This window comes from Haloimpatiens massiliensis, from assembly GCF_900184255.1.
In the GTDB taxonomy this organism is placed as follows: Bacteria; Bacillota; Clostridia; order Clostridiales; family Clostridiaceae; genus Haloimpatiens; species Haloimpatiens massiliensis.
Map to the genome: position 1 here is coordinate 1 of NZ_LT854639.1, position 115,343 is coordinate 115,343.

The following is a 115,343-nucleotide window of genomic DNA, read 5'->3' on the forward strand; positions in this document are numbered from 1 at the left end:
GGGGCTGAAGTCGGTCCCAAGGGTTGGGCTGTTCGCCCATTAAAGCGGCACGCGAGCTGGGTTCAGAACGTCGTGAGACAGTTCGGTCCCTTTCCGTCGCGGGCGTAGGAAATTTGAGAGGAGCTGTCCTTAGTACGAGAGGACCGGGATGGACCAACCTCTGGTGTACCAGTTGTCACGCCAGTGGCATAGCTGGGTAGCTATGTTGGGAAGGAATAAACGCTGAAAGCATCTAAGCGTGAAGTCCACCTCAAGATTAGATTTCCCATAGCGTAAGCTAGTAAGACTCCTGGAAGACTACCAGGTTGATAGGTCGGAGGTGTAAGCGTGGTAACATGTTCAGCTGACCGATACTAATAAGTCGAGGGCTTGATCAAATTAATTAACTAAAGATTTTCCACACTGTGCAATTTTGAAAGAACAATAAGTTCTTTTAAAGGAAACTCGCTCAGCAGAGCTGAGGAGTACTATATTTCTAAGGTCTAAAGACCTAAGAACTATAGCATCTGGTGATTATGGCTTGAAGGTAACACCCCTTTCCATTCCGAACAGGACGGTTAAGCTTCAAAGCGCCGATGGTACTGCAGGGGAAGCCCTGTGGGAGAGTAGGTCGTCGCCAGGTTGTTTATTTTGATCTACTAGCTCAGTCGGTAGAGCACATGACTTTTAATCATGGTGTCCGGGGTTCGATTCCCCGGTAGATCACCAAAAAACGTATCTCGTTCAGAGGTACGTTTTTTAATTTTGTCTTAATTACCAGAAGCTTTTTAGCTTGTATTAGTTGTAAAATATAGAAGAGAAGTAATAAAGAAAGATATTAAAAATAAGAACCGCAAGTTTTATTGGCATAGCCTGTGGAAATGATAGAACATAAATTGTGATAAATAAGAATTAATATATATAATGTACAATTGTTCATTATTGGTATGTGTGGCAATAAAAAATATTAGGTTCAAAATAAAAGCATCAGTAATAGTATTGCGTAGATGTTGAAATTATGGTTTAATATATGTCAAAATAACAAAAAAGGAGTACTATTATGGAGAATAATATATTAAATCCATTAGAAATAAGAGAGGCAGTCATAAAAAGTGGAGAAGAAAAAGCGAAGATAAAACTAGGAAGTGGAATAATTTTAGGTATCTTAGCAGGTGCTTTTATAGCTATTGGTGGATCAGCAGCAGCAGTGGCATCTCATAGTGTTAATAATGTAGGGTTATCAAGGCTTGTAAGTGGAGTAGTATTTCCTGTAGGACTTATGATGGTATTAATTTGTGGAGCAGAGTTATTTACTGGTAACAATCTTATGATCATACCTGCATTAGAAGGAAGAATAAAATTTAAAGATATGTTCAGAAATTGGATAATAATATATATATCTAATTTTATAGGCGCTACAATTGTTTCATTTTTAATTTTTCGTTCAGGGATGCTAGATATTAGTGGCGGACAAGTAGGCGCCACATTAATCAAAGTAGCAGCTAACAAATCAGGATTGAGTTTTAGTACAGCTTTTACTAGTGGAATAATGTGTAATATCATAGTATGTCTTGCAGTTTGGGGAGCTTATGCGGCTAAAGATGTCATAAGTAAGATAATAATGCCATGGTTTCTTATAATGGCTTTTGTTGTTTGTGGATTTGAACACTGTGTAGCTAATATGTATTATTTAACTATAGGTATGTTTGCTAAGACCAATGTACTTTATGTACAAGCTTCTGCACTTGGAGCAGATAAGTTAGCTCTTTTGGGGGGAAAATCATTTATAAATAATTTAATACCTGTTACTCTTGGCAATATTGTTGGGGGAGCAGTATTAATAGGAGGAGCATATTTTCTAGCGTATAAAAAAGATAAATAGTAAATGAGATTAAAAGATGTTAATTTAAAGTATGTAAAATATTTTAAATTAACATTATAAATATCTTATTAGTAAGTTCAATAGAATATAGTTAATATAGGATGATAAGTACATTATATTGTGATTATTATCCTATATTTTTATTTATTAGAACAATTAAAGTATTAAGCCACATTCAAATAAATAACAAGTCAGTATGCTAGTCTATTTTGTGTCATACTGCGTCAGCAGAACCCACCGATAGTTCTAACTAGCGGCGGAACCTGCTTCCTTGTCTGACACAAAATATACCTGCATCTTTGACTTGTTATTTATTTTCATGTACCTTATTAAAAGCATCATATTAAGATTATAAAAGGTTTGTCAAAAATGAGCTACTTGTATAGGGAGAGTATAATAATATTACGTAATAATATTAAGGGATGCTTTATTTATATAATTTTTACTGGCGTTCCTATAGGGACTATATTATACAGTTCTATTATATTATAGTTATAAAGACGAATACAGCCATTAGATACTGCTTTTCCTATAGAAGAGGGATTGTTAGTTCCATGAATTCCGTACTTGGGAATAGAAAGTCCAAGCCAGGCAGCGCCAAAAGGACCTCCAGGATTAAAAGCTTTATTTATTATTCTAAAGTTACCTTTTGGGGTAGGGGTAGATGGCTTACCAATTGCCACGGGGTATATTTTATAAATTTTTTTGTATTTATATAAAATGAGTTTACGATTTTTAGTACTTATTAGTATATTATACTGGAGTCTATACATCATTGTAGAATATAAATTATTATAATCCAAATGGTTCATAATTAATCCCCAAATAAAATTGATATATTACATGATATGTGGATATATAACATAAAGATAATATAAAATGTGAATAATTATTATAGTTAATAATAAATAATAATATATAAAAATTTAGATATAAACATTGTTTTACCAGAGATAGAAAGACTCTTTTCAAAATGTAAATTTATATTTTGAAAAGAGTCTTTAAAAAGTTAATAAGGAAATTTAATTATATAAAGTTTTTTTCCGCATGTATATTCTATAAATTATTTCTTCGAATAATGAAAATAATCCAGTGGTAATGAAATAAATACCTAGAGCAATGGGTGCTTTTACTGTTAATATTAGACTAAATATGCTTGTGGTTAAAAGGCTTAATTTAGTACTTTGATTATTTAAGGGAAGCTTTAAAGAATTTAAATAAGGTATATATGAAAGTAAAGTGGGACAAATTGAAACAAATAAATATATAGCTGGAATTATAAAGTGAGGGTCGGGAAGTTTAATACTGCTTACCCAAGGAACAATAATACTACCTACACTTATAGGCATTTTTATAATTACAAAGTACAGTGAAGAAATTATAGGTAATTGTAATAAGCTTATTAAACACCCTAACATAGATTTAGCATTTTCAGTGTAACATTTTTGGAGTTCTTGCTGGAGTTTAGCTTTATCATTTCCATATTTAGTTTTTATACCTTCAATTTTTTGAGACATGCACTGTTGGTTATACATGCTCTTCTTTTGCTTTATTGATATAGGAATGAGAAAAACTCTTACCAGTATTGTTATTAAAATTATGGCAATACCTAAGTCGCCAGTAATATCAAAAATGTGATTTAATAGATAATTAAGTGCATTAAAAATGATATTCATATAAATCTCTCCTTTTATACGTGGTGTATCTCACCATGTAATAATTGAATTAACTATTTGAACTTATAAATATCATTTTTAATTAAAAAAGCTCACAATATCTCCAAACATCATATTTTTCATAACATAAGTAGTTTTTTATAGTTAAGTTTTTCCCGTATTTTACTGCTTTTATATAGCTATTCTTAATCAATGATACATTAAAATTTTTTTTACATTGTTTCAATGTTATTGCTATATAAAATAAGTTTGCTAAGAATATGAAAAGTAGTACCAATTGAATTATATTGATAGTATCAAATTTCATAATTAACCTCACATATATTTCTAGATAATTTATTATTTAAAAATTTTTACTTTAACCAGAGTCCACTTGAAAAATTCAATAGTGATTATTACAAAAGACATTAATATTAAATAATAAATACAATTGTTTAAATTTAATAAGTAATGAAACACTTCTTTACCAAATAGCTTACCAATAATAAATCGTGAAATCAATATAAAAATTACGTAAAAAGCAAGGGCTATGACTTCATTATAGGTAGTTTCCTTATTTATAAAAATACTTTGATAAAAAGTATAGGAGGAATTTCTTTGTCTAATTCTTTTACTTACAGGATAAAGTATTAATGAAATTGCATTAGCTAATATAAAATTATCAACTGTAATACTAAGAGTTAAAGAGTTATTAACAAATTTATTTGTAATGGACATAAATAATGAAAGTAAAATAAGAGTTATTAAGTATTTTTCAATGAAGTTTAGTATTTTTAAGTACGTGCTTTTATTTTTATTATACTCTTTTATTATGGATATGCAGAATTTTTCATAATCTTTTCCTATGAATAAATCCATAGATTTATTTTCAATCTGAGCTTCAAGCATTAGAGATATAATTTCCTGTAATACTTCTTCTTTTTCTATAGCTGCTAAATTACTGTTTTTAATATAAGTGGTTATGGATTTATATAGGGCTAGATTTTCCGTATTTAATTTTTTTTCTTGCACTAATCTTAATTTTAATAGTTTCAATGTTAATATCATTACTATCCCTCCAATACAGTGTCAACATTTTTTTTTATTTCTTTCCAAGAAAGGATGAAGTCTTGTAAATTTTTTTCTCCATCTTCTGTAAGGTAATAGTATTTTCTCATAGGGCCTAGAGGAGAATTTTTCATAATGGAGTATAATAAGTTTTTCTTCTCTAAACGTATGAGTATAGGATATACACTACCTTCTGAGATTTCACTGAATCCATAATTTATTAAACTTTCACATATGGCATAACCATACGTTTCTTTATCTTTAACTATTTTTAAAATACATCCTTCTAATAAACCCTTTAATATTTGGGTTGTACTTGCCATATAATCACCTACTTTGTATTGCATAATAGTCTTTATAAATTATATAATATATCGACTACTATGTAATGCCAAGTAGTACTATATTAATATTTACAAAATAATTGTTGTAAATTAAATGTAAACATTGAGAAATAATTAAATGTTATGATTATCCCACAATAAGTATTCCATTCCATTGTACCTTATTGTGGGTTAATCATGTTATAATAAAGTGTTATGTAAGTGAATATTAGGATAGAGGTATTGAACTAAGTATATGTGGATATTGTTTAATACAAAATAATTAGTCAATTACGAGATAAATTATCTACTGAAACACGCTGCTGAAGATAAAATAAATAGTTTTTTCTAATACGGAATATTGAAATTTCAGGTAGTAAAATATGTGGATAAAATATGTTGATGGGGGAATATAGCGGATATGGTTTCAATGGAAGTTAAAAATTTAATAAAAAATTATGGCAAAGAGAAAGCAGTTAGTGGTATTTCATTTCAGTTAAATGCAGGTGAGATTACAGTTCTTGCAGGACCAAATGGAGCAGGAAAAACTACAACTATAAAGTGCATATTGTCTCTCTTAAGAAAAGATGAAGGAGAGGTTTTTATATGTGGCAAGAGCATTAAGGAAAAATCTATAAGAGAAAAATTAGCATATATGCCTGAAACACCAGATATATATCCATATCTTACAGTATGGGAACATTTAAAATTTATAGCCTTAGCTTATAAATTAAATAATTGGGAAGAAAATGCAGAGAAAATGTTAAAATTATTTGGAATTTGGGATAAAAAGGATAAAATAAGTAAAAATTTATCCAAAGGAATGAAGCAAAAGGTATCTATTTGCATGGCACTTTTACATAATCCAGATATATTTTTGATAGATGAGCCCTTTGTAGGCTTAGATCCGAAAGGAATTAAAGATTTTAAGGATATTTTAAAGCTATTAAGAAATGAAGGGAAAACCATACTTATAAGTACACATATACTTTCTTCTGTGGAGGAGCTAAATGATAAAATTATCATAATGAAGAAAGGAAAAATTATAGCTAACGGAAGTAAGCAAGAGTTAAGGGATTTAATAGGAACAGAAGAAAATATGTCACTAGAAGATATATTCTTGAAGATTTCTGAATAGTAAACAAGCATTTAGTTAAGGCACATTTTTAAATAGTTTCTTTGCTTCTTATGCAACTTATTCCAGAGAAAATTGATAATTCAAGTAATGGAGTACTTTTTGTAGGATAATCAGATGATTAATTGCTTATATATTTAATAAAAGTACAATGTGAAAGATTGTATTAATAATTTAGTAAATACAAACCTAAATAGTATAAGGGGGAGACTTTATAATGATTCAGGACTTTAAAACCCTATTGTTTATGAATTTTGCCCAGCTTAAAAATAGAGTTAAAAATGCTTTGGCTAATCCTATAACGGCTATTAGAGAATTTGGAGCTTTTATATTTCCTTTTATCTTTATTTTTATAAGTTTATTAGGCAAAAAAAGTAAGAGAAAGCCCATTAGATACATTGAAGATATGAGTAAGGATTTTATAGGAGTTTTTATTATAGTTATATTGCTTTTAATAATTTTATATATTTTATTTAAAGCATCTCAAGACTATAAACCTTTAAATTTTAGTATACAGGATGTGCATTATTTATTTCCATCACCTATAGGGGAAAAATCTTTGTGGATTTTTTCTATATTATCTGGGGCATTAGTGTTTATGGTAAATTATTTTTTTGCTGCTGTAGTTATATGGGTGATATTCCTAAAATACATAAAAGTTAGCTTCTTAAAGCTAATAATTAGTTCACTGGCTGTAGGGGTAATACATTTGTTTTTTAAAAGTTTAAATTTTATGCTTTATTCCATTAAAGTTAGGTATAATGCAGAAAAAATGGTGAAAATAGTATCCAAGCTACTTGTGGTGAGCATATTTTTATATGTATTTACTGCATTCTGGTTTTATGGAAATAAATCTTTTTTACAAACTGTCAGTATTATAAGTTCAGGTGTTCCTATATTGTCATGGATGAAAGACATAATAATTTATCCATTAACCACTTATGGATTTCCATTAACCCAGTTTATTTTAATATTAGGCATTACAGTTCTATTATTTGTAGGTTCTGTTATTCTAGCAGTAGATTATTATGAATCTGTAAGTGAGAATGTAGAATTAAATAATATTAATATTGAAGAATTAAATGTAGATAAAATGGTTCTAGAGGAATCTGTAAATATAGATGAAAAAAAGGTAAGAGAGGTAAAGGAGACTTTCCTTCATAGAGTAAAAGAAGAAGGTGCATTTTTATACAAAAATGATTTATTATTTAATAGAAAAAGTTCTTTTAGAAAAAGGGTAACAGTGTATTTAATTTTAGCTGTGATATTTGGAGGAATAGGGTATATTTTTAGAAAATTTCCTAATAAAAATCAGCTGCAATTAATAATAGCTTTAATGGGTATGTCTATTTCTGTAGGGATTAATCCTGTTCCTAGCATAAAATATGAATTAACCAAGACATATATATACTTAATGCCTGGAAGTGTAAAGAAAAAGATAGTGTGTATAATTTTACATGATTATATTAGATGTATTATGACTTTAGTAAGTGTAATGATTCCATTAGCAATTATGGCTAGAATAGATATTTTCACAACTGTTCTGTATGTTATGGCTTTACTTTTAGTTAACTTAGCAAAAGGGTTATCTAAGATAGTGGTTCACTTTTTTATACCCGTTGATGATAAAGGAGGTGGGGGAGTAATAGAGGCAATAATTCAGTACATTGTATTTTTAGTGCCTATTATAATTGGTATTTTAATTTATTTCCCTACGAAAATGGTATATGTTTCACTTATTTGTATGGGTGTTTTAGGATTTATACTTGTCATGCTTATATTGTATTTAAGTGAAAAATTATTTAGTCATGTAGAATTGAGATAGAAAATTAAATAGACGTAAATAACAGGGGCTTTCGCGCTAAGAATAAATACTACGATATATTGTGCTAGATTTAAATTTTTAAGACAATAATCGTATGTAAATTCTTTAATGCAAAAGCCCCTTATTATTCATACATAATTTAAACATCCATATAAATCAAAGACTTAAGTTTCATAGGTAGAATTTATTATTGGAAATTTAAAAATTGGTATCTAGTTGGTATTTTTTTCTGTGTTGCAAGGTATTTCTATCTGTTGGCCTGTCCTAATTACACTAGATTTTTTAAGATTATTTAATTTTATAATTTCAATTACACCGTCTCTAGAGTCACACCAACTCATATATTCTCTTGCAATTTTAAATAGTGTATCTCCAGGTTTTACTGTATAGGTTAAAGTATCTATTTTATTTGTTATGTTTGGATTTTGAGCTTTAGGAGAATCATAAGTTGGGATGCTAATAGTTTTACCAGTTATTAAAAGGCAAGTGTCATCTATTTTATTTAATTTTTTTAGCGTGTTGATAGCTTTAGATGTATCTACATAGGGCATGTACTTTCTAGAAATACTAAACAAAGTATCTCCAGGCTTTATTTGATAACTTATGATCTTTTCATTAAGCTTTTCCTGTGAAAGTTCATTTGTTTCAGAAGAAGATTCTGAAGTTCCATCCTTTGAATTTAAAGATACTTCTTTTTCTACATCATTTTCTGGAATTTTAAATGGTTCCACAGTGTTTTCGGTATTAGAACTATTTTGAGTTTTATTATTGGATAAATCAGAGGATAAATCCTTTGTACTTATAGGTGTAAGGTAGTTATAAACAGTATAGGATATGGCAGCTACTATGAATATTGTACATAAAGTTATAGCTAGCTTACTCCAGTAAAGCTTTATCCATTTTAAGTTGAGTTTTCTCATTTTTCAATATCATCTCCTTTTCAATACATCTTTAATTATTTCCAAATGGTGGAATTTTATACAATGAATTTTATTAATTTGAAAAGAAGATGATAATATTATTAAGAAACCACTGCTTTTTATGGTGGTACTAGGTTACATTAAGTAATTAGTATATATTAATCTTAAAGGATGATTAATTTTAGATAAATTGATTTTTTTGTTTTTAGAATTAAGTATTTTTTTTAGATTTTTTATATATCTATCTTTATCTTTAGAGTCAAGAGATAAAAAGTATCTGTATTCCCCATCTATAGATTTTAAAGTTTGAAATTTATCTATATCTCCATTGTGAATATAATTTTTTAAGGAGGTAGTCCATAAATACAAGTGCATGCTCATAATACTCCACATGTTGGCATCTAAGATATTATTTATATTTTGCTGAATATATAATTTTTCGAAGTTTCTCAGATTTTCCGGAGTTCTAGAACCTTCATAACTTAAGTCTACTATGGAGAAATACCATAGAGTTTTTAAGATATCTGTTAATATTTTATTTAAAGGTATCATAGGGAGTTTTTTTATGGATAACTCTGAATAAAGATTTATTTTTAGCTGGGATGGTACAGAACTAAAAATGTCCTCATCCCTAAAAGCATTTAGTAAATAGTATAAATCGTATATATTTTTATAGAAACTATCCAGTTTGGATAATTGAAGACCTATGGAATTTATAGCAAAAGTTAAAAGTTTATCGCTTATTAATGTAGCAGGAGAAATACATAATGGGGAAAAGTTTAGTTTCATGCCAAAAGTTTCAGTATTTTTTGTAGAGGTTACTGGTATTTCATTGATATCCATAAATAAAAAATCAAATTTTAAAAGAAAATTACTTTTTCTCTTTTTAGGATTATAATAAAAAGGCAAATCTAACATATAAGTTACCATGGGAAGAGTCTTGCCTTTTGCAGGAATATATTCTTTAAAGGAGCATTTTATCCGGTTATAAGTTAGATTTCTACATACACTTTTTAATATTTCTATAATTTCATTGTTGGATAGATTACAAACAAAATCTATATCAGCAGTACATCTTTGCACAGGAAGCGGAAGATATGCTTGAGTACAGGCGCCTCCCTTTAATATGCATCTGTTTTTTGTAAGTTTTTGAATTTCACCTAGCATTTCATAAGACCACATATGTCTTTCTAATATATAATTTCTATAAAATCCATACTTTTCAGCTGTTTTACGTATATAATCTTTATTAAAAATTTCTATTGGGTGAACTAACCCATTTAACGAGGCACCATACATATAAAAACATCCTTTCTATATTTTACTCTTTTTATCTTATGGCTATCTACACATACTAGTAGCTTGTATATAGGCAAAATAGATTGGTAGATATGCCTCTAAATAGCAATTTATAGCTTTGGTAATTTCACTTAATGTATTAGTATAAATTTATTTATATTATATGTATATTAACTATAAAAAATATGTAGTAAGTTAAAATAGTAAGGGCAATAATATAATTTTATAAATATCTAATATGATTAACTCACAATAAGGTACAATGCAGTGGAATTATGAAATTTCTCATCCATGACTTTCATAAGAGCTAGGAACAATAAATTTAATTTAAGAAATTCTAATCTTTTAGCCATATAAAATTATCTAACGCTCACATTCAGCGTCCTGCCTCAGGTTTGCTAGTCTGGCGTCCTTGCCAGGCTTACGATAATTTTATCTGTCTAAAAGAAGAATTTCTAAAATTAAATTTAAATAGTTCCTTAGCTTCTTATGTAACTCATTCCAGAGAAATTTCATAATTCAGGTAATGGAATACTTTTTGTGGGATAATCTTAATATAACTTTTGTGTTTGTGAAATCACAATTTAAAAATGAAAATTTAAAGGAATATTTTTATTTTCTTTATTTATCTTTAATGTAGAACTAGAAAATTATGTGAAAATTTCATTATCTAATTAAAAGTAATGATAAATTAATACATTTGTAGGATTGAAGACTAGTAGTAGAGATTTACTATTTACTGCAGTAAAAATTAAGGGAAAACGTTGACATATAGGTAATATAGATATATCATATATGTATATCCATATATGTGAATATATCAAAAGAAGGTGATAATATTTGAATAATCTAATTGATTTTTTTAAAATGCTATCGGATGAAACTAGATTAAGAATAATAATGCTCCTATGGCAAAAGCCACTGTGTGTATGTGAGCTTTGTTATATATTAAAATTATCTCAACCAAAGGTATCAAGACATCTTGCTAAGCTTAGGGATATAGGTATAGTTAAGGATGATAGGCAAAGTCAATGGATTTTTTATTATTTAAATATCCAAGATGAAACTATGAAGGATATTGTCCATAAAATAGGAAAACATATAGATGATTATGACATTCTTAAGAAAGATTTAGAAACTTTTAAAAATAGAAATGTAGATTATAAAGATCTTTGCAAAAGAGAATAAAATAATTTAAGAAAATTAGTGGTAATTTCCACATTCAGTTTATACTCTAAACTTTATATTAAACCATTAGTGCAAAGCAATGATTGTATATTAATAACCCAAATATATTATTCTATGAAAGAGGTGTTCTTATGATTATTAAAATTTTAGGTACTGGCTGTGAAAAATGTGATAAGCTTCAAAAGAATATAAAAAAAGCTGTAGATGAACTGGGAATAGATGCTACTGTAGAAAAGGTAGAGGATTTAAAAAGTATAATGATGTATGGAGTTATGAGTACACCTGCATTAGTGATAGACAATAAGGTAAAATCAGTGGGGAAAGTTCTTTCTGTAGAAGAGATTAAAAAATACTTAAAATAGGGGGGAAAACTATGGATAAAAAAATAAAGCTCTATCTTTTAACAGGATTTTTAGGTTCAGGTAAAACTACTTTTTTAACTAATGTGCTAGAGAGCCTTAGTGAAAGAAAAGTTGGAGTAATTATGAATGAGTTTGGAAAAGTGGGCATAGATGGAACAATTATCAAAAAAGAAGGTATGGAATTAGTTGAAATTAATAGAGGATCTATATTTTGTTCTTGTCTAAAATTATCCTTTGCTTCAGCTATGATAGAAATGGCAGATAGAGAAATGGAGTATTTATTTGTGGAAAGCTCAGGGCTTGCAGATCCTTCTAATATAGGAGATATTTTAGAAGGAGTGACTTCCGTAAAGGGAGATGTATACGATTATAGAGGAGCTATATGTCTTATAGATGCACCTAACTTTTTAGAACAAATTGAGGATTTAGAAACTGTAGAAAGGCAGTTGAAGCACTGTCATATGGTTATACTAAATAAAATAGATTTAGTAAATGAAGATACTTTAAATAAAGTTATAGCTAAAATACGTGAAATAAATAATAAGGTACACATAGAAGAGGCCTCTTTTGGAAAAGTCAGTTTAGACTTTTTAGAAAAAGATCTTACTAAGGATGGCTGGATTGAAATAGAAGAGAGCACTAATACTCCAGAAAATAAACCAAAAACTTTAAACTTAACTTATGAAGGAGAAATTACTAAAGATAAGTTAACAGCATTTATAGATAAAATATCTTCTGATGCATTTAGAATAAAGGGATTTTTCAAATTAGAAGATGGTTGGAATCAAGTAGATGTAGTTAATAAAAAAATTGACTATAAGCCTTGGAATAAGGATGAAGGTACTTCACAGATAGTTATAATATCTAAAATAGGGCCTAATATAATAAGACCTATATTTACTGCTTGGGAAGAGGTAGTAGGAAAAGAAATGAAACTTAGATAAAAGCATGAAGTGAAATTTTGAAGTAAACCATATAAATTAAATATATAAATGAACATCTAAATAAATATGAAAATAAAATATTCAAATAAGGCATGCAAATAAAATCTGCTTATAAGATAGCAATAAAAGACTGTAAAAGTTATAGTTATTACTATCTTAGGCAGATTTTTTAGTATGGTTTTATAATTTATACTTTTTTTGTTAAAATATAATAATATGTAATGGGTAATGATATAATTATATGCAGGATTAGGTAGTTAATAATTTATTTTCTATAGTTTTAATAAGGACATAATTATATAGAATAGATTTTAGGAGGTGTTCTAAGTGGAAAATATTCAAAAATTAAAAGAAATCCTAAGAGAAAGTTCTAATGTGGTTTTCTTTGGGGGAGCAGGTGTATCTACTGAAAGTAATATTCCTGATTTTAGATCTAATAAAGGATTGTTTAATGCTAAAAATAGTTTTAAATATCCTCCTGAGGTTATGCTTAGTAGAAGCTTTTTTGATAGTCATAAAGAGGAATTTTATAAATTTTACAAGGATAAGATGATATTTAAAGATGCAAGACCTAATTTAGCTCATGAATCTTTAGCTAAGCTAGAGGAAATGGGAAAATTAAAAACTGTAATAACTCAAAATATAGATGGCTTACATCAAATGGCAGGATCAAAGAACGTACTAGAACTTCATGGATCTATTCATAGAAATTATTGTATGGATTGTGGAGCCTTTTATCCTTTAGATTATATGTTAAAAAATGGAGAAAAAACTCCTATTTGCGAGAAATGTGGAGGGGTAGTAAAGCCAGATGTAGTACTCTATGAAGAAGGGCTAAATATGGATGTTATACAAAAGTCTGTTGAATATATTGCAAAAGCTGATGTACTTATAGTAGGGGGAACTTCATTGGTAGTGTATCCAGCTGCAGGACTTATTCAGTATTTTAAAGGCACTAAATTAATATTAATAAATAAAAAGCCTACTCCTTACGACAAGAAAGCTAAACTTGTCATAAATGATAGTATAGGAAAAGTTTTGGCTGAAGCTATAAAGTTTGATTAAGTTTTAACTAAAATCTAATTAATTTTAGAACCACTGGAAATTTTCCAGTGGTTTTTTTGTCGATGCATAGTTTATTGTGACTATAAAAAATCATGGAAAATAATAAAAAACTTTAATAAAAAGTAAAAGCTAGAATATACTTTAATGTAAAATTCAAAAATACAAAGGAACATAGGGGGTAGAGTGGGAGAATGAAAAAGATGATAAGAGTTATTATGAATGTATTTTTTATATTGATAATTGCGTTATTGTCTTGGATGGTAATTAGCAATGTTCTATTTAAAGGAGATAAAAGTAAAGCCCCTACTATTTTTGGGTACAGAAGTTTCATAGTCTTAAGTGGTAGTATGGAGCCTAAAATAAAACCTGGAGATGTGATATGGGTTAAAAAAACCCATATGAAAGAACTAAAGGAAGGAGATATATTAACATATATTTCTGAAGAAAACTTTATAACACATAGGATTAAAAAAATAGAAGGAAATAGTTTAGTAACTAAGGGGGATGCAAATAATGTGGAGGATTCTCCTATTAAATCTTCGCAGGTGTATGGAAAGTATTCATTTAGAATACCATATCTTGGTTATATTTTAGTGGGGTTAAAAAAACCATTAGTGTTTATTACTATAATTGCGATTTTTATAGTTTGTATTACTGTGGAGGTTTTAAAAAAGTGTTTTGCCCATTAATGTGTTGTGAAAAGGCATTGATGAGTATATAAATTAAATTTTATGGGAGGTTTTAGATATGAGTAAAAAAAGAATAGTTTCATTAGCTTTAGCAGGGGTACTATTATTAGGAGGAGGAGTTTTTGGAACACGCGCATATTTTAAAGCAAAATCTGATGTGGATGCAAATTTAGTAATAAAAACAGGTACATTAAAGGTAGCAAAAGAAAACGATTCTAAATGGGAATACAAGGGTGTAGCTGAACAGGTAGGCGAAAATGAAATAGATGCAGCAACAAAGGATGTTGTAAAAGTTAGTGAAAAAACAAATAGCTTTGATGTAGTTAAGCCAGGAGATGTTTTTGAAAAGGTTGTAACTATAACAAACACTGGAGACTTACATGAAAGAATTAAAGCTGTAAAAGTTGAAGGACAAGAAGTAGAAAATTTATATAGAGTATTTGACATAAAGATAGAAGGGTTGACTGACAATAAAATATTAGCTCCAAATGAAACTATGAATATTAAAATAACAGCTACTTTGAAGTCTACAATAACTAATGGTGATACAGAGACTACTTTTGAAAATCAAAATAATGATACAAGATTTGATATGACTAAGTTAACAACGGCTAAACTAGTACAGATAGATGGCTATCAAGTAAATGACCCTAGTGGCAAATAATATAGTTTATATATAAAAATTGTAGAGAGTAAGTACACCTTATTTGAGATATTATGAGTATTTTTAAACTTAATACTCAATAACTATAAATTGATATTACTCTCTATCATTATTAAAGTAAATTGTATAAGTATATAATAAAATTTCATAATTGGACATGAAATGAAAGTAGATTTTTTAATAAACCATTAATGAAGTAGGGTGAGAGTGTGGAAGTAAAATGTAAATTTAAAAGATATATAGTCTTTTTAATAGCTTTAACAATCCTATTTTTTAGTTTTGGATTGGGTGCTGAAGCTAAAGTATTTTCTAAAGATGAAAAAGTAAAAGTACTTCCACTAAATGGAGAAAGTAAAGAAGGCATATTCAACTTAAAGGATGGCCTTTGGTATCCAGGTAGAGAAGAAGTGAGAGATTTTTATATAGAGAACAATCATAAAGAAGAAATTCAAGTAGAAAAAATAAATTTTCAAATGATTTCTTTGTTAAGTTCAGAAAAACAAAAAAAAATTAACACTGAAGATGTTGCATATAAGGATTTCATGAAGAATGCTAATCTTTCACTTTTATGTGATGGAAAAACTCTTTATGGGGGGAATTTTGAAGAATTAATAGAAAAAGGTGAAATAGATTTAAATAAAAAAATTATTGTAAAGGGTAATGCTAAAAAGAACATGCAGTTAGTATTTTCTATATCACCAAAAGCGGAAAATAATCTCCAGGGTGTTATTAATGAGTTTAAATTAGGTATAACCTATACTATGGATGAAGCAATGGCTATAATACCACAAACAGGAGGCTTTTTAAATAATACATGGCTTATTTTTACTGGAAGTTGTCTATTTGTATGTGGAATAGTTTTAAATAGAAAAAAAAGGGAAAATGCCTCTTTTAAACAAGGGGGTAGGTTGAATGGCTAGAGACGGGAAATTTAATATAATAAAGAAGGTTGCTAGAAAATTTAATACAAGTAGAAAGACCACTGTAATATCATTAATTGCTTTAGCGCTAATAGTGGCATTTACTACATCTAGTACCTATGGTTATTTTAAAACCAGTTTAGGAATAGATTCTAATTTAAAATTAAAAACGGGAAGTCTTAAAGTTAACTTTTTAGGTGGAGATGAGAAAATTATTGAGAATGAAAGAGCTGTAATAAATATTTCTACAGATGAAAATCTAATACCAGGTAAAAGTGTGGAAAGATCCATAAGTATTAAGAACACAGGCTCTTTAACTCAAAAGCTTTTAATAAGTTTGGATAACTTTAAGGAAAATAAGATAAAAAATTCCCGTGGGACAAGTAAATTTTTATTAGATTATATAAACTGTGATATTAAAATGGTAAAAGGAAATACCACTAAGATTATTGCTGAGAATCAAAATATAAAAAATCTTAATAAGCTTTCTAAAAGAGTAATTATTTCTCCTTACGAAAAGATAGAATTGAAGGTTAATATTAAGCTTATAGATTCAGCACCATATTCCACAGAAAAGCGAAGTGCAAGTTTTGATATAGTATTAGATGCAAGACAAGTTAATGATAATTCTTACAGTAAGGATAAATATTTTAGTTATGTAACTAGAAGTAAAAATAATATTATTACTACAGGAGAATATCCAAAGCCTATAGTTAAAATATATGCGTCTGCAGGACCAGTTTTTAAAGGAGCGCTTCCTGACAAACCAAATTATGAAAGCCCTAGTTATGTTCAGTGGTTTAAAAATGCTGAATCATATATTTTAAATGATATATCTCGTAAGAGTCAGGGAAATACAGTAGGTGAGTCTTTTAATCAATATAGTAATATATCTAACTTAGGTGAAACTAGTGTTAGAAATAATATTGGAAGCACATATTTTAAAAGTTGGAAAGGAAATGTTATATCTAAAAAAGATGATATTCATGATAAGAGAAATGAACACGGTACTATTGTTCATTATATCGTGGCCATTGCGAATCCTATAAAAGAAGATTTGAATTATGGCAAGATACAGCTGGATAGTTCAAATATAAATATTTCACAATGGGATATATTTAGGAGTATGAAATCTAAAAATGAATATAAGGTTGATAGAGAGAGTGAAGATTTAGCTCCTATAGGTAATCCAAGAAGAGTTCTTACGTATGATTGGAAAGGAAATGAATATAAAAGAAACAATGGATATGGAAATTCTGTGGCTAAGGAAGCAGATTTAATAATTTTTGATATAGGAGGTAAAGGATATTATTCCTTAAATGAATATAGTGGAATTTTTGCAGATGAATTAGCTCAATCAGCATTAAATAACTTAATGGAGAAGCTACAAGGATATAGAGCACATGCAGAATTAGTTGGATGGCCTTGGAATAGGTATTGGGAAACTAATTGGCAAGGAAAAATGAGATATATAGTTTTAAATAAAATGGTACCTAATAATGATATATATTGTAGGTTAGATAGAACTGAATGTAGCATAAAATTTAAATACAAGGATTATGAAGTTAATTCTGGCACATATACTATTAAATTTATGGATAATAGAAAAGCTAGTGAAAGTTTAAATAAAAAGTCAAATAAAAATAATGAAAAAGTTTCAAATAACACTAATAAAGATAGTTCAAATAAAAATAATATTGAAGAATTTAAATTTGAATAAATAACATTAACCCATGGCTTACAATTTTTGGCTATGGGTTTTATAAAATAGTGTGGAAATGTTAATAACTCTGTTGATAAAATGTGGAAAACGTGAGGATAAAATGTGCATAACAACGGCGGTTTATACAACATTTCCTAGTATATCATTACATAAAAAACGAAGAAATTTAAAGTAAATAATAATAACAACAGCGTAATTAATTGTAATCAAATTTTATATAAAAACAACGTTATTTATGAAGTGGTAAGATAATAAACGTCGCAGGAAACAGACAATAAAAGTTCTGATAACTGTAGTAAATTAATAGTCAATAAAAAATGTTGACAAAACAATTTACAAATGATAAGATGATTAAGTCGCTTGAGGCGACAGAGAAAAACTGGTCTTTGAAAATTAAACAGAGATGATGATGATAAATCATAAAGTCAGTGAATTTGAGTTTGAGATTGAACTTTAAATTGAGAGTTTGATCCTGGCTCAGGACGAACGCTGGCGGCGTGCCTAACACATGCAAGTCGAGCGATGAAGTTCCCTTCGGGGAACGGATTAGCGGCGGACGGGTGAGTAACACGTGGGCAACCTGCCTCAAAGAGGGGAATAGCCTCCCGAAAGGGAGATTAATACCGCATAAAATTACGAAATCGCATGGTTTTGTAATCAAAGGAGTAATCCGCTTTGAGATGGGCCCGCGGCGCATTAGCTAGTTGGTAAGGTAAAGGCTTACCAAGGCGACGATGCGTAGCCGACCTGAGAGGGTGATCGGCCACATTGGAACTGAGACACGGTCCAGACTCCTACGGGAGGCAGCAGTGGGGAATATTGCGCAATGGGGGAAACCCTGACGCAGCAACGCCGCGTGAGTGATGAAGGCCTTAGGGTTGTAAAGCTCTGTTATCTGGGACGATAATGACGGTACCAGAGGAGGAAGCCACGGCTAACTACGTGCCAGCAGCCGCGGTAATACGTAGGTGGCGAGCGTTGTCCGGATTTACTGGGCGTAAAGAGTGCGTAGGCGGATGTTTAAGTGAGATGTGAAATACCCGAGCTCAACTTGGGTGCTGCATTTCAAACTGGGCATCTAGAGTGCAGGAGAGGAAAGCGGAATTCCTAGTGTAGCGGTGAAATGCGTAGAGATTAGGAAGAACACCAGTGGCGAAGGCGGCTTTCTGGACTGTAACTGACGCTGAGGCACGAAAGCGTGGGGAGCAAACAGGATTAGATACCCTGGTAGTCCACGCCGTAAACGATGGGTACTAGGTGTCGGGGGTCCAACCTCGGTGCCGCAGTAAACACATTAAGTACCCCGCCTGGGGAGTACGGTCGCAAGATTAAAACTCAAAGGAATTGACGGGGGCCCGCACAAGCAGCGGAGCATGTGGTTTAATTCGAAGCAACGCGAAGAACCTTACCTAGACTTGACATCCCAAGAATACTGTGGAAACACGGTAGTGCCCTTCGGGGAACTTGGTGACAGGTGGTGCATGGTTGTCGTCAGCTCGTGTCGTGAGATGTTGGGTTAAGTCCCGCAACGAGCGCAACCCCTATTGTTAGTTGCTACCATTAAGTTGAGCACTCTAGCAAGACTGCCTGGGTTAACCAGGAGGAAGGTGGGGATGACGTCAAATCATCATGCCCCTTATGTCTAGGGCTACACACGTGCTACAATGGTCGGTACAACGAGACGCAAGACCGTGAGGTGGAGCAAATCTCAAAAACCGATCTCAGTTCGGATTGTAGGCTGCAACTCGCCTACATGAAGCTGGAGTTGCTAGTAATCGCGAATCAGAATGTCGCGGTGAATATGTTCCCGGGCCTTGTACACACCGCCCGTCACACCATGAGAGCTGGTAACACCCGAAGTCCGTGAGGTAACCGTAAGGAGCCAGCGGCCGAAGGTGGGATTAGTGATTGGGGTGAAGTCGTAACAAGGTAGCCGTAGGAGAACCTGCGGCTGGATCACCTCCTTTCTAAGGAGAACATGAAAAGGAAGTCACCTTTTCGTAAATTATGACAAGTTCACTGAAATCTCTGTTTAATTTTGAGAGACCAGATCTCTCAAATGAAGTTAAACACTTAAGCGATTATACCAAATTAAAATTTGGAATACCTGCTTATGTTCTTTGAAAATTGCACAGTGAAGAAAGTAGAAATTATTACAATTGTGATGATTTCACTGGAGAATCAATTATAGAAACAAACTTATTAGATAATCTAATAAGTGCTAATTTGCAACAAAATCAAAGATTTTAAGATGAGTTAAGGAAACTCAATCAGCAGAGCTGATGAGTGTTAATTTGTTACAAAATCAGAGATTTTGACAAATTATACAGGTCAAGCTACAAAGGGCGCATGGCGGATGCCTTGGCACTAGGAGCCGACGAAGGACGTGATAAGCTGCGATAAGCTGTGGGTAGGCGCAAATAGCCTGTGAACCACAGATTTCCGAATGGGGCAACCTGCTCAGCTACGCTGAGTACTGTATGCTGAATTCATAGGTATACAGAGGCAAACCCGGGGAACTGAAACATCTAAGTACCCGGAGGAAGAGAAAGAAAAATCGATTTCCTAAGTAGCGGCGAGCGAACGGGAAAGAGCCCAAACCTAAGTCTTCGGATTTAGGGGTTGCGGATAGATCATAACGTCTTAGATTTTCTAATCGAAGAGAGCTGGAACGCTCCACCACAGAAGGTAATAGTCCTGTAGGTAAAAGAAATATAAGATAGATCTACTCCAGAGTACCACGAGACACGTGAAACCTTGTGGGAAGCTGGGAGGACCACCTCCCAAGGCTAAATACTACCTAGTGACCGATAGTGAAGAAGTACCGTGAGGGAAAGGTGAAAAGAACCCCGGGAGGGGAGTGAAATAGAACCTGAAACCGTGTGCCTACAAACTGTCGAAGCACTTTACATGTGTGACGGCGTGCTTTTTGTAGAACGAGCCAGCGAGTTATGGTATGTAGCAAGGTTAAGCACTTAAGGTGCGGAGCCGCAGGGAAACCGAGTCTGAATAGGGCGATTAGTTGCATGCTGTAGACCCGAAACCGGGTGACCTATCCATGGCCAGGTTGAAGCGGAAGTAAAATTCCGTGGAGGACCGAACCACGTTGGTGTTGAAAAACCATGGGATGAGCTGTGGATAGCGGAGAAATTCCAATCGAACTCGGAGATAGCTGGTTCTCCCCGAAATAGCTTTAGGGCTAGCGTCAGGTAATTGAGTAATGGAGGTAGAGCACTGAATAGGCTAGGGGGCATATCGCTTACCGAACCTTATCAAACTCCGAATGCCATTTACTTTTATCCTGGCAGTCAGACTACGAATGATAAGATCCGTGGTCAAGAGGGAAACAGCCCAGACCATCAGCTAAGGTCCCAAAGTGTAAGTTAAGTGGTAAAGGATGTGGNTAAAGGAAACTCGCTCAGCAGAGCTGAGGAGTACTATATTTCTAAGGTCTAAAGACCTAAGAACTATAGCATCTGGTGATTATGGCTTGAAGGTAACACCCCTTCCCATTCCGAACAGGACGGTTAAGCTTCAAAGCGCCGATGGTACTGCAGGGGAAGCCCTGTGGGAGAGTAGGTCGTCGCCAGGTTATTTGGCTGGATAGCTCAGTCGGTAGAGCAGAGGACTGAAAATCCTCGTGTCCCTGGTTCGATTCCTGGTCCAGCCACCAACTAAATAAGGCGCTATGGCCAAGTGGTAAGGCAAAGGTCTGCAAAATCTTCATTCCCCGGTTCAAATCCGGGTGGCGCCTCCAAAAAAAGAACTATGATAACTCATAGTTCTTTTTTTAGTGGGCTAGAGTGTCAGTGGGCTAGTGGGCTAGAAGGTGGAATCAATGCTCAATTTTAATTAAGAATTAAGAATGAAGGATGTTTTTCTTAACAGAAAAACTTTAAATTAAGGTCAATGTAAATCCTTTAAGAGGCTTATATACAGTTTAAGCGGGGATGGTGAGTTAATGCTTACTATCCTCGCTTCTTTTGCGCAGGAGGAAAGTCGCTCAGTCAGTGAAAACTGCAAATGGAGAATAAGAAATAATTTTAAAGATGGTATACCAAACACATTTCAAGTATATGGTTACAACATATATAAAGGTAAAATGCAAATAAACCCTAAAGAAGTAGAAGTCGTTATAATGATTTTTAATGCATATTTAGAAGGGATGGGGAGACTTGCCATTGCAAAAAAATTAAATTCAATGGATATAAGAACTAGGAGCAACAAGCAATGGGATAGTTCTAAAATTAAAGAGATATTAAATAATGAGAAATATACAGGGGGGTTATTGTTACAGAAAAAGTATATTGCAGATCATTTAGAAAAGAAAGCTTGTTTAAATGATGGAAGACTTCCTAAATATTATGTAAGTAATAATCATGATGCAATAATAGAGAGAGATACATTTAATAAAGTTCAAAAAGAAATTGAAAAACGCAAGAAGAAATATAAGGTAGGAAAATTTAAAACGAGTAGCAGCTTATGCAAGGGTATCTACTGATAATGATGAACAACTATCAAGTTATGAGGCACAAGTTGATTATTATACAAGACAAATAAAATCAGATCCTGCTTGGAGTTTTGTTAATGTATATTCAGATGAAAGAATTTCAGCTACAAGTACTAAAAAGCGAGAAGGATTTAATAGAATGATAAAGGATGCTTTTGGCCGAAACATAGACCTTATAATAACAAAATCGGTTAGGAGGTTTGCTAGGAATACAGTAGATACATTGATAACAGTAAGAAAGCTAAAGGAAAAGGGTGTAGAAGTATACTTCGAGAAAGAAAATATTTATACCTTGGACAGCAAGGGAGAATTGCTGATAACAATTATGAGCTCATTAGCTCAAGAAGAATCAAGGTCAATAAGTGAAAATGTTACATGAGGGCAGAGAAAAAGATTTGATGATGGTAAAGTAAGTCTGCCTTATAAACATTTTCTTGGATATGAAAAAGGAGAAGATGGATTACCAAAGATTGTAGAAAAGGAAGCTAAAGTTGTTAGATTAATATATAAACTTTTTCTAGAGGGTAAAAATCCATCAGCAATTGCAAGACAATTAACTGAAAATAAAATACCAACCCCAGCAGGTAAAGAAATTTGGAAACCTAGTACGGTGATGAGTATTCTTAAAAATGAAAAGTATAAAGGAGCAGCCATACTTCAAAAGAGTTTTACAGTTGATTTCCTTACAAAGAAAAAGAAAATTAATCAGGGAGAAGTTCCAAAATATTATGTTTAAAATAGCCATCCCGCCATAATTTCTCCTGAGGTTTATGATTTGGTTCAGCAGGAAATCAAAAAAAGAAAAAAGGTAAAAGGTTATAAGACCAGTGGAAACTGTTTTCAGGAAAGATAGTATGCGGTGAATGTGGAAGCTTTTACGGAAGTAAGGTATGGCATTCTAATAGTAAATACCGTAGAGTTATTTGGCAATGCAATTCTAAATTTAAAAATAGTGAAAAGTGTAGCACACCACACCTTTATGAAGATAAAATAAAGCAAGCTTTTGTTGAAGCTTTTAATAGTTTGATTGAAAATAAGGATGAAATTTTAAAAGGTTATAAAGGAATAATACAAGCTTTAACAGATACTTCAAAGTTAGATAAAGAAAGTGCTAAGCTTCAAAGTGAGCTTGATGTAGTTACGGAAAAGCTAAGAAGATGCGTAGAGGAAAATGCACATAATGTTTTGGACAAGAATGAATATGATAAAAGGTATAAAGGTTTAGTTGAAAGGTATGAAAGTATTAAAAAGGATATTGAAGGAATAAATGAAAAGCAACTAGAGATAAGTGCTAAGCAGGAAAACATTGTTGAAGTTATAAAAGAGCTTAAAGCAAGAGATAGCTTAATTACTGAGTTTGATGAGGAACTTTGGTTAGGAACAGTTGAGAAAGTAATTGTGAATACAGAGGAGAAGATAACTTTTGTATTAAAGGATGGGATGGAATTAGAGTGGAATATATAAGATAACACCCATAAGGGTGGCTTCGATATGAGCTTGCATTGAAGTTAAGAATCAGTTGAGAAACCTAAATGGGTATAAATGACCTTATTAAGCAACATAATGATAAATCAATGTACAGAAAAAGAAAGGACAAAAAATCACAGCAATCTAGTTTCAATATAATTGCAACGTGTTGCACTGAAAGCTTGCATAAATGCGCAAAAATTGATATAATATAGAAAATAACCGAATATAGGGGTGATAGATATTAGTGAATTAGCTGCAATTACAATAAGATTAGCAAAAGAAACATGTGAGAATTTTAAAGAACTAGCTAAGAGTAAGGATATTTCACAAGGAAAATTTCTTGGGGATTTGGTTGATATGTATAATAAAAGTCAATCAAAAGAAAATCCTTTAATTGAACAATCTAGTAATAATAAAATACGTCTTTTGCTTAGATATCAAAATGAGTTTACAGAAGATGAAAATAGAAGAATGTTGGAACCAAAAGTTTATGAGTTTAAGGGAGAAGATATTTTCACATTGCAACAGGGGAGAAATATTGAAGTAATAGATTCAATTCAATCTTTAAAAGAAGAATTTAATATTAATAATTCATTAGAAGATTATTATTGTGGATATTGGTTTGGTATATTTAATGATTTGGAGAAAACAAGGTATGTTGTAAATGAATGGATATGGATTACTGATAAGTATTCGAAAAAAACAAAACTAAGTGTTAGAAGATGTAAATTTGCAAATAATTTGATGGATATTGTGAATTGTATTGAAAAGTATGCCTTCATAGGGGATGTTGAAAATGTTGAATATTTATTAGCCAAGAAGATTGATGATGACCAAGAAATTGAAATGTTTAAATAAAATTCAGTTTTAAGGAGTGATTCTGGTGAAAAAATATATGATTTAGAGATACTATATATTCCTGGTGAATATAGTTACAAGCAAAGGATTAGGGGTTTACAAAACTATGAGCATATATCTGGAAATCAAAACTTTAATGGTTGTGGAGGCGTACAAACATTCAAAGGAAGCAAACTGATACTTTATGGAATTGATGAGGAAGGTAAAGAAATAGGAGTATCAATTAAAAATGAAGTTCTTCATACCTTTGAAAGAGAAATGCTTTCGGGAAGTTTTGTAAGAAACTTAGGTAATAAGCTTCCTAAAGAATTAACAATTGAAAGAGATATAAATGGTAGCCTTAAGCTAACTGAAGAATCCTGTAAAAATGTCTATAGGGGGATGCATCCTTGTAAAAAAAGCAACACCTAGAGTGAAAAATTATAAGTGTTAATTAAGAGAAGAAATTATATTTAGGAGGGCAACACTGTGATATTTAGAAACTATGCAGGTATTTATTTTCAATATCCATTAGATGGATATTATTATAGTTTTATTAGAGATGTTTTTGAAGCACGTCTCATTTCGTATGATGAAACAGTAGCTGAATGGAATAAGGGAAATTACTCTTATTTTAATCAATGTCTTAAAAATTTAAGAACACAAGCAGCATCTAATATTGGATTTTGTATGGAAAGTTTTATAGAGTACTATTTATCAGTAGATGAATTAGTTAGATTGGAAATGTTAAAAAAATGTTATCATAATAGCATTAGAGAAGAATACAATCAACAATGTTTTCCATTGGGGCTTGGATTAAATTCTACTTTTAACTTTAGAAAACAAAGTTTTGATACTAAAAATCCACATAATGATATTGTTTTTCTGAAAAAAAATAAAAAAGATGGAAGAATATTAACTAATAATAAATCGAATAGTGATAATGTTGGGTTTCAAATAAAAGCAATTATCACAAATGTGATTGATACAATAATTACTCCTATTATTAAAGGAAAGTATTCACAGGTGTTAACACTTCTTGAAACACAAGATGGCGATGGAAACATAATCCATACAAAAGAAAAATGTTTATTACATGTAAATTTACATAAAAATAAATTTAATAAATTTGAAAGAAGAAAATTAGAAAATTTTATCATAAGTCCTAGTGATATTGGAATACCTCAACAACTCATAAATAATTATTATGATTACATGAAACATGCTTTTAATAATGAATATGATTTTTCAGCATATATTTATAACGGATTATGTTTATATTACAATTGGATTTGTTTTATGGGACAATGTATGAATAAACAAAAACAAATAGATAAACTTCCAATTGTAGAGCGTTTCAACGAAACTTTAATTGAAATATCGGCATAAAGAGAAATTCTTTGCTAGAAATATTTATTTGATATAGAATTTTTAAATAATTAAATTTGGAGGGAAAAATATGAGTAGAGATTTATTGGTAAAAAAAGGAAAAAATCAAAAATAGATTTATGTCAAGTTCCTTTAAAGATAATATATCTGAAACAATATTAGAAATTGTTGGTGCTACAGAGGCAGATTATTATGGGACAACTTCACTGGAAGATATTAACCAAAAAGATGCTTCAATTTATAAGGTTCAATACTATAAATATAGTGATTATGAATTAATAAAATGCTCATTTGGAGCAGCTATTAATACAGAGGAATATAAAAACGAAAAAATCCTTATTTTTAGCCAAGAGCCTGAAGGTGTTTTAGAATACAATGTCGCAGAAATTATCGAAGAATAGTTATAACTTTTAGATATTTGGGTATGTAAAATATATTTTCGTGCAGAATAAATAAGGTATATTTGAAAGAAAAAGACATGAATATAAAAGGTTCAATCGTATACAAATAAACAGATAAGAACTCTGATAATACTCATAAAGTAGAAAAAAGCAAGTATGAAAATAGTTAGTTGTTGTTTAAAAAATTCAAAATACTTGTTGGGGTGCACCTTTTAGTGTAAACTCACACAATTTAGCGTTAACCAAGCTCAAATTTTTTCTTAAAGAAGTCGTTAAATTGTATCAAAACCATAGTCAATAGACAAATAATCAATTAAATATTGATACAATGGAAAGCTCTTGATTTCAAGGGCTTTTGTTGTTTTTTGGAACAAATTAGTGTAATATTTTAAGTTTGGGGTTTGTAATTATAGACTTTTATATTGGAAATGCACACCCCTATGGATTTTTATTAGGGGGGTGCATTTTTTAGATGGTGTGTGCACAATTTAGCGGAAATAAAAAAATATGATAATATTAATACTGTATATTTAAAAATTCATGAATTTAATAAGGAGGATCAAACATAATGGCTGTTACAATTGAAAAATTTAATGATAACTATATAATGGTAAGCTTTAATTATAGCTATGATAATGTTTCGGCAATCAAAAAAATAGAAGTCAGCAGATGGAATGAAGCGAAGAAAGCATGGATAGTGCCCAATACTAATAAAGCCCTATATGCAATAGCTGTAGCTTTTTGTGACGAAGATATTATATTTGATTCATCAATTGATTTGTTTGATTTATAGTTGTTAATTGTTAATTTCCCCATATTCAAAGAATAAAATATGGTTTTGTAATCAAGCTTTATAATCGTGGAATATTGGGTGAGTTAAGGTGTTGTGTGGAGAAGGTGTATCTAGTGGATATATTTCCACTAAAGAAGAAATATAATTTTGATACAATAGAAAGTCTTTGATTTCAGGGGCTTTTCGTGTTTTTGGAGAAAATGAAGTGCTTGAAAAGCAAGGATTGAAGATGAAATTTGGAAATATAATTTAAAAAATGCACTTTTTAATAAGATTATTAAAAATGTAATTTTAGAAAATTACATTTTTAATAGTTGCAATAAACTTCCTTGTGTGATATGATTACATCATGGTAAATAAAGTGATTTTAGAAAGGTAAAATATTTTATGGAAAAGTTAAGCGAATTAGTTGAGTTAGTAAGTGGATCGCCTCAGTTTAGAATTACTGAAGTGTTTGATGAAAAAACACCGCTTTTTACTTATTATAGTCAAACAAATTTAACAGATGATTTGGTAGGTATTATTTCAAGAACTGTGGACAATAAACAAGTCAGGACAAATGATAAACTAAATACCTTATGCGATGGTGATGTAGTATTTAGTTTAATCACGGGAATTGCAACGATAGTAAGAAAAGAGCATGAGGGATATATTTATACGCAAAACTACGTTAAGTTATTACCTAGCCATAAAATTGATTCAAAGTTTTTGGTTTATCTTATTAATGAAAACAAAACAATCAAGAAACAGTTTGTGCTGGGATTGCAAGGTTCTCAAGTTTTAAAATATACTCTAAAGCAACTTAAAGAGCTTGAAATACCGAAAATACCTTCCATAGATAAGCAAAAAATTATAGGACAAGTCTATTTTAATCAGTTAAGGTTACAAATTCTTAGAAATAGAGCAGCGGAACTTGAAACAAAAATCAGATTATCCAAGTTAGAGGAGGCATGGGGGAGATGAATGAAGAGCAATTTGAAACTGAGTTAATACAGTATATTACCAGTGGAACCATAACTAAGCCTGAACATCTAGAAGGAATCAGCGACTTTATTGTTAGAGAAAAACCTGCTGATTACTTTATAAAAACAAAACTGTGGAAGTATGAACCAAAAATTAAAACTACAGAAAAGCTTTGGAATAACTTCAAAGAGATTCTTGAGCGGCACAATCAAAATACACTTGATCATCCTTTAAGTACTGTAGAATTTAATCAAGTCAAAAAGATTATATCTAATATTCAAACACCATATGAAGCTGGACAATTTTTATATGGACTTAATGGTGTATCGCAAATCGAAATTGATTTAGATGACGGTCGTCACGTGTTTTTAACGGTTTTCGATCAAAAACAAATTGGTGCTGGAGATACAGTGTATCAAGTAGTTAATCAGATTGAACGTCCTGCAGTTATCACTGGAAAACAAAATCGTCGTTTTGATACTACACTTCTTATTAATGGACTACCTATAATACAAATTGAAGAAAAACGTGATACACATGATGTCAATGAAGCACTAAATCAAATGCATCAATATTCCCAGGAGAACCAATATAGGGATATTTTTTCTACTCTACAAATATTGGTGGCAATTACACCAAATAACGTGAAGTATATGGCTAATACCACATCAGATAAGTTTAATAAGGACTTTGCTTTTAACTGGCAACGTAAAAGTGATAATACGATTGTACGTAATTGGAAAGAGTTTGCTGATTCAATGTTAAGTATTCCAATGGCACATCAAATGGCTACTAATTATATGATTTTGGATGGCACAAAAAACAAACAAACGCTAAAGGTAATGCGTCCATATCAAGTATATGCTACCCAGGCTGTAATTGAAAATCTAAAACAAGTTGATTTTGAGTTCGGCACAAATAAAGTAGGGTATATTTGGCATACTACTGGTTCTGGTAAAACTATAACTAGTTTCAAAACAGCGTGGCTTGCAAGTCGTATGCCAAAAGTTGATAAAGTTGTTTTCGTAGTAGATAGAATTGCTTTAACAAAACAAACAAATGAAAATTATAAGGCCTATGATCCAGATGCTAGTGAAGATATGCTTGGAAGTGTTCAAAATACTTATAATACTAATGATTTAAGTCGTAAACTAAAGAGCAAAGATAATAATATTATTGTTACTTCTGTTCAAAAGCTTGATACTTTAGTGAAACGTAAATCTTTTAAATCACCTGATAAAAATATTGTATTTATCGTTGATGAGGCACACCGTTCAACTGGTGGTGAAAGTTTTGAAAAGATACAAAAGGCTTTTAAGAAATCTGCTTGGGTTGGTTATACGGGAACACCAATGTTTGATGAAACAACTAATGGCTTACGCACTGAAGATATTTTTGGACCATTGTTACACGCTTATACCATTCGTGAAGCAATAGCAGATAGAAATGTTTTGGGCTTTAAAGTTGATTTTGAAACAACAATTGATGAAAAACAAATGAAATTAAAGTATCTACCAAACTTTTACAGAGAACGTTATCCGAAGTGGACTGAAGAAAAAATTATAGAAAAGATTAATAATCTAAGTCAAGAAGATATGGATGATGCAGTTGAACCAAGTTTTTATGATGAAAATCCTGAACATATCAAGTTAGTAGTTGAAGACATTTTCAAGAATTGGCGAAATCGTTCAAATGAAGGTAAGTATAACGCACTCTTTACCACTCATGTTGGTGGTGGAAAAGCTAGTACTCCAATGGCAATGATGTATTTTAATGAATTTCAACGAGTAAATGATGAGAATAAGAAAAACGGTGGACAAACATTAAAAGTAGCAGTTACATTTAGTCAAAACTCATCTAATAATGATAGTATGCTTGCCACTAATCAAGGCTTACATGATGCTATTGTTGCATATAATAAAGAATTTGGTACAAGCTTTGGCATGGATGATGTAGCAGGATATACACAAGATGTTACTAGTCGTTTGAACAAAACTGTTACAGACAAGAACTTCTTAGATATTGTAATTGTGGTAGATCAACTTTTGACTGGATTTGATGCACCAGAACTTAATACCCTTTATGTAGATAGAACACTTAAAGGGGCTGCACTTATTCAAGCCTATTCAAGAACAAATCGTATTGCTGATATGCAAGAAAAACCTTGGGGGCGTATTGTAAATTATCGTTGGCCTGCTCAAAATGAGAAGTTGATGAATCAAGCTCTCGCAATTTATGCTAATAAAGCTTCTGCAATTTTATCAGAAGATGAACAACGTAAATCTAACCAAAAGGATGGTATTATAGCTAAAGCTTTTGAAGATGTATTTAATGAAGTTAAAGAGACGGTTAAGAAATTAGACAGTTTAACTAATGAATTTAAGCAATTACCACCTTCTGAGAAGCAAAAAGAATATATGATTGATTTATTGCGTGATTATAATGTTGGTATGGCTAAATTAAAACAATATAAACCTGAAGAAGCTGATGGAAATACAGTAGGTTTCAATTACGAAAATCCTGATGAGTTAGTTGAAAAATTAGGTATGACAAGTGAACAAGAAACTATGCTTACTACAGTTTTAACCAATGAGCTTAAACAACATATATCAAAAGAAAAGAAAATTCCTTTTTATCAAATTGAGTTAAAAATGACTCATGTGAAAGATGTGAAAATAGATTATGATTATTTAACTGAATTGGTGGAACAATTATTAAATCAAGTACATGAGGGTAAGAGCCAAGAAGCACAAACTACAAAAGAGAAAATTGATCAATTTGCCAATGGTTTAGAAGATAGAAATTATGCTATGAAGATTATGAATGCAGCAATGGCTATTATCAAAGGGCATTATCCGCCGGAGGGTACTAATCTTAAATATCCAGTGAAACTTAGTGATAGTGAGCAAATTATTCAAGCGGCTAACAATGTAAGTCTTGATAGGCTATTCTTAGATTTTCGAGTAAAGTGGGGAATTACAGATATTATCACAAGTGCTCAGATGCGGGAATTGTTTAGTCGTCATCGTTATGGATTACAAGATTTAGATGATACTGGTCAAATTCGAGATATAATTGCCAAAGCAAGCTTGGATTATAAGACGCTAGCACATAGCGAAGATGTACAGGCTTTATCTAAAATCAAGTACCGCAATGGTTTGCGTGAGGCCATTTATGAATTAGCTGATGATCAGGCTGAAAGTTAAATTATACCTAATGATACTTTTAAAAATTAATTATTGAACTGTCAACTATGAATTGACAGTTAAGATAGGAGATAAAATGGATGAAAATAAAGTAAATGTACCTAAAATAAGGTTCCCAGGATTCACAGATCCTTGGGAAAAGCGTAAGGTTGGAGACTACTACTACTTTAAGAATGGACTTAACAAAGGCAAAGAATTTTTTGGTCATGGAGTTCCTATTGTAAATTTTACTGATGTTTTTCATAACCGTGGTATTAATGCATTAAATTTGAAAGGAAAGGTTAGTTTACAACCTTCAGAAATTGCAAATTATATGGTTCAAAAAGGTGATATTTTTTTTACAAGAACATCTGAAACAATTGATGAAATTGGATATCCATCAGTTATGATAGATGAGCCAAAAGACACTGTTTTTAGTGGGTTTGTGCTAAGAGGTAGAGCTGTCAAAGAAGATCCGTTAACCATTAAGTTTAAACAATATGTTTTTTATACAGACGAGTTTCGTAATGAAATGATTAAAAAAAGTTCTATGACAACTAGAGCGCTTACATCTGGTACAGTGATTAAACAAATGGAATTTTGTTTTCCTAAAGATAAGAGAGAACAGGATAAAATTGGTAACTTTTTTCAAGAACTCGACAACCTTATCACCCTTCATCAGCGTAAGTTAAATCACTTGCAAGATAAGAAAAAAGGTTTGTTACAAAAAATGTTTCCTAAAAATGGTGAAAAATTTCCAGAACTTCGTTTTCCAGGATTTACTGACCCTTGGGAACAGCGTAAATTGGGAGATATACTGAAATATGAGCAACCAACAAAATACATTGTCGAAGATACTGATTATAATGATAGTTTTTCAACACCAGTTTTAACAGCGGGGCAAAGTTTTATCTTAGGATATACAGATGAAACTGATGGCATAAAAAATGCAAATAAAAACAATCCCGTTATAATATTTGATGACTTTACAACATCATCACACTACGTTGATTTCCCTTTTAAGGTCAAGAGTTCAGCAATGAAACTACTTACATTAAAAGATGAAACTGAAGAGTTTTATTTCATTTATAACGTGTTGAAGAATATTAAATATCTTCCACAAAGTCATGAACGACATTGGATTTCTAAGTTCTCAGAATTTACAGTATCAGTACCAGTATTTAGTGAACAGGCTCAAATTGGCACATTTTTTAAGAACCTAGACAACCTTATCACCCTTCATCAGCGTAAGTTAGAGCATTTACAACAACAAAAGAAGGGACTTTTACAACAGATGTTTATCTGATAGCTAGCATCCGTAATACTCCCACTTTTTAAGTGGCAGCTAACGGCTGCACGCTCCTGGATTGGTTCAACTAAATTCAGTGGGAATAAAAACTCTCACTGAAAAGTTTCACCTTATCTAAAGCAAATTAATAAAAGAAAGGAAATAAAAATAATGAGCAATAATATACAATCAATTACTAATAAATTATGGGCAATGGCAAATGAATTACGTGGAACGATGGATGCATCAGAGTACAAAAATTATATATTGGCATTTATGTTTTATAGATATTTATCAGAACATCAAGAGGAGTATTTGTTAAAGAATAATGTTATTGATGTTATAGAGGGGGAGCCTATTAATGAATCCTATAATTCACAAGTAGATGAGTCGGAGCTTCAAGATTATCTGCAAGATATTTCAGCAAGCTTAGGATATGCAATTGCTCCAAAGGATACGTGGCAGTCATTGATTGATAAAATTAATGATTCACAAGTTATTCCTAGTGACTATCAAACTATTTTTGATAACTTTAATAAAAATGCAGAATTAAATAAAGAAGCAGTAAAAGATTTCCGTGGAGTATTTAATGATATTAATTTAGGAGATTCTCGTCTTGGGAATTCTACAAATGAACGCGCTAAATCACTTAACAACATAGTAAAGTTAGTTGATAGTATTGAATACAAAGGTAATGATGGAAAAGACATTTTAGGTGAAATATATGAATACCTAATTGGTCAATTTGCGGCTAGTGCTGGTAAAAAAGGTGGAGAATTCTATACACCACATCAAGTAAGTAAGATTTTAGCTAAAGTAGTAACAGAAGGTGTAGAAAAATCAGATGAATTATTTAGTGTATATGACCCAACAATGGGATCAGGTTCTTTATTACTTACGGTAGGTCAAGAATTACCAAAGGGCACTCCCATGAAGTACTTTGGTCAAGAATTGAATACAACTACATATAACTTGGCACGTATGAATTTAATGATGCATGGTATATCTTATAACAATATGATATTAAGTAATGCTGATACTTTGGAAAGTGATTGGCCAGATGGTCCAGATGCAAAAGGTATTGATCATCCACGTAGTTTTGATGCAGTAGTGGCAAATCCACCATATTCGGCAAAATGGGATAATGATAAAACTAAATTAAAAGACCCACGTTTTAGTGAATATGGAAAGTTAGCACCAGCTTCAAAGGCAGATTACGCTTTTATATTGCATGGTATATATCATTTAAATAAGACTGGAACAATGGCTATTGTTTTACCTCATGGAGTTTTATTTAGAGGTGCAGCAGAAGGAAAAATAAGAGAAACTTTAATTGGTAAAAATTATCTTGATACAATAATTGGATTACCAGCAAATTTATTTTATGGAACAAGTATTCCAACGGTAATTTTAGTGTTAAAGAAGAATCGTGAAAATAAAGATATATTATTTATTGATGCAAGTAATGATTTTGAAAAGAATAAAAATCAAAATAATTTAAGAGATGAAGATATTGATAAAATCATAAAAACATATAAGGAACGTAAAGACGTTGAAAAGTATTCTCATTTGGCATCTATCCAAGAAATTAGAGAAAATGATTTTAATTTAAACATACCACGTTATGTTGATACTTTTGAGGAAGAAGAACCAATTGATTTAGAAGAAATAAATAAGCTGTTAGAACAAGATAATAAGGAAATTGCTGAGCTTGAAGCTGAGATTAATGAACAATTGAAGATTTTAGGCGTAAAAATTTAAATTTGTTGTTAAAGGGAAAGTGAGGTATTCACTTTCCCCCATTTGCTTGGGAACAGCGTAAGGTAATAATTTGAATGTGCTTAAGTTTTATAAGGGTAGAGGACCAGATTTTACTACTGATTCTAATACTTGAATCTTGCATTTTACGCAATTAAGTCTTATTTTAGCTCCTATAGGTAATGTTATATTTGGATAATCATGACCAGATGGAAAATTAAATATAGTGGGTCTATTTAAAGACAGAATTTTATCTTTAAACACTTCATTTAAGGATAAGCTTTTTTCGCGATTTTCTGTATCGCAATTAGTGAAATGACCTAGTATAAATCCTCTGCATTTTTGAAGTTTATTTGCATTATAAAGCTGTGTAAGCATTCTATCAATTTTATAAGGCTCTTCGCCTATCTCTTCTAAGAAAAGTATTTTATTTATAGTATCTATTTCATAATCTGTACCCAAGGAACTACAAATTAAAGAAAGATTACCGCCTACTAAAAAACCTTCTGTTATTGAATTACTGAAGCTTTTAATATGGGAATCGTAGGAATCTATACAGTAGGGCTTAAAGCCATTCTTTAAAGTGCTTAATAGACTCTCTAGAGTTCGCTTTTCTAGTAAATTGGATGTGAGCATTGGACCGTGAAAAGTTATAAGATTACAACGTCTGTACATTTCATTAAGGAGGACAGTTATATCGCTGTAGCCTATAAAGGTTTTAGGATTGTTTTTTATTATATTCCAATCTATAAGTGGAAGAAGTCTGCTACTTCCATACCCACCTCTTAAACACATGATTAAGTCTACGGTTTTATCTATAAACATTTCCATCAAATCATTAACTCTATCCTTGTCACTCCCAGCTAAATAGCCATTTCTATTAAAAGCATTCTTACCAAATTTAAGTTTAAACCCTAAGCTTGTTAGTAATTCAATATTTTTCATAATATTTTCTTTGTTTTCAGGTCCGGAGGGCGCTACTATACCTATAGTATTACCTTCGCTTAATTTATTACCTAGCATTTTTACACCGTTACAAGAAACTTATAAAAATTATAAAACTTTTATGTTAGTTTATTTGTTTTTGGATACCTTTGTTTGTAGTATTATGATAAATCTTAATAACTTAACTTTCGCACATAAATTTCAAGCTCTTAGAGAATCTTTTCAATTCATATTTAAAAGGAGCTGTCGCACTAAAAATAAATACTACGATATATTGTACTAGATTTAAATTTTTAAGACAGTATATTGTATGTAAATTGTTTAATGCGACAGCCACTTATCCTTATATTTTCAATTATAAATTTAAAAATTTTATTTTATAACTACGAAAGTTCAATTAATAGTTTACTATATTTATATTGTAAGTTTTTCTAAGTTTCCTTAACGGCACACCTCCTTTTTTTTATAATTTTTTATGGTATTTTATGATTATCCCACAAAAAGTATTACATTACTTGAATTATGAAATTTCATAATTCACCACATTGTATCTTTTTGTGGTTTAATCATTTTATATATTTTTATAAATTTTCATTAACAATTATTAGATTCTTTATAAGTTATTATTAAATAGTATAGTTTATTCTTATAATATATGCATATATTATAAGGGTAAATTAATAAAAGATTAAATTAGGGCTTGGGTTACTATAAATAAGTTTTTATAGGGAATAGGGAAATGGAGGTATCCCTATCAAGTAAATTCAAGCTGAAGCTATGAATTGCTCTATATTCATTTAATAGTAAATGAAGAATATTGGCAAAATTAAACTAAAATTACATGGTTAATTAAAGAAATGAAATTTTTAATTCATAATTTGAAGGTGATAGGATAATTAATGAAGAATGTTACGAAAACACGAAGTATTAAAGGAAAATTGATAAAAAAGTGAATCATATAAAGATAAATTCATTTTTTACGCTAATTTAAGAGTATTTATTGATTAAAAGCCTTTAAACCTGTGTGGAAGCCCTAGATTATTTATGAAAAGACTAGTATAATCTCTATATGCCCCAAAAGGTGATATTTAACATATTTTTAACAAAATTATAATATATAATTGTATTATAGTTTATTAAAATTTAAGCATTAATGATAGAAGGGTGAGGGAAGTGTATAAAGAAATAATCGAAAGAAAGAAATTGCCAATAGCGACTTTTTTAATAACTTTGCTATGTGCGTTTATATATTTATATAAATTTATTTCTATATGGATTACCGGCGATGCTGGTGTTATGGATGACGTATTAGGTTTAGGAATTTTTATATGTATGGCTACAATATCAATTGGAGAAATATATAGATCTTGTATAAGATATAAATATTCTATAATTGCAGATCAATTTATAATTCATAAAATGGTTAGAAATAATAATATAGAAGAGGAAAGCGTTAAATTTAAAGATATAAAATTTTTAGGTAAAGTTAAAGACTTAAAAGAGGACTATAAAGTTAATTCTACTAAAAAATATTTATGTTCAGTATTTAAAACTAATAGATACTGTTGTGTATATTCTAATGGTAGAGAACTTAAAAAGTTCTATTTTGAACCTAGCAAAGAAATGATTGGCAAGTTAAGATTTATGATGAATAAAGATGAATGTAAAGCATATATGAGAAATAGAGTTAGTATTTCTATATAAAAATAATAGGCTATCTAAGTTATCAACAACTGGTTTATTGGAGGTTGATAACTAAGATAGCTTTTTTTTATTTTGCACTTTCCCATTGTTCTTCTTTTATTTGAGATAGTAAATCTTTATTTTCTATTAAATCTAAACCGGTAATTGCAAGAGCTGTGCATGCCTTCATGCATTGTTCTAGGGAAAATTCTTTTATTGTTTCTAAAGCAAATTCCTTTGATGGATAAGTAATTTTAGTATCTTCTGTTATTTTTATAAATGGATTTATGCATGGAACTACGTGACTTACACTACCGAGACTTAAGCCGGGCATAATTTTTGGAAAATCTTTAACGTATATAATTCCTGATTCTTTTAAGTTATGTGAAAATACCCTACATAAGGTTTCATTGGGATGCATTTCTTCATAAGGAATACCATATATACTTACGTCTGTATCTACAGAGAAAATATCTCCAATACAATTAACAAAAGATTTTATAAAGTTTAAAATTTTATCACCTTTATCTAAAGTCATAGAATTGATTAAATAATCTATTTCATATTCGGAGGTGAAAGTATAAGGATTACAAGAACCTCTCCAGTTAATGGCTTTTATATCATAATCTTTTGGTAAATTTTCTTTAAGGAAATTTGTAAAACTGTATGTAAGAGTACCGCAGTGGCTAGGATTACAGGAGGATAATAAGTAATTTTTATCTTTTGGTATTGAAAATTTTACTTTAGCAGGAATTAGGGCATAGGATTTTAGAGTTTTTGTAGTTGTTACATTTGGATGAGCCACTAACACTGCGTCTATATCCTTAAAGGTTCCCTGCTTTACCATAGTTGTTTTAGAGCCATTTATATATTGACCAGGACAACCTATTACAACTAAAGTACCACCTAGCTTAGGAAGTACTTTTGAAAGTCCTATGGCAGCACCTAGAGACATGGTAGTAACTAAATTGTGACCAGATACATGACCTTGTTCAGGATCACCGTCATATTCACATAAATAACATATTTTTGGATGACCGCTTCCCATTTGGGCATAAAAGCTTGTGGGGATCTGAAGATAATTTTCCTCTACATTAAAATTATGCTTCTTTAACATATTAATTATATAATTATAGCAATTATATTCTTTAAAACTTTCTTCTGGATTATTATATATATAATTAGCTGTGTCATAGAGTTCAGTTTTTAAAGTGCTTAAGTATGATATAATTTCTTGTTTCATTTATAAGTGTGTCTCCTTTCTAATATAACTTTAAATATTAAATGAATTTTTCAATGAAATTTTTAATTTCTAAATTGTAGTGGAAGGCAAATATAACTTTTAATGTGAAATTTAAAATTAAGCTCTTTTAGAAACTAACTATAATTTGAAATTTGCAGGTAAGTAATAGGTAAGAGCTGAGAAGTAAGAGTTAAGGATAAAACTCAAGGAGTTTTTTAAATTAATTTGTAAGTAACAGGTAATAAGTAATAGTTGTGGTGAAAATTCAGGTTTGCTGAATTTCTTAAAGAAACTCTTACCTTTTACCTACCAGTTTTTACCTTTTCGCTCTTACTTCTTACTTTTTACCTCTTACCTACTCTACAAATTGCTATTTTACATTCTAAATTTAAAATGAAAAACGTTTATTTATCTAATGTAGAGCTTGAACTTTATGTGCGAAAGTTGAGTATTTAATTTTAAATTTGAAGTTATATTCACTTTAGAATTATAAACAAATTACTTCTTATTTAGTATACCCAATAAATAAGTAGATATTTGTCGCATGAAAAGTTGTATGGACAAAATAAATATATGGGGGTTATTGAATAAAATATAGTAAGAGAGGCAATAATTTAAATATTAAAAGGATAACATGATTCAAGGGGGATTTATATGAATAAAAGAAGTTGTATTATATGCGGCAGGCCTCTAAATAATGGTATAATTATTAATGGAAGAGGAATTTGTAAAAAGTGTGAAGAAAGAATAGTAGGTTGTAATATAGAAACAGATTTCTATGAATACTACAAAAACTGCATAAGAAGAAACTTAATAGGTGATTTACTAAAGGGAGAGGATTTGATTTGTCAGGATTACCATTATTAGAAGGAATATTAAATTATATAAAAGAAAAAAATTTATATTTTTGCATGCCAGGGCATAAGGGTGGTAAGGGATTTCTTACTACCGAGATCGGAAAGAAATTTTTAGATAACTTAGCTAAGTTTGATATAACAGAAGTAGATGGAGTGGATAATCTTCACAATGCTGAAGGAATAATAAAAGAATCTCAAGAGCTTTTGAGTGCATATTATGGGAGTAAAAGATCCTATTTTTTAGTTAATGGAAGTACTAGTGGCAATTTAGCTATGATATTTTCTTCGTTTGAAGAAGGTGATAAGATAATAGTGGAGAGAAATTGCCACAGATCCATATTTAATGGAATTATAATGAGAAAATTAAAGCCTGTTTATATAAAAAATAAAATAAATGAAAAATTTAATGCTCCTCTTTCTATAGATATGGAGCATTTTTTGTGTACATTGGAGAACAACAAGGATGCAAAGGGAATAATTTTAACCTATCCTAATTATTATGGTATATGTTTAGATTTAAAGAGGGTTGTAGAGGAAGCGAAAAAGTATAATATGAAGGTTTTAGTAGATTCTGCTCATGGGGCTCATTTTGGAGTTAATTCTAAATTGCCTCCTCATGCAGTAAAATTAGGAGCACACATAACAGTTATGAGTTCCCATAAGACTCTTCCAAGTTTTACTCAAACAGCATACTTACATATAGGGAATAATGAAATAAATGAAGAAAAAGTAAATTTTTATGTGAGTTCATTTTTAAGTACTAGCCCTTCTTATATGTTAATGTGTTCTATGGATTATGGAAGATACTATCTTCAAGAAAATGGTGAAAAAGATTATGGAAAACTTATACAGTTATGTGAAACTTATAGAAATAAAATTAATAAACTTAAAGGGTTTTATATATTAGGAAATGATGATATAAATCAGGGAGAGAATATAGACTTAACTAGGTATATATTAAATATAGAAAAAGACTACAGTGGACATAAACTTTTAAATTATTTAAGAAAGCAGGGAATTCAGTGTGAAATGAGTGATAGCCAAAATGTAGTGCTTATTTTTTCTCCATTTAATGAAAAAAAGGATTTTGAAAAATTATATGAAAGTCTAAAAAATTGTAATTTAGAGAAGCTTAAAGAAAAATATAAAAAGAGTTTCATGGGCCAAATACCAATAAGAGCTATAGAGCCATATGAGGTTATGAGTAAACTTAAGTTAAAAGTTAATTTAAAGGATTCTCTAGGAAAGATAAGTGCTAGGGCAGTGGTGCCTTATCCGCCAGGTATTCCTGTGGTGATGCCTGGAGAAATTATAACTAGAGAAGTAATAGATATGATAAAATATAACTTAGAAAATAATATAGATGTAATGGGATTAGATGAAAAAAATAAGGACATAGAAGTGCTGGATTTTTAGCAAATAAAGCATAATGGAGGAATGGAAATGAGTAAGGGACTTCTTATAACACTAGAAGGGCCAGATGGCTCAGGAAAAACAACTCAAATAGATTTATTGGAGAAATACCTTAAGGAAAAGGGATATGAGGTTATAAAAACCAGAGAACCTGGTGGAACATCTATAAGTGAAAAAATAAGAGATATAATACTTGATAATGAAAATAATGAAATGTGTGGTATGTGTGAAGCACTTCTGTATGCAGCATCAAGGGCTCAATTAGCTAGTGAAGTTTTAAAACCAGCTTTAGAACAGGGGAAGATGGTAATATGCGATAGGTTTGTTCATTCATCCATAGTATATCAAGGTATAGGAAGAGAATTAGGTGAGGATAGGATAAAGTACATAAATGAAGCAGCTTTAGATGGATTAAAGGCAGATTTAACTATAATGCTTACAATTCCATATGAAGAAGGTTTAAAGAGAAAGTATAAACAAAGAGAATTAGATAGACTAGAGAACTGTGGAAATGATTTTCACAAAAAAGTTTTTCAAGGCTATTTGGAAATATATAGAAGATATGATAAAATAAAAGTAGTAGACGCAGATAGAGATATAAATGAAATACATGAAGATATAATAAAATTGGTAGAACAATTAATAAAAGTACAATAAAATTAAGTAGCTATTTTATATTAAAAGTTACTCCATATTAAAGTATAATACAAGTTAGCAATTGCAAAAGCTAAAATAATAAAATTGAATAATAAAGACACTTGTATTATAATAATATATTAATAATTTATTTTTAAAATAAAAGCATATATCTAGCTAACTAGGGGGTATTAGTATTATGCTTTATTCCACTAGAGCTAGTTTATAAAATAAGGGGGTATTGTTTTATGAAACTTGTTATTGTAATAGTACAGGATGATGTATCAGCAGATTTAATAGACACTTTAACAGAAAGTGGGTATAGAATTACTAAATTAGCTACTACAGGTGGATTTTTAAAATCAGGGAATACAACTCTTTTAATTGGTGTTGAAGAGGAGAAAGTTGAGCATGTCTTGGGCATATTAAAGGAAGAGTGTAAAGCTAGAAAACAAGTGGTAACATCACCATCACCAGTGGCAGGCTCTACAGGGGTATATGTACCATATCCAGTAGAAATTGAAATAGGAGGAGCTACAGTTTTCGTGTTAGATGTAGATCAGCATTTAAAGATTTAGATCTTTGGAGGGTAACTAATGAGTTTTGAAGATATAATTGGGCATGAGAACATAAAGGAACAAATGATGAGAGCTATAGAAAAAGGAGTATTATCTCATGCACATCTTATAATAGGAGAAGATGGAATTGGAAAGAGTACCATAGCTAAGGCTATGGCTCTTAAAATTCTAGGAAAAACTAAGGATATTCAATATCCAGATATAATTCAGTGGAAAATCCCTAATAAGGAAAAGTCATTAAAAGTAGACCACATAAGACAGCTTATAGAAGAGATAAATAAGAAGCCTTATGAAGGTGATAAAAAAGTAGTAATAGTATACCAGGCTGATAAAATGACTGAGCAAGCTCAAAATGCTTTGTTAAAAACCATAGAGGAACCTCCTAAGGGTGTATTTATAATTCTACTCTGTGATAAGCTACAGGTAATACTGGAAACTATAAAATCTAGGTGTCAAATACATACGTTAAGAGCTTTAGGGGAAGATGAAATTAGAAAATTTGTCCTTAGACAGTATAAGGATTTAAATATAGAACAAGAGGATGCGGTAGTAGCATTTAGCGCTGGAATACCGGGGAGAGCTGAAAAATTTGTGGAGGATGAGGAGTTTCACTATATTAGAGATGGAATTTTACAAATCCTTATTTCTATCACAAAAGTAGATGAATTAAAAGCATTAGAATATGAAAGTTTTTTTAATAAGTATAAAGAAGATTGGGAAGAGATTCTAAATTGTGGCTTAACTTTTGTAAGAGATGCTATGATTTTTAAAGAAACGGGCAATAGGGAACTTATAATAAATAAGGATAAAATTAAAAATGTACAAGAATTGGCTAATGTGTTTTCATATATAAAATTAAATGATATTATAGATATAATAGGGTATGCAATAGATGGTTTACGTAAAAATGTCAATTCATCATTAATTTTTGAAATGATGCTACTTAAATTACAGGAGGTTTAGCATGGTAACAGTTATAGGAGTGCGTTTTAGAAAGGCAGGTAAGATATATTATTTCGACCCAGCTGGATTACAATTAAATGTTGAAGAAAAGGTTTTGGTTGAAACTGCTAGAGGTATAGAGTTCGGAGAATGTGTAATAGCAAATAGAGAGATAAGTGAAGATAAAATTGTAGCTCCATTAAAATGTGTAATAAAAAAGGCTGATAAGGCGGATATAGAAAAAAACGCTGAAAACAAAAGGAAAGAAGAAGAAGCTTTTCAAATATGCATTGAAAAAATAGAAAAACATAATTTATACATGAAACTTATAGATGTGGAATACACTTTTGATAATAACAAAGTTATATTTTATTTTACAGCAGAGGGTAGAGTTGATTTTAGAGAATTAGTAAAAGATTTAGCATCAGTATTTAGAACAAGAATTGAATTAAGACAAATAGGTGTAAGAGATGAAGCTAAGATGATAGGAGGACTTGGACCTTGTGGTAGACCACTATGTTGTTCTTCATTTTTAGGTGATTTTGAACCTGTGTCTATAAAGATGGCAAAAGAACAAAATCTTTCTTTAAATCCATCCAAAATATCAGGCATATGTGGAAGACTCATGTGTTGCTTAAATTATGAGCAAGAAAATTATGAAGAAATAAGAAGAAAATTACCAAAAATGGGATCTGTAGTAGATACACCTTATGGAGAAGGTGAAGTTTTAGGAAATAGTGTAATAAAAGAGTCAGTTAAGGTAAAAATAAAAATAGATGGAGAAGAGACTATAAGAGAAATACCTATTAAAGAAACGAAGCTTATATCTGGAGATTATGAAGATGCAGTAAAAGAGGAAGAAATAGACATAGAAATCCAAGATGAAGAGGACAGGAAAATAATTAAAGAGTTATTTAAAGAGGACTAGGGGGTTTCAAGATGAAATCTGTATTTAGGGTTGTTGGAATGAGAACTTGTAAGGATGTAAGTAAAATCAAAAATGCCATTGCAAACAATGAAGGTATAGTAGCTTGTCAAATAAACAAAGAAAATTCCCAAGTTGAAATAATATATGATGACTATTTTGTAAATGAAGACACATTGATGGAATGCATAGAGCGATTAGGATATACCGTCATATAAAAATCTTCTTTTAAAATTTAGTGAAACATGATAAAATAAGTAATGGATAATGATTGTCCAAAATGTTAAGGAGGTGTGTTACTATGGCATATAAAATTACAGATGCTTGTGTAAGCTGTGGAGCATGTGCTTCAGAATGTCCAGTTAACGCTATAAGCCAAGGAGATGCTCTATACGTTATAGATGCAGATACTTGTATTGATTGTGGAAACTGCGCTAATGTTTGTCCAGTAGGAGCACCAGTTCAAGAATAGTAATTATTATAGAAAAAGACCGCATGTGCGGTCTTTTTTATATTGCTATGGGTAAAAAAAATATTAGTCACATATTATAGTAATGATAAATATAATATATTAAAAATAAAATATGCATAGCTTCTATTCTCAAAGACATATTTGTTTAATATTCATATAATTCTAATCCTTAGTAATATCTCATACATATGAGATATTAGCTAGGGATTTATTTTTTATGTTGAAATATGGTATAAATTATTGAAAATTAAGTTTAACTTGATAAAGGATAGAGAGAAGTTTATAATATAATGATTACATATTAACAAATGGTTAAGAACAAGGAGGTATGAAATATGATTTCTATATATAAATCATTAGAAAATCAACAATTACAAGAAATTGAGCATATAGAAAATGGCTGTTGGATAAACATGGTGGCACCATCAGAAGAGGAGATAGCTTTAGTATCTAAAAAGACAGGAGCGCCAGTAGAATTTTTAAAAGCAGCACTAGATGAAGAAGAGACTTCCAGAATAGAGTTGGAGGAAAACATACTTATAGTGGTTGATATTCCTTTTACAGAAATGGAGTATAATTCTCTTACTTATGATACATACCCTCTTGCTATAATACACACACAAAATGAAATAATAACAGTTTGTTTAAAGAATAGTAGAATACTTCAGGATTTTGCAGAAAAGAAGATTAGTTCTTTTTATACTTTTAAGCGCTCAAGATTTATACTTCAGATTTTATATAGAATAGCTAATTATTATTTAATATATTTAAGACAAATAGATAAAAAGAGTTTATTAGTTGAGAAAAAACTACACAAATCTATGAAAAATAAAGAATTAATTCAGTTATTGGCTCTAGAGAAGTCTCTCGTGTACTTTTCCACATCATTAAAAGCTAATGAAATAACTTTAGAAAAAATGCTTAAATTATCTATAATGCAAAAATATGAGGAAGACAAGGACGTTCTAGAAGATGTAATAGTAGAAAATAAGCAGGCTATAGAGATGTGTAATATATATAGTAATATATTAAGTGGGACTATGGATGCCTTTGCCTCAGTAATATCTAACAACTTGAATATAGTTATGAAATTTTTAGCAGCTATAACTATAGTAATGTCAATTCCAAATATGGTTTCAGGATTATTTGGTATGAATGTAAATGTTCCTTTTGCTAATTCTCCATATGGTTTTTGGTTTGCATTAGCTATAATTGCAGGGATATCTTCTATAGTTACATTAATACTTGTAAAAACAGATATGTTTTAAGGGGTAAGGTAAGAAGTAAGAAGTAAAAAGTAAGGTAAGAAGTAAAAGGTAAGAAGTAAGAGTTTTGGGGAGTTAAAATTAATACATGAAGGGGTGAGTAGAAATACCTTAGGTTGTTTATTTGTTTTGAAAGCAGATAAGCTACACTGAGTATATAAAATTATGGATATGGTAAGAGAAGATGAAACCTTGGATGACCTTCAATTAGGAGGTTTATGTGTTATACAGAAAAAAGAAGGCTTTAGATTTGGAGTAGATGCAGTGCTTTTAGCCAATTTTTCTAAAGTTAAAAGTAGAGATAGAGTAATAGATTTGTGCAGTGGCACAGGGGTTATCCCTTTTATAATAGAAGGAAAAAGAAATCCACAGTACATATGTGGCGTAGAAATACAGCAGGACATGGTAGAAATGGCAAAGCGATCTATAAGTTATAATAAATTAGAAGAGAAGATGGAATTTATAAACGGCGATTTAAAAGATAATGAACTTTTGAAAAATTTAGGAAGATTTAATGTGGTGACAGTAAATCCACCATATAAACTAAAAAATTCAGGTATAACTAATTTAAGAGATAAGGATGCCATAGCTAGACATGAAATACTTTGTACATTAGAAGATGTAATAAAAGCCTGTAGGAACCTTCTTAAGGATAATGGAAGGATGTACATGGTACATAGACCGGATAGACTTGTGGATATAGTAACACTTATGAGAAAGTACAAAATAGAACCTAAAAGAATAAGAATGGTACATCCATCTGTAGGGAAAGCTCCTAATATAGTTCTTGTTGAAGGACAGAGGGATGGAGGAAAATTTTTAAAATGGGATGAACCTTTATATGTGCACAATGAAGATGGAAGTTATACAGAAGAAATAGAGAAGATTTATGGAAGAATTAAATAACAAAGGAATGATAATAAAATGAGCTTAGGAAAGTTATTCTTAGTAGGGACACCAATAGGAAACTTATCAGATATAACCTTAAGGGCATTGGAAACTTTAAAAAATGTAGATTTAATAGCAGCAGAGGATACAAGGCAGACCTTGAAGCTATTAAACCATTTTTCCATAAAAAAGCCACTGATAAGTTATCACAAGTACAATGAAATGGAAAGAGGAAATGAAATAATAAGTAAATTAAAAGATGGAATTAATATAGCGTTAGTTACAGATGCAGGTATGCCAGGAATATCTGATCCAGGCAGTATTGTAGCTGAAAAATGTGTGGAAGAGGGGATAGAATTTGAAGTAATACCTGGAGCTACAGCAGTTATAACCGCTCTTGTATATTCTGGTTTGGATACATCCTCTTTTATTTTTAAAGGTTTTATGCCTAGAGAAAATAAAGATAGAAGAGAATTTTTAGAGGATTTAAAAGATAGGCAGGAAACATTGATATTTTATGAAGCGCCACATAGACTTAAAAAAACTTTAGAATTTTTGAAGGAGAATTTAGGAAATCGTAGAATATCTATATGTAGGGAATTAACAAAGTTGCATGAGGAAATTTTAAGATTTACATTAGAGGAAAGTATACAATATTATAACAAAAACCTTCCAAAAGGTGAATTTGTTCTTATTTTGGAAGGAAAAAACAGGGCTCAGGTAGAAAAAGAAAAGATGGAGCTTTGGGAATATATTACCATAGAAGAGCATATAAAAAAGTATATAGAAAAAGGAATGCCTAAGAAGGAAGCAATAAAAACAGTAGCTAAAGATAGAAATATGCCTAAATCAGAGGTATATAAACATTCCCTAAACTTATAAACACATGGTTAAAAAAGGAAATGTTAACATTGTGTTTTTTTACAGATTTAGCGTTGAGTTTAAATTTTATAAATGATATAATTAAAAATATGATTTAGTGTAAAGAGAAAAAATACACAACTAACTATAGTATATGAAAATTCATAAAAATTATTCACAACGTTAGGAAGTTAAATTAGAATATACGACGACAGAAGTTTTTTATAATAATTTATAGTAGGGAGGAAATGGGAGTGAATAAGAAGCTTATATCCGTATTAGTTGCTACGGGGATTATATTGGGGACAACTTCACCAGCGATTGCCAATCCGAATAGTACAGTAAATAAGAGGAAAGCTGAATTACAACAAAATAAGGATGCTTTAAAGAATGCACAGCAAAAGAAATTAGACCTAGAAGAAGAAATTCAAAAGTTAGATGGTAAGATAGAAGGTTTAATGAGAGAAAGTGGCAATATAAAAACTAAAATAGCAAGCACTGAAAAAAGTATAGAAGCTACAAAAAAGCAATTAGAGGAAGCAAAAAAAGAATTAGACAAGCAGCAGGCTATATACAATCAAAGAGTAAGAAATATGTATATAAATGGTGCAGATAGTTATTTAGAAGTTTTATTAGATTCTGAAGATTTTTCAGATTTAATAAGCAGAGTAGATATGATAAAGAGCATAGTAACTAGTGATAAAAAAATAATAAGCGAGTTAGATGCTAAAAAAGAAGAAGTGAATAGTAAAAAATTAGCATTAGATACTGAAAAACAGAAGCTTGTAGCATTGAAATCAGAAAACGAAAACAAGTTAGCTAAAATGGATGAAAATAAAAAGGAACAAGAAAAAGTTCTAGTAAAGTGGAGACAAGAAGAAGACAAATATAAAGATAAAGTTGAAGATTCTCAAAAAATGTTAGCAGATGCTAAGAGAGCAGTAGAATTAGCTATGGCATCATCAAATGAGAGTAGACCATCAAGAGGTGGCGGATACACAGGTGGATCTAGTAATTCATCTTCAAACTCGGGTTCAAACTCAGGTTCAAGTTCAAACTCAGGTTCAGGTTCAAGTAATGTGGTAGTTCCAGGTTCTTCAGTTGGAGCTGCAGCTGTGAATGAAGCAATGAAGCATTTAGGTACGGCTTATGTATATGGAGCAGCTGGACCATCAAATTTTGACTGTTCAGGGCTTGTTCAGTACTCTTATGCAAAGGTAGGTGTGAGTCTTCCTAGAACAACTTTTGCTCAAATAAATGTTGGTATACCAGTTTCAAGAGATCAATTACAAGTGGGAGATTTAGTATTCCCTCATACTGGTCACGTAGGTATATATGTAGGAAATGGACAAATGATACATGCACCTCATACTGGAGATCACGTGAAAATTTCACCAGTATATAAATTTTATGCGGGAAGAAGAATAAGATAATAAATTAAGCTTATAAACCAGAGGTTTATTTTCAGATTCACCACCAATGATAAAGAAAATAATCTTCTGGTTTTTTATTTTAAATTGTAATTAAAAGAAATGTAAGTTTATTATTATTGTAGATTGCAACTAAAAATAATTTTAAAAATATTAAGTGATTATCCCACAAAAAGCATTACATTACCTGAATTATGAAATTTCTCTGGAATGACTTGCATAAGAAGCAACGGAACTATTTAAATTTAATTTTAGAAATTCTTCTTTTAGACAGATAAAATTATCGTAAGCCTGGCAAGGACGCCAGGCTAGCGAACCTGAGGCAGGACGCTGAATGTGAGCGTTAGATAATTTTATATGGCTAAAAGATTAGAATTTCTTAAATTAAATTTATTGTTCCGAGCTCTTATGCAAGTCATGGAGGAGAAATTTCATAATTCGATCACATTATACCTTTTGTGGTTTAATCATTAAGTTAATTTTTCTCATGAATAGATTTAGGTACATGAAAATAAATAACAACTCAAAGATGCTGGTATATTTTGTGTCAGACAAGGAAACAGGTTCCGCCGCTAGTAGAACTATCGGTGGGCTCTGCTGACGTAGTATGACGCAAAATAGACTAGCATACTGGCTTGTTATTTATTTGAATGTGCCTTATCATTAAATTCCCATCTGTAATGTTCTGCCACTTTAGCGCGCCATAAATTGAAATTTGGAACTTCACTGGCGTGGGGATTGTTGTTGTGTATTATGTATGGCACACCATCCTTGCCCCTCTTATCTGAGATAATGCCTATATGCTCATAGGGTTCTAAAAAAACCACTATGTCCCCAGGTTGCCATTGTTTCAAATTATCTACATTAAAAGGTTTGATTTCCTTAGTTAAACTTAAAGCATGTCTTTGAAAAAATACATTAAGGTTTGGAACTCTTCTAAAATCTATATTAGGGTCAGGAGCGTCTTTAACTCTGGGATAATCCTTTAAATGTTCTTGTATGTCTTTATCCACTAGTTCCTTTAAGTTTATACCGGCACCATTGAAGGCTCTCCAAATCACGTCAGTGCAAACTCCTTCTCCTTTTGGGGGATAGCCACCTATGTAATAAACACTTTTATATTTAGTCTTATTTTTAGCCTCTTCTCTAGCGGCAGTTACTAAATCTATAGGATCAAAGACACTATTTTTGTTTTTATCTATTTTTTCATATTCCTCAGGCACTTTTATTTTTTTAAAAGGATTTTTAATAAAAGGATCCTTAACAGAAGAATTATCTTTGTTTTTAAAAGTGAAAAAAGAAAATATTACAGCTATAGCACATAAAATCATGGAGATTCTTACTAACTTTTTCAAATAAAGACACCTCTTTACCATAGAGATTTTATAAAATTTAAATATAATTTTTAATTTAAGATTAAAATTCAGGATGTATGATTTTTAATAATTTAAATATAAGTACTATGTAAAATTATATTATGATTATCCCACAATAAGTATTACATTGTTTGAATTATGAAATTTCTCTGGAATGAGTTGCATAAGAAGCGAAGGAACTATTTAAATTAAATTTATTGTTCCAAGCTCTTATGCAAGTCATGGAGGAGAAATTTCATAATTCCATTACATTGTATCTTATTGTGGGTTAATTATATTATGTAATTTAAATAAAAGGGTAAATTATTGGTTACAAAAATATGTCATAAGCATAACAAATGCAGTAAAAAACCGCATGACGGAAATCATGCGGTTTTAAGCAAAAATTATGTAATTAATATTTAAATTAAATTATTTTTCATTTTTTATTTCATTTAAACAAGATTTACAGATGTTTTTGCCTTTATAGTTTATAACGTCTCTTGCATTTCCACAGAAGATACAAGCAGGCTCATATTTCTTTAATATTATTTGCTCACCATCTACATATATTTCTAGAGCATCCTTTTCAGCGATATCTAAAGTTCTTCTTAATTCTATTGGAATAACAATTCTTCCCAATTCGTCTACTCTTCTTACTACACCAGTTGATTTCATTTCTAAATTCCTCCTTATATTATAAATTCATTTTATACACTTTTCGACAAATTAACTGGACGTTTCAAGTTAATTTGACATATAAGATGATTTAATGATTAAATAATTATTCGTTAAAATTACAAAATAATTATTAACTTCCATCTATAGTTAATATACTACCATTTTATACAAATGTCAATATGTTTTTTAAAGTTTATACATTTTTTACTATTTGTTAAGAAATTAGACTTATCAAGGGATTAAGCTAAGTTGGTTACTATAAAGTAATAAATTTTACAAAAATATTATGAAAAAAATATAGAATAAAAAAAGTAATTATTTGGATTAATTATACTATATGTCGAAAGGCTTGTCTAATAGCTTAATAAAAGTATACTATTTATTAAATTATTGTCTACACATGAAAAAAATATTCATAAATTTTGCAGAAAAAATATAATATCCCTATGAATTAAGCATCAGAATGTATTATTATAAGTGAATGTTAATTAATTGCTTTTTTATGGAACACTAAATGTAAATAATAAGAAATATTTTTATAATTAATTTATAGATATATTAGGTTATAATATTAACTATAATTGAGAATAAATTATAAATATATGAAGTGTTTTTTCATCCATAGATGTGAATACCAAATATTTTGAAGGGTTAGGTTAGTTTTATGAAGGAGATAATAAAAAAATTAAAAGAATTTGCAGTGGAAAGTAATAAGGACTTATATATAGTAGGTGGATATATAAGAGATAAGTTAATGAATTCTAAAAAGGAACCAACGGATATAGATATAGTTTATGGAGGGAATATTAAAGAAATAATAGAGTATATGGGATTAAATAGGAGTGATATATATCCATTAAAAGCTGAAATAGGTATATATAGAGTTATAATAAAAGGAAAAATAGTTGATATAAGTAGCTTAAAGGGTAAAAGCATAGAAGAAGATTTAAGTAAAAGAGACTTTACTGTAAATGCTATAGCACTTAATTTAAAAAATAATTTTATAATAGATCCTTTTGAAGGAAGAAGACATTTGGATAATAGAGTGTTAAAGGAGGTAACTAAAGAAAGTATATTAAATGATAGGGTAAGAATACTCAGAGGAATTAGGATTATAATAAAAAGTGGAATGCATTTTTCAGAGGAAACAGAAAAAACCGTAAGACTTGAAAGTGCATATTTAAAGGAATGTACTAAAGAAAGAGTTTTTAGTGAATTTATGAAAATAATAAGCTGTGACGAATTTGGAGAGGCATTTAGTATGTTAGATAACCTTGGCGTTTTAAAGGCGTTAATACCCTATATAGAAGAGCATAAGACCATAGGAAAATGTAAATATCATGTGGAAGATGCGTTTACCCATATGAATGCTGCTTATAAAGCTTTTAAAGATTTAATAAAGGGACAGATAAAGTTAGAAGGGGCAGATTTAAGGTTATTAGAGAGAAGAGTAGGTGATTTTACTTTAGAAGACTATATAGCTTTTGGGGTATTTAATCACGATATAGGTAAGTATCTTTGCTATAGAGAAGAAGGCGGAAAGGTCAGTTTTTTAAATCATGAAAAAGTTGGAGAAAAAATAATAAATGAATTCTGTGATTTTTGGAAATTTCCAAAGGAGGGCACAAGAATAATAACTAAATTAGTAGAAGGACATATGTACCCTTTAGGATTATTCAAAAGTAATTTAAAGGATTATAAAAAAAGTTTTTATAAATTTTTTAGAAAATATGAAGATGTGATTCCATATATATTAATGACTTCCCTTTGTGATATGTATGCAACTACTATTTTTATCAATACTTATAATGAATGGGAGGTTTATAAAAAGTTTTTGGAAAAACTTTTGAAGGAATATGAAATTTATATTACAGTTAAAGGCAATCCAATAATCCATGGTGATGAACTTAAAAAAATATTTAATTTGAAGCACAGAGAAATAGGAGAAGCGTTGTCTTTAGTAGAAGAGATGAATTATAGAGAATTAATAGAAAGTAAGGAAGAGGCAGTGAACTTTTTATCAAAAAGGTGTATAATAAATGAGAATATGTGAAAACGATACAAGGAGGAATACAGCATGAAATTTTTTATTGATACAGCTAATGTGGAAGAAATAAGAAAAGCTAGTGAACTTGGAATAATAGATGGAGCAACAACTAACCCATCTCTTATAGCAAAAGAAGGAAGAGACTTAAAAGAGGTTATTTCAGAGATTTGTTCTATCGTAGACGGACCAATAAGTGCTGAAGTTATGAGTCTTGATGCAGATAATATGGTTAAGGAAGCAAAGGAACTTTCTAAGCTTCATAAAAATATAGTAATCAAAATACCAATGTGTGAAGAGGGACTAAAAGCAGTAAGTAGACTTTCAAAGGAAAGCATAAGAACAAATGTAACATTAATTTTCTCTGCTCAACAAGCACTACTTGCAGCTAAAGCAGGAGCAAGTTTTGTAAGTCCATTTATAGGAAGACTTGATGATATAGGTAATGGTGGAATGAGTATAATAGAAGATATAGCTGAGATATTTGCTATATATGGCATAGAAACAGAAATAATAGCTGCTAGTGTAAGAACTCCTATGCATGTACTTGAATGTGCAAAAGCTGGCTGTGACATAGCTACAATACCTTATAAAGTTATAATACAAATGGTTAAGCATCCATTAACTGATGCAGGTATTAAAAAGTTTATAGAAGACTATGAAAAAAGCACAAAATAAGTAACATATTAAAACCTTTAATTATAGGATAAAAGCCCACAGGTTTAAATTTTAAATACTTGTGGGCTTTTTTTAGTTATAAATTATTTTAACTAAAAATAAGAAAATTTTAGTGGATTATGTCTACTTGTGTTTATTTTAAAAGTATAAATATATTAAAAAAAGCGAATGATTAGAGAAAATAAATTAGCAATCCACATAAATTCAACAGTTTATTCACATAATAATTGTGGATAATGTGAATAACTTTTGTACAAATTATCAGATAAAATCAGTAAAGTTATTTAAACATGCAATTTCAATTTTAGATAAGTTGTCCACAAAAGATGTGGATTAAATGTTGATAAATGTGGATAAGTATAAGTTATACACAGCTTTATTATAAATTTATATGAAAATATTAATATTATTTTAAATTTTATATAGAAAAATAAAATTGATAACTTGTAATAAGGTTATAAATACCTTATAATATATTATATAAGTGAAATTTTTATGGCTTAATATTGACTATTATACTATTTAATATGGTAAGTTTAAGCGTCCACTTATATCAAAATTCATGAAGGAGGGGGTTTTTGTTAAGTGGAGGAAAAAAAGTTTTTTTCTATCGAAGATATAAATGAATTAGCTAGGGATGTATCCATAAACAATATAGTACCGTATGATGACCTACCACAGTATGATTTATTTTTGTCACAAGTAATAGATTATTTGAATGATAGATTTGAAAATGAAAAATATACAAAAAATATTGTTCAAAATTATATTAAAAGTGAAATTATATCTAAACCAGAGGATGGCAAAAAAAGAGGATACACTAAACTTCATCTAGCTCAATTAGTACTTTTAAGTTATATGAGACCAATACTTACAACAGATGAGATAAGTAAGGTTTTTAGACTGGCTTTTAATGAGATTAATGACAGAAGTGACGATATAATATCTTGGGAAAGGGCATATAAAATATTCTCTAAAATCCAAGAAGAAAGTTTTTCAGATTTTTTATCTAAAGATTATTTTAAAGAAGAAGAGTTTAATGAAATAATAAGCGAATTAAAGTTGAAAAATACAGATGAAGAAAGAATACTAGTATTTTTAGTAGTAATGACGCTAATAGCACAAGCTAGTGCTATTAAGAAATTAGTACAAAAAATAGTTGATGTATATAAAGAAGAACAATCTGAGAATCAGGAATAAAAGAATATAATAGAAAAATAAAAGCTTTATGTTAGCATCACGTTTAACATGAAGCTTTTATTTTAACGTTGGATGGTGAATTTTCACCACAACTATTACGTATAAATTAATTATAAAAAACTCCTTGAGTTTTATCCTTAACTCTTACTTCTTAGCTATTAGTTATTACCTATTATCTACTACTTACCTGCAAATTACAATAATTGTAGTATGGGAAAATATATAAAATTATAGATAGTATGTAAAAATGGACAAGATTATAGGTAGGTATATAGTAAAAATCCATATATAATATTGAAAGGAAGTGGTATATGTGGAGTCTATAGTTAACCTAATAGGGAATTTAGGATTTCCTATAGCCATAAGCTTATATCTTTTAATAAGAATAGAAGGCAAGCTTGAAAATCTTACTCAGAGTATAAATAATCTTTCTAATGTAATAAACAAAAAACCGATTGGTTAGTTTAGGTTGGTAGATATTAGTGTGCTAGTTTGCTAGTGGGCGAGATAATTAGTGTGCTAGTGTGCCAGTGGGCTAGTGTGCTAGGGAAGGAGGATTTTCCTTCACGATGCTACGGAAAATCTTCATTTAAAGGGTTTAGTTGGCGGAAAAGCGGAGCTTTTCCGCCAACTAGCTAACAAGTGCTAGTTTTTACATTTGAAGGAACTATTTTTACTCCGTTACCAAATATACCAGATTGGTAAACTAATTTGGCATCTTCGAAAAGAAATGATTCTTCTCTATCTGCTACAAATTTTATTCCATCTACGGTAGTTTCTACGTCTCCTTCTCTTTGTTCATCCAGAACAATTCCGAGTTTAGGGCCGCCTCATCCAAAGCCTTTTATCATTAGTCTAACAGCAGATTTATTATTTTTAGTTAGACCTGAAGAAAGTATTTCTTTTGATTTTTTATCTAAAATTAAATTCATATATAAACACCTCCTATACCCCTATAGGGTATCTTTAATATTATTATATGCATTTACTATTAGTATGTCAACTATAATAAGAAAAAAACACTACATATATTTACAATTATTTTTATAGAGATATTATTTTCTATTAGCTCAACCTCGTTCATAATTTTCAAGCTTTACAATAGATGAATAAAGGGAATATAAATATAGGTTCTAAAAATAATAATATATGGAATAAAATAATTTTATATACAAATTTGAGCTATATTTATGCATAATGTGAATAAAATTTTTAAAAATTCAAACAATAATTAAGTAATAGGCTAAATTTAGGTAAATTTTTAGTTGGAAAATTAGAATAGTTATACAAGAAGTGGCTATTTCAGAGAGTTGACAAGGTTTTCAATTCATAGTACTATGACTTTGCACAGAGTTATTCTATGGCTAACTATGTTAATATTCTATGAAAGTAGTATATAGGTAGGCTGGGGGATAATAATTTCTAAGTTTCAGTTTAGTGAGGGAGTGGATTGAAACTTGGAACTTTGTTTATTTTAATGTTAAGTTCTAATAATAGGGGGGTCAACATATGAAAATAGTTTTAGCATTAGGTGGTAATGCTTTGCAATCAGATCCAAAAGATAAAACTGCTGAAGCACAGCTTAATACTTGTAAGGAAACGGCTAAATCAATAGTTGATTTAATAGAAGAAGGACATCAAATATCTATAGTTCATGGTAATGGACCGCAAGTAGGTCAAATAGTTGCATGTACAGAGACTGCATATAAAGCAGATAGTTCTAATGTTCTATTTCCATTTGATGTTTGTGGATCATTTTCACAAGGATATATAGGATATCACCTTCAAAATGCTATTTCAGAAGAATTAAGAAAGAGAAATATAAAGAAATCTGTAGGAACTGTAGTTACTCAGGTTTTGGTTGATAAAAATGATAAGGGATTTAAGAATCCAACAAAACCTATAGGATCGTTTTATACTGAGGAAGAAGCAGAAAAGCTTCAAAAAGAAAAAGGATATATTATGAAAGAGGATGCTGGTAGAGGATATAGAAGAGTAGTAGCCTCTCCAAAACCAATAGACGTAGTGGAAAAGGATTTGATAAAGAATTTAGTAGAATCTGGTGCAGTGGTAATATCTTGCGGCGGTGGAGGAATACCAGTTATAGAGGAAGATAATTCTATAAAAGGTGTAGCAGCAGTTATAGATAAAGATTTTGCGGCAGAAAAGCTTGCAGAAATACTAGAAGCAGATGTACTACTAATATTAACGGCAGTAGATAGGGTGTGTGTAAACTTCAATAAACCAGATCAAAAATCACTTGAAGTTATGACTTTAGAGGAAGTTGATAGATACATAGATGAGGGACAATTTGCGCCAGGAAGTATGCTTCCAAAGGTTGAAGCTTGTAAGAAGTTTGCGCAATTTAAAAATGGCAAAACAGCTATAATAGCATCTTTATCAAAAGCAAAAGAAGCTTTAAAGGGATTAAGTGGAACTAAAATATTAAAATAGTATATGGGGTTATAGGCCTTATAGGAAGGGGGATATATTCACAATGAGTGGTAGACATATACATGTATACTCCGAAATTGGCAATTTAAAGACAGTAATACTGCATAGGCCTGGTGAGGAAATAGAAAATTTGACGCCAGACTATTTAGAGAGGCTTTTATTTGATGATATACCTTTTTTAAAGGTAGCGAGAGAAGAGCATGATAATTTCGCAAAGATTCTTCAAAACAATGGTGTAGAAGTTTTATATCTTGAAAAACTTGCAGCAGAAGCGGTAGAATGCAAAGAAGTTAAAGAATTGTTTTTAAATGAAGTTATAGAAGAATGCGGTATAGAAGATAGGGAGCAGGCAGAAAAACTTAAGGAATTCTTGAAAGCATTGCCAACAAAAGCTATGGTGGATAAGATAATGGCAGGAGTTAGAAAAAAGGAAATTGGATATAAAGAAGATTTTAATGAATATCCATTTTTAATGGACCCAATGCCAAACCTATACTTTACTAGGGATCCATTTGCTTCTATTGGAAAAGGTATAACTTTAAATTCTATGAGAACAAAAACTAGAAGAAGAGAAACTATATTTGGTAAATATATTTTTAAACATCATCCTGAATTTAAGAATTCTAACGTACCTTTATGGTATGACAGAAGTCATCAATATAATATAGAGGGTGGAGACGAATTAGTATTATCTAGTGAAGTTTTGGCTGTTGGACACAGTGAGAGAACAGACAGGGAAGCTGTATTAACTATGGCTAAAAACATATTTGAAGCAGGCGAATCCTTCAATACTGTGCTTATATTTGATATTCCTAAGATAAGAGCGTTCATGCATTTAGATACTGTATTTACTATGATAGATCATGATAAATTTACAGTTCATCCAGGTATAGAAGGAAGCTTAAAGGTTACAGCTGTAACTTTCGATAAAAAGAATAGGGAGCTTATAACTAAGGATGAAGAAGGATCTTTAGAAAAAATACTTTCTAAATATTTAAATAAAGATATAACTTTAATTCGCTGTGGAGGAGGAGATAGAATTATCTCTGGAAGAGAACAGTGGAACGATGGATCAAATACCTTAGCTATAGCACCAGGTAAGGTTGTTACTTATGAAAGAAATTATATTACAAATGAAATATTAGATAAATACAATGTAACAGTGCTTTCAATGGCATCTTCGGAATTGTCTAGAGGAAGAGGAGGCCCAAGATGTATGTCTATGCCTATATATAGAGAAGATTTATAGTATATAGTTAGAATAGGCAGTTTTTAAAATTGATTAGCTGGTAACTTATTAAAGGAAATATTAGCTTCATTAGTGCATAGTAAAATGTATAATGTCCTTTTAAATACAGGCATTTGTGTTTATTTGTCGAATTTCATATGCATGGAATTTGCTATAATAATATGATAAAATTATCAAGGCTATGTAAACAAAAGCCTAAAGATAAAATAGAGGAGGAATAACAATGGGTATAAATTTAAAGGGAAGACATTTTTTAACATTAAAGGACTTCACACCACAAGAAATAAGATATTTATTAGACTTATCTCATAATTTAAAGGATAAAAAGAGATTAGGAATAAAAGGTAATTCATTAGAAGGAAAGAATATAGTTCTTTTATTTGAAAAAACTTCTACAAGAACTAGATGTGCTTTTGAAGTTGCTGCTTTAGATGAAGGCGCTCATGTAACATTCCTTACAAACTCTCAAATGGGTAAAAAAGAATCTATAGAAGATACTGCAAAAGTTCTTGGAAGATTTTATGATGGAATAGAATTTAGAGGATTTAAGCAAGAGACAGTTGATGCTCTAGCTAAACATTCAGGAGTTCCTGTATGGAATGGTCTTACTGACATAGATCACCCAACACAAGTACTTGCTGACCTTTTAACTATAGAAGAACATATTAATAAACCTCTTAACAAAGTTAAATTTGTTTTCGTTGGGGATATAAGAAATAATATGAGTTATGCTTTAATGTATGGTGCAGCTAAAATGGGAATGCATTTCGTAGCTCTTGGCCCAAAGGAATTAAATCCAGATCCAAAGGTAATGGCAGAAGCAGAAGCATTTGCTAAGGAATCAGGAGCAAAAATAGAAGTTACAGACAACATAGATGAAGCTGTTAAAGACGCAGATGTAATCTACACTGATATATGGGCATCTATGGGAGAAGAAGACCAATTAGCTAACAGAGTTAAATTATTAACTCCATATAAAGTTACAGAAGAAATGTTTGAGAAAACTGGCAACCCAGAAACTTTATTCATGCACTGCTTACCATCATTCCATGATTTCGAAACAAATGTAGCAACAGAAGCTAAAGAGAAGACTGGTTTAGATATAAGAGAAGTAACTGATGAAGTATTCAGAAGTAAAAACTCTGTAGTATTTGATGAAGCAGAAAACAGAATGCATACAATTAAATCTGTTATGGTTGCAACATTAGGAAAATAATAGAGTAGTTGATACTAGTATAATAATTATTATCACAAAAATAATCGCCACTAAAAAAGGAGCTATAAACCTTTAAGGTTTATAGCTCCTTTTTGATATTTAATACCTAGTCTTCTAACTTTTGCCATAGAGCCTCGATACCCTCGGACCATAACTTTTGGTCACAAAGCTTCTAGCTACTAGTACACTAGTAAACTAATAAGCTCCTCTTCCTGTAGAATTTATTTTTACTTTTACTTTTACATCTATATTCGATTGTTCAGAAATAACTTTGTTCCAATCTACTCCACTACGACGTCCATATTTAGAGGCAGCTATTCTGCCAAGCTCTAAACAATCAATTTTATAGTCTTTTTGCATTTTTTCTATAAATTTGTTACAGGAAGCTTCTACATATTTACTCATAGCATCTTGAAATTTATTTCTCATCTCCTCATTGTGAGATATGTCTGGTATAAGAGTATTAGAAACTATGTCACCCATTAAATCTAGTTCTATTAAAAATTTATATTTATCCCCTACTTTGGTACATTTAACTTTTCTTTTGCTAGTAGGATAATAATCGATATATTCTTTAGGACTATATTTTAATGAAAACATGCCGCGTACATTGTTTTCTCTTAAAAGATTCATGATTCTAGTATCCTGTATATTTAAGGTTTTGACCATTTTATCTTTATTAAATAAAGCCATGCCTATAATTCGAGGTTCTTTTTCCTTAAGGGTAATGTAGGGTAGTACTACAGTTCTACCCTCAGCATCCAATCTTACGTATATATCCATAAGCTTATAGTTATCAGAGAAAAAGTTATAGTCTGTAGAACGCTTTAAAAGTCCTTCTAAAAAATCTCCTACGCTAGGATAAGATTCTAGGTTAATATTTAAAAGTTCCTCTATTTTTCCATCAAATACACAGGTATTAGAGGTGTCGTTAATATTAGAATTTTGGAAGGTTCCATTTATAAATGGATTTATGCCATATTTAGCAAAATCTTCAGAAAAAATATCTACTTTTTCAAGCCCTAATATAAATTTATGGTCAGAATGTAGTTGCCTACTTTGGCGAGTTTGAGGCAATGTAGCAGCTTTGCCTATCTGAACTGTACTCTTACCAGTTCCATCTTGAGAAAAAAGATAGGCAGAAATTCCAGCTTGATATTCTATATTATTTTGAGAAAACTTAGTTATATCTACACCTATGGCAGAAGGAATATATAAATCTTCTACAGGCAAGTAACTTATGTTAGAACGAAAATATATGTATATACCTATACATAATATAAATATAAAAGATAATTTTATTAATTTAACTTTAGCATTACTATTTTTCATAATATAATCAAGCCTTTCACTCTAATCATTTTGGTTACTTGTTTTTTTTGATTTAAAATAAATTATAAGAGCTAATATAGTAAGAAAACAGACATTGAAAATTACGAAAATAGGAGAGAGAAAATCTATAAGTTTTTCTCTTATAGCACTATCACCTAATTTATTGCATATAAAAAATACAGGTATGTACATAGCTATACATACTTTTTTTCTATCTTTTTTAATAACATCACCAATTACAAAACTGGTAAAGTAATAAAAATTACTAATTACTCTTAGACATATTAATGTCCATACAAACATGAAGACATATCTAAAGTTATTTATGATAGGTAAATGTATGCTTTCAAAAACCATTATAAAAGACCAAGTGCTCTTAGGGATTATGTCTACTCCTAAGTAATATATGGTTATAAAAAGGCACCATAGCCAAACTATAGTACTTATAAATAAGCCTTTAAAGGAAGCTTTTTTAATAGAAGATTTATCTTTAGCTCTATCATGATATAAAAGTAAGGATTCAAAGGCAGTAAAGAAATAAAGGCTATCTACAGAACCATTAAGTATGTCTTTAATGGGTGCCTGAAACACAGGCATTAAATTTCCTATATTCCCATATTTTAAGGCAGCTCCAGAAAGTAAAATCATTCCTAAAATCATATACCCAACATATTCATTTACTTTACTTAATGGTTTAAGACCTTTATAAGCAGTATAAGCAACTACTAAAAGGGATATATTTAGCACTTTTTTTTGAGTTAAAAAAGCCACTATGTAAGTAAGATTAACTCTCATATAATCTGAAATTACAGAAAATATGTAAAAGCTCAATGGAAGCATAAATAGTATATTTAAAATATTACCAAGTATATGGCCGAAAAAATCTCTATTTATTTCAAGAATATTTTTATTAGGATACTTTTTAATTATATAATTACTTATTAAGAGTATATACAAAGGATAAAGAACCCCTATTAGAGCAGATATCCAAGCGTCTTGATAGGCATGTTTAACTAGTGCATTGGGGAATCTAATGAATGCTACCCTTATGGCAATACCAACTATCAAGAATGTAATTTGATTAGGAGTCAAAAGTTCATCTTCTGGTATAGTGTTTTTTTTATTCATTATTCTTCCTCCAGAATTTTCTAAAGTCCATTTGTCTTATTATGTCTTTAATAGGTATGGATTCTGGTCTTTTATTCATCTGCCACAAAGGGGCTCTTATGAATACATCCTTTAAATCTCCTAATTTTAGTTCAAAATATGGTACAGTGAAACTTTTTAAAGCAGAAAGGTGGACTACTAAGAAAAACCATCCTACAGCAATACCTAAAAAGCCTAATGCATTAGTAATAAAAAGCATAGGAAATCTTATAAACCTTAAACTTAAAGACATCTCGTAGTTAGGTATTAGAAAAGAGGATACTACGGAAACTCCTATTATAAGAAGAGTAGTAGGGCTTACTATTTTAGATTCTACTGCAGTATTTCCTATGATTATACCTCCTACAATACTAAGGGTTTGTGCTATTCTTGGTGGTAGTCTGAGACCACCCTCTCTTAAAAATTCAATTATTATTTCCATAGAAAGTATCTCCATGAAAGGAGGTAATGCAATACCTTTTCTGGATTGTACAATGGGTGTTACAAACTTTATAGGTATTAATTCTACATTATACTGTATAAGAGATAAGTATAGTGAAGGAAGAGTTATAACAGTGAATATAGCTATAAAGCGCAGAATTCTAACAAAGGAAGAAACTATTGTCCTTTGATTATAATCTTCAACAGCTTGTAAAAATCCTACAAATATACCTGGAAGAGTGAGAGCTTGAGGGGTACCATTTAATATCATAGCTACTTGCCCTTCCATTAAGTTACTTTTAACTATGTCAGGTCTTTCTGTTGTAAACACCTGTGGAAAAGGTGAAAGAGGACTATCTTCAATGTATTGTTCTATCATTCCAGTATCTGTTACGGAATCTACATCTATAGAATTAAGTCTCATTTTTATTTCATTTAGTACCTGATCATCAACAATATCCTGTATATAAATAAGTGCAAGAGCGGTTTGAGATCTTCTTCCTACTTTAAAGTTCTCTATACATAAATTTTTGTCACCTATTTTTCTTCTAAGAATGCTTATGTTCGTTTCTATATTTTCAATAAAACCTTCCCTTGAACCTCTAATAGAAGATTCGTTTACAGGATCAGATATAGAACGATGATTACCGGCGGTGGTATCTAGTAAAATATATTTAGTTGAGTTATTTATTAGTAAAGCGGTTTTGCCAGTCTTAATTTCAGTAACCACGTTATTTAAGTCATTTTCTAATAAGGTATTGCATACAGGTATATAGTTTTCACAGATATAACTGGATAAATCTTTTTTTGAATATAGATCCTCGTCTATTTTAAGCATTAAAGGATTTAACACATCTCTATCTAAAAGATCTTTGCTAACTAAAGCATTTATGTATATTAAGGCTGCATTTATGGGAGTAGGGCCTTTGCCTATATTAAAAGTTCTAACAATAGCAGTGCTTTTAGAACCTAATTGATCTATTATATAGTCTATGTTATTTTGTAAATTATTTTTTATCATTTTATATCACCTAATATATAGTATTTTCAAAAAAATTGCAATATACGCAGTAACTGTTAAGAAAACAGTAATTTCGACGAAAATAGGACTATAGTATAGAATTAGTTATAAAAATATAATTTTGGGGGAGGATCAATATGTCGAAAAAACGTAGGGGGATAAAATCCAAGTTAATGGGAATATTTATAATTGTTTTGTTAATTCCTATTCTTGGTATAAGTATGCTTAGTTATGTACAATTGAAAAAGAGTAATGTAAACAAGTTTAAGGAAGAGATGTCAGGATATTCACAAGTAGTAAAGAAGGCATTGGAAGGTATGGATGAGCAAAATAGGGAAATACTAGACATGTTTTCTAAGAGAGAAGAATTTATAAATATTGGTAAAGACTCTAAGTTGCAGGACAAAATTACAAAATCACTTTTATACTATAAAGAAGCTAATGATGAGGTTTCACAAGTGTACATGTGTACTCCAAATAAAAATATGATAACTGCAACTAATGTTCAGTTGCCAGAGGGATATGACCCTACTGAAATGCAGTGGTATAAAAATGCAGTTGAAGCAGATGGAGAAGTAGTAGTGTCTGAACCTTATGAAGATAATGGTAATAAAGGATCCTATACTATAACTTATTCTAAAGCAGTAAAGGATAGTAGTTCAGGAGTAGTAGGTGTATTAGGTTTAGATGTAGATATAAAATTATTAACTAAAGAAATTTCTAATATAAAGATAGGTAAAAAAGGCTATGCTATGTTTGTAGATAAAAGTGGCAAAATAATATCTCATAAAGATAGTAAGCTTGTGGGTAAAGGTAAAGAACAGCTTTCATGGCTTAAAGATATATTACAAGAAAGTAAATCTAGTTTTTATAAGAAAATATATGGAAATGAGTATTTTATATATAAACTTACTAATGCAAACACTAAAGGTAGTACTATTTGCATATTACCAAAATCTGAAATGACTACAGAACTAATGACTGTTATAGTAAATTCTTTATTGATAACCGTAGTAAGTGTAGTTATTGCTATAGTACTTATATCGCTATTTGCAAAAAAGATATACAAACCTATAAAAAGAGTAGAAACCTATTTAGATGAAGTAGGAAATGGGAATTTGTCTATAGAGCTGGATGGAAATACTTCTATAGCAGAGTTAAATAGTATAAATAATTATGCTAATAAAATGAAAGATAATATATTAGATATAGTTAGAAATATACAAGATGGTTATAAGGAAATGCATAAATCTTTAGAAACTTTAGCGGTTTCTATTAAGGAATCTAGTTCAGTAGGAGAGGAAATATCTTCAGCGGTTCAAGAAATAGCCGCTGGGGCAACACATCAGTCCTCAAAATTAGAGGAAAGTGTAAACTTAATTACAGAACTAGAAAAAGAAATCAACAACTCTGTAGCTGGTGAGCAAAATATGATAATGGCACTTCAAGGAGTTGGAAATGCTACTCAAAAGGGTATGGAAGTAGTAAGTGATTTAAAAGAAGTATTTAATGATAATACTAGAGCTAATGAGGAATTGGCAGTAGAAATGAAAGATTTGGGAGAAAAATCTAAGGAAATAAAAAATATAACAGGAACTATTCAAGAAATTACAGAACAAACAAATCTTCTTGCGCTCAATGCGTCTATTGAAGCGGCAAGGGCAGGAGAAGCTGGAAGAGGCTTTGCAGTAGTAGCAGAGGAAGTTAGAAAATTAGCAGAACAGTCTTCTAATGAAGCAGCTAGTATTGAAAAAGTTATAAATGAAGTATATAAAAGTATGGAACTTGTTATGGAAAAAATAAATAGAACATTGGAAGTAAACAACAAAACAGGGGAAAATGTAGAGGCTACTTCAGTTACATTCAAGGATATTATGAAGCAAATAGAAGTGCTTCAAGATGCTATAATGGAAGTAGACAATTCCCTAAGCATTATATCAGAACATAAGGAAAGTGTAGTACAAAATATACAAGACATATCAGCTCTATCTGAGGAAACAGCCGCTACAACAGAAGAGGTTAGTGCATCCACAGAAGAGCAAGCTTCAGGACTTCAACAAATAGAAGTGGTAGTAGAGGATTTAGAAAATCTATCTAAGAGGCTTCAAGGAGCTGTGGAGAGGTTTAAGGTTTAGTTAAGAGGTAAGAAGTAAGAAGTAAGAGGTAAGAGGTAAAAAGTAAGAAGTAATAATTATACCAGTTTGTGTATAATATAAAAGAAGATATTAAAGAGGTTATTGATAAAGATAAAATATCAATAACCTCTTTATTTTGCTCTATTGTTTTATATTTAAATACTTAAATTGTTCTATTGTCATTTTCATATTATTAATGTTTTAGTTGAATTTCTTGATTTTTTACTTTTAAGTTCCTGTTTTTTTCCACGTGAGCTTCCCCTGCACTGAATAGTGCTATTTTTGTAAGTAAAGGTCCTATAAGTTCATAAATAACTGTAGCTGAGAGTATTATTGTCCTTATGGCTGCGCCAAACTTTGGTACAGCGGTTTCTGCTACCATAGCTAGTCCGATAGCTACTCCTGCCTGTGGAATTAAAGTAAGACCTAAATATTTTTGAACAACAGGTGGGGATTTAGCTAGTTTAGCACCTATGTATGCTCCTAGAACTTTACCTACAACTCTAAATAATATATATGCAATTCCTAAGAAGCCTACATGCTTAAGTATGGTCAAATTAAGTTCTATTCCTGCTATAGTAAAAAAGGCAACAAAAACAGGTGGAGTAAATTTATCCACAATAGATAAAACACGGGTGCTGTTAGGAGCTATATTACTTACAGTACCACCTATAGCCATACAGGTTAAAAGTGGAGATATGTTCAATTTTATAGCTATTCCAACAGTTATAAAAACAGTTGCTAAGCTTATGGTAAGAAGCTGATCTTCTCCTTCTGCATATTTTGAAATAAATGATAAAACAAATCCAATAGCAATACCTATTATAAATGCTAAAAGTATTTCTTTAATAGGTAATAAAAGAGTTTTAACATTAAAGGTTTGTGAAGTGTCCATTAATGATTTTGCTATGGTCATAGAAATTCCAAAAGCCATAATTCCAACAGCATCATCTATAGCGACAACAGGAAGTAGCGTATTAACTAGAGGGCCTTTGGCTCTATATTGTTTTATAACCATTATAGTGGCTGCGGGAGCTGTAGCTGCAGCTATAGCTCCTAGCATTATACTAAAGGGTACTGGTTGTTTTAAAATTACAATCATTACAAAATCTACAAGTATAACAGCAGTTAAAGATTCAAATAGGGTTATTATTATAATTCCGCTACCTAATTGTTTTAAATTATCAAAATTAAAAGAGCTTCCAATACTATATGCAATAAATCCTAAAGCTGCTTCAGAAATTACAGAGAGTTTAGCAGCGGCAGTGGAGGGAACTAGGTTTAAAATAGAAGGACCTATTATAAGGCCAGCTATAAGATAACCAGTTACCTTAGGAAGCTTTAAGTAGGATATAACTTTTCCCATTATTAATCCTGAAATAAGTATAATCCCAACATAATATAAAGAGTGCATTTTGCATCATTCCTTTCTCAGTTCTTAAAAAATTATAGGCAAAGTCCTTCTACGTAGTTTACTGGTAAAGTAAACACTATGCCTACTCCAGGTTTCTTTAAATCTCCAACTACATTTTTAATAGCAGAGATAGCTATGTCTACCTGGTCATCTTTTAAAACAGTAAAAATAGTTTTGTTAAAAGGTCTTTTTTCATTTAAAAGCATTTTTAGAGATCCAAACATTGGAACATCTTCTCCGCAAGAGGTAAGTATTTTAGCCATACCTGTACTATCAATTATAGTTGCACCTCTTATACCAGAATTATTTAATTCTTTTATTATATCCTCTAAATAATTAGTTTTATTTAGAACCATTATTAAAACTTGCATAAATCTACTCCTTTCATATTTTAATTAATTTTTTGAAAATACTGATTAATATATATATATAGTATAACACTAATTTTATGATTTTTAAAAAAAATACGAACATAATGCTGTTAATGGTCACATAAACTCATAGAATTTCATTAGTGTGTTATATTAAAGCTTATTTTACATTCTAAATTTTATAATTGTGCAAGTTAAAGTATTAATTTCTAAGGTATAGTTTTTCTATGAATGTCGGATAAATAGAGTGTAAAAAAGCAATAATAAATATAGTATGAAAACATCAATGAGTAACTACTCTGTGTTTTAAAATATCAAATTAATGGTTTGATTTTTGGAGAGGAAGTGAAGTTTTTTATGAAGGTAACTAATACTCAAGAATTGATGGACAAAATAGAAGAAGTAAGAAAGGCTCAAAGAAAATTTGGAACTTATAGTCAGGAACAAGTAGATGAGATTTTTAGAAGGGCATCAATAGCAGCAAATAGTAATAGACTTAATCTTGCCAAAATGGCAGTAGAAGAAACAGGTATGGGCATTGTAGAGGATAAGGTAATTAAAAATCATTTTGCTTCAGAATATATGTATAACAAGTATAAATATGAAAAGACATGCGGAGTTATAGAAAAGGATGAAGCCTTTGGTATATGCAAAATTGCTGAACCTATAGGAGTAATTGCAGCAGTGGTTCCTACAACAAATCCTACATCCACTGCAATATTTAAGGCGTTAATAGCATTAAAGACAAGAAATGGTATAATTTTTTCACCACACCCAAGAGCAAAAAAGTGTACTATAGCGGCAGCTAAAATCATACTTGATGCAGCAGTTGAAGCAGGAGCACCAGAGGGAATAATAGGATGGATTGATGAGCCATCTATTGAACTTTCACAGGTAGTTATGAGAGAATCTGATATGATTTTGGCTACAGGTGGTCCAGGAATGGTTAAAGCCGCTTATTCATCAGGTAAGCCTGCTATTGGTGTTGGCTCGGGAAATACACCTGTAATTATTGATGAAACTGCAGATATAAGGATGGCAGTAAATTCAATACTTCTTTCAAAAACCTTTGACAATGGAGTTATTTGTGCATCTGAGCAATCAGTAATAGTAATTAGTTCAATATACGATAAAGTTAAAAAAGAATTTTTAGACAGAGGTGCTTATATACTTAATGGAGATGAACTGGATAAAGTAAGAAATATAATTTTAATAAATGGAAATCTGAATGCTAATATAGTAGGTCAGCCGGCATATAAAATAGCTGAGATAGCAGGAGTTAATGTGCCAGAGAATGCCAAAGTCCTTATAGGAGAGGTAGAATCAGTAGAACTAGAAGAGCCATTTTCACATGAAAAGTTATCACCAGTACTTGCAATGTATAAAGCTGAAAAATTCGACGATGCTTTAAATAAGGCAGAAAGACTTGTGGAGTTAGGAGGAATTGGTCATACATCCTCCCTTTATATAGATACTAACAAGGGTAAAGAAAAAATAGAGAAGTTCAGTCACAGGATGAAAACCGGTAGAACTATAATAAATATGCCTTCATCCCAAGGCGCTATAGGTGATATATATAACTTTAAATTAGCACCATCTTTAACTCTAGGCTGCGGTTCTTGGGGTGGAAACTCTGTATCAGAAAATGTGGGACCTAAGCATTTATTAAACATTAAGAACGTGGCTGAGAGGAGAGAAAATATGCTATGGTTTAGGGTGCCAGAAAAAATTTACTTTAAATATGGTAGTATAGGAGTTGCACTAAAGGAATTAAAAGATTTAAATAAGAAAAAGGCATTTATAGTAACAGACAGAGTTCTTTTTGAATTAGGCTATGCAAATAAAATCACGTCTGTACTTAATGAAATAGATATAAACTATAAAATATTTACAGATGTACAGCCAGATCCAACACTTTCAGCAGCTATAAACGGTGCAGAAGAAATGAAAAGTTATAAGCCAGATACCATAATAGCCCTAGGTGGTGGCTCGGCTATGGATGCAGCTAAGATTATGTGGGTACTATATGAGCATCCAGAAGTGAAATTTGAAGATTTAGCTATGAGATTTATGGATATAAGAAAGAGAGTTTACAAATTTCCTACTATGGGAGAAAAGGCAAATCTTATATGTATTGCCACATCCGCAGGAACTGGTTCAGAGGTTACTCCGTTCGCAGTTATAACTGATGAAAAAACAGGGATTAAGTATCCATTAGCAGACTATGAACTAACTCCTGATATAGCTATAGTGGATGCTGAACTTATGATGAATATGCCAAAGGGATTGACTTCAGCTTCAGGTATAGATGCTCTAACTCACGCTATAGAAGCCTATGTATCAATTATGGCATCAGATTTTACCAATGGCATGTCACTAGAGGCTATAAAATTAATATTCGAATATTTGCCAGTGGCATACAATGAAGGAGCAACTAATGTGGAAGCTAGAGAAAAAATGGCGCATGCCTCAACTATTGCTGGTATTGCTTTTGCCAATGCATTCCTAGGTACATGTCACTCTATGGCACATAAACTAGGATCAGCACACCATATACCACATGGAATTGCCAATGCACTACTAATAAATGAAGTTATAAAATTCAATGCAGTAGATAATCCAAGAAAACAAGCTGCCTTCCCTCAATATAAATATCCAAATGTTAAAGAAAGATATGCAAAAATTGCTGATTACTTAGGATTAGGTGGAGAAACAGCAGATGAAAAAGTAACATTGCTAACAAAGGCTATAGATGAGTTAAAAGCTAAAATAAATATACCAATGTCCATAAAGGAAGCAGGAGTTTCAGAAGAAGATTTCTTTGCTACTTTAGATGTTATGTCAGAGCAAGCCTTTGATGATCAATGCACCGGAGCTAATCCTAGATATCCTTTAATAGAAGAAATAAAGCAAATGTATATAAATGCTTTTGGTAAATAGAAAACAAAAGCAAAAAACACTATGAAGATTTGGTAGAGTTTATAAATCTTCATAGTGTTAATTTTATTATTCAAATAAATTAAGGGTTTTATTAAATAAATCTTTGTTTTCTGTAATTTTATTTTCATTTCCAATTACGCAGATATAGTTTTCTTTAGCTAGCTGTTGGAAAAGAGCTTTTAAGTTCTTTAAATTTTCTATATTACAGTTTAATATTTCATCTCTTTCCTTTTGGATAGCTTCTTGAGAAATTCCTCTTATATAGTTAACTGCAGCGGCATCTCCCATCATAGATGGTGTTAATGGAGAGTCTACTTCACTCATGGTTCCTATGATATACTTAGTCATTTCTCTTTCATCTACACCTAATATTTCAACATATTTATAAATATCATTATAGGTATTTAGAGTTTCCTTTAAGTTAGGGTCTCTATAGGAGGTAAAGAATAGGTTACCATTCATTTCAAAGTGTGACATGCATCCGTAAGCTCCACCTTGAACACGTACCTTATTCCATAGGTAATCAAAACTTATTATAGTTTTCAAAACCTTAAGAGCTCCAGTATAATCATATCCAAGTTTTCTGAAGTTATAGCCTTTTGCTACATATTGAACTTTCGCAGAAGTCATGAAACCTTCATTTTCTGCTTTGAAATTAAAATTAGGTTTACAGCAAGCAGCTTTACTGTCATTTAAATCATTATATAGATTGCAGAAAGTTTCCTTGAACTTATCATAATCCTTTTCCGCGCTAGTAAAGCTAACTATAAGGTTTTCCTTGTTAAATACCATAGTATATACTTTTTCTAAATTAGACTTAAGTTCATCCCATCTATTTTCAAAATTCTTTTCAAGAGTGCATATAAACTTATAAAAGTCTATACCGTTTATCATTTCATTGTATTTAGTTGAAGGAGAGAAGTAGGAGCATACACGTTTTGCAGCTACCATATGACCTCTATCAAACATAGACATTTCAAGTCTTGATTTTATTTTTTGAATCATTTCTTTTATCTTTTTATCTTCATCAAATTCAGTATTTGATATTATTTCTCCTAAAAGTTCCATAAGTCTAGGAAGTTTATCTATTAAAACTTTAGCTCTAACATTAAATTTAGGGTAGAAAGTGCTAGAGTCATCAAACTTGCTGTAACATGCAGCGCTAAAGCTCATACCACCTGTATTTATGTCAATTTCGTTGGTTAAATCCTCATAGTTATAGTTTTTTGTACTTATATTAGTTAAAATAGCAGATAAAAGTGACGCATAAGGGATTAAATCTTTAGAGACTTCACCCATGTCAAAGTACATAGTTAAATATCCAATGCCACTGGTAAAAATAGGGTGATGAAGAACTTTAACACCACATTCTTCTTTTTCTACTAAAGGAAGCACATCAGAATCTTTTCTTATGTCCTCTAAAGATAAAAGAGGTATAACCTTTAAATCTTCAGGAGAATCAGGAGTTACCTGTCTTTTCATAAGATTTTTAGTATCTTCTATTATTTTATTTATTTCTTCTTCACTTAGACTTTCTTTATACTTTTTAAGTTCTTCACTTATTTTTGCATCTTTTTTTTCTGTAAGCCCTTTTTCAGGTTTTACTATAAGTATAGAACTGTGAGTATTGCCTAAAAGATATTTCTCAATTAATTTTTCAAAATAATTTGTAGTAAGAGCGGTTTTTATTTTTTTAAGAGTATCTTCAAATTCTAAGTGCATAAATGGACTTTCTTCATATAGCCAGCTGTCCATGCATTGAATACCATATGCAAGTCCTTTAGGTAAACTTTGATAATTAGCTTCTCTAAGGTCAAATTCTTTTCTGTTTATACAAGCCTCAATTAACTTCTTATCTAAGCCTTTAGCCACTAAGTCTTTAAGAGTATTTGTTACTACATTTTTAAAATCTTCTTTTTTATTCTCATTGGAATTTTTAACCACTATACTGAATAAAGGTTGAATAATACTTCTGTCATAGAAGCCATAAACGTCTTTTCCAAGGTTTGCTTCTATAAGAGCTTTTTTAAGTGGAGAAGATTCACTTTCAAGAAGAATGGTTTCTAAAATATCTAGAGCTAGGTATTCTTCAGGATCTGTGGAGCTTCCAGTTACAAAGTTATAACTTAGGAAGGTTTTATCCTCATGATTTTCATTTGGAGATATAGGATAATTAACCACAGTTTCAACAGTACTATTAAATGGTTTCTGTGAATGAATTTTTGAATCTATTTCTAATTTATCAAAATCCTTTAGGTAGTTTTCATCTATAAATTTAAGTTTTTCTTCTATGTCCATATTTCCATAAAGGTAAATATAGCTGTTTGAAGGATGATAATATCTCTTATGGAAGTTTATGAATTCTTCATAAGAAAGCTCAGGAATATTGTCAGGATCTCCGCCTGATTCCACTCCATAGGTGGTATCAGGAAATAAAGATTCCTGTATTTTTCTCATAAGTACAGAGTCTGGTGATGAGAAAGCACCTTTCATTTCGTTGTAAACGACGCCTTTATATTTTAATTCGTCTTCTTTATTTTCTAATTCATAGTGCCAGCCTTCTTGCATGAATATCTCACGATGCTTATATATATCAGGATATAAAACTGCATCAAGATAAACATCCATAAGGTTTACAAAGTCTTTATCATTTTTACTTGCCACAGGATACATGGTTTTATCTGCAAAAGTCATGGCATTTAAAAATGTGTTTAAGGATCCTTTTATAAGTTCTACAAAAGGCTCTTTAACAGGAAATTTTCTAGAACCACATAGAACGGAGTGCTCTATTATATGTGGTACTCCAGTGCTGTTTTCAGGTGGAGTTCTAAAAGAAATAGAAAACACCTTATTATCGTCCTCATTTTTTAAGAACAAAAGTTTTGCACCGGTTTTTTCATGTTGAAAAATCATTCCAGTAGAATTTATATCTTTAAGCTCTTTTGTTTCTAGTAGCTTAAAGCCGCTGTATGTTTTATTTAATTGCATATAATTATAACCCCTTTCTATATATAATAAATTTAAATTTTACAAATTTTGTTTTTTTGCATGTGCTTGGTTGGCTGCATTTTTATTTTGTAACTGCGAAAGTTGAGATAGTTATTTTCTAGCCAATTTTCTTATGTGACTTTATTTGAAATTTGCACATGTTGTTTTTTTATGAGTGAATAATAAAAATTCTTTATATAGTATTCCACTAATTATAAATATAATAATCATATATGAGTTTATGAAAAAAATAAGATGGATTTTAAGAGGAGTAACTATATTATAACCCATTTAAGATATAAATTGGTATAATGTTTGCCAAAAAATTCAACTTTATATAGGGTTTTTAGGCTCATATGTTTCTTTAAGTGTAAATAAAGAAAGTAAGTGTAATTTTATAGATGTACTTAATATGATTAACTATAAATAGTATTGATAAAAAATGATTAAAAGTGATATAATATGATAAAACCATTTGGATAAATTGGGGGGAATCATATGAATATAGAAGCATTAGAAATTAGACAAGAAATTGAAAGGTTAAAAGAAAGACTTAGGGAAATATCTAAACAAAGTTTGCAGGAAGAAGAAAGTTTATTTGTTTGTACCAGTTCCTTTTGTGGTCATGATGAAATATTAGATTCACTAAAAGCTTGGTGCAAGCAGATGGATGTGAATGAAAGATGCGTTATAGCGGGCTATAATCATAATAACAGAGAGAAAAATTTTTCTTTTTACTCAACGACTATAACACCAGATATATTGCCAAAAGTATTAAAGAATAAGGAAAGTATGATAGAATATTATAAAAAGCTTATGGATGTAGATATAATAAATATATTGGAATTTTTATGTTATAAGGTAATATTAGCTACATTAGAAGAACTAAGCTTAAAATTAAAATGTTCAGAAGATAGCTTGAAAGAAAAAATACAAACTTTATTGAAGTGTGGGTTTATAGAAAATAAAGAGGGTATTTTAAAAGTTACTGCTTTAGGGTGGCAATTCTACTGTGTAGCAGGTCACATATATTACAATAATGCAGAAAAGGTGCCTATAGAAAAAGCTCAATTCTTTATTGAATTTATGAGAGACAATTTTGGATTGGAAATAGGAAATTCATTAGAATTTAGTACTAGCGAATATATAGATAAAATAAAAAAGTCTCATGTATTTAATAAAATTCAAGAAAAACATATTACATTGGAAGATATAGAAAAGATGCTTTTTCAGTATTATAGAAATAAATATTAGATACGATTTTAAAAGGGAGGAGGTAAATTAAGGTAAAATATTTATATTTATTATATGATTATCCCACAATAAGTATTACATTGCTTGAATTATGAAGTTTCTCTGGAATGAGTTGCATAAGAAGCTAAGGAACTATTTAAATTTATTGTTCCAAGCTCTTATGCAAGTCATGGAGGAGAAATTTCATAATTCCACTACATTGTACCTTTTGTGGTTTAATCATGATATAATTTTTACCAAATATGATTTATGAAAAACAAAATGTATTCTATAGAAGAAACTGCAAAGATACTTAATGTCCATGCCATTACCGTAAGAAGATACATAAAGGAAGGAAAAATTGTGGCAAGTAAAATAGGTGGGAAATGGAGCATATCGTCTTCCTCAATAGAAGAGCTTTTGGACAAAAGTATCAATGTTAAAAAGTCTAATGATAAAATTAAAAATTTTACAGAGAATTTTACTATTAAGGATAAGAAAATATCTGTATGTTCCATAATAAATGTGAAGAGTGAGAGCCCAGAGGAATTAAGCCCTCTTTGCAATGAGCTTATGACAGCTATAAATGCTAATGATTCCTTGAGAAAGTGGGTAAATTTTGAGTACATGTTTTTACAAGAAGAGGGCATAGGCAGGTTCACCATATACGGTAATCCTAAATTTGTGGGAAAGTTACTTAGTATAGTGGGGAAATATGAAGAATAAATTTTTTAGAAGTTCAGGTATAAATAAAAAATACTTGAACTTTTTTTTATTGGTAACAAGGGTTACCGAAAAAACTAGACTAAAAAGGTACAATGTAATCACAACAGGGATAAAACCCTGATAAATAAAGCATAGACAAAGCAAAAGAAATTAGGAGGGTTAAGATGGAAAATACAACTAATATGTTTTGTTATCAATGTCAAGAAACAGCAGGCTGCAAAGGATGTACTCATAGAGGTGTATGTGGAAAAACTGCAGATGTGGCTAATTTACAGGATTTGTTAATTTATAACTTAAAGGGAATAAGCATGTATTCTATGAAAGCAGAAGAAATAGGCATGGACAATATAGCTGTAGACAGATTAATAATGGATAGCTTGTTTACTACTATAACTAATGCTAATTTTGATAGAGAATTCTTTATAGAAAGAATTAAAGAAACTTTAGAAGTAAAAGAGAATTTAAGAAAGGTTTTAGGAGATAAAGGGGTAGATTTAAGCTTAGTAAATCATGACGCTGCATTATGGACAGCAAATGCTGTAGAAGAATTTGAAGTCAAAGCTAAAACTGTAGGGGTACTAGCTACAGAAAATGAAGACGTAAGATCTTTAAGAGAGCTTTTAATATATGGAGTAAAGGGACTAGCTGCTTATTTACACCATGCTTATGCTCTAGGCTATGAAGATAAAAATATATATGCTTTCATGAAAAAGGCATTAGTATCCACAACAGAAGCTTTATCTGTGGATGAAATGGTTGCTATAGTTTTAGAATGTGGAAAATTTGGTGTAGATGGCATGGCTATTTTAGATAAGGCAAATACTACTACTTATGGACATCCTGAAATAACTAAAGTTAATTTAGGTGTTAGAAATAACCCGGCTATATTAATAAGCGGACATGACCTTAAGGATTTACAAGATTTATTAGAGCAAACAAAGGGGACAGGAGTAGATGTATACACTCACGGTGAAATGCTTCCAGCTCATTACTACCCAGCATTTAAGAAATATGATAACTTTGTAGGAAACTACGGAAATGCTTGGTGGAAGCAAAATGAAGAATTTGAAAAATTCAATGGACCAATACTTATGACTACAAACTGTTTAGTTCCCCCAAAGGATTCATACAAAGATAGAGTATACACTACAGGAGCAGTTGGATTCTCAGGACTTAAACATATAGAAGAAAGAAATGAGGGAAAATCAAAAGACTTTTCAATTATTATAGAAAATGCTAAGAAGTGCGCTCCACCTACAGAATTAGAAAAAGGTGAAATAGTAGGAGGATTTGCCCACAATACAGTATTTTCACTAGCAGATAAGGTAGTAGAGGCAGTTAAATCTGGTGCTATTAAGAGATTCTTCGTAATGGCAGGCTGTGATGGAAGAGCTAAGTCAAGAAACTACTACACAGATTTTGCAAAAGCTCTACCAAAGGATACTGTAATATTAACAGCAGGTTGTGCTAAATATAAATACAATAAGTTAGACCTAGGAGATATTGGAGGGATTCCAAGAGTATTGGATGCAGGACAATGTAACGATTCATATTCATTAGCATTAATAGCTTTAAAATTAAAAGAAGCATTTGAACTTAATGATGTAAATGAGCTTCCAATAAGCTACAATATAGCTTGGTATGAGCAAAAGGCAGTAATAGTTCTTCTAGCTTTATTACACTTAGGAGTTAAGAATATTCACTTAGGACCAACACTACCAGCATTCCTATCACCAAATGTTGCTAAGGTTTTAGTAGACAACTTTGGAATAGGTGGAATAACTAACGTAGAAGATGACATGAAAATGTTCATGGAATGAAGATAAAGTAAGTGCCGTAGGAAAAAACTGCCTTTAATTCCGTGATAAAATTGAAATTTTGGACTGTGAACAGTACGCTAAGAAGTTCTAAAGATAGTTCAATAGTCCAAAATTTCAATTTTATCACTCCATTAAAGGCAGCTTTTTCAGTTACAGAATACTCGCTTTGTGGGGGAAGAGGGCCTACTAAAGGTGGATTTCCCTTCTCTTGGCTATGGAAAATTTTTAATTAAAAGTTATAGTAAGAGAGCTAGGTGTATTCTATTATATGGAATGGTTAGCTCTCTTGTTTAGCATTTTAAAAATCTTTTAGGCACAGCCTTTTGAAAATTATATACTATTTATTAAAATAGAACTAATAAATAAAACTTAATATATTTTGTAGTAAGGTAATGTTTTACATAATCCTTAGATATATTATTAGATACAAACAAATGCAGTAAGAAAAAATTGTGTGAACATTCAACTTAGTATCTACAGTATTTTTGTAGATTAGAAAGTGCAAAAATTTATGTGAATTTCCAAAAAAATATCTCTCACTTTACCGTGAATTTGTTGAGAAAAATGGTATAATTAGTATAATGAGAAATTGTAAATTTATATGTTATGGTAAAATAAGAAGGCTAGGGAATTAACGGCTAGGGTGATGTTTATACACCAAATCGATTCTTCGCCTCTTATACAGATGAAAATATAAAGAAGATTGTTTCAAATTATTTTGAGTTAATTAGCTTTGAAACAATTGAAACAGGAGACAACCGACATTTTCAGTCAATGATTATGAGGAAAAGATCATGATACAAAATGGCCTTTTGTATAAAATAAATGATGATGAAGTTAAAAATTTTAGAGAAATATACAATAGTTTAAACTAGTATGAATACAAGGTATAAATTTATATATCATGGTGTAGTTTTGCGGCATAAGCGTTAATTAAATAAAGGAGTGAAGGTAAAAATGGGTAAAGAAGTATGCGCTATTTGGATATTAGACGAAACAACTAATAAAAAATTAGAAGAACTTAGAAAAGTTTTAGAAACATTTAGTATCGAATATAATCCTCTCTATGGACATATTACCTTTGCAAGTTTTATGGATGTTGATGTGGATGAAATTTTGCAATATACTAAGAAATTTTCACAAGGGAAAAAATCATTTGATATTAATTGTTCAGCATTGGGATTTTTAACAACTAACTGTATAGCTTGCATACCTTCTACTTCAGGTAATTTGTTAAAATATTATGAGGAATATCATAAAGAATTTGATTCTTATTGTAATACGTGGACAAAGGCTGATACTGGGCTTTGGATGCCTCATATATCTCTTTATCACAGTGAAACGGAAGATTTGAGTCCTATTATTGGAGAAATGTCAAAAAAATTTATTCAGTTTAAAGGGAAGGTTGTTAGGATGGAGTTATCTGTTGTAAATGAAAATGATTTTGATATAGTATATTCTCACAATTTAGAATAGCAATATATAATAAAAGTAATATTAGTATTTTACAAATTTTTAAAAATTATTTTTGTGAAAAATATTAAAAAGTATGTTACAATATAAATAATCAGAAAATTCTAAAACAAATTGAAATTTGAAAGTTTTTATAATGCGATATTCATTTTCATATTTTAAATATAGTAGGGAAAATTATAAAATAAACAAAATTTTTAATTTTAAATGCGTATAAGATTAAATGAAAATTATTATAGAAAAATAAGAAAATGATAAAATAAGGGGGTATTTGAATGGTAACACGTGCTATAGAAATCGCTTTAAGAGCTCATGAAAATAAAAAGAGAATTGGTACAGATATACCTTATGCAGTACATCCTATAGAAGTGGGTGTAATTCTTTCAAGAAATAAAATGGATGAAGATACAATAATAGCAGGAATAATACATGATGCGGTGGAGCAGGAGTATTTATCACTAGAAGAAGTGGAAGGGATATTTGGATCTAAGGTTAAGAGAATAGTGGAAAAGGTATATATAGCAGATAAATATCAGGAAGGAGAAGACTATGTAGCTAGAAAGAAACGTACTCTAGATTACTTAAGAGAACAGGCTTCTCCAGAGTTTAAATTCGTAACTTGCGCAGATAGATTGAGTAATGTTAAGATGATGCAGGATGAATACAAGGTAATAGGCGATAAAGTTTGGGACAGATATAAAGAAGGATATGAAAAAAGAAAATGGTATTATCAAAGCTTGGTGGTAAGTTTAACTCAAATTTCTAGTTATGATATGTATAAGGAGTTTGTTAAAAGAATAGAGGAGCTTTTTGGACCTGTTTCAGCTTCCGTATTTATAAATGATGATCTTAAAACTATAGAAAATAGATTTGATATGGACGTAGCAGAACAATCCACATGGCTTAAAGAACATATGATAGGATTTTTAGGGCAGATTATAGAGGAATTTGAAATAGAAAAGGATCCGAATATAAAAAAAGATTTAAGAGAAGTTATGATAAAAACTTTAGATATGTATAATAAGCAAAATAACAATGAGGAAATTGATATTTCTCACGATGATTGGGTTAATTGCATTAAGATATTCTATATACTAAGAAGATTCTTTAAATTCAATAATGTTTGGATAAGAGAGCATATAGGTATAAATTATCTTGCATGGTATAAGTTATATGATACAGAGTTTAAATTAAAAATAAAATAAGGGTGTAGTAAAGATTGTAATTTGAGCCTTTTAGCTTAAAGCTAAAAGACTTAAATTACAATTTTTTTATTTGGTGGAATATCATATAATGATTAACCCACAAAAAAGTATAATTTAAGTAATGTAATGCTTTTTGTGATTTAATCATATAATGCAAATTACATTTTAAGTGTAAAAAAGGTTATATAGGCATATTTAAATATTGAAAGGGGATGATTCTATGGCAGCTATGGAGAACAAAGTAGGAAGTTCCATAATTTTAAGAAAAGTGGTATCAACTACTTTAGAGGGAAAAGAAGTTTGTAAAACTCAAAGGTTTTCTAAAGTAAAAATTACAGCTACAGCTCAGGATATATTTGATGTAGCTGAGGCAATGACAGGGATTATAGTATATCCAGTTAAGGAAATATTAAGAGAAGATACTAGCACAGTAATAAATGGATAATGTAAATATTTATATGATTAAGAATAAGGAGGAGTTTTAAATGGCTAGAGATTTAGTTATGTACTTTATAGATCAGGATAGAAAAAAAGTATCTTTAAGGTTAAAAGATGTAAAGGAAGATACGACACAGGAGAAGATAGAGGGATTAATGGATTTAATAATCCAAAAGAATATATTTAAATTGTCTGCTGGAGATCTTGTAATGAAGGATAGAGCAGAAATAATAAGCAGTACAGTTGAAGAAATTAAGTTTTAATTAGACAAAGAGAGGGGGCATTACCCCTCTCTTATTTGTGGAATAAATCATAGAATGCTATTTACAAAATGAAAATACGTGATATAATGATTAAGTAGATAGTAATGAAAATCATTATCAATAAATTATTTAATGAATATTATATAATAAGTAATAGGTACTCTGCAGTAAACAATTAGCGTTTTAATATAATGATTTAAAAAGTTAAATTAGCTTTTCTATATGTAAATTATGTTAAAATAATTTATTAGCACAAGAGAGTAAATTATAGTTGATTGAACAACTAACAATTAAAAAACTAAACACTAATCCTAAGAATGGATATTAAATTTTTAAAAAATTGGATAGGGGGAAATATTTTATGAAAAGTAAATTTTTAGATGAACTTTCTATAGGAGAACAGGGAAGTGTAGTTAGAATTTCAAAAGAAAGCTCAGTTAAAAGAAGGTTAATGGACATGGGAATACTTCCAGGAACGAAGCTTACAGTGGAAGGAAAAGCTCCTATGGGAGATCCTATAGAGATAAAATTAAGAGGGTATAAGCTTACTTTAAGAAAATCAGAAGCCAGTGATATTTTAGTAGAAATTACAGCTTAGAAAAACTTATTAAGGGTTGTGTGATTATCATTTTAATATCATTTTAATTTCATGGGAGTTGGATTCATAGAGTCGCTATATATTATATAAATTAAAGTTAAGAGAAGAAAGGGTGAATCATATGAAAGGAATGCCTTTAACTTTTGCTAATATAGGACAAAACCTAACTATTACAGATATAAACGGTGGAGAATGTATGTGTAAAAAGCTTAAGGAAATGGGTTTTGTGAACGGAAGCAAAATAAAAGTTATGAGAAATGATGTAGGACCTATAATTGTAAAAATAGGCGATGGAAGAATTATAATAGGCAGAAGTATGGCTACCAAAATAATGGTGGCAGCAGGGTAGGAAATTTATTAAATTTTATTTATTAGAATAAAGAAAAAGAATATTTTTTTTGACATAACATTGAGAATGAATATCAATGTTAATTTCAAGCTTCATTTTAATGTGAATGAAAATGTTCATCTAGAATAATGAACTAAATTTATTATAGATAAGGGGTGTGATTTACTTGAATAAGGAAATAGTAGTGGCGTTAGCTGGAAATCCTAACTGCGGAAAGACTAGCCTTTTCAATGCTCTTACAGGAGCAAGACAACACGTGGGTAATTGGCCGGGTGTAACAGTAGAAAAGAAGGAAGGAAAACTTAAAAGAGAAAATGAAATACTTAATATTGTAGATTTACCAGGGACATATAGCCTTGGGGCCTATTCAGAAGATGAAGTGGTGGCTCGTAACTTTATATTGGATGGAGATGCAGATGTAATAATAAATGTAGTAGATGCCACTAATGTAGAGAGAAATCTATATTTAACCACTCAAATATTAGAAATAAATCCTAATGTAGTAGTGGCTTTAAATATGATGGATGAAGCGGAAAATAAGGACATAAAAATAGATATAAATAAGATATCTAAGAAATTAGGAGTACCAATAGTTCCAATAGTTGCAACAAAAAAAGAAGGTATAGATAAACTTATAGAAGAGGTTATTAAACTAAGTAAGAATAAGAAAAAACAAGGCTTTAAGATAGACTATGGAAAGGATATGGAAAATCAAATATTGCAGGTGCAAAATGAAATTTCAGCTTGTGTAGAGGAAAATTCTTATCCTTTAAATTGGATGGCTATAAAGTTATTTGAGAATGACAATAAAATAGTAGAACTTATAAAATCAAAATCCTGCGGAGATAAAATATTAAAAAAGGTTGAAAATGGAGTGGACATTGTAACCAAAGCCGCTGGATATGAACCAGAAGCACTTATAATAGATAAAAAGTATGAATTTATTGGAAATGTAACAGAGGGTGCCATTTTAAGGAAAGATGAAAATAAAGATACAATAACAGATAAGATAGACAAGGTTGTAACTAATAAGTGGCTTGGAATACCTATATTTGCAGTAATTATGTTCTTTGTTTATCAAATTACTATGAAATTTGGTAATGATTTATTGGGAGGATATGTAGAAACTGCATTTGAAGCTTTATCAGAATGGGCAAGTACCTTAGTGCCAGATAATATGTTTGGAAGATTTATAGTTGAAGGAGTCATAGGAGGATTAGGGTCTATTTTCCCATTTGTACCACTCATATTAGTAATGTATTTACTAATTTCCTTACTAGAAGATGTAGGATATATGGCCAGAGCGGCTTATGTTATGGATAGATTTATGACTTCCATAGGACTTCATGGAAAAACAGCTGTATCTATGATAATAGGTTCAGGTTGCAACATAGCAGGAATAATGTCTACAAGAACTTTAGAAAGCAAGAAAGATAGAATGGTTGCCATACTTATAAATCCTTTTGTATCTTGTAGTGCTAGACTTCCAGTATATGCACTATTTGCTGGGGCTTTCTTTGGTGATACTAATGTAGGACCTTTTTCAGGGGCAGGTATAGTAATATTTTCATTATATGCATTGGGAATTATAGTAGCTATAGTAGCAGGAAAATTTTTAAGCAGCACTTTATTTAAGGGTGAAAATTCATACTTTGTAATGGAACTACCTCCATATAGAATTCCTACAGCAAAGAGTATACTTACTCATATGTGGGAAAAGGCATCAGCTTTTGTTAAAAAGGCAGGAACAATAATATTTGGAGTGGTAATATTAGTATTCTTCTTAAGTAACTTCCCATTGGGTGTAGAGCCTGCAAGTGCAGAAAGCATACTTGGAAGAATAGGTGGATTTGTAGCGCCTATATTCAAACCAGCAGGTTTTGGCACATGGCAAGCAGGAGTTTCTCTAGTAACAGGCATATTGGCAAAAGAAACTGTAGTTACTACCTTAGGAGGTATATACGCTGGAGGAGATGAAGGTGTTAAGCTAGCTATGGCATTAAAAGAAGTATTTACTCCACTATCTGCTTATGCATTCATGGTTATGAATCTTCTATACACACCATGCGCTGCAGCCTTAGGTGCAGTAAAAAAGGAAACTAATTCTGTAAAATGGACTATTTTCTCAGCAGTGTACAGCTTTGTCATAGCTTGGGTATTTGCAGTAGTTATATTCCAAGTGGGAACATTAATGGGACTTTAATTTTAGTCCCTAATCCCCAGGCTTCAGTACTCAATTACTAGTTATAGGCTCCTAATTTTTAGCTTTTAATTTCTAAGGGTTAATTTTAATCTGTAAATTTATTGTTACGAGCTATTATGCAAGTCATGTAGGATAAATTTAATAATTAAACCATATTGTGACTTTTATGGTTCAACCATGACAATAGTTTTTGTTAGTGCTGATTTTGTGTAAGTAATGGTATGAAGAAAAGAGATTGTAGAGTAGGCTTGAATTTTATATGCAAAAGCTGGTTAATAAAATATAGAAATATATAATTGGGTAATAGAGAATACAGAATTAAGTGGGAGGCGATTTGGGTGTTGATGAAATTACTAAAGATAATAGGAAATAAGGGATTTTATTCTAAAAGTGCTATAGCTAGAGAGCTGGGTATAACGGAAAGTTTTTTAGAGGAAATGGTAGAACAACTTCTGAGAATAGGATATATAGAAAGAGTAAAAGAAGAGGCATGTGCTGGAGGATGCAAGGGCTGTGCAAAATCCTGCTGTTGCTCTTCTAATAATTCTAATGTAAATTTTATAAGGATAACAGAAAAAGGAAAACTACGTCTGTAATGTAATGATATGATTAACCCACAATAAGGTAGAATGTAATGGAATTATGAAATTTCTCCTCCATGACTTGCATAAGAGCTAGGAACAATAAATTCAAATAGTTCCTTCGCTTCTTATGCAACTCATTTCAGAGAAATTTCATAATTCAAGCAATGTAATACTTATTGTGGGATAATCATGATATTAGTTATTCACTAAAAAGTTCTCCGCACTTTAAGAATATGTAGTAAAAGCAGTGCATTGGAAATATACAAGGGCTATATATAAGAAATATTTTTACAGTGGACCTTCAATGGAGCTATAATGACCTTAATGGAAGGACATAGTGGACCGAAATTTGAAGAGAATCCTATTATGATAGAGATTAAATAGGATTATTTGAACTATTAGTGTTATATAAGAATAATACGGATGTTGAAATATGCACACTAAAGTATTACAATTAGTTCATAGCAAAAATTAAATAATGAATTAATAAGTTTTTGGTTTTCTTTTAGGAAATTAAAAGGGAATGTGGTGAGATACCACAGCAGCCCCCGCTACTGTAATAGTGGACGAATCTTATAGCCACTGGTTTTAAAACTGGGAAGGCAAGAGGAGAAAGAAACTAGAGCCAGGAGACCTGCCTTGAACTTCTGTAATAATCTTTCGGTGGGAAGGATTTCAGGAATATGATAGTAACATTTATGCACTATGATATCATTATTTAGAATAATTATATCTGTGCATTTAAGATATAAGATATTATCACAAAACTATTGTATACTGTAAAGACTTCACAAGAAGTCTTTTTTATTTTGCTATTTTTTAAAATTTGTACATGATAAATGATAAAGCTCAATATTAATATTTTTAAATAAGCCTTTTAAAGCCTATTAAGGTTTTTTATATAAAAGCAAGTTATAATATTGGTCAGAAAAAACTTACTCCCAACTTATTAAGTATAAATTGTAAAAGATTTAAAGTTTTCTTTTCCAACTACTGACCAATTACAGCATCTCTGTATTCATATATGGAGGTGCTTTTTTTTATAATCAATCCTATAATCCAATCCTCAGTTTATACTCCCAGCCCAAAGTCTCCAGCTGCTGCTGACGCAGTATGACGCAAAATAGACTAGTATACTGACTTGTTATTTATTTGAATGTGCCTAACCTTCATAATTATCTCATTAATTAAGTTCTAGGTTTAGATAAATATGAAATACTTTTTAGAGTATGTACAAAACAATATGTTAAGCATTCCATATTAGTATATGTTAAAAAAATTAAGTATATTTAAATAAAACAAAAATAATTTAAGCGTGATTTAAATAAAAAGAACGAGATTTCACGAGAGAATATTACCTTTTTATGTATTGTTGGTGTATGAAGGATTTGTGTTTTATGAATTTCTGAAATACAATTAGCAGGTATAGAAGTATTTAAATTTAAAGGGGGGAGACGGGGTGAGGGATAAAAAGTTTTTTATTAGAATGTTTTTTATAGTTTTAGGAACCTTTATATATGCGGTAGGGACTAACATATTTATTACACCACATAAACTTTTAAGTGGAGGGGTTGCAGGAATGTCCCTTATGGGTCAGTATATAACTAAAATACCTTCAGGATATTGGATATTTATAATAAATATACCTTTATTTATAATTGGATGTAGAAAAATAGATTTGGATTTTATATTGTATAGTGCTGTAGGTGCTGTATCCGTATCAGTTTTTTTAATTTTAACAAAGGATTTATCAAATTATGTAATTGTAAAAGATATAAATATAGCTACACTTTTTGGTTCTATAATTACAGGTTATGGACTGGGGCTAATATTTAAACATAGAGCGTCTTTAGGTGGTACAGACATAATTATGGTTATTATAAGAAAAAGTACTGGAGCAGACGTGTCGAAGTTATTTTTCTTAATAAATGGCATAACAGTGTTGCTAGGGGCTTTTGTTATAGGACTACAAAATACACTGTACACTTTAGTATTAATGTATGTAACTGGTGTAGTTATGGAAAAGGTAATGAAGGGTTTTGATAAACAAAATATAGTTATAATAGTTACGGAAAAAGCAAAGGAAGTGTCTGATGCCATAATGGAGGCCACAGGTAGAGGAACTACTTATCTATATGGGGAAGGTGGTTATACTGGCAACCAAAAGAAAATAATTTACTGTCTTATGACTAACAGTCAACTAAATAAGGTAAAAAAACTAACAGAATCTTTAGATTCATCAGCTCTTATATCCATATCACAAGCACAGGAAATAAAGGGCAAAGGATTTTTTACACCAGCAATATAGCACCTAGTAGCAAAAAAATGCACTTAGGTGCTTTTTTCTACAATTTCATACTTTACAACTTTAGCATGATAAAGTATAATAAAAAACATGAATCAAATTTTAAAATATTAATTATTACCGAAAGGGGATGGAAAGATGAAAAAAATAGTATTAGCATTAGTTGGAGTTTTATTAGTAAGTGCATTGTCAGGTTGTGGGGTGAAAAAAGATCATAGCAGCTCTAAAGAAAGCACTAAAGATAAGTTTGTAGTAGGATTGGATGACAGCTTTCCTCCTATGGGATTTAGAGATGAAAATGGTGAAATTGTTGGATTTGACATAGATTTAGCTAAAGAGGTGGCTAAGAGGACAGGCCTTTCAGTGGAGTTTAAGCCAGTGGATTGGGATGGAATACTTTTAAGCTTAAATAATAAAGACATTGATCTTATATGGAATGGACTTACTATAACTGAGGAGAGAAAAGAAAAGATAGGTTTTTCGGAAAGCTATTTAAAAAACAGACAGATAATTGTGGTGTCTAAGGACTCCAATATAAAAAGCAAAAAAGACTTAAATGGAAAAATAGTAGCAGTTCAAATGGGCAGCAGCAGTGATGAAGCTTTAAATAAGGAAGCGGATTTAGTTAAGGAAATAAAGGAAATAAAGAAATACTCAAACAACACAGAGGCTCTTATGGATTTGAAATATAATCGTGTAAATGCAGTAGTTATAGATGAAGTGGTGGCTAGATATTATATTAGCAAAAAGCCAGGGGTTTACAAAATATTAGAAGACAATTTTGGAGAAGAAGAATATGGTGTGGGCTATAGAAAAAATGATACAGAGTTTGGTGAAAAAATAGACAAGGCTCTAAAGCAGATAAAAGAAGATGGAACCATGGATAACATATATAAAAAATGGTTTGGAGAAGAGTAGAAATTTCTCCTCCATGACTTGCATAAGAGCTTGGAACAATAAATTTAATTTAAGAAATTCTAATCTTTTAGCCATATAAAATTATCTAACGCTCACATTCAGCGTCCTGCCTCAGGTTCACTAGCCTGGCGTCCTTGCCAGGCTTACGATAATTTTATCTGTCTAAAAGAAGAATTTCTAAAATTAAATTTAAATAGTTCCTTCGCTTCTTATAAAAGTCATTACAGAGAAATTTCATAATTTAAGTAATGTAATGATTTTTGTAGAATAATCATGATATTGAAAGGAATGTAATTTTTAATGGATAAGATGATAATTTATATATTAAAGGGCAGCATTGTTACTTTAAAGTTATATGTATTAACTATAGTTTTATCAATTCCACTAGGTACTATAATAGCCCTGGCAAAAACTTTTAAGCCTTTTGAAAAGATACTAGGAATTTACACATGGATTTTTAGGGGGACACCTTTACTATTGCAACTATTCTTTTTATACTATGGACTTCCAGTGCTGGGTATAAAGCTTACGGAGTTTTCAGCAGCTTTAATTACTTTTATACTAAATTATTCAGCTTATTTTGCAGAAATAATAAGAGGAGGTGTCATGTCCATAGACCAAGGTCAATATGAAGGAGCTAAGGTTTTAGGCATGAATTACATGCAAACTATGAGGAGAATAATACTTCCTCAGGCATTTTTAAGAATTATACCTTCTATTTGCAATGAAGCTATAAATTTAGTAAAGGATACTGCTCTAGTAACGGTAATAGGTATGGGAGAAATCCTCAGAAACTCTAAGGAAATAGTAACTAGAGAATTTACTATAGTACCTTTTTTTATAGCTGCAATTATTTACTTAGGTATAAGCTCGCTGATTGTAATATTCTTTAGAAGGCTAGAGAAAAATAATAAATTAGCTACTTCTAAATAAAGTATTTAGTTACTGAATTTTCGTATATAAATTTCAAGTTCTACATTAGGTGAATAAAGGTTTTTAATTTGAAATTTAGAATGCAAAATGAAGGTTGGAGCTGTTGCAAGGAAAAATAGATTTGTGGAGAGTGTTATAAATGAATGCTATAAATTTAGTTAATGTAAGTAAAAGCTTCGGAGATTTAAGTGTATTAAAGGGTATAAATTTAAATGTAAAATCCGGAGAAGTAGTAAGTATAATAGGACCATCAGGCAGTGGTAAAAGTACTTTGTTAAGGTCAATAATAAAACTTGAAGAAATAGATGAAGGTATAATAGAAATTAAGGAAAAAGCAATAGTTAATATAAAGCAGGGGAAAAAGGAAAAAGTCGAAAAAGATGTATTAAATAAGTATGTTAAAAGTATTGGTATGGTGTTTCAAAACTTTAACTTATTTCCTCATAAAACGGTAATGGAAAATATCATGGAGGCTCCACGGGTGGTACAAAAGATATCAAGGGAAGAAGGGGAGAAAAAAGGCGAAGAACTTCTTTCCATGGTGGGACTTTTAGAGAAAAAGCATTCGTATCCTTGTGAGCTTTCAGGGGGACAGAAGCAAAGAGTTGCTATAGCAAGAGCTCTTGCTATGAATCCAGATATACTTTTATTTGATGAGCCTACATCAGCTTTGGATCCGGAGCTTGTTAGAGAAGTTCTGCAGGTTATAAATAAACTTGCTAAGGAAAGTGGTAAAACTATGGTTATAGTAACTCATGAAATAGCCTTTGCTTTAGAAATAAGTAACAGAATGGTATTTATGGACAAGGGAGAAATATTAGAGGATTCAACTCCTGAGAAAATGAGAAATACAGTGAATAAAAGAATAAAGGGATTTTTTGAAAGAAAATAATCATTGTTTTTAAAATATAGTCTCTTATCATAGCCTTCTGAATATCAATGTGTAGAGTGTGGAGTTTTTATTTTATAACTGCGAAAGTTCAGTTAGTAACTTTTCCAGGGAAATATTTTGTTGCAACATGTACTTTATTATAATTTTGTTGAGAAGGTTTGTAGATAAAAGTAAGTTGAAAATATAGAATTAGATAATTACATACTATTTCCAAGGAAATAATGTAAAAATAAATATAAATTTACAAAATATTATGGGAAATTTGATATTTTGTAAAAAGAAAATTTTATAAAACATATATGGTAAAGTTTTTAATAATTTTGTAACCTTTTTAATACTATTTTGTAACTCAAAAAAATTTATTTTGAGTATAATATTAAATAGGTAATCAAATTTGCTACACCAATTAGGAAAGATAATGTAGAACGAATTTAATGTTCGATACACTATCTCCCTTTTCCCGAATGTTTTCCAGAAGCACCCCAAAGCTTCTGGAAATTTTTTTGCATTTTTTGCTTTTATTGAATTTTATATTTTAGTGTATTAAAATTGTATTAACATATAAATAATATAAATGAGGAAAATCTACAGAATGATTTAAAAAGTGTATAAGTTATGTACTAATACCTATGTGCATGCTTGTGCACTAGATACTAGGAATAAGGTATAGTTAATTGTAATGTTTAGACAATGATACCGAAATAAAATATCAAAAAACTATAAATAAAAATTTTTCAGGTTTAGGGGTTGAAAGAGTATTATTAGTGTATTAAAGTTATTGTGAGGAAGGTGAATTTTGGTGAAAAGAATAGATAAAATATACAATTATATAAAAGAAAAGTCACAAAACACTTCCCTGGATGAGCTTAAAGAAATAGGTGGATTTAGTGCTCAAGAAGTAGGGGAGCAGCTAGATATACTTAGAAACAACGCTAGTAAAGAATTAAATGAACTTTGTAGAATGGGTAAACTTATTAAAATAAAAGGCAGACCCGTATTATATTTTCATAGAAAAAGTATTGAAAGTTTGATACAGAAAAGAATCCCTGAAGAGCTTTTAGAAGTGGATAATATAAATGAAATTTTGGGAAAAAGCCAAGATAAAGAACAAAAATCTCCTTTTCACTATCTTATAGGAGCTGAAAGTAGTCTTAAAAATCAAATAGAACAGGCAAAGGCAGCCATACTATATCCGCCTAATGGCTTGCACACATTGATAGTAGGTCAAACGGGAGTTGGAAAAACTCTATTTGCAAATATGATGTATAACTATGCCAGATACATAAATAAATTGCCAAAGGATGCGCCTTTTGTAGTTTTCAATTGTGCAGACTATTATAATAATCCTCAGCTTTTATTATCCCATGTATTTGGATATATTAAAGGAGCTTTTACTGGAGCGGATACAGAAAAACAGGGCTTGGTGGAAAAGGCTAATGGTGGGATGTTATTTTTGGATGAAATTCATAGATTGCCCCCAGAGGGACAGGAAATGTTATTTTATTTCATGGATACAGGAACTTATAATAAATTGGGTGAAACAGAAAGAAAAAGAAGAGCAAATGTATTCATAATAGGGGCTACTACAGAAGACCCTACTTCAGCACTTTTAAAAACATTTACAAGAAGGATACCTATCACTATTACCATTCCTAACTTTGACGAAAGGCCTATGGAAGATAAGGTGGACATAATAAAACACCTGTTATCCAACGAAGCCCACAGAGTAAATAAACCTATTAAAATCACTTCTGAAGCAGTGAAGGCATTGATAGGAAGTACTTCTTATGGAAATATAGGTCAGCTTAAATCTAATATTCAGCTTATATGTGCCAAAGGTTTTTTAAATAGCATAAATACAGATAACTATATAAAAATAGATTTTAAAACTTTGCCTAATAATATGAAAAACGGACTTATTTCCATGGGTGCCAGGAGAGAAGCTTCAGAGGAACTATGGAGAATTATGCCTTCAGATATGGTAATAAAACCACAAGGATATAAGGAACTTATAGAAGAAGATCCTTATGAACCTCCATTTAATCTTTATAAAATAATAGAAGATAAAGCAGCTATTTTAAAAGAAGAAGGCATGGATGATGAAAATATAAATAAATTTATAACTACAGATATAAATGTACATATTAAATGTTTTTATGATAAATTTAAAAATGACGGAAAAAATAGAGAGAGAATATTAAAGATAGTGGATGATGATATATTAAAATTCTCAGAAGAAGTGCAAAAGCTTGCAGAGGAAAGACTAAATAAAAAATTTAATGATAGATTTTTATATGCTTTAAGTCTTCATTTAAGCGCATTTTTTAATAGAATAAATAAAAAAACAGAGCTTAAATATACCAATGTAGAAAGTATAATAAAAGATAATCCTATGGAGTACAAGGTTGCGGTAGAAGTCAAGAGCATGATAGAAGAAAGATATAAAATAAAAGTTCCAAAGGTGGAGGTTATATACCTAACTCTGCTTTTAAATTCAATTCAGGACACCGGAAATACTGGTAGAGTGGGAGTTATAGTGGCAGCTCACGGTAGCAGCACTGCTAGTAGCATGGTAGGGGTAGTTCAAAAACTTTTAGAAGAGAAGAATGTAGAGGCCATAGATATGCCTCTAGAAATAAGCCCTAAAGAAATTCTAGAGGAAATGACTCAAAAGGTAAAGGAAATAGATAGAGGAAAAGGAGTTCTAATACTGGTAGACATGGGTTCACTTACGGGATTTGGAAGTATTATATCTGAAAAAACAGGCATAAAAACTAAAACCATAGATATGGTATCTACTCCTATAGTTTTAGAGGCAGTTAGAAAATCTAACATATTTGATATGGATTTAGAAAGTGTATACAATTCCTTAAAAGATTTTAAAGGATACACTAATAAAATTCAAGAAAAGTTTAAACCTGGTGAGGGAGTAATTGTAACTTTGTGTACCACAGGAGAAGGAGCTGCATTGAAGCTTAAAAAGTTAGTAGAGGATATTGTAGTAAGCATATCAGAAAAACCAGTGAATATAATACCAATTGGAATTAAAAACATGAAAGATGATTTAGAAAAAATATCTGAAGAACAACCTATTTTGGCTACAGTAGGAGCAGTAAATCCAGAAATAGAAGCTCCTTTTATATCATTAGAATCACTAATAAATGGAGACGGAGAAAAAGTAATTAGAAATATAATAAGGGGTAATAAACAAGAAAATGAAACTGAAAAAGAGCAAAATGTTGTGGTTAGAGAGCTATGTGAAGATAGTTTAAAACAGTTTTTAACATACTTAAACCCAGAAAAAATAATAAGTGTATTAATAAAATTTGTAAGTGTATTAGAAAAAGTCATGGAAAAAGAGTTTTCAAACTCCATGAAAATAAGAATAATTTTGCATGTTGCTTGTGCACTAGAGAGAATGGTTATAAAAGATGGCTTAGAGTATAAATATGATAAAGAAAAATTGGATAAAGATAAACTTACAAAAGTAAAATCTGCTTGTGTTATATTTAAAGAAAATATAAATTTAGAACTGACAGAAGATGAAATTTATTATATAGTGGAAATGTTTATGTAGGGCACATTCAAATAAATAATAAGTCAGTATGCTAGTCTATTTTGCGTCATACTGCGTCAGCAGTTTCCACCGATAGTCTTACTAGCGGCGGAAACTGCTTCCTTGTCTGACACAAAATATACCAGCATCTTTGACTTGTTATTTCTTTTCATGTACCTAAGGGTTTTAATTTAAAATTTAGAATGTAAAATAGGAATTTGTAGAGTAGGTAAGAGGTAAAAAGTAAGAAGTAAGAAGTAAGAGGTAATAGGTAGTGCAGTATTAAAGTGAAATGTAATGTGATTAAAGGAAGTAATAAGTGTATTAAAAATGAAAACAGTGTATCAAAATTTTAATTAAAGTATTAAAATTAAAAAAATAAGACGTCTTTATGTAAGTTTTTCAAAAGGTTTACTAAGGACGTTTTTTTGATACACTTTTTTGGCATAGACTTTGCTATATATATGTACAAGAAAGAATTAATATGGAGTAAAGGGTTAAACAAAGCATAAATTTAAAAAAGTAAGCAAAAATAAATTTAAAAGACAATAAAATTTAAATATTAGACAAACTAAGAGATAAATAAAGTTGAAATGTAAGTATAAAAGTATATAAAGCAATTTATAATTTATCTATAAAAATAATATGTAAAAAGTAGAAGGTAGGTTAATATAAAGGAGGAAAAATAATGACAGCCATAATAATAGGAACACATGGTAATTTTTCTGAGGAACTACTTAAGTCATCAGAAATGATTTTTGGAAAGCAAGAAAATGTAGGATATGTAACTTTTAAGCCAGGCGAAGGTTCAGAAGATCTTATTAATAAGTATAATGAGCTTTTAAATACCTTAGATACTAAGGATGGAGTACTTTTCATGGTAGATCTTTTTGGAGGAAGTCCATTTAATGCAGCTAGTAGAATCGCATTAGGAAAAGAAAATATGGACATAATAACAGGTGTAAATTTACCAATGCTTTTAGAAGTTTATGGTTCAAGAAGTTTTTCAAATTTACAAGAACTAGTTAATGTAGCTAAAAATAGTGGAATGGAAAGTATAAAAATTTTTAAAGAAGTAATGAATTCACAAGAGGAGGACGATCTATAATGAACATTGTATTAGCAAGAATAGATGATAGATTAATTCATGGACAGGTGGCAACTATATGGACAAAAGAAACTAGATGCTCAAGAATAATAGTTTGTAATGATGATGTGGCAAACGATGAAATAAGAAAAACTTTATTAACACAAGTGGCGCCTCCAGGAATAAAGGCACACGTAGTAGATTTAGCAAAAGCAGTTAGAGTTTATAAAAATTCTAAGTATGAAAATGACAGAGTTATGTTTCTTTTCACAAATCCATCAGATGTTTTAACTCTAGTAGAAAATGGAGTAGATATTAAAAGTGTAAACATAGGTGGAATGTCTTTTAAAGAAGGAAAAAAACAAATAACAGGAGCAGTTTCTGTAAATGATAAAGATATAGAAGCATTTAAAAAGCTTAACGAAAAAGGAATAGAACTTGAAATAAGAAAGGTATCTACAGATTCAAAAGTAGACATAATGCCATTAATACAAAAGCTTTAGTTAGCTGTATAAGTATTCCTATAAAAAAGTATAACTTCATAATATGCCCTACATATTATGAAGTTATACCAAAAAAAGAAATGATTTCAATCATTTACTCTAAAATAAATTTTATAATAATGTTAATTAATAGTCAAATTAATAAATTAAAGAAAAACTGTAAAAGAGCAATATATTTAAGGTGTAACTATTAATGTGTAAAGGTTTTTACTAAATTTAAGTTTATAAAAAATTAATATAAAATTCAATTCAAAAATAAAAGGAGGGCTAAATAATGGGAATTAGCACTATACAAATTATATTAGTATTCATAGTTGCATGTATCGCTGGTATGGGTAGTGTTTTAGATGAATTTCAAACCCATAGACCGCTAGTAGCGTGTACATTAATAGGACTTATATTGGGAGACTTAAAGACAGGTATTATAATAGGTGGAACTCTTGAAATGATGGCTTTAGGCTGGATGAATATAGGAGCGGCTATGGCACCAGATGCAGCTCTTGCTAGTATTATTTCCACTATAATAGTTATAGCAGGAAAGCAAAGCATAGGAGCTGGTATAGCAGTAGCAATTCCAATAGCAGCTGCTGGTCAAGTTTTAACTATATTTGCAAGAACTATAACAGTCGTATTCCAGCACAGAGCTGACAGATATGCTGAAGAAGGGAATCTTGCAGGAATAGATAGATGTCATATAGGAGCTTTATTAATACAAGCATTACGTGTGGCAATACCATCACTTTTAGTAGCTATGTTCGTTGGAACAAATGTAGTTCAAAATATGCTTAGTGCAATACCAGATTGGATTACTGGAGGACTTGGGGTTGCCGGTGGATTCATAGTAGTTGTTGGATATGCCATGGTTATAAATATGATGGAAGCAAAATACTTAATGCCATTCTTCTTCTTAGGTTTTGTAGTGGCAGCATTTACAAACTTTAACTTAGTTGCTCTAGGAATTTTAGGAACAGTGTTTGCTATAGTATATATTCAATTAAATCCAAAATACAACAAAGTAGAAGTGGCATCAGCGCCAGCGGGAGCCGTACAATCAAATTTAGATGATGATTTAGACGATGAATTAGATTAGGAAGAAGGAGGGTTTAGAATGGAAAATTATAAGGATTTAGAAAAGAAAATAACTAAAAAAGATCGTATAAATATGTTCATTCGTTCAAATTTTCACCAAGGTTCTTGGAACTTTGAAAGAATGCAAGCTTTAGGATATTGTTTTTCAATGATACCAATAATAAAAAGATTATACGAAGGTGAAGAGAGAAAGAAAGCATTAAAAAGACACTTAGAATTCTTCAATACGCAACCATTCGTAACAGCTCCAATTCTTGGAGTTACATCAGCTATGGAAGAGCAAAGAGCTAATGGAGCTGACATAGACGATGGTGTTATAAATGGTGTAAAGATAGGACTTATGGGACCTTTAGCAGGAGTTGGAGATCCAATATTCTGGGGAACTTTAAGACCAGTAGTTGCAGCACTTGGTGCATCAATAGCTATGGGTGGAAGCATACTTGGACCTTTACTATTCTTCCTATTATTTAACGTAGTTCGTTTAGGATTTAGATGGTATGGAATAGAGTATGGATATAAAAAGGGTACTGATATAGTTAAAGACATGGGTGGAAACAGACTTCAAAAATTAACAGAAGGAGCTTCAATACTTGGATTATTCGTAATGGGAGCGCTAGTAAGTAAATGGACTACTGTAAACATACCAGTAGTCATATCAAGAATAACTAATCAACAAGGTAAAGTTGTTGAAACTACAGTTCAAGGTATACTAGATCAATTATTACCAGGATTAGTACCATTACTATTAACATTCTTATGTATGAAACTTTTAAAGAAAAAAGTAAATCCAATTTGGATAATATTTGGATTGTTTGCAATAGGTATAATAGGATTCAAACTTGGCTGGTTAGCATAGTCAATAATTTGAAGAAAGGGCTGGAAGTAAAATTCTGGCCCCTTTTTTCAGTTTATAATTGTTTTAGAGTCTTTTTTAGAGTCTTAGTAAAAGTTTTATGATATTATAGTATGATTATCCCACAATAAGGTACAATGTAGTGAAATTATGAAATTTCTCCTCCATGACTTGCATAAAAGCTCGGAACAATAAATTTAAACAGTTCCTTCGCTTCTTATGCAAGTCATTCCAGAGAAATTTCATAATTCAAGTAATATAATGCTTTTTGTGGGTTAATCATAGTATAATATAATTATAGATACAATACGAGGAGTGAGAGATAATGTATCCATTAAAATTTGAAAATTTATATTATGAAAAAATATGGGGTGGAAGGGATTTTGAAAAATTTAGAGATAATCTTCCAGAAGGAAATATAGGTGAAAGCTGGGATATAGCTTGTCATAAAAACGGTACTAGTGTAGTAGCTAATGGAGAATTTAAAGGAACCAGACTAGATGAACTTATAGAAAAATATGAGGAGAAAGTAATAGGAACCAAAATTCATAAAGAGTGGTTTCCTCTTTTAATAAAGCTTATAAATGCAAAAGATAAACTTTCTGTACAGGTACATCCAAATGATACTTATGCAAAAGAAGTAGAAGGTGAAATGGGAAAAACAGAAGTTTGGTACGTGGTGGAGGCTTTTGAAGGAGCTAATTTGGTAGTGGGAACAAAAGAACACTGTACCAAAGAAGAGTTTCAAAAGGCTGTGGAAAATGGAAACTTAGACAAATATATGAACAGAATACCTGTTAAAAAAGGAGAGGTTTACTTTGTAAAAAGTGGACTTATCCATGCCATAGGAGAAGGAGTTATAATAGCTGAAATACAGCAAAACAGTGATACTACATACAGAGTCTATGACTACAACAGAGGAAGAGAGCTACACATAGAAAAAGCTCTAGATGTTATAGACTTAAACTTACAAGGAAAGAAAAGAGACGGAATAAAAGTTAAAAAAGAAGGGTATGAAAAGACCTATTTATGCCTTTGCAAAGATTTCTCTTTAGAGTTATATAATATAGAAAAACAATGTATGGAAAAAAGTAATGAAGAAAGATTTTTTGCTTTTACCTGTGTAGAAGGTAATGGAGAAATATTATATAAAGAAGGAAAAGAAAACATAAAACAAGGAGATAGCATTTTAATACCTGCTTTCCTTGGGGATTACACTTTAAAGGGGAAAATGAAACTTTTAAAAAGTTATCTTCCAAATATAGAAGAAGTAGAAAAAGAAATTTTAACAGAAATAGAGTAGAAAAAAGTATCATAAACCCCTATAGAATATGGTTACTTTCATACAATTATGTTAAAATTGAGATATAAGGTAAAATAAAATAGAATTTTTATGAAAACATAGGAAAAGTATTTGAAAATTATTAATTCCTAATATTCAGAAAAATTCAAAAGTGGTATAATAGTACAAATGGGTATTATTTTGGAGGGATTCTATGGTAACTTTTATAATAGTACTAAATGTAATTTTGGCTATTATATGTGCTACTTTTATATTTAAAAAATTTGTATTTCAATTTAAAGGCAGTGATAACGGATTTAAAAATATGGTATATATAGGGTTTTTAATAGTGGCTTTAATTTGCACATTAAACGGCGTATGGCAGGGGAGTGCTACTAAAGGGCAAATGGATTATTTGAAAATTACTAAAGAGATACCCGTAGAGGAAAGAATAATTATAGAATCCCACATAGAATTTGGAAAAAATAGCATTATTATAAGTACTTTGGTTGGATTTGTTTCGCTAGTTGTTAGCTATGGTGTATTTAAAAATATTCAAAAAGAGATAAAGAACAATATAGGAAAACCAAAGAAAAAGTGGCGTTGGGATGAAATAAATGATAAAAAATAAATGTATATATTATATATACAAAAGGGTTTTTCATAGTGATTGGGGTGAAAATTTATGATTGATCTTTTGATGATTTTAAATTTAATTCTTATACTGGTATCCATAGTATTTTTTGTTAGAAGTTTTATAATAAAATATGTAGCTAGCTATAATGATATCAAAAACATATTATTTATAGGACTGATAGTGGCTTGCTTGCTTTTAAGCATAAATGGTGTTGTGAAGTGTGCTGAAGCTAATGAGTTAAAGGAAATAATAAAGCTTCAAGGTGAGTTTTTAGAGGATAGAACTATAAAGATGCTTAATAATAACATAGTGAAAATGATAAAGAGTATGATAAAGACTATATCTATAGGATATGGATGCTTACTAGCAACAATTTTATTGACATTTAACTTTAAAATAGAATTTAAAAGAGAACTGGCAAAGCCAAAGTATAAATGGGATTGGAGCAGAATAATTTTAAAAAGAAATTAAAATATAAACTCACTGCTTTGAAGGTATTCTTTAAAACCACTGCTATTTGTGTGCTTGGTAATTTATAAATTACAAAAAGTTATTGGATATACCAAGAATCTCTCGCTTAGGCGTTATAAATTAAGGGGGAGTTCAACTAGGCATTTGTAGGTTATATCTCTACCCGCAAATGCTTGTTTTGTTTTTAGTTATAATAATTAAAAGTGGGGGAAAATTATGAACGGGGCACAACTTAAATTAATGGCCATAATAATTATGTTAATAGATCACACAGGAGCATTGCTTTTTCCAAAAGTGCGCATTTTAAGAGTCATAGGAAGATTAGCGTTCCCTATTTTTGCTTATTTCATAAGTGAAGGGTATATAAAAACAAGTAATGTTAAAAAATACCAAAAAAGGCTCCTTGTGTTTGCACTTATATCTCAAATACCTTTTTATTTAGCTTTTAAAAATGTACTTTATTTAAATATATTCTTTACGTTATTTTTAGGGCTTTATGCTATAAAAGTTTATGACGAAAAGGGAAGTATAAGTATTATATGGATTATTGGTATTTTGGCACAAATAATTAACACAGACTATGGATTATATGGAGTATTTACTATATACCTTTTTTATAAATACCATGAAGATTTTAAAACTATGGCAAAGAAACAGGTGTTTTTAAATGTAATATTTGTGTCAGTTATATTTTTAATAACTATTTTAAGTGCGTTTAATAAAGGAAAAGATGGCACGTGGATTTTTATGACATTGATAGGAGTGAGTATGCAGGCAGTTTCTCTAGTATCATTATTTTTTATAAAAAGATATAATGGTGAAAGAGGTAGAAGTATGAAATATCTATTTTATGGATTTTATCCTGTGCATCTTATGATATTATGGATGATTAAAAGTATAGTATAATGAATTAGGCACATTCAAATAAATAATAAGTTAGTATGCTAGTTTATTTTTCGTCATACTGCATCAGCAGAACCCGCCCATTATCACCAAAGGCGGAATCTGCTTCCTTGTCTGGCACAAAATATACCAGCATCTTTGATTTGTTATTTTTTTCATGTACCTTAAGTGAAGGAAGGATTAAGATGAGAGCTACTATAAACTTAGAATTAAAACAACCTATAAAGCTACCTATTCAGTACAATCATATAATAAATGGAGCTATATTGAATTGGTTACGAAATGTAGGAGAGAACAAATTTATTCATGATGAAGAATTTAAAAAAAATGTGAAAAATCATAAATTATATACTTTCTCAAAGCTTCAAGGAAAATTTACTATGGACGTTAAGAATAAAAAAATAACTTATTATAGTGGAGTGAATTTACTTATATCTTCTTACGATGATAAATTTCTTTCAAATATAGTAAATTCATTGGTAATGAAGGAAAGTATGAATGTATTAAATCAAGAAATAAAAATAGATAACATAGAAACCTCACTTTATTCTGTAACTGGAGAGGAAATAAGGGTGTATACAAAATCACCTGTAACTGTATATAGTACATTTAAGGAAGAGGAAAAAAACAAAACACGTTATTATAGTCCTTATGAAAAAGAATTCAGCGAAATAATAAGAAAAAATTTAATAAATAAGTATAAATCATATTATGGCAAGTTGCCAGAGGACAACAGATTCTCTATAGAACTTTTAAGTAGGAAAAAACCTAAGGAAAGTGTAATTATATATAGGGGAATAGTGATAAAAGGCTGGAGTGGAGAATTTGTAATGAGGGGCAGTAAAGAGCTTTTAAATTTAGCTTACCAAGCAGGTATAGGAGCTAAAAATTCTCAAGGATTTGGATGCGTAGAACTTATAGAGAACTAAAACCTAGTAATGTAATTATGTTCAGACAGATCAGCGAGTAATGATGTGTAGAAATTATAGGTAGCTAAAACATTTAACAATTTTATATGTAAAATTTGCTGTGAGTTAAAATTTTTTAAAGTTTTAGATTATTGATAATTAAAAAACATAAGTAAAATGACATTTTAGCATTAAAAAATGTGAAATATGTATAATAGAGGGTATGTAAAGGGAGGATTTGCGTTGAATAGAGTGATTTTTCATGTAGATGTAAATTCCGCCTTTTTATCATGGGAGGCGGTGGAGAGGCTTAAGAATGAAGGAGGACAGGATATAAGGGAAATTCCCTCAGTGGTAGCAGGAGATCCTAGAAGTAGAAGGGGAGTGGTACTTGCTAAGTCTCAGATGGCTAAGGAATTTGGCATCAAAACAGGAGAACCCCTATACTGGGCTGTTCAAAAATGTCCTTCCATTATAATAGTTCCTCCGCATCATGAAATGTATCTTAGATACAGTAGGGATATGCTGAAAATATTGCAAAGTTACACTCCTCTAGTGGAAAGATACTCCATAGACGAGTGTTTTTGTGATTTTACAAACATGGTAAAAGGTAAAAATGAAACTTTAGATTTAGCTTATAAGATAAAAGACCATATAAAAAATGCACTAGGATTTACTGTGAATGTTGGAGTTTCAACAAATAAGCTTTTGGCTAAGATGGCATCGGATTTTAAAAAACCAGATAGGGTGCATACCTTGTATCCAGAAGAAATAGAAGAAAAAATGTGGCCTCTTCCTGTAGAGGAGCTTTTTATGGTTGGAAAAGCCACAGTGCCAAAGCTACATAAAATGAATATACACACCATAGGGGATTTGGCTAAATATGATGTAAATTTAGTTAGAGATAAGCTTAAAAGTCATGGAGTTACCATTTGGAATTATGCTAGAGGCATTGAAAACTCACCAGTAGATGAGAATTCTAGAGTGAAGTCAAAGGGAATGGGCAACTCTACCACTATTGCTTCAGATGTGCAGGATAGAGAAAATGCACACAAGATTTTAATATCCCTTTGTGAGGAGCTTTGCGTGAGGCTTAGAAAGTCTGAAAATCGCTGCTATGTGGTTTCAGTAAATATAGGACTAAGCGACTTCACTTCATTTTCAAGACAAAAGAAGCTTTTTACCCCTACAGATTCCACCAAGACCATAATGGACGTGGCACTGAAGCTTTTCGATGAGCTTTGGGATGGTGCACCCATTAGAAAATTAGGCATATATCTTTCAGAACTAACAGACCATGAATATTATCAGCCATCTTTTTTTGATATTGAGAAGAATGAAAAACAAAAGGCGCTGGATAGTGCCCTAGATAAGCTTAAAGAAAAGTATGGCAGTGATGTGGTTACTAGGTCGTGTCTTTTGAAGGGGAAGGGAAGTAAGAAGTAAGAAGTAATAAGTAAGAAGTAAGAAGTAAGGAATAATAAGTAATAAGTAATAAGTAATAAGTAAGAAATAATAAGTGATAAGTAAGAGCGGAGAGGGTAGGATGCAAATAATAAATATAAAATAATAAATATCAAACATCAAATATAAATTGCAGGTGGAGAGTTGAGGGGTTTTAAGAGAGACTAGAGGGGTGAAACTTAATTGATCATTGAGCATTGAAAATTGAGCAATGAAAAGGGGTTGAGTTACATGAAAATAGGATATGCTTGTATTCCTTTAACAGTGCCTTACAAGACTACTAGGAGCTTTATGATAAGAAACTTTTCTGAGGATAGATTCTATAAGTGTGTTTCAGAAAATATAGAGGATTTAAAAAACATATTACAGTGTAATGTGAAAAATGGCATATATCTTTTTAGGATAAGTTCAGATATAATTCCCTTTGGAAGTCACAAGATAAATAATATAAAGTGGTGGGAGATTTTTAAAAAGCAGCTAAGTGAAATAGGGCAGTATATAAAGGAGCAGGGGGTAAGGGTTTCCATGCACCCAGGTCAGTATACAGTTTTAAATTCACCTTCCAGCGAGGTTTTAGATAATAGTTTAAGAGACATAGAGTATCATTGCAAATTTTTAGATTCCCTAAAGCTTGATTATACCCACAAAATAGTTTTACACATAGGTGGAGTTTATGGTGATAAAAAGCTTTCCATGAAAAGATTTGTGGATAACTTTCAAAAATTATCGCCAAGTGCTAAGAAAAGACTCATACTGGAAAATGATGACAAGTCCTACAACATAGAAGAAGTTTTAGAAATCTGCAATAAACTAAACATACCTGCGGTATTTGATAATCTTCATCATAGGTTGAACCCACCTGTAAATTGTGAAGACGCTAAAGAGAGAAAAAGGCGTTATAACCAATGTACCTACCATGACACTTATCTAAACCAATCAGACATTAAAGATACAAATGGAGAAGGACTAAAAAACTATCCAGATAGTAAAAATACAGGCAAATGTTCAGGAAATGATAAAAGTGCCATTGAAATAAAATGTGATATAAACAATAACACATATGTATCAGGATTTAGCGATGTTTATATAGATGATATATTTAAAAGAATTAAGGCCACCTGGAAGGAAGAAGATGGTGCCATGAAAATACATTACTCAGATAAAGATACGGATAAAAAAGGTGGATCTCATTCCAAATTTGTTCTAACAGAAAACTTCCTTAATTACTATAAAAAAATAGAAAAATATCAGCCGGACATAATGTTAGAGGTGAAAGACAAGGATATTTCTGCCATAAAATGTGCAAATTTAATATTTAATGAGGGCAAGAGGGGTGTGCTTTATGATGAGTGGGCAAGGTACAAATATCTTGTGATGGAAAAAGCATACGCCCTTTATAAAAAATGCAGTTCTCTAGTGAGAGAAAACTGTTCTCTAAAGGAGTTTTATTCCTTTGTGGATGCGTGCCTTTCAATGCCCTATAACGAAAAAAACTTCAAAAATACAGCTTTTCATATATGGGGGTATTTCAAAGACTGTGCTACAGATAAGGAAAAAAGGGATTTTTTAAATTTAATGGATGAATATAAGGACCCTCAAAAGGTGAAGGAAAAGCTTTATAAATTGGCGGTTAAGTATGAGAGGGAGTACTTGGTTGAGAGTTATTATTTTGCTTATTAGAGATTATAAACTCCAGAAAGTGCAGCATTAAGCAGTATTAATGTGGTACATTTTCTGGAGTTTATTTATTACATTTTATAAGTTCTAGCTGGTAGTTATATAGGTGGGAGATTGTAAAACTAGTTTTTGTGAGAGTTAATGTACATGTCGATGTCCTCTACAATATATGCTTCTCCAGTGGAATGAAGTATATCATAAAAAGATTTAATATAATCAAAAACTCCATTTTCATTAAAAATTTTAAGTGCAGACTTACCACTTATATTATGGGCTTGTTTATAACTTTCAAGACAAAATACTGTAAAATCTATAATATTCTTCATTATTTATCACCTCATATTTCAGGGAAATTTATTTTCCCTTGGTGTAATTCTTCTAAAAACATATCTAAAAGTTTTTCAGTGCTGTATTGCCAAAGTTTGGTTTCCTCTTTTTCTAATAGTTCATATAGTTGGGATGAATATAATTTTTCGATGGCACCTTCATCAGATAAATTTAATTTTATAGCAATTTTTTCTACTAGATCTGCCGATATTATTGGAAGTACCGCATTAAACTTAATTTTATCCATTTCTATTACCTCCTAAATCTTCATAATAATCAAATAAACAGTATTTCAATGATTTATGGGTATGAAATAGTATCTGGTTGAAAAGTTTTTCTATTTTTAATTTTTTTAAGGCAGTTTCTTTGTCTAATACACCAGTTTCAAATAATTTTACAGTAAGATATACATTATCGTCAGCTACAGGGCCAATTATAACATCATACTCCTGAGAAATTTCCTTGCCTCTTCTATTTGCGGTTATAAAATCTAACCATTTTTCATCAGCATATTTAAATTCTATTATTTTAAGTTCCTGTTGTGCTTTTTCTATATCAAAGTTGTATACTGACAAAAATTTTTTAACAGTATTATTTCTTAAACTAACCTTTTCTGCCCAACGGATGGCCTGTTCCTTATTACTTGTTGTATAAAAGCCTATGCCAAAATCAAGCAATCTATTACTTTGTAAAATTTTGGGGTTTTCAACAATAACATCACTGCCGTGATATATTTTCACTTAAATCCCTCCTATTTTTTAGTATATATAGCTAATAATATTTTATCCTATTAATACGCTTTAATCAATTGGTATAGTAACTGTTACTTGTTGGCTAAAGTTTGCTGAGATGGGAGACGTTGTTTTCAATTAAACTAAATTCATAATGGAATTTAGGAGGGAAAAAAGAATACATATAGAAGTAAATAATGTATTAAATGTAAAAAAATAAAATAAAGCAAGTGTTTACTGGTACATAGAATGGGGGAAATGGGGCTATGAAGAAAATATATAAGATAGTAATAATAATTATAGCTGTTATAGCTTTAATTGCAGGGGGACTTTACGGATATAAAAGGTACCAAATGTATAAAAGTTATAAGGAAGATGCGGTATTTTTGTTAGATTTTTTAGAGGATAATTATCCTTATTTTCAGGTTAAGGAAAAAGTTTTGGGTTATAAATTTTTAGATCATAAGGAGGAGTTTATAAGGAAGGTAGCTAGGTCCAAGGATGACTTAGACTTTTATAAAAATATAGATGAGATAATATGTTCATTACAAAATGCACATACTGCGATTACTAATGATCCGTATTTCCTAGAAGAACTAAAAAATGAAGATGTTGAGAAAAAGATGGAGTATTGGATAGATATGGTAGTTAAAAGTATTTATATTCCAGATATTAGATGTAAGTATGTTGAGGGGAAGTATATAGTAGATAAGTCTAGGAATAGAGATATACCGGTGGGCAGCATTATTACCAAATTTAATGGAAAAGAAATAAATGATTATATACAATCAAAAAAAGAAACATAATTCCTATTTCAATAATCATTTAAGGCAGATTAATTCATCAGAAGTACCTAAGAATAATTATAACTTAGAGGGCTTTAAAGTATTTAAACAAACGCAAAATATTGAGCCATATAAAGACTCAATAAAATTTAAAGGAAAAATATATATACTAGTTATCTTCCAAACAGCAAATTAGTAGTACAAATGCCACCAGCTTTTACTATAAGTGACGATGGTACAGTGAACGAGGAAATCCATACTGAGCCAGATATTTATATAGAGCAAAGTTTGGAAGATTATAAAAAATTTCTAAAATCAGGACTGCAGGATATAACTAGGAGTGAGTATGATACGGTTTATAGGAAAACTTTAGAAATGATAAAAAAAATCACGTTGGAATAAAATATGAAGATACTTATATATTAATAAATGTCTCTGGTTGCGCCACGGAGATATTTATTTTATGATTAACTCAAAATAAGGTATAATTCAGGTAATGAAATACTTTTTGTGGGTTAATCATACTTATAAAACTGAAAAAGATAAAAGGGGAAATGTAAAAATGAAAATTATAAAACCTAGGATTGCTGAGGGGTTAGAAAATACCGACGATCTACTGAAGTTAATATCACAAAGCAAAATTGATGAATCAGATATTACCTATAAGCATATAAAGGGAGTAAGTTTTTCGGGGGTTGATTTCTCTGACATTTGTTTTAAACAGGTTATTTTTGAGAACTGCCGATTAATACAATGCTCTTTTGATAAAAGTACATTTATGGATACTGTTTTTAAATGCTGTGATTTGTCTAATAGTAATTTTAGCAATGGTTATTTTAATCGTTGTGAGTTTATTGATATAAAAGGGATGGGTACAAATTTTATAGAAAGCAGCATTTTTAATGTATCAATTATAGACAGTAATCTAAAGTATTCCAATTTTGATTCTGTAAATTTTGATAAAATTGCCATCTCGCAAAGTGACTTAACGGAATCATTGATTACTCAGTGCAAATTAAAATCATCTTCCTTTAATAAGGTTCAATTTATTGGAACAAACTTTTTTAAAACATCTTTAAAAGGAATTGATTTTACTTCAAGCCAGCTGGAGGGCATCGTTATATCCTCAGAAGCAGTAGAGTTAAAGGGCGCAGTTGTAAATATGTATCAGGCAGCGGATTTGGCGAAGATGTTGGGGGTAGTGGTGAAGTGAGTAGAGAGATGGTACTTCAAAGGGGAAAAAAACACATTGCGAGTTAACAAGATAAAGTGTTGACTATGCTTTTCAATTTTTATAATGATGCATTTAAATAATTGTTAAAATTTTATGTGGATATACACAAAATGTATTAGATTAGAATAATACAAAATTATTTAGTAAAGATATTTACCAGGTGAAAATTGTAATGAGTAGTGTGTAAGGTATTGATATAAGAGGCGTTGCACTATATTTAGTGTGTGATATAATAAAATTAAGAAACGGTTGGTAAATTTTCGTGGGAATCGTTGTATATCAGTAAATGGAGGTATTTTACTAAAGATTGGAATGGCTTAAAATCAGTGGTTGAACATTAACATAAGATGTATTTAAATTTCTCCTTTCTACATTTTAGATAAGGGGATTTATCGTTGAACATTAACATAAGATGTATTTAAATGAAAGAGGCTTAGGAGAATACATATTAACAGTTACAGTTGAACATTAACATAAGATGTATTTAAATCCCATTTGTACTATAGAATCAGCTAGTAATTTTTGTTGAACATTAACATAAGATGTATTTAAATTAATAATGAAAAACAAAAAATAGACGGATATACAAGTTGAACATTAACATAAGATGTATTTAAATTTAAGGATACAGCATACTTCTTAAGTCATTACTATGTTGAACATTAACATAAGATGTATTTAAATGATAAATATTATGTAGGAATAACAAGGCAAGAAAGTTGAACATTAACATAAGATGTATTTAAATTTTCTGGACTATTCCATGCTTTTTCTACTGCTATAAGTTGAACATTAACATAAGATGTATTTAAATAGCAGTACTAAAAGGAAAAAAGAGACCACAGTTATTAGTTGAACATTAACATAAGATGTATTTAAATACTAAATCTTCCGCATAACCTTTTGTTACCCACCATGTTGAACATTAACATAAGATGTATTTAAATCTAGCAAGTATTCCACCTTTACCATCTGTTCCTATGTTGAACATTAACATAAGATGTATTTAAATGCAATTTGTATTAAAAGATCTTTATCTGGAAATCTAGTTGAACATTAACATAAGATGTATTTAAATAGTATATGAGACTAATGATCCAGTAGCTAGTTGGACGTTGAACATTAACATAAGATGTATTTAAATCATTAAAATCTTTCTTTTATTTAGTGTTGTTATCTGTTGAACATTAACATAAGATGTATTTAAATTAACTTAGCTTCTTGGGGGAGTTAAGTTATTTTTTTGTTGAACATTAACATAAGATGTATTTAAATACGGATATTTTTCCATAGGATTTTCGCTATTCCATGTTGAACATTAACATAAGATGTATTTAAATCAACCCTAGTGTACAAGCCATTTGTAAGGGTTTTTGTTGAACATTAACATAAGATGTATTTAAATCAAAAGAAAATTATGAGCCTGCAACTATAGAAGTTGGTTGAACATTAACATAAGATGTATTTAAATCAGGATTTATATTTGCGCTGCTGTTTTAGGTATAATGTTGAACATTAACATAAGATGTATTTAAATCCAGCGAATGTAATATGTGTATATGATGGTATAGGGTTGAACATTAACATAAGATGTATTTAAATAATAAGTTAGGGTGGATTGATATGTTAGAAATAGGTTGAACATTAACATAAGATGTATTTAAATAAACATTCCTTTTGATTTATTATGAGCTCTGGTCTGTTGAACATTAACATAAGATGTATTTAAATGTAAAACAAAAGAAAGTACTTACATGGTGGCTACCCAGTTGAACATTAACATAAGATGTATTTAAATTATTATTCTCCATTCATTTTCATAAGACCATTCATTGTTGAACATTAACATAAGATGTATTTAAATTTGGTGTAATTTTGTAAAGTAGAATAATTGTGAAAGTTGAACATTAACATAAGATGTATTTAAATTCTACTGCAGCCTTAAGTAAGTCTTTGTCTACTTCTGTTGAACATTAACATAAGATGTATTTAAATGAGGAAAAAAACAAAATATAGAAGTCATCTGCAACTGTTGAACATTAACATAAGATGTATTTAAATGTAATAAACTTGTAAAATCCTTTTATTCCATCTACTGTTGAACATTAACATAAGATGTATTTAAATATTTTTAGAGTCTTACGATTTAACAGATGAAGAAAGTTGAACATTAACATAAGATGTATTTAAATTCTTTACTATCCGCTCTATATTTTCTACCATGTAAGTTGAACATTAACATAAGATGTATTTAAATATATATCGTTTGTTTAATTCTCCTTTTATGACCTTAGTTGAACATTAACATAAGATGTATTTAAATCCCCAAACATTGTAAATTTTAATCTTAGAATCTTTGTTGAACATTAACATAAGATGTATTTAAATATCGCCACTAAGGCTTTGTTTAAATGCCTGTTTATGTTGAACATTAACATAAGATGTATTTAAATTTTTTGCACCTCCAAAATTAAAAGAGCCTGCAATGCGTTGAACATTAACATAAGATGTATTTAAATTATATGAGCAAAGCACAAGTAACATTTGCAAAAGAGTTGAACATTAACATAAGATGTATTTAAATACATGTTTTTTAACTTTTCCGGTATTGCAACACCTGTTGAACATTAACATAAGATGTATTTAAATGGCACAATTTCAAATTGGGAAGTATTATATTGTGTAGTTGAACATTAACATAAGATGTATTTAAATTTCTCAACAATAGGTAATAGATTAAACAATATCGAGTTGAACATTAACATAAGATGTATTTAAATGATAAAGAAGCTCCGCACATATTAGAAGGTAAAATGTTGAACATTAACATAAGATGTATTTAAATGATCTCGTTTTAATAGTAAATCCATTTGACTATTAGTTGAACATTAACATAAGATGTATTTAAATCGGAGCAGTATCTGTTTATAATTTACGCCAAATAGAAGTTGAACATTAACATAAGATGTATTTAAATATCCAATTATACCCTTTGTAATAACAACCATTAGACGTTGAACATTAACATAAGATGTATTTAAATTATAGAAACTAAAATAACAATATGCTGTGTACTCCTGTTGAACATTAACATAAGATGTATTTAAATATATTTAACAAAATATTTACGATAAAACATGAATAAGTTGAACATTAACATAAGATGTATTTAAATCAAGTAATGGATAAAACTTTAAATAAAATATGCTGCAGTTGAACATTAACATAAGATGTATTTAAATAGTTGTTAGCGTGGAAGGTCTACACAGAACGAATCCGTTGAACATTAACATAAGATGTATTTAAATTTCCTCTTAATCGAACGACTGCACAACCTTCCATGTTGAACATTAACATAAGATGTATTTAAATTGGCTTTTGTAGCAGCTATGTGTGCGGATGGTACAGGTTGAACATTAACATAAGATGTATTTAAATCATTTTCTAGCATAATTTTATTCTCTTGTAAATATGTTGAACATTAACATAAGATGTATTTAAATAACAAAAACTTATATATTAAAAACGGCTGTAGGTCGTTGAACATTAACATAAGATGTATTTAAATGGGTATTTTGGCATAGTAACATATTGCATAGGATTTGTTGAACATTAACATAAGATGTATTTAAATTGTATTTGGGTGGGGTGGGCTCCATGGTGCTAGAGAGTTGAACATTAACATAAGATGTATTTAAATGTATATTAAAATCTAAATTATCTACAGCGGATTTGGTTGAACATTAACATAAGATGTATTTAAATGATATATGTAGGTGATGGGGAATGGAAAGACCCAGTTGAACATTAACATAAGATGTATTTAAATTCACTATTCCCTCCCGAATGTATATGTAATATTCCAGTTGAACATTAACATAAGATGTATTTAAATAAGGCTCTAGGCTCTATTTGTTCAATAAATTTACCGTTGAACATTAACATAAGATGTATTTAAATAGATTCCATGCGCTATCGCCATTATTCTTATCTTTGTTGAACATTAACATAAGATGTATTTAAATACAATGGAAGCTGAAAGACAAACTGGAATATGTAGAGTTGAACATTAACATAAGATGTATTTAAATTCATATACTTTCATTAACTCATCCCAGCTTAATGGAGTTGAACATTAACATAAGATGTATTTAAATCTAAATAAGTTGGATTATGATTTACCAATAGTTAAGTTGAACATTAACATAAGATGTATTTAAATTAATTATTCACCTCAATTAAACTGATTTCATTGTTAGTTGAACATTAACATAAGATGTATTTAAATGGACATAGTTTAAGAAAGACTTACGCTAGAAGACTAGTTGAACATTAACATAAGATGTATTTAAATAAGTATAAAAACATTTATGATTATCGTATGCAACTTGTTGAACATTAACATAAGATGTATTTAAATTTATAATTTCTTATATCTTCGTCTAACCCATAAATGTTGAACATTAACATAAGATGTATTTAAATGATAAGAGAATACCAAGAAAATTAGACAAGCAGTGGTTGAACATTAACATAAGATGTATTTAAATATGGCATAAACGTTATTTAACTTTTCTCTTTTTTGTTGAACATTAACATAAGATGTATTTAAATTCAATGTGAAAAGGATAATGATATAGAACATTTTTGTTGAACATTAACATAAGATGTATTTAAATTGATGTGGAGCAAACAATGGAAGTATTTATTAATCGTTGAACATTAACATAAGATGTATTTAAATTAGCTTTACTTATGCAAAAATTTGCGACCAAGTATGGGTTGAACATTAACATAAGATGTATTTAAATTAATTAAGTTAGTATGCTATACTAGATATAATCGGGTTGAACATTAACATAAGATGTATTTAAATTTAGATAGTGATGTAGAAGTAGAGTTTGAAAACTGTTGAACATTAACATAAGATGTATTTAAATATAGGTACATTTAACTCATTCATTAAATATTTAACTGTTGAACATTAACATAAGATGTATTTAAATAATAATTCTTACCATTTGCACAGCTTAAAATTATCAAGTTGAACATTAACATAAGATGTATTTAAATTTGTAGATATTAACCAAGGTTGTGATGTTAGGCTTGTTGAACATTAACATAAGATGTATTTAAATCAATCAGAGGATAGGGTACACAGAATAGGTCAAAATGTTGAACATTAACATAAGATGTATTTAAATCAGACTATAACACAACGTTATTTACTTTAGCTGACAGTTGAACATTAACATAAGATGTATTTAAATTATATTGTTCCTTGAAATTGTAATAATTTATCCAGTTGAACATTAACATAAGATGTATTTAAATTTGGTGGTCCATAAATAATATAGACTGCTTTCTCTTGTTGAACATTAACATAAGATGTATTTAAATTAGAATTGACAATATAGAAAAATTAGAAAAGGAGGAGTTGAACATTAACATAAGATGTATTTAAATACTATTATTGTCTTATTCTCTAGTATTTCATCTCCTGTTGAACATTAACATAAGATGTATTTAAATTTAAGATTATTTTTTATCTGTATCTTAGCAACCAGTTGAACATTAACATAAGATGTATTTAAATTAATAAACATCACAAGAGATTCTCTGGTGGAGGTCAGTTGAACATTAACATAAGATGTATTTAAATAGCTATAAGAGAATATACAGAAGATGTAAGTACTGTTGAACATTAACATAAGATGTATTTAAATCCAGCATTAATCTTTTTTTTCATTTAGATTTTCCTCGTTGAACATTAACATAAGATGTATTTAAATAATCACAAGAAATAAAAAATGAAAAGGCTGCTTTAAAGTTGAACATTAACATAAGATGTATTTAAATTTAACTTGGCATTTCCAATCATCAGGTTTGCTTAGGTTGAACATTAACATAAGATGTATTTAAATTGATATGTGTTAGATATAAATTTATGTGACATTATAGTTGAACATTAACATAAGATGTATTTAAATACATCTACGTAACCATTTTTTAAATCATACATTTTGTTGAACATTAACATAAGATGTATTTAAATGGACTATAAGTATTTACGGTAACTTCTACGCTTTTAAGTTGAACATTAACATAAGATGTATTTAAATTCCATAGGGCACATCAAGTCCGGATGTACCATTAAGTTGAACATTAACATAAGATGTATTTAAATTATCCCTTATTTTATTAATTACTATATTTGTTTGTTGTTGAACATTAACATAAGATGTATTTAAATTACATTATTAAACTACTTCCTACATGAACCATAGATGTTGAACATTAACATAAGATGTATTTAAATTTAAAACATATTGTAATAGTTTCTTTATTGGGTGTAGTTGAACATTAACATAAGATGTATTTAAATACCGAACCAACAACAAAAGATAAGTCGCACGACTGTTGAACATTAACATAAGATGTATTTAAATTTTTCTTTGAAAGTCGATAAGTTTTTGATATATTCAAGTTGAACATTAACATAAGATGTATTTAAATGTATCTTCCCAACGATCCTTATTTGCATAAAAGCCGTTGAACATTAACATAAGATGTATTTAAATCATAGAACTAAAAAAGAATTAGCTCTAAGAAAAAAGTTGAACATTAACATAAGATGTATTTAAATTTCCATAACGGAAATTTCTAACCTTATCTAATTCTAGTTGAACATTAACATAAGATGTATTTAAATTAGGAGAACCACATTTTGAACATTTTAATATGCCGTTGAACATTAACATAAGATGTATTTAAATCCTTTCCACTCCGTGACCATAGCAACTGCAGTGTTAGTTGAACATTAACATAAGATGTATTTAAATATAACATTGTCTTCCTTTATTTCCTTTAGCATATCAGTTGAACATTAACATAAGATGTATTTAAATGCTACTGTTTTACCATCTTCTAAATAAAGTTCAGTGTTGAACATTAACATAAGATGTATTTAAATTCCTCTAATTATTTTTTATATGCATAAACCTATTGAGTTGAACATTAACATAAGATGTATTTAAATCAAAAGATGAATTTATATCTTACTGTAAAAAAATAAGTTGAACATTAACATAAGATGTATTTAAATCTATTCTTTCCAATATTTCCTGTTGAATATTTTCCGTTGAACATTAACATAAGATGTATTTAAATACGTTCCCTTTAAAGAGAACCCCTTTATCATTAATCGTTGAACATTAACATAAGATGTATTTAAATATTAGCCAAAGGAACACAAATTATAGGTCAAGTTGTGTTGAACATTAACATAAGATGTATTTAAATTACCTTTTATTGCAGAGGCATTTGCAACTAATAAGGTTGAACATTAACATAAGATGTATTTAAATCTTACTGTTATCTCTTTAATATCATTCATTTTTAGTTGAATGTTAAACGTCAAATTTCTCCTAATTTAAACGTCAGTTTATTTCTATAATTATTGTACAATTTACGTCAAATTATTTCTACAAAATCACTTTATTTTTAATGAAAAATCATTTTGCACCTAAAAGAAAAAGGAGCTAGCGCTCCTTGTGATTTTAATGCAATGATATTTCATTGGCGGCAGCCATTATTATATCAGTATCGATTACGTTTTTTTCGTGCTGCGCACCTATTATTAAAGCTTTAGTTAATATCATATTTAAGCGTCTTATAGAGCCAGCACAACTTCTATATGCAGCCAAAACAGCATTGTTATCAAATATTTCTGGCGAAGCCCCTGCTAATGATAATCTAGAATTAATATATTCTAAAGCTTCAAGTTCAGAAAGTCCTCCAAAATTATAATTTATTATAATTCTTTGCTTTAATGCCTCATGTATCTGTTTTTCTAAGATATTATTTAACACAGGTTGTCCTATCAAAACTAAAGAAAAACAGTCCTTTGAATCCATGGAGAAGTTCATAAGTAGCTTTAAATCCTTTAAAATATCATTGTTTAGGTATTGTGCTTCATCCCAAACTAATATATAGTGCACACGTTTATCTGTACTCATACTTTCCATATAATCTTTTATACTCTTAAACATATCAGATTTACGAGAGGAAGGTTCAATTCCTAAGGAGATGCAAAATTGTCTATAGAACTCAGTAGTAGTTACAGTAGTAAAGCAAAGATATATAACTTTTGTCAAATTAGGGTTTACTTTTTTAGTAAAGCATCTTAAGGCAAAGGTTTTTCCACTGCCAGGAGAAGCTGTAAATAAGCCGATTCCCCTAGCTTCATTAAGATACTCAAGTCTTGATATCATCTCTTTTAGATCATTTGACATATAGGCATCTTTTTCTTTTATACCTTTTTCAAATGGATTCATTGTCATACCATAAAATTGTTTAAACATTTTTAAAACCATCCTTTGAATAATTTATAGTAAATGCATTCTTACGCTTAGTTTTACCATTTTCAACCTTATTTGTTTTTCTAATACTGTATTTAACATTTTCATAATATACATATGCATTATCCATATCATCAGGTAAATATCTTATTTCAATTTTTTGTCCTATAAATTGCATAGGTACATCATAGGATATTTTATCAATGCTTATTGTTGAGTCATTATTAACTCTTCGTTGTATGCGATTCATAAAGCAATTATCCAACCACTCACTATCAGCAGCTACTTTAACATGAGCTAAATCGCTTTTATATCTATCGATAGGACGTTGTGATGTAGCTGAATGTACTGTTACATTATGCTTGTTTATATATGCGAATAGCTCATCGTTTAGCTCCGCTAAGGAAGATATAGATTCTGTATCTAGAGCGTTTAGCCATCTACTTTTTAATGTTCTAAAGTTTCTTTCTACTTTTCCTTTGGATGCTCCATCCCTTA

97 protein-coding genes, 3 tRNA genes, 3 rRNA genes, 2 pseudogenes, 1 CRISPR repeat array, 1 riboswitch and 1 other annotated feature (1 of these 108 running past the window's edge) are annotated in these 115,343 nt (G+C 30.1%); of the genes and pseudogenes, 83 read left to right on the forward strand and 22 right to left on the reverse strand.

Going from position 1 to position 115,343, the window contains the following annotated elements; genetic code table 11:
• The 4 genes from C1715_RS05570 to C1715_RS05585 all read left to right on the forward strand — a co-directional run.
• Nucleotides 1-377, forward strand: a 23S ribosomal RNA gene (locus tag C1715_RS05570); the annotation flags it as partial.
• A 128-nt stretch (nt 378-505) separates the two neighbouring features.
• Nucleotides 506-622: ribosomal RNA gene (gene rrf / locus C1715_RS05575) — 5S ribosomal RNA — on the forward strand.
• Between the two features lie 10 nt (nt 623-632).
• Nucleotides 633-708, forward strand: a tRNA-Lys gene (locus C1715_RS05580).
• Between the two features lie 331 nt (nt 709-1,039).
• Nucleotides 1,040-1,861: a formate/nitrite transporter family protein gene (locus tag C1715_RS05585; RefSeq protein ID WP_102399607.1), complete on the forward strand. Its 822-nt coding sequence runs from the start codon at nt 1,040-1,042 to the stop codon at nt 1,859-1,861.
• A gap of 431 nt (nt 1,862-2,292) precedes the next feature.
• Here C1715_RS05585 and C1715_RS05590 read toward each other — a convergent pair whose 3' ends face one another.
• From C1715_RS05590 to C1715_RS05610, 5 genes are all read right to left on the reverse strand, one after another.
• On the reverse strand, nt 2,293-2,673 hold the full coding sequence (locus tag C1715_RS05590; protein WP_242971899.1) for a L,D-transpeptidase: 381 nt from the start codon (nt 2,671-2,673) through the stop codon (nt 2,293-2,295).
• 210 nt (nt 2,674-2,883) lie between these two features.
• Complete coding sequence (locus C1715_RS05595; RefSeq protein ID WP_102399608.1) at nt 2,884-3,537, reverse strand: YidC/Oxa1 family membrane protein insertase; 654 nt, start codon at nt 3,535-3,537, stop codon at nt 2,884-2,886.
• A gap of 82 nt (nt 3,538-3,619) precedes the next feature.
• Nucleotides 3,620-3,844, reverse strand: coding sequence for a hypothetical protein (locus C1715_RS05600; protein ID WP_102399609.1), 225 nt, complete (start codon nt 3,842-3,844; stop codon nt 3,620-3,622).
• A gap of 32 nt (nt 3,845-3,876) precedes the next feature.
• Complete coding sequence (locus tag C1715_RS05605; RefSeq protein ID WP_102399610.1) at nt 3,877-4,584, reverse strand: DUF1048 domain-containing protein; 708 nt, start codon at nt 4,582-4,584, stop codon at nt 3,877-3,879.
• A gap of 2 nt (nt 4,585-4,586) precedes the next feature.
• On the reverse strand, nt 4,587-4,907 hold the full coding sequence (locus C1715_RS05610; RefSeq protein ID WP_102399611.1) for a PadR family transcriptional regulator: 321 nt from the start codon (nt 4,905-4,907) through the stop codon (nt 4,587-4,589).
• Between the two features lie 421 nt (nt 4,908-5,328).
• On the opposite strand from C1715_RS05610, the gene C1715_RS05615 reads away from it, so the two are divergent.
• Together C1715_RS05615 and C1715_RS05620 are read left to right on the forward strand one after the other, a co-directional pair.
• Nucleotides 5,329-6,045 carry an ABC transporter ATP-binding protein gene (locus tag C1715_RS05615; RefSeq protein WP_102399612.1) on the forward strand — a complete coding sequence of 239 codons (717 nt, stop codon included), beginning with the start codon at nt 5,329-5,331 and terminating at the stop codon, nt 6,043-6,045.
• A 214-nt stretch (nt 6,046-6,259) separates the two neighbouring features.
• Entirely contained in the window at nt 6,260-7,867 is a 1,608-nt protein-coding gene (locus C1715_RS05620) for a putative ABC exporter domain-containing protein (RefSeq protein WP_102399613.1), read from the forward strand.
• 212 nt (nt 7,868-8,079) lie between these two features.
• Here the strand turns inward: C1715_RS05620 and C1715_RS05625 are convergent, their stop codons facing one another.
• Together C1715_RS05625 and C1715_RS05630 are read right to left on the reverse strand one after the other, a co-directional pair.
• On the reverse strand, nt 8,080-8,787 hold the full coding sequence (locus C1715_RS05625; protein ID WP_102399614.1) for a LysM peptidoglycan-binding domain-containing protein: 708 nt from the start codon (nt 8,785-8,787) through the stop codon (nt 8,080-8,082).
• Between the two features lie 135 nt (nt 8,788-8,922).
• Nucleotides 8,923-10,086, reverse strand: a complete 1,164-nt coding sequence (locus tag C1715_RS05630; protein WP_102399615.1) for a nucleotidyl transferase AbiEii/AbiGii toxin family protein — start codon at nt 10,084-10,086, stop codon at nt 8,923-8,925.
• A gap of 840 nt (nt 10,087-10,926) precedes the next feature.
• Here C1715_RS05630 and C1715_RS05635 point away from each other — a divergent pair.
• The 25 genes and pseudogenes from C1715_RS05635 (at nt 10,927) to C1715_RS05745 (ending at nt 34,238) form a co-directional block, all read left to right on the forward strand.
• A complete protein-coding gene (locus C1715_RS05635; RefSeq protein WP_180964004.1) occupies nt 10,927-11,274 on the forward strand; it encodes an ArsR/SmtB family transcription factor in 348 nt (115 codons plus the stop codon).
• Between the two features lie 131 nt (nt 11,275-11,405).
• A complete protein-coding gene (locus tag C1715_RS05640; RefSeq protein ID WP_102399616.1) occupies nt 11,406-11,636 on the forward strand; it encodes a thioredoxin family protein in 231 nt (76 codons plus the stop codon).
• Between the two features lie 11 nt (nt 11,637-11,647).
• Nucleotides 11,648-12,580: a CobW family GTP-binding protein gene (locus C1715_RS05645; protein WP_102399617.1), complete on the forward strand. Its 933-nt coding sequence runs from the start codon at nt 11,648-11,650 to the stop codon at nt 12,578-12,580.
• Nucleotides 12,581-12,907: 327 nt separating this feature from the next.
• Nucleotides 12,908-13,645: an NAD-dependent protein deacylase gene (locus C1715_RS05650; RefSeq protein WP_102399618.1), complete on the forward strand. Its 738-nt coding sequence runs from the start codon at nt 12,908-12,910 to the stop codon at nt 13,643-13,645.
• A 191-nt stretch (nt 13,646-13,836) separates the two neighbouring features.
• Nucleotides 13,837-14,334 (forward strand): signal peptidase I, encoded by a 498-nt coding sequence (locus C1715_RS05655; protein WP_102399619.1) that lies wholly within the window; start codon nt 13,837-13,839, stop codon nt 14,332-14,334.
• Nucleotides 14,335-14,392: 58 nt separating this feature from the next.
• Nucleotides 14,393-14,998: a hypothetical protein gene (locus C1715_RS05660; protein ID WP_102399620.1), complete on the forward strand. Its 606-nt coding sequence runs from the start codon at nt 14,393-14,395 to the stop codon at nt 14,996-14,998.
• A gap of 209 nt (nt 14,999-15,207) precedes the next feature.
• The gene (locus tag C1715_RS05665) at nt 15,208-15,918 is read left to right on the forward strand and encodes a hypothetical protein (protein WP_102399621.1); all 711 of its coding nucleotides are present in this window, start codon (nt 15,208-15,210) and stop codon (nt 15,916-15,918) included.
• Nucleotides 15,911-17,638 (forward strand): hypothetical protein, encoded by a 1,728-nt coding sequence (locus tag C1715_RS05670; protein ID WP_102399622.1) that lies wholly within the window; start codon nt 15,911-15,913, stop codon nt 17,636-17,638. The genes C1715_RS05665 and C1715_RS05670 overlap by 8 nt, the downstream gene beginning before the upstream one ends.
• A 457-nt stretch (nt 17,639-18,095) precedes the next feature.
• Nucleotides 18,096-19,608 (forward strand): 16S ribosomal RNA (locus C1715_RS05675).
• Nucleotides 19,609-19,984: 376 nt separating this feature from the next.
• Nucleotides 19,985-21,243: a sequence feature (most likely nonfunctional fraction of RNA operon), on the forward strand.
• Nucleotides 21,239-21,314: transfer RNA gene (locus tag C1715_RS05685), tRNA-Phe, on the forward strand. Its footprint overlaps the feature before it by 5 nt.
• A gap of 9 nt (nt 21,315-21,323) precedes the next feature.
• A tRNA-Cys gene (locus C1715_RS05690) sits at nt 21,324-21,398 on the forward strand.
• Nucleotides 21,399-21,602: 204 nt separating this feature from the next.
• On the forward strand, nt 21,603-22,142 hold the full coding sequence (locus C1715_RS05695) for a recombinase family protein (RefSeq protein ID WP_102399623.1): 540 nt from the start codon (nt 21,603-21,605) through the stop codon (nt 22,140-22,142).
• Nucleotides 22,143-22,173: 31 nt separating this feature from the next.
• Nucleotides 22,174-22,530 (forward strand): annotated as a pseudogene (locus C1715_RS05700) (recombinase family protein); the annotation flags it as partial.
• A 123-nt stretch (nt 22,531-22,653) separates the two neighbouring features.
• The gene (locus C1715_RS19730; RefSeq protein ID WP_242971923.1) at nt 22,654-22,887 is read left to right on the forward strand and encodes a recombinase family protein; all 234 of its coding nucleotides are present in this window, start codon (nt 22,654-22,656) and stop codon (nt 22,885-22,887) included.
• 113 nt (nt 22,888-23,000) lie between these two features.
• Nucleotides 23,001-23,108 (forward strand): annotated as a pseudogene (locus C1715_RS19735) (recombinase zinc beta ribbon domain-containing protein); the annotation flags it as partial.
• 66 nt (nt 23,109-23,174) lie between these two features.
• Nucleotides 23,175-23,615: a hypothetical protein gene (locus C1715_RS19740; protein WP_242971900.1), complete on the forward strand. Its 441-nt coding sequence runs from the start codon at nt 23,175-23,177 to the stop codon at nt 23,613-23,615.
• Nucleotides 23,616-23,852: 237 nt separating this feature from the next.
• A complete protein-coding gene (locus tag C1715_RS05710) occupies nt 23,853-24,479 on the forward strand; it encodes a hypothetical protein (RefSeq protein WP_102399624.1) in 627 nt (208 codons plus the stop codon).
• A 258-nt stretch (nt 24,480-24,737) separates the two neighbouring features.
• Nucleotides 24,738-24,890, forward strand: a complete 153-nt coding sequence (locus C1715_RS19620) for a hypothetical protein (RefSeq protein WP_207654964.1) — start codon at nt 24,738-24,740, stop codon at nt 24,888-24,890.
• A gap of 57 nt (nt 24,891-24,947) precedes the next feature.
• On the forward strand, nt 24,948-25,847 hold the full coding sequence (locus tag C1715_RS05715) for a hypothetical protein (protein ID WP_102399625.1): 900 nt from the start codon (nt 24,948-24,950) through the stop codon (nt 25,845-25,847).
• Nucleotides 25,848-25,966: 119 nt separating this feature from the next.
• Nucleotides 25,967-26,248 (forward strand): hypothetical protein, encoded by a 282-nt coding sequence (locus tag C1715_RS05720; RefSeq protein ID WP_102399626.1) that lies wholly within the window; start codon nt 25,967-25,969, stop codon nt 26,246-26,248.
• A gap of 568 nt (nt 26,249-26,816) precedes the next feature.
• Nucleotides 26,817-27,041 (forward strand): integrase, encoded by a 225-nt coding sequence (locus tag C1715_RS05725; RefSeq protein ID WP_102399627.1) that lies wholly within the window; start codon nt 26,817-26,819, stop codon nt 27,039-27,041.
• A 387-nt stretch (nt 27,042-27,428) separates the two neighbouring features.
• Nucleotides 27,429-28,004, forward strand: a complete 576-nt coding sequence (locus C1715_RS05730; protein ID WP_102399628.1) for a restriction endonuclease subunit S — start codon at nt 27,429-27,431, stop codon at nt 28,002-28,004.
• Complete coding sequence (locus tag C1715_RS05735; RefSeq protein ID WP_102399629.1) at nt 28,001-31,210, forward strand: type I restriction endonuclease subunit R; 3,210 nt, start codon at nt 28,001-28,003, stop codon at nt 31,208-31,210. The genes C1715_RS05730 and C1715_RS05735 overlap by 4 nt, the downstream gene beginning before the upstream one ends.
• Before the next feature lie 76 nt (nt 31,211-31,286).
• Nucleotides 31,287-32,495, forward strand: coding sequence for a restriction endonuclease subunit S (locus C1715_RS05740; protein WP_102399630.1), 1,209 nt, complete (start codon nt 31,287-31,289; stop codon nt 32,493-32,495).
• A gap of 153 nt (nt 32,496-32,648) precedes the next feature.
• Entirely contained in the window at nt 32,649-34,238 is a 1,590-nt protein-coding gene (locus tag C1715_RS05745; protein WP_102399631.1) for a type I restriction-modification system subunit M, read from the forward strand.
• Between the two features lie 87 nt (nt 34,239-34,325).
• Here C1715_RS05745 and C1715_RS05750 read toward each other — a convergent pair whose 3' ends face one another.
• A complete protein-coding gene (locus tag C1715_RS05750) occupies nt 34,326-35,258 on the reverse strand; it encodes a S66 peptidase family protein (protein ID WP_102399632.1) in 933 nt (310 codons plus the stop codon).
• 1,095 nt (nt 35,259-36,353) lie between these two features.
• On the opposite strand from C1715_RS05750, the gene C1715_RS05755 reads away from it, so the two are divergent.
• Complete coding sequence (locus C1715_RS05755) at nt 36,354-36,884, forward strand: hypothetical protein (RefSeq protein WP_102399633.1); 531 nt, start codon at nt 36,354-36,356, stop codon at nt 36,882-36,884.
• 67 nt (nt 36,885-36,951) lie between these two features.
• Here the strand turns inward: C1715_RS05755 and C1715_RS05760 are convergent, their stop codons facing one another.
• The gene (locus C1715_RS05760) at nt 36,952-38,106 is read right to left on the reverse strand and encodes a zinc-binding metallopeptidase family protein (protein WP_102399634.1); all 1,155 of its coding nucleotides are present in this window, start codon (nt 38,104-38,106) and stop codon (nt 36,952-36,954) included.
• Nucleotides 38,107-38,760: 654 nt separating this feature from the next.
• Here C1715_RS05760 and C1715_RS05765 point away from each other — a divergent pair.
• The 12 genes from C1715_RS05765 to C1715_RS05820 all read left to right on the forward strand — a co-directional run bounded on the left by C1715_RS05765 (nt 38,761) and on the right by C1715_RS05820 (nt 48,376).
• Nucleotides 38,761-38,973 carry a sigma factor G inhibitor Gin gene (locus C1715_RS05765; protein WP_102399635.1) on the forward strand — a complete coding sequence of 71 codons (213 nt, stop codon included), beginning with the start codon at nt 38,761-38,763 and terminating at the stop codon, nt 38,971-38,973.
• Nucleotides 38,952-40,379 carry an aminotransferase class I/II-fold pyridoxal phosphate-dependent enzyme gene (locus C1715_RS05770; RefSeq protein WP_102399636.1) on the forward strand — a complete coding sequence of 476 codons (1,428 nt, stop codon included), beginning with the start codon at nt 38,952-38,954 and terminating at the stop codon, nt 40,377-40,379. The genes C1715_RS05765 and C1715_RS05770 overlap by 22 nt, the downstream gene beginning before the upstream one ends.
• 27 nt (nt 40,380-40,406) lie before the next feature.
• On the forward strand, nt 40,407-41,033 hold the full coding sequence (gene tmk / locus C1715_RS05775) for a dTMP kinase (RefSeq protein WP_102399637.1): 627 nt from the start codon (nt 40,407-40,409) through the stop codon (nt 41,031-41,033).
• A 227-nt stretch (nt 41,034-41,260) separates the two neighbouring features.
• A complete protein-coding gene (locus tag C1715_RS05780; RefSeq protein WP_102399638.1) occupies nt 41,261-41,590 on the forward strand; it encodes a cyclic-di-AMP receptor in 330 nt (109 codons plus the stop codon).
• 18 nt (nt 41,591-41,608) lie between these two features.
• Nucleotides 41,609-42,553: a DNA polymerase III subunit delta' gene (locus tag C1715_RS05785; protein ID WP_102399639.1), complete on the forward strand. Its 945-nt coding sequence runs from the start codon at nt 41,609-41,611 to the stop codon at nt 42,551-42,553.
• Nucleotide 42,554: 1 nt separating this feature from the next.
• On the forward strand, nt 42,555-43,460 hold the full coding sequence (locus C1715_RS05790; RefSeq protein WP_102399640.1) for a PSP1 domain-containing protein: 906 nt from the start codon (nt 42,555-42,557) through the stop codon (nt 43,458-43,460).
• Nucleotides 43,461-43,471: 11 nt separating this feature from the next.
• Nucleotides 43,472-43,675: a heavy-metal-associated domain-containing protein gene (locus C1715_RS05795; protein WP_102399641.1), complete on the forward strand. Its 204-nt coding sequence runs from the start codon at nt 43,472-43,474 to the stop codon at nt 43,673-43,675.
• An 83-nt stretch (nt 43,676-43,758) separates the two neighbouring features.
• The gene (locus C1715_RS05800) at nt 43,759-43,929 is read left to right on the forward strand and encodes a DUF362 domain-containing protein (protein ID WP_035295014.1); all 171 of its coding nucleotides are present in this window, start codon (nt 43,759-43,761) and stop codon (nt 43,927-43,929) included.
• Nucleotides 43,930-44,264: 335 nt separating this feature from the next.
• On the forward strand, nt 44,265-45,197 hold the full coding sequence (locus tag C1715_RS05805; protein WP_102399642.1) for a magnesium transporter CorA family protein: 933 nt from the start codon (nt 44,265-44,267) through the stop codon (nt 45,195-45,197).
• Between the two features lie 162 nt (nt 45,198-45,359).
• The gene (locus tag C1715_RS05810; protein WP_102399643.1) at nt 45,360-46,100 is read left to right on the forward strand and encodes a tRNA1(Val) (adenine(37)-N6)-methyltransferase; all 741 of its coding nucleotides are present in this window, start codon (nt 45,360-45,362) and stop codon (nt 46,098-46,100) included.
• Between the two features lie 18 nt (nt 46,101-46,118).
• Entirely contained in the window at nt 46,119-46,964 is an 846-nt protein-coding gene (gene rsmI, locus C1715_RS05815; protein WP_102399644.1) for a 16S rRNA (cytidine(1402)-2'-O)-methyltransferase, read from the forward strand.
• Between the two features lie 233 nt (nt 46,965-47,197).
• The gene (locus C1715_RS05820; RefSeq protein WP_102399645.1) at nt 47,198-48,376 is read left to right on the forward strand and encodes a C40 family peptidase; all 1,179 of its coding nucleotides are present in this window, start codon (nt 47,198-47,200) and stop codon (nt 48,374-48,376) included.
• A 635-nt stretch (nt 48,377-49,011) separates the two neighbouring features.
• Here C1715_RS05820 and C1715_RS05825 read toward each other — a convergent pair.
• Both C1715_RS05825 and C1715_RS05830 read right to left on the reverse strand, forming a co-directional pair.
• Entirely contained in the window at nt 49,012-49,728 is a 717-nt protein-coding gene (locus C1715_RS05825; protein WP_102399646.1) for a DUF1287 domain-containing protein, read from the reverse strand.
• 432 nt (nt 49,729-50,160) lie between these two features.
• Entirely contained in the window at nt 50,161-50,406 is a 246-nt protein-coding gene (locus tag C1715_RS05830) for an AbrB/MazE/SpoVT family DNA-binding domain-containing protein (protein ID WP_102399647.1), read from the reverse strand.
• A gap of 667 nt (nt 50,407-51,073) precedes the next feature.
• Between C1715_RS05830 and C1715_RS05835 the strand changes: the two genes are divergently transcribed.
• The 7 genes from C1715_RS05835 to argF all read left to right on the forward strand — a co-directional run bounded on the left by C1715_RS05835 (nt 51,074) and on the right by argF (nt 59,250).
• Nucleotides 51,074-52,462 carry a tRNA nucleotidyltransferase/poly(A) polymerase-related protein gene (locus tag C1715_RS05835; protein ID WP_102399648.1) on the forward strand — a complete coding sequence of 463 codons (1,389 nt, stop codon included), beginning with the start codon at nt 51,074-51,076 and terminating at the stop codon, nt 52,460-52,462.
• 24 nt (nt 52,463-52,486) lie between these two features.
• Nucleotides 52,487-53,131 carry a fructose-6-phosphate aldolase gene (fsa, locus tag C1715_RS05840; protein WP_102399649.1) on the forward strand — a complete coding sequence of 215 codons (645 nt, stop codon included), beginning with the start codon at nt 52,487-52,489 and terminating at the stop codon, nt 53,129-53,131.
• Between the two features lie 609 nt (nt 53,132-53,740).
• The gene (locus C1715_RS05845; RefSeq protein WP_423240824.1) at nt 53,741-54,331 is read left to right on the forward strand and encodes a DUF1836 domain-containing protein; all 591 of its coding nucleotides are present in this window, start codon (nt 53,741-53,743) and stop codon (nt 54,329-54,331) included.
• Nucleotides 54,332-54,644: 313 nt separating this feature from the next.
• Nucleotides 54,645-54,794 carry a YvrJ family protein gene (locus tag C1715_RS05850; RefSeq protein WP_102399651.1) on the forward strand — a complete coding sequence of 50 codons (150 nt, stop codon included), beginning with the start codon at nt 54,645-54,647 and terminating at the stop codon, nt 54,792-54,794.
• A gap of 1,046 nt (nt 54,795-55,840) precedes the next feature.
• On the forward strand, nt 55,841-56,785 hold the full coding sequence (gene arcC, locus C1715_RS05855) for a carbamate kinase (RefSeq protein WP_102399652.1): 945 nt from the start codon (nt 55,841-55,843) through the stop codon (nt 56,783-56,785).
• Nucleotides 56,786-56,828: 43 nt separating this feature from the next.
• Nucleotides 56,829-58,034, forward strand: a complete 1,206-nt coding sequence (gene arcA / locus C1715_RS05860) for an arginine deiminase (protein ID WP_102399653.1) — start codon at nt 56,829-56,831, stop codon at nt 58,032-58,034.
• A 223-nt stretch (nt 58,035-58,257) separates the two neighbouring features.
• On the forward strand, nt 58,258-59,250 hold the full coding sequence (argF, locus tag C1715_RS05865) for an ornithine carbamoyltransferase (RefSeq protein WP_102399654.1): 993 nt from the start codon (nt 58,258-58,260) through the stop codon (nt 59,248-59,250).
• A 195-nt stretch (nt 59,251-59,445) separates the two neighbouring features.
• Here the strand turns inward: argF and C1715_RS05870 are convergent, their stop codons facing one another.
• Genes C1715_RS05870 through C1715_RS05880 form a run of 3 tightly spaced genes read right to left on the reverse strand, consistent with a single transcriptional unit; the run spans nt 59,446 to nt 63,190 of the window.
• On the reverse strand, nt 59,446-60,582 hold the full coding sequence (locus tag C1715_RS05870; protein WP_102399655.1) for a Ger(x)C family spore germination protein: 1,137 nt from the start codon (nt 60,580-60,582) through the stop codon (nt 59,446-59,448).
• 21 nt (nt 60,583-60,603) lie between these two features.
• A complete protein-coding gene (locus C1715_RS05875; RefSeq protein WP_102399656.1) occupies nt 60,604-61,710 on the reverse strand; it encodes a GerAB/ArcD/ProY family transporter in 1,107 nt (368 codons plus the stop codon).
• Nucleotides 61,703-63,190 (reverse strand): spore germination protein, encoded by a 1,488-nt coding sequence (locus tag C1715_RS05880; protein ID WP_102399657.1) that lies wholly within the window; start codon nt 63,188-63,190, stop codon nt 61,703-61,705. Before C1715_RS05880 ends, C1715_RS05875 begins: the two co-directional genes overlap by 8 nt.
• A gap of 137 nt (nt 63,191-63,327) precedes the next feature.
• On the opposite strand from C1715_RS05880, the gene C1715_RS05885 reads away from it, so the two are divergent.
• Nucleotides 63,328-65,325, forward strand: coding sequence for a methyl-accepting chemotaxis protein (locus C1715_RS05885; RefSeq protein WP_102399658.1), 1,998 nt, complete (start codon nt 63,328-63,330; stop codon nt 65,323-65,325).
• A 193-nt stretch (nt 65,326-65,518) separates the two neighbouring features.
• Here the strand turns inward: C1715_RS05885 and C1715_RS05890 are convergent, their stop codons facing one another.
• Together C1715_RS05890 and C1715_RS05895 are read right to left on the reverse strand one after the other, a co-directional pair.
• A complete protein-coding gene (locus C1715_RS05890) occupies nt 65,519-66,739 on the reverse strand; it encodes a cation:proton antiporter (protein WP_102399659.1) in 1,221 nt (406 codons plus the stop codon).
• Between the two features lie 32 nt (nt 66,740-66,771).
• A complete protein-coding gene (locus C1715_RS05895) occupies nt 66,772-67,110 on the reverse strand; it encodes a P-II family nitrogen regulator (RefSeq protein WP_102399660.1) in 339 nt (112 codons plus the stop codon).
• Nucleotides 67,111-67,467: 357 nt separating this feature from the next.
• Here C1715_RS05895 and adhE point away from each other — a divergent pair, with 357 nt between their 5' ends.
• Nucleotides 67,468-70,050 (forward strand): bifunctional acetaldehyde-CoA/alcohol dehydrogenase, encoded by a 2,583-nt coding sequence (gene adhE, locus C1715_RS05900; protein ID WP_102399661.1) that lies wholly within the window; start codon nt 67,468-67,470, stop codon nt 70,048-70,050.
• 66 nt (nt 70,051-70,116) lie between these two features.
• Here the strand turns inward: adhE and C1715_RS05905 are convergent, their stop codons facing one another.
• The gene (locus C1715_RS05905; protein WP_102399662.1) at nt 70,117-73,038 is read right to left on the reverse strand and encodes an insulinase family protein; all 2,922 of its coding nucleotides are present in this window, start codon (nt 73,036-73,038) and stop codon (nt 70,117-70,119) included.
• A gap of 498 nt (nt 73,039-73,536) precedes the next feature.
• Here C1715_RS05905 and C1715_RS05910 point away from each other — a divergent pair, with 498 nt between their 5' ends.
• From C1715_RS05910 to uvsE, 27 genes are all read left to right on the forward strand, one after another.
• Complete coding sequence (locus C1715_RS05910; RefSeq protein ID WP_102399663.1) at nt 73,537-74,292, forward strand: hypothetical protein; 756 nt, start codon at nt 73,537-73,539, stop codon at nt 74,290-74,292.
• Nucleotides 74,293-74,541: 249 nt separating this feature from the next.
• Nucleotides 74,542-74,997 (forward strand): helix-turn-helix domain-containing protein, encoded by a 456-nt coding sequence (locus C1715_RS05915; protein WP_102399664.1) that lies wholly within the window; start codon nt 74,542-74,544, stop codon nt 74,995-74,997.
• A 164-nt stretch (nt 74,998-75,161) separates the two neighbouring features.
• Complete coding sequence (hcp, locus tag C1715_RS05920) at nt 75,162-76,817, forward strand: hydroxylamine reductase (protein ID WP_242971901.1); 1,656 nt, start codon at nt 75,162-75,164, stop codon at nt 76,815-76,817.
• A gap of 957 nt (nt 76,818-77,774) precedes the next feature.
• Nucleotides 77,775-78,293 (forward strand): hypothetical protein, encoded by a 519-nt coding sequence (locus tag C1715_RS05925; protein WP_102399665.1) that lies wholly within the window; start codon nt 77,775-77,777, stop codon nt 78,291-78,293.
• Between the two features lie 272 nt (nt 78,294-78,565).
• The gene (locus tag C1715_RS05930; protein ID WP_102399666.1) at nt 78,566-79,495 is read left to right on the forward strand and encodes an HD domain-containing protein; all 930 of its coding nucleotides are present in this window, start codon (nt 78,566-78,568) and stop codon (nt 79,493-79,495) included.
• Nucleotides 79,496-79,715: 220 nt separating this feature from the next.
• The gene (locus tag C1715_RS05935; RefSeq protein ID WP_102399667.1) at nt 79,716-79,940 is read left to right on the forward strand and encodes a DUF1659 domain-containing protein; all 225 of its coding nucleotides are present in this window, start codon (nt 79,716-79,718) and stop codon (nt 79,938-79,940) included.
• A gap of 40 nt (nt 79,941-79,980) precedes the next feature.
• Nucleotides 79,981-80,196, forward strand: a complete 216-nt coding sequence (locus tag C1715_RS05940) for a DUF2922 domain-containing protein (protein WP_102399668.1) — start codon at nt 79,981-79,983, stop codon at nt 80,194-80,196.
• Nucleotides 80,197-80,557: 361 nt separating this feature from the next.
• Complete coding sequence (locus C1715_RS05945; RefSeq protein WP_102399669.1) at nt 80,558-80,794, forward strand: FeoA family protein; 237 nt, start codon at nt 80,558-80,560, stop codon at nt 80,792-80,794.
• Between the two features lie 121 nt (nt 80,795-80,915).
• Entirely contained in the window at nt 80,916-81,143 is a 228-nt protein-coding gene (locus C1715_RS05950; protein WP_035294951.1) for a FeoA family protein, read from the forward strand.
• A gap of 166 nt (nt 81,144-81,309) precedes the next feature.
• Nucleotides 81,310-83,346 carry a ferrous iron transport protein B gene (gene feoB / locus C1715_RS05955; protein WP_102399670.1) on the forward strand — a complete coding sequence of 679 codons (2,037 nt, stop codon included), beginning with the start codon at nt 81,310-81,312 and terminating at the stop codon, nt 83,344-83,346.
• A 344-nt stretch (nt 83,347-83,690) separates the two neighbouring features.
• On the forward strand, nt 83,691-83,942 hold the full coding sequence (locus C1715_RS05960) for a FeoC-like transcriptional regulator (RefSeq protein ID WP_242971924.1): 252 nt from the start codon (nt 83,691-83,693) through the stop codon (nt 83,940-83,942).
• A gap of 466 nt (nt 83,943-84,408) precedes the next feature.
• Nucleotides 84,409-84,586, forward strand: a riboswitch (cobalamin riboswitch).
• An 803-nt stretch (nt 84,587-85,389) separates the two neighbouring features.
• Nucleotides 85,390-86,238 (forward strand): YitT family protein, encoded by an 849-nt coding sequence (locus tag C1715_RS05965; RefSeq protein WP_102399672.1) that lies wholly within the window; start codon nt 85,390-85,392, stop codon nt 86,236-86,238.
• Nucleotides 86,239-86,373: 135 nt separating this feature from the next.
• Entirely contained in the window at nt 86,374-87,153 is a 780-nt protein-coding gene (locus C1715_RS05970; RefSeq protein WP_102399673.1) for an amino acid ABC transporter substrate-binding protein, read from the forward strand.
• A gap of 300 nt (nt 87,154-87,453) precedes the next feature.
• Complete coding sequence (locus C1715_RS05975; RefSeq protein WP_180964007.1) at nt 87,454-88,086, forward strand: amino acid ABC transporter permease; 633 nt, start codon at nt 87,454-87,456, stop codon at nt 88,084-88,086.
• 139 nt (nt 88,087-88,225) lie between these two features.
• Entirely contained in the window at nt 88,226-88,978 is a 753-nt protein-coding gene (locus C1715_RS05980; RefSeq protein ID WP_102399674.1) for an amino acid ABC transporter ATP-binding protein, read from the forward strand.
• Nucleotides 88,979-89,777: 799 nt separating this feature from the next.
• Complete coding sequence (locus tag C1715_RS05985; protein WP_102399997.1) at nt 89,778-92,555, forward strand: sigma-54-dependent transcriptional regulator; 2,778 nt, start codon at nt 89,778-89,780, stop codon at nt 92,553-92,555.
• Nucleotides 92,556-93,222: 667 nt separating this feature from the next.
• Complete coding sequence (locus tag C1715_RS05990; protein WP_102399675.1) at nt 93,223-93,642, forward strand: mannose/fructose/sorbose PTS transporter subunit IIA; 420 nt, start codon at nt 93,223-93,225, stop codon at nt 93,640-93,642.
• On the forward strand, nt 93,642-94,124 hold the full coding sequence (locus C1715_RS05995; RefSeq protein WP_102399676.1) for a mannose/fructose/sorbose PTS transporter subunit IIB: 483 nt from the start codon (nt 93,642-93,644) through the stop codon (nt 94,122-94,124). Before C1715_RS05990 ends, C1715_RS05995 begins: the two co-directional genes overlap by 1 nt.
• 280 nt (nt 94,125-94,404) lie before the next feature.
• Nucleotides 94,405-95,214, forward strand: a complete 810-nt coding sequence (locus C1715_RS06000; protein WP_341457743.1) for a PTS mannose/fructose/sorbose transporter subunit IIC — start codon at nt 94,405-94,407, stop codon at nt 95,212-95,214.
• A gap of 18 nt (nt 95,215-95,232) precedes the next feature.
• The gene (manZ, locus tag C1715_RS06005) at nt 95,233-96,069 is read left to right on the forward strand and encodes a PTS mannose transporter subunit IID (RefSeq protein WP_102399678.1); all 837 of its coding nucleotides are present in this window, start codon (nt 95,233-95,235) and stop codon (nt 96,067-96,069) included.
• A gap of 322 nt (nt 96,070-96,391) precedes the next feature.
• Nucleotides 96,392-97,369 (forward strand): type I phosphomannose isomerase catalytic subunit, encoded by a 978-nt coding sequence (locus C1715_RS06010; RefSeq protein WP_102399679.1) that lies wholly within the window; start codon nt 96,392-96,394, stop codon nt 97,367-97,369.
• Between the two features lie 193 nt (nt 97,370-97,562).
• Nucleotides 97,563-97,979 carry a hypothetical protein gene (locus C1715_RS06015; protein WP_102399680.1) on the forward strand — a complete coding sequence of 139 codons (417 nt, stop codon included), beginning with the start codon at nt 97,563-97,565 and terminating at the stop codon, nt 97,977-97,979.
• Nucleotides 97,980-98,033: 54 nt separating this feature from the next.
• Nucleotides 98,034-98,456 carry a hypothetical protein gene (locus C1715_RS06020; RefSeq protein ID WP_102399681.1) on the forward strand — a complete coding sequence of 141 codons (423 nt, stop codon included), beginning with the start codon at nt 98,034-98,036 and terminating at the stop codon, nt 98,454-98,456.
• Nucleotides 98,457-98,672: 216 nt separating this feature from the next.
• On the forward strand, nt 98,673-99,362 hold the full coding sequence (locus tag C1715_RS06025) for a TraX family protein (protein ID WP_102399682.1): 690 nt from the start codon (nt 98,673-98,675) through the stop codon (nt 99,360-99,362).
• 182 nt (nt 99,363-99,544) lie between these two features.
• Entirely contained in the window at nt 99,545-100,288 is a 744-nt protein-coding gene (gene cas6, locus C1715_RS06030) for a CRISPR-associated endoribonuclease Cas6 (protein WP_180964008.1), read from the forward strand.
• A gap of 222 nt (nt 100,289-100,510) precedes the next feature.
• Complete coding sequence (locus C1715_RS06035) at nt 100,511-101,713, forward strand: Y-family DNA polymerase (RefSeq protein WP_102399684.1); 1,203 nt, start codon at nt 100,511-100,513, stop codon at nt 101,711-101,713.
• A gap of 249 nt (nt 101,714-101,962) precedes the next feature.
• Nucleotides 101,963-103,411 (forward strand): UV DNA damage repair endonuclease UvsE, encoded by a 1,449-nt coding sequence (uvsE, locus tag C1715_RS06045; RefSeq protein WP_102399686.1) that lies wholly within the window; start codon nt 101,963-101,965, stop codon nt 103,409-103,411.
• A gap of 119 nt (nt 103,412-103,530) precedes the next feature.
• Here uvsE and C1715_RS06050 read toward each other — a convergent pair whose 3' ends face one another.
• Genes C1715_RS06050 through C1715_RS06060 form a run of 3 tightly spaced genes read right to left on the reverse strand, consistent with a single transcriptional unit; the run spans nt 103,531 to nt 104,475 of the window.
• On the reverse strand, nt 103,531-103,734 hold the full coding sequence (locus tag C1715_RS06050) for a DUF3791 domain-containing protein (RefSeq protein WP_035294921.1): 204 nt from the start codon (nt 103,732-103,734) through the stop codon (nt 103,531-103,533).
• Nucleotides 103,735-103,745: 11 nt separating this feature from the next.
• Nucleotides 103,746-103,982 (reverse strand): hypothetical protein, encoded by a 237-nt coding sequence (locus C1715_RS06055; protein ID WP_035294919.1) that lies wholly within the window; start codon nt 103,980-103,982, stop codon nt 103,746-103,748.
• A complete protein-coding gene (locus C1715_RS06060; RefSeq protein WP_102399687.1) occupies nt 103,975-104,475 on the reverse strand; it encodes a DUF3990 domain-containing protein in 501 nt (166 codons plus the stop codon). Before C1715_RS06060 ends, C1715_RS06055 begins: the two co-directional genes overlap by 8 nt.
• Nucleotides 104,476-104,732: 257 nt before the next feature.
• Between C1715_RS06060 and C1715_RS06065 the strand changes: the two genes are divergently transcribed.
• From C1715_RS06065 to C1715_RS06080, 3 genes are all read left to right on the forward strand, one after another.
• Nucleotides 104,733-105,272, forward strand: a complete 540-nt coding sequence (locus C1715_RS06065; RefSeq protein WP_102399688.1) for a hypothetical protein — start codon at nt 104,733-104,735, stop codon at nt 105,270-105,272.
• Nucleotides 105,273-105,455: 183 nt separating this feature from the next.
• A complete protein-coding gene (locus C1715_RS06075; RefSeq protein WP_102399690.1) occupies nt 105,456-105,653 on the forward strand; it encodes a hypothetical protein in 198 nt (65 codons plus the stop codon).
• A 160-nt stretch (nt 105,654-105,813) separates the two neighbouring features.
• A complete protein-coding gene (locus tag C1715_RS06080) occupies nt 105,814-106,464 on the forward strand; it encodes a pentapeptide repeat-containing protein (protein WP_207654965.1) in 651 nt (216 codons plus the stop codon).
• 350 nt (nt 106,465-106,814) lie between these two features.
• Nucleotides 106,815-113,852: a CRISPR direct-repeat array (repeat unit 30 nt; unit sequence GTTGAACATTAACATAAGATGTATTTAAAT).
• 192 nt (nt 113,853-114,044) lie between these two features.
• Here the strand turns inward: C1715_RS06080 and C1715_RS06085 are convergent.
• Together C1715_RS06085 and C1715_RS06090 are read right to left on the reverse strand one after the other, a co-directional pair.
• Nucleotides 114,045-114,848, reverse strand: a complete 804-nt coding sequence (locus C1715_RS06085; RefSeq protein WP_102398655.1) for an ExeA family protein — start codon at nt 114,846-114,848, stop codon at nt 114,045-114,047.
• Nucleotides 114,841-115,343, reverse strand: the final stretch of a protein-coding gene (locus tag C1715_RS06090; protein ID WP_102398654.1) for a DDE-type integrase/transposase/recombinase. It continues 757 nt past the right edge of the window; 503 of the gene's 1,260 nt are visible here — the last part of the coding sequence; its start codon lies off the right edge, out of view; the stop codon is at nt 114,841-114,843. Before C1715_RS06090 ends, C1715_RS06085 begins: the two co-directional genes overlap by 8 nt.

Excerpts from the sequence above, each read along its gene's own strand:
- C1715_RS05585 (WP_102399607.1), top strand. The coding sequence starts at position 1,040 with ATGGAGAATAATATATTAAATCCATTAGAAATAAGAGAGGCAGTCATA.
- C1715_RS05590 (WP_242971899.1), bottom strand. The coding sequence starts at position 2,673 with ATGAACCATTTGGATTATAATAATTTATATTCTACAATGATGTATAGA.
- C1715_RS05595 (WP_102399608.1), bottom strand. The coding sequence starts at position 3,537 with ATGAATATCATTTTTAATGCACTTAATTATCTATTAAATCACATTTTT.
- C1715_RS05600 (WP_102399609.1), bottom strand. The coding sequence starts at position 3,844 with ATGAAATTTGATACTATCAATATAATTCAATTGGTACTACTTTTCATA.
- C1715_RS05605 (WP_102399610.1), bottom strand. The coding sequence starts at position 4,584 with ATGATATTAACATTGAAACTATTAAAATTAAGATTAGTGCAAGAAAAA.
- C1715_RS05610 (WP_102399611.1), bottom strand. The coding sequence starts at position 4,907 with ATGGCAAGTACAACCCAAATATTAAAGGGTTTATTAGAAGGATGTATT.
- C1715_RS05615 (WP_102399612.1), top strand. The coding sequence starts at position 5,329 with ATGGTTTCAATGGAAGTTAAAAATTTAATAAAAAATTATGGCAAAGAG.
- C1715_RS05620 (WP_102399613.1), top strand. The coding sequence starts at position 6,260 with ATGATTCAGGACTTTAAAACCCTATTGTTTATGAATTTTGCCCAGCTT.
- C1715_RS05625 (WP_102399614.1), bottom strand. The coding sequence starts at position 8,787 with ATGAGAAAACTCAACTTAAAATGGATAAAGCTTTACTGGAGTAAGCTA.
- C1715_RS05630 (WP_102399615.1), bottom strand. The coding sequence starts at position 10,086 with ATGTATGGTGCCTCGTTAAATGGGTTAGTTCACCCAATAGAAATTTTT.
- C1715_RS05640 (WP_102399616.1), top strand. The coding sequence starts at position 11,406 with ATGATTATTAAAATTTTAGGTACTGGCTGTGAAAAATGTGATAAGCTT.
- C1715_RS05645 (WP_102399617.1), top strand. The coding sequence starts at position 11,648 with ATGGATAAAAAAATAAAGCTCTATCTTTTAACAGGATTTTTAGGTTCA.
- C1715_RS05655 (WP_102399619.1), top strand. The coding sequence starts at position 13,837 with ATGAAAAAGATGATAAGAGTTATTATGAATGTATTTTTTATATTGATA.
- C1715_RS05660 (WP_102399620.1), top strand. The coding sequence starts at position 14,393 with ATGAGTAAAAAAAGAATAGTTTCATTAGCTTTAGCAGGGGTACTATTA.
- C1715_RS05670 (WP_102399622.1), top strand. The coding sequence starts at position 15,911 with ATGGCTAGAGACGGGAAATTTAATATAATAAAGAAGGTTGCTAGAAAA.
- C1715_RS05695 (WP_102399623.1), top strand. The coding sequence starts at position 21,603 with ATGCTTACTATCCTCGCTTCTTTTGCGCAGGAGGAAAGTCGCTCAGTC.
- C1715_RS19620 (WP_207654964.1), top strand. The coding sequence starts at position 24,738 with ATGCTTTCGGGAAGTTTTGTAAGAAACTTAGGTAATAAGCTTCCTAAA.
- C1715_RS05720 (WP_102399626.1), top strand. The coding sequence starts at position 25,967 with ATGTCAAGTTCCTTTAAAGATAATATATCTGAAACAATATTAGAAATT.
- C1715_RS05725 (WP_102399627.1), top strand. The coding sequence starts at position 26,817 with ATGGCTGTTACAATTGAAAAATTTAATGATAACTATATAATGGTAAGC.
- C1715_RS05730 (WP_102399628.1), top strand. The coding sequence starts at position 27,429 with ATGGAAAAGTTAAGCGAATTAGTTGAGTTAGTAAGTGGATCGCCTCAG.
- C1715_RS05735 (WP_102399629.1), top strand. The coding sequence starts at position 28,001 with ATGAATGAAGAGCAATTTGAAACTGAGTTAATACAGTATATTACCAGT.
- C1715_RS05740 (WP_102399630.1), top strand. The coding sequence starts at position 31,287 with ATGGATGAAAATAAAGTAAATGTACCTAAAATAAGGTTCCCAGGATTC.
- C1715_RS05745 (WP_102399631.1), top strand. The coding sequence starts at position 32,649 with ATGAGCAATAATATACAATCAATTACTAATAAATTATGGGCAATGGCA.
- C1715_RS05750 (WP_102399632.1), bottom strand. The coding sequence starts at position 35,258 with ATGCTAGGTAATAAATTAAGCGAAGGTAATACTATAGGTATAGTAGCG.
- C1715_RS05760 (WP_102399634.1), bottom strand. The coding sequence starts at position 38,106 with ATGAAACAAGAAATTATATCATACTTAAGCACTTTAAAAACTGAACTC.
- C1715_RS05765 (WP_102399635.1), top strand. The coding sequence starts at position 38,761 with ATGAATAAAAGAAGTTGTATTATATGCGGCAGGCCTCTAAATAATGGT.
- tmk (WP_102399637.1), top strand. The coding sequence starts at position 40,407 with ATGAGTAAGGGACTTCTTATAACACTAGAAGGGCCAGATGGCTCAGGA.
- C1715_RS05780 (WP_102399638.1), top strand. The coding sequence starts at position 41,261 with ATGAAACTTGTTATTGTAATAGTACAGGATGATGTATCAGCAGATTTA.
- C1715_RS05785 (WP_102399639.1), top strand. The coding sequence starts at position 41,609 with ATGAGTTTTGAAGATATAATTGGGCATGAGAACATAAAGGAACAAATG.
- C1715_RS05790 (WP_102399640.1), top strand. The coding sequence starts at position 42,555 with ATGGTAACAGTTATAGGAGTGCGTTTTAGAAAGGCAGGTAAGATATAT.
- C1715_RS05795 (WP_102399641.1), top strand. The coding sequence starts at position 43,472 with ATGAAATCTGTATTTAGGGTTGTTGGAATGAGAACTTGTAAGGATGTA.
- C1715_RS05800 (WP_035295014.1), top strand. The coding sequence starts at position 43,759 with ATGGCATATAAAATTACAGATGCTTGTGTAAGCTGTGGAGCATGTGCT.
- C1715_RS05805 (WP_102399642.1), top strand. The coding sequence starts at position 44,265 with ATGATTTCTATATATAAATCATTAGAAAATCAACAATTACAAGAAATT.
- C1715_RS05810 (WP_102399643.1), top strand. The coding sequence starts at position 45,360 with ATGGATATGGTAAGAGAAGATGAAACCTTGGATGACCTTCAATTAGGA.
- rsmI (WP_102399644.1), top strand. The coding sequence starts at position 46,119 with ATGAGCTTAGGAAAGTTATTCTTAGTAGGGACACCAATAGGAAACTTA.
- C1715_RS05830 (WP_102399647.1), bottom strand. The coding sequence starts at position 50,406 with ATGAAATCAACTGGTGTAGTAAGAAGAGTAGACGAATTGGGAAGAATT.
- C1715_RS05835 (WP_102399648.1), top strand. The coding sequence starts at position 51,074 with ATGAAGGAGATAATAAAAAAATTAAAAGAATTTGCAGTGGAAAGTAAT.
- fsa (WP_102399649.1), top strand. The coding sequence starts at position 52,487 with ATGAAATTTTTTATTGATACAGCTAATGTGGAAGAAATAAGAAAAGCT.
- arcC (WP_102399652.1), top strand. The coding sequence starts at position 55,841 with ATGAAAATAGTTTTAGCATTAGGTGGTAATGCTTTGCAATCAGATCCA.
- arcA (WP_102399653.1), top strand. The coding sequence starts at position 56,829 with ATGAGTGGTAGACATATACATGTATACTCCGAAATTGGCAATTTAAAG.
- argF (WP_102399654.1), top strand. The coding sequence starts at position 58,258 with ATGGGTATAAATTTAAAGGGAAGACATTTTTTAACATTAAAGGACTTC.
- C1715_RS05870 (WP_102399655.1), bottom strand. The coding sequence starts at position 60,582 with ATGAAAAATAGTAATGCTAAAGTTAAATTAATAAAATTATCTTTTATA.
- C1715_RS05875 (WP_102399656.1), bottom strand. The coding sequence starts at position 61,710 with ATGAATAAAAAAAACACTATACCAGAAGATGAACTTTTGACTCCTAAT.
- C1715_RS05880 (WP_102399657.1), bottom strand. The coding sequence starts at position 63,190 with ATGATAAAAAATAATTTACAAAATAACATAGACTATATAATAGATCAA.
- C1715_RS05885 (WP_102399658.1), top strand. The coding sequence starts at position 63,328 with ATGTCGAAAAAACGTAGGGGGATAAAATCCAAGTTAATGGGAATATTT.
- C1715_RS05890 (WP_102399659.1), bottom strand. The coding sequence starts at position 66,739 with ATGCACTCTTTATATTATGTTGGGATTATACTTATTTCAGGATTAATA.
- C1715_RS05895 (WP_102399660.1), bottom strand. The coding sequence starts at position 67,110 with ATGCAAGTTTTAATAATGGTTCTAAATAAAACTAATTATTTAGAGGAT.
- adhE (WP_102399661.1), top strand. The coding sequence starts at position 67,468 with ATGAAGGTAACTAATACTCAAGAATTGATGGACAAAATAGAAGAAGTA.
- C1715_RS05905 (WP_102399662.1), bottom strand. The coding sequence starts at position 73,038 with ATGCAATTAAATAAAACATACAGCGGCTTTAAGCTACTAGAAACAAAA.
- C1715_RS05910 (WP_102399663.1), top strand. The coding sequence starts at position 73,537 with ATGAATATAGAAGCATTAGAAATTAGACAAGAAATTGAAAGGTTAAAA.
- C1715_RS05915 (WP_102399664.1), top strand. The coding sequence starts at position 74,542 with ATGAAAAACAAAATGTATTCTATAGAAGAAACTGCAAAGATACTTAAT.
- hcp (WP_242971901.1), top strand. The coding sequence starts at position 75,162 with ATGGAAAATACAACTAATATGTTTTGTTATCAATGTCAAGAAACAGCA.
- C1715_RS05925 (WP_102399665.1), top strand. The coding sequence starts at position 77,775 with ATGGGTAAAGAAGTATGCGCTATTTGGATATTAGACGAAACAACTAAT.
- C1715_RS05930 (WP_102399666.1), top strand. The coding sequence starts at position 78,566 with ATGGTAACACGTGCTATAGAAATCGCTTTAAGAGCTCATGAAAATAAA.
- C1715_RS05935 (WP_102399667.1), top strand. The coding sequence starts at position 79,716 with ATGGCAGCTATGGAGAACAAAGTAGGAAGTTCCATAATTTTAAGAAAA.
- C1715_RS05940 (WP_102399668.1), top strand. The coding sequence starts at position 79,981 with ATGGCTAGAGATTTAGTTATGTACTTTATAGATCAGGATAGAAAAAAA.
- C1715_RS05945 (WP_102399669.1), top strand. The coding sequence starts at position 80,558 with ATGAAAAGTAAATTTTTAGATGAACTTTCTATAGGAGAACAGGGAAGT.
- C1715_RS05950 (WP_035294951.1), top strand. The coding sequence starts at position 80,916 with ATGAAAGGAATGCCTTTAACTTTTGCTAATATAGGACAAAACCTAACT.
- C1715_RS05960 (WP_242971924.1), top strand. The coding sequence starts at position 83,691 with ATGAAATTACTAAAGATAATAGGAAATAAGGGATTTTATTCTAAAAGT.
- C1715_RS05970 (WP_102399673.1), top strand. The coding sequence starts at position 86,374 with ATGAAAAAAATAGTATTAGCATTAGTTGGAGTTTTATTAGTAAGTGCA.
- C1715_RS05975 (WP_180964007.1), top strand. The coding sequence starts at position 87,454 with ATGGATAAGATGATAATTTATATATTAAAGGGCAGCATTGTTACTTTA.
- C1715_RS05980 (WP_102399674.1), top strand. The coding sequence starts at position 88,226 with ATGAATGCTATAAATTTAGTTAATGTAAGTAAAAGCTTCGGAGATTTA.
- C1715_RS05990 (WP_102399675.1), top strand. The coding sequence starts at position 93,223 with ATGACAGCCATAATAATAGGAACACATGGTAATTTTTCTGAGGAACTA.
- C1715_RS05995 (WP_102399676.1), top strand. The coding sequence starts at position 93,642 with ATGAACATTGTATTAGCAAGAATAGATGATAGATTAATTCATGGACAG.
- manZ (WP_102399678.1), top strand. The coding sequence starts at position 95,233 with ATGGAAAATTATAAGGATTTAGAAAAGAAAATAACTAAAAAAGATCGT.
- C1715_RS06010 (WP_102399679.1), top strand. The coding sequence starts at position 96,392 with ATGTATCCATTAAAATTTGAAAATTTATATTATGAAAAAATATGGGGT.
- C1715_RS06015 (WP_102399680.1), top strand. The coding sequence starts at position 97,563 with ATGGTAACTTTTATAATAGTACTAAATGTAATTTTGGCTATTATATGT.
- C1715_RS06020 (WP_102399681.1), top strand. The coding sequence starts at position 98,034 with ATGATTGATCTTTTGATGATTTTAAATTTAATTCTTATACTGGTATCC.
- C1715_RS06025 (WP_102399682.1), top strand. The coding sequence starts at position 98,673 with ATGAACGGGGCACAACTTAAATTAATGGCCATAATAATTATGTTAATA.
- cas6 (WP_180964008.1), top strand. The coding sequence starts at position 99,545 with ATGAGAGCTACTATAAACTTAGAATTAAAACAACCTATAAAGCTACCT.
- uvsE (WP_102399686.1), top strand. The coding sequence starts at position 101,963 with ATGAAAATAGGATATGCTTGTATTCCTTTAACAGTGCCTTACAAGACT.
- C1715_RS06050 (WP_035294921.1), bottom strand. The coding sequence starts at position 103,734 with ATGAAGAATATTATAGATTTTACAGTATTTTGTCTTGAAAGTTATAAA.
- C1715_RS06055 (WP_035294919.1), bottom strand. The coding sequence starts at position 103,982 with ATGGATAAAATTAAGTTTAATGCGGTACTTCCAATAATATCGGCAGAT.
- C1715_RS06065 (WP_102399688.1), top strand. The coding sequence starts at position 104,733 with ATGAAGAAAATATATAAGATAGTAATAATAATTATAGCTGTTATAGCT.
- C1715_RS06075 (WP_102399690.1), top strand. The coding sequence starts at position 105,456 with ATGCCACCAGCTTTTACTATAAGTGACGATGGTACAGTGAACGAGGAA.
- C1715_RS06080 (WP_207654965.1), top strand. The coding sequence starts at position 105,814 with ATGAAAATTATAAAACCTAGGATTGCTGAGGGGTTAGAAAATACCGAC.
- C1715_RS06085 (WP_102398655.1), bottom strand. The coding sequence starts at position 114,848 with ATGTTTAAACAATTTTATGGTATGACAATGAATCCATTTGAAAAAGGT.